86 protein-coding genes and 1 riboswitch (1 of these 87 only partly in view) are annotated in these 89,323 nt (G+C 40.8%); of the genes, 47 read left to right on the plus strand and 39 right to left on the minus strand.

The window, feature by feature from the left end:
- The 3 genes in view from Q4574_RS10150 to Q4574_RS10160 are tightly spaced (at most 20 nt apart) and all read left to right on the plus strand, a layout consistent with a single transcriptional unit that may run on beyond the window.
- Nucleotides 1-2,072: the 3' portion of a TonB-dependent receptor gene (locus Q4574_RS10150; RefSeq protein ID WP_303473964.1), read on the plus strand. Its footprint begins 1,138 nt before the window's first position; only the last 2,072 of its 3,210 coding nucleotides appear in the window; the start codon falls outside the window, past its left edge; its stop codon occupies nt 2,070-2,072.
- A 20-nt stretch (nt 2,073-2,092) separates the two neighbouring features.
- On the plus strand, nt 2,093-3,160 hold the full coding sequence (locus tag Q4574_RS10155; protein WP_303473965.1) for an osmoprotectant NAGGN system M42 family peptidase: 1,068 nt from the start codon (nt 2,093-2,095) through the stop codon (nt 3,158-3,160).
- The gene (locus Q4574_RS10160) at nt 3,150-4,916 is read left to right on the plus strand and encodes an OPT family oligopeptide transporter (protein WP_303473966.1); all 1,767 of its coding nucleotides are present in this window, start codon (nt 3,150-3,152) and stop codon (nt 4,914-4,916) included. The genes Q4574_RS10155 and Q4574_RS10160 overlap by 11 nt, the downstream gene beginning before the upstream one ends.
- Before the next feature lie 167 nt (nt 4,917-5,083).
- Here Q4574_RS10160 and Q4574_RS10165 read toward each other — a convergent pair whose 3' ends face one another.
- Together Q4574_RS10165 and Q4574_RS10170 are read right to left on the minus strand one after the other, a co-directional pair.
- A complete protein-coding gene (locus Q4574_RS10165) occupies nt 5,084-7,390 on the minus strand; it encodes a TonB-dependent receptor (RefSeq protein ID WP_303473967.1) in 2,307 nt (768 codons plus the stop codon).
- A 281-nt stretch (nt 7,391-7,671) separates the two neighbouring features.
- Nucleotides 7,672-8,655, minus strand: coding sequence for a GlxA family transcriptional regulator (locus Q4574_RS10170; protein ID WP_303473968.1), 984 nt, complete (start codon nt 8,653-8,655; stop codon nt 7,672-7,674).
- Nucleotides 8,656-8,807: 152 nt separating this feature from the next.
- On the opposite strand from Q4574_RS10170, the gene Q4574_RS10175 reads away from it, so the two are divergent.
- From Q4574_RS10175 to Q4574_RS10195, 5 genes are all read left to right on the plus strand, one after another.
- Nucleotides 8,808-10,607: an acyl-CoA dehydrogenase gene (locus tag Q4574_RS10175; RefSeq protein WP_303473970.1), complete on the plus strand. Its 1,800-nt coding sequence runs from the start codon at nt 8,808-8,810 to the stop codon at nt 10,605-10,607.
- A gap of 26 nt (nt 10,608-10,633) precedes the next feature.
- Nucleotides 10,634-11,641 carry an NADP-dependent oxidoreductase gene (locus Q4574_RS10180; protein WP_303473972.1) on the plus strand — a complete coding sequence of 336 codons (1,008 nt, stop codon included), beginning with the start codon at nt 10,634-10,636 and terminating at the stop codon, nt 11,639-11,641.
- On the plus strand, nt 11,638-12,402 hold the full coding sequence (locus tag Q4574_RS10185) for an SDR family NAD(P)-dependent oxidoreductase (protein WP_303473973.1): 765 nt from the start codon (nt 11,638-11,640) through the stop codon (nt 12,400-12,402). Before Q4574_RS10180 ends, Q4574_RS10185 begins: the two co-directional genes overlap by 4 nt.
- Nucleotides 12,403-12,490: 88 nt before the next feature.
- Nucleotides 12,491-13,255, plus strand: coding sequence for an SDR family oxidoreductase (locus Q4574_RS10190; RefSeq protein WP_303473974.1), 765 nt, complete (start codon nt 12,491-12,493; stop codon nt 13,253-13,255).
- A 25-nt stretch (nt 13,256-13,280) separates the two neighbouring features.
- On the plus strand, nt 13,281-13,862 hold the full coding sequence (locus Q4574_RS10195) for a hypothetical protein (protein WP_303473975.1): 582 nt from the start codon (nt 13,281-13,283) through the stop codon (nt 13,860-13,862).
- A 55-nt stretch (nt 13,863-13,917) separates the two neighbouring features.
- Here the strand turns inward: Q4574_RS10195 and purB are convergent, their stop codons facing one another.
- The 4 genes from purB to Q4574_RS10215 all read right to left on the minus strand — a co-directional run bounded on the left by purB (nt 13,918) and on the right by Q4574_RS10215 (nt 17,784).
- Nucleotides 13,918-15,291, minus strand: a complete 1,374-nt coding sequence (purB, locus tag Q4574_RS10200; protein ID WP_303473976.1) for an adenylosuccinate lyase — start codon at nt 15,289-15,291, stop codon at nt 13,918-13,920.
- 9 nt (nt 15,292-15,300) lie between these two features.
- A complete protein-coding gene (gene hflD / locus Q4574_RS10205) occupies nt 15,301-15,975 on the minus strand; it encodes a high frequency lysogenization protein HflD (RefSeq protein ID WP_303473978.1) in 675 nt (224 codons plus the stop codon).
- Nucleotides 15,936-17,060, minus strand: coding sequence for a tRNA 2-thiouridine(34) synthase MnmA (gene mnmA, locus Q4574_RS10210; protein WP_303473979.1), 1,125 nt, complete (start codon nt 17,058-17,060; stop codon nt 15,936-15,938). Before mnmA ends, hflD begins: the two co-directional genes overlap by 40 nt.
- 148 nt (nt 17,061-17,208) lie before the next feature.
- Nucleotides 17,209-17,784, minus strand: coding sequence for an rRNA large subunit pseudouridine synthase E (locus Q4574_RS10215; protein ID WP_303473980.1), 576 nt, complete (start codon nt 17,782-17,784; stop codon nt 17,209-17,211).
- A gap of 306 nt (nt 17,785-18,090) precedes the next feature.
- On the opposite strand from Q4574_RS10215, the gene Q4574_RS10220 reads away from it, so the two are divergent.
- Nucleotides 18,091-20,313: an NADP-dependent isocitrate dehydrogenase gene (locus Q4574_RS10220; protein WP_303473981.1), complete on the plus strand. Its 2,223-nt coding sequence runs from the start codon at nt 18,091-18,093 to the stop codon at nt 20,311-20,313.
- 116 nt (nt 20,314-20,429) lie between these two features.
- On the opposite strand, the gene cspD is transcribed toward Q4574_RS10220, so the two are convergent.
- Nucleotides 20,430-20,648, minus strand: a complete 219-nt coding sequence (gene cspD / locus Q4574_RS10225) for a cold shock domain-containing protein CspD (RefSeq protein WP_303473982.1) — start codon at nt 20,646-20,648, stop codon at nt 20,430-20,432.
- A gap of 226 nt (nt 20,649-20,874) precedes the next feature.
- On the opposite strand from cspD, the gene clpS reads away from it, so the two are divergent.
- On the plus strand, nt 20,875-21,195 hold the full coding sequence (gene clpS / locus Q4574_RS10230) for an ATP-dependent Clp protease adapter ClpS (RefSeq protein WP_303474072.1): 321 nt from the start codon (nt 20,875-20,877) through the stop codon (nt 21,193-21,195).
- Nucleotides 21,196-21,463: 268 nt separating this feature from the next.
- Entirely contained in the window at nt 21,464-23,728 is a 2,265-nt protein-coding gene (gene clpA / locus Q4574_RS10235) for an ATP-dependent Clp protease ATP-binding subunit ClpA (protein WP_303473983.1), read from the plus strand.
- Between the two features lie 94 nt (nt 23,729-23,822).
- On the opposite strand, the gene infA is transcribed toward clpA, so the two are convergent.
- From infA to trxB, 4 genes are all read right to left on the minus strand, one after another.
- Nucleotides 23,823-24,041: a translation initiation factor IF-1 gene (gene infA / locus Q4574_RS10240; RefSeq protein ID WP_008844395.1), complete on the minus strand. Its 219-nt coding sequence runs from the start codon at nt 24,039-24,041 to the stop codon at nt 23,823-23,825.
- An 82-nt stretch (nt 24,042-24,123) separates the two neighbouring features.
- Nucleotides 24,124-24,825 (minus strand): arginyltransferase, encoded by a 702-nt coding sequence (locus tag Q4574_RS10245; RefSeq protein WP_303474073.1) that lies wholly within the window; start codon nt 24,823-24,825, stop codon nt 24,124-24,126.
- Between the two features lie 2 nt (nt 24,826-24,827).
- Nucleotides 24,828-25,526 carry a leucyl/phenylalanyl-tRNA--protein transferase gene (gene aat / locus Q4574_RS10250; RefSeq protein ID WP_303473986.1) on the minus strand — a complete coding sequence of 233 codons (699 nt, stop codon included), beginning with the start codon at nt 25,524-25,526 and terminating at the stop codon, nt 24,828-24,830.
- 39 nt (nt 25,527-25,565) lie between these two features.
- Nucleotides 25,566-26,522 carry a thioredoxin-disulfide reductase gene (gene trxB, locus Q4574_RS10255; RefSeq protein ID WP_303473987.1) on the minus strand — a complete coding sequence of 319 codons (957 nt, stop codon included), beginning with the start codon at nt 26,520-26,522 and terminating at the stop codon, nt 25,566-25,568.
- Between the two features lie 343 nt (nt 26,523-26,865).
- Here trxB and yfbV point away from each other — a divergent pair, with 343 nt between their 5' ends.
- Nucleotides 26,866-27,312, plus strand: a complete 447-nt coding sequence (gene yfbV / locus Q4574_RS10260) for a terminus macrodomain insulation protein YfbV (protein ID WP_303473988.1) — start codon at nt 26,866-26,868, stop codon at nt 27,310-27,312.
- A gap of 27 nt (nt 27,313-27,339) precedes the next feature.
- On the opposite strand, the gene Q4574_RS10265 is transcribed toward yfbV, so the two are convergent.
- Nucleotides 27,340-27,831 carry a SprT family zinc-dependent metalloprotease gene (locus Q4574_RS10265; protein ID WP_303473990.1) on the minus strand — a complete coding sequence of 164 codons (492 nt, stop codon included), beginning with the start codon at nt 27,829-27,831 and terminating at the stop codon, nt 27,340-27,342.
- 91 nt (nt 27,832-27,922) lie between these two features.
- Complete coding sequence (gene sppA / locus Q4574_RS10270; protein ID WP_303473992.1) at nt 27,923-29,785, minus strand: signal peptide peptidase SppA; 1,863 nt, start codon at nt 29,783-29,785, stop codon at nt 27,923-27,925.
- A 256-nt stretch (nt 29,786-30,041) separates the two neighbouring features.
- Here sppA and Q4574_RS10275 point away from each other — a divergent pair, with 256 nt between their 5' ends.
- Complete coding sequence (locus tag Q4574_RS10275) at nt 30,042-30,593, plus strand: NAD(P)H nitroreductase (RefSeq protein WP_303473994.1); 552 nt, start codon at nt 30,042-30,044, stop codon at nt 30,591-30,593.
- Nucleotides 30,594-30,708: 115 nt separating this feature from the next.
- Here the strand turns inward: Q4574_RS10275 and Q4574_RS10280 are convergent, their stop codons facing one another.
- The 3 genes from Q4574_RS10280 to Q4574_RS10290 all read right to left on the minus strand — a co-directional run bounded on the left by Q4574_RS10280 (nt 30,709) and on the right by Q4574_RS10290 (nt 34,601).
- On the minus strand, nt 30,709-31,878 hold the full coding sequence (locus Q4574_RS10280) for a trans-acting enoyl reductase family protein (RefSeq protein ID WP_303473995.1): 1,170 nt from the start codon (nt 31,876-31,878) through the stop codon (nt 30,709-30,711).
- A 235-nt stretch (nt 31,879-32,113) separates the two neighbouring features.
- Nucleotides 32,114-33,550, minus strand: a complete 1,437-nt coding sequence (gene pyk / locus Q4574_RS10285; protein WP_303473997.1) for a pyruvate kinase — start codon at nt 33,548-33,550, stop codon at nt 32,114-32,116.
- 199 nt (nt 33,551-33,749) lie between these two features.
- Nucleotides 33,750-34,601, minus strand: coding sequence for a MurR/RpiR family transcriptional regulator (locus Q4574_RS10290; RefSeq protein ID WP_303473998.1), 852 nt, complete (start codon nt 34,599-34,601; stop codon nt 33,750-33,752).
- A gap of 287 nt (nt 34,602-34,888) precedes the next feature.
- Between Q4574_RS10290 and zwf the strand changes: the two genes are divergently transcribed.
- The 5 genes from zwf to Q4574_RS10315 are packed head-to-tail and all read left to right on the plus strand — an operon-like array spanning nt 34,889 to nt 40,519.
- Nucleotides 34,889-36,382 carry a glucose-6-phosphate dehydrogenase gene (gene zwf / locus Q4574_RS10295; RefSeq protein ID WP_303473999.1) on the plus strand — a complete coding sequence of 498 codons (1,494 nt, stop codon included), beginning with the start codon at nt 34,889-34,891 and terminating at the stop codon, nt 36,380-36,382.
- A gap of 1 nt (nt 36,383) precedes the next feature.
- Nucleotides 36,384-37,076, plus strand: a complete 693-nt coding sequence (pgl, locus tag Q4574_RS10300; protein WP_303474001.1) for a 6-phosphogluconolactonase — start codon at nt 36,384-36,386, stop codon at nt 37,074-37,076.
- A gap of 8 nt (nt 37,077-37,084) precedes the next feature.
- Entirely contained in the window at nt 37,085-38,920 is a 1,836-nt protein-coding gene (gene edd / locus Q4574_RS10305) for a phosphogluconate dehydratase (protein ID WP_303474002.1), read from the plus strand.
- Entirely contained in the window at nt 38,910-39,863 is a 954-nt protein-coding gene (locus tag Q4574_RS10310; RefSeq protein ID WP_303474003.1) for a glucokinase, read from the plus strand. Before edd ends, Q4574_RS10310 begins: the two co-directional genes overlap by 11 nt.
- Before the next feature lie 5 nt (nt 39,864-39,868).
- A complete protein-coding gene (locus tag Q4574_RS10315; RefSeq protein ID WP_303474005.1) occupies nt 39,869-40,519 on the plus strand; it encodes a bifunctional 4-hydroxy-2-oxoglutarate aldolase/2-dehydro-3-deoxy-phosphogluconate aldolase in 651 nt (216 codons plus the stop codon).
- A 114-nt stretch (nt 40,520-40,633) separates the two neighbouring features.
- On the opposite strand, the gene Q4574_RS10320 is transcribed toward Q4574_RS10315, so the two are convergent.
- The 8 genes from Q4574_RS10320 to Q4574_RS10355 form a co-directional block, all read right to left on the minus strand.
- On the minus strand, nt 40,634-42,001 hold the full coding sequence (locus tag Q4574_RS10320) for an MATE family efflux transporter (RefSeq protein ID WP_303474006.1): 1,368 nt from the start codon (nt 41,999-42,001) through the stop codon (nt 40,634-40,636).
- A complete protein-coding gene (glp, locus tag Q4574_RS10325; protein ID WP_303474007.1) occupies nt 41,998-43,224 on the minus strand; it encodes a gephyrin-like molybdotransferase Glp in 1,227 nt (408 codons plus the stop codon). The genes Q4574_RS10320 and glp overlap by 4 nt, the downstream gene beginning before the upstream one ends.
- 156 nt (nt 43,225-43,380) lie before the next feature.
- Nucleotides 43,381-44,238, minus strand: a complete 858-nt coding sequence (locus Q4574_RS10330; protein ID WP_303474008.1) for a TraB/GumN family protein — start codon at nt 44,236-44,238, stop codon at nt 43,381-43,383.
- Nucleotides 44,239-44,527: 289 nt separating this feature from the next.
- The gene (locus tag Q4574_RS10335; RefSeq protein WP_303474009.1) at nt 44,528-44,737 is read right to left on the minus strand and encodes a hypothetical protein; all 210 of its coding nucleotides are present in this window, start codon (nt 44,735-44,737) and stop codon (nt 44,528-44,530) included.
- Between the two features lie 367 nt (nt 44,738-45,104).
- Nucleotides 45,105-46,865: a sugar phosphorylase gene (locus Q4574_RS10340; RefSeq protein WP_303474010.1), complete on the minus strand. Its 1,761-nt coding sequence runs from the start codon at nt 46,863-46,865 to the stop codon at nt 45,105-45,107.
- Nucleotides 46,866-46,883: 18 nt separating this feature from the next.
- Nucleotides 46,884-48,107, minus strand: coding sequence for a glycosyl transferase (locus Q4574_RS10345; RefSeq protein ID WP_303474011.1), 1,224 nt, complete (start codon nt 48,105-48,107; stop codon nt 46,884-46,886).
- Entirely contained in the window at nt 48,100-48,942 is an 843-nt protein-coding gene (locus tag Q4574_RS10350; protein WP_303474012.1) for a mannosyl-3-phosphoglycerate phosphatase, read from the minus strand. Before Q4574_RS10350 ends, Q4574_RS10345 begins: the two co-directional genes overlap by 8 nt.
- Nucleotides 48,939-49,853, minus strand: coding sequence for a kinase (locus tag Q4574_RS10355; protein WP_303474013.1), 915 nt, complete (start codon nt 49,851-49,853; stop codon nt 48,939-48,941). Before Q4574_RS10355 ends, Q4574_RS10350 begins: the two co-directional genes overlap by 4 nt.
- A 248-nt stretch (nt 49,854-50,101) precedes the next feature.
- Nucleotides 50,102-50,331, plus strand: a riboswitch (molybdenum cofactor riboswitch).
- Here Q4574_RS10355 and moaA point away from each other — a divergent pair.
- The 11 genes from moaA (at nt 50,322) to Q4574_RS10410 (ending at nt 58,762) form a co-directional block, all read left to right on the plus strand.
- Nucleotides 50,322-51,290 (plus strand): GTP 3',8-cyclase MoaA, encoded by a 969-nt coding sequence (moaA, locus tag Q4574_RS10360; protein ID WP_303474014.1) that lies wholly within the window; start codon nt 50,322-50,324, stop codon nt 51,288-51,290. It overlaps the preceding riboswitch by 10 nt.
- 2 nt (nt 51,291-51,292) lie before the next feature.
- Nucleotides 51,293-51,889, plus strand: coding sequence for a molybdenum cofactor guanylyltransferase (locus tag Q4574_RS10365; RefSeq protein WP_303474015.1), 597 nt, complete (start codon nt 51,293-51,295; stop codon nt 51,887-51,889).
- Between the two features lie 30 nt (nt 51,890-51,919).
- The gene (gene moaB, locus Q4574_RS10370; protein ID WP_303474016.1) at nt 51,920-52,459 is read left to right on the plus strand and encodes a molybdenum cofactor biosynthesis protein B; all 540 of its coding nucleotides are present in this window, start codon (nt 51,920-51,922) and stop codon (nt 52,457-52,459) included.
- A 2-nt stretch (nt 52,460-52,461) separates the two neighbouring features.
- Nucleotides 52,462-52,989: a cyclic pyranopterin monophosphate synthase MoaC gene (moaC, locus tag Q4574_RS10375; protein WP_303474017.1), complete on the plus strand. Its 528-nt coding sequence runs from the start codon at nt 52,462-52,464 to the stop codon at nt 52,987-52,989.
- A gap of 15 nt (nt 52,990-53,004) precedes the next feature.
- Nucleotides 53,005-53,247 (plus strand): molybdopterin converting factor subunit 1, encoded by a 243-nt coding sequence (moaD, locus tag Q4574_RS10380; protein ID WP_303474019.1) that lies wholly within the window; start codon nt 53,005-53,007, stop codon nt 53,245-53,247.
- 2 nt (nt 53,248-53,249) lie between these two features.
- The gene (gene moaE / locus Q4574_RS10385) at nt 53,250-53,723 is read left to right on the plus strand and encodes a molybdopterin synthase catalytic subunit MoaE (RefSeq protein WP_303474020.1); all 474 of its coding nucleotides are present in this window, start codon (nt 53,250-53,252) and stop codon (nt 53,721-53,723) included.
- 280 nt (nt 53,724-54,003) lie between these two features.
- Complete coding sequence (locus tag Q4574_RS10390) at nt 54,004-56,259, plus strand: TonB-dependent receptor (RefSeq protein ID WP_303474021.1); 2,256 nt, start codon at nt 54,004-54,006, stop codon at nt 56,257-56,259.
- Between the two features lie 10 nt (nt 56,260-56,269).
- The gene (locus Q4574_RS10395; protein ID WP_303474022.1) at nt 56,270-57,343 is read left to right on the plus strand and encodes a dienelactone hydrolase family protein; all 1,074 of its coding nucleotides are present in this window, start codon (nt 56,270-56,272) and stop codon (nt 57,341-57,343) included.
- A gap of 21 nt (nt 57,344-57,364) precedes the next feature.
- Complete coding sequence (locus tag Q4574_RS10400; protein WP_303474023.1) at nt 57,365-57,841, plus strand: Rid family detoxifying hydrolase; 477 nt, start codon at nt 57,365-57,367, stop codon at nt 57,839-57,841.
- Between the two features lie 90 nt (nt 57,842-57,931).
- The gene (locus tag Q4574_RS10405; protein ID WP_368411641.1) at nt 57,932-58,285 is read left to right on the plus strand and encodes a RidA family protein; all 354 of its coding nucleotides are present in this window, start codon (nt 57,932-57,934) and stop codon (nt 58,283-58,285) included.
- Between the two features lie 75 nt (nt 58,286-58,360).
- Nucleotides 58,361-58,762 carry a YkgJ family cysteine cluster protein gene (locus Q4574_RS10410; RefSeq protein WP_303474025.1) on the plus strand — a complete coding sequence of 134 codons (402 nt, stop codon included), beginning with the start codon at nt 58,361-58,363 and terminating at the stop codon, nt 58,760-58,762.
- Between the two features lie 73 nt (nt 58,763-58,835).
- On the opposite strand, the gene cmoB is transcribed toward Q4574_RS10410, so the two are convergent.
- Both cmoB and cmoA read right to left on the minus strand, forming a co-directional pair.
- A complete protein-coding gene (cmoB, locus tag Q4574_RS10415; protein WP_303474026.1) occupies nt 58,836-59,807 on the minus strand; it encodes a tRNA 5-methoxyuridine(34)/uridine 5-oxyacetic acid(34) synthase CmoB in 972 nt (323 codons plus the stop codon).
- A 1-nt stretch (nt 59,808) separates the two neighbouring features.
- Nucleotides 59,809-60,537, minus strand: a complete 729-nt coding sequence (gene cmoA / locus Q4574_RS10420) for a carboxy-S-adenosyl-L-methionine synthase CmoA (RefSeq protein WP_303474027.1) — start codon at nt 60,535-60,537, stop codon at nt 59,809-59,811.
- A 198-nt stretch (nt 60,538-60,735) separates the two neighbouring features.
- On the opposite strand from cmoA, the gene Q4574_RS10425 reads away from it, so the two are divergent.
- From Q4574_RS10425 to Q4574_RS10435, 3 genes are all read left to right on the plus strand, one after another.
- Nucleotides 60,736-61,374, plus strand: coding sequence for a response regulator transcription factor (locus tag Q4574_RS10425; RefSeq protein ID WP_303474028.1), 639 nt, complete (start codon nt 60,736-60,738; stop codon nt 61,372-61,374).
- 44 nt (nt 61,375-61,418) lie between these two features.
- Entirely contained in the window at nt 61,419-62,414 is a 996-nt protein-coding gene (add, locus tag Q4574_RS10430; protein ID WP_303474029.1) for an adenosine deaminase, read from the plus strand.
- Between the two features lie 314 nt (nt 62,415-62,728).
- Nucleotides 62,729-63,418, plus strand: a complete 690-nt coding sequence (locus Q4574_RS10435; RefSeq protein WP_303474030.1) for a hypothetical protein — start codon at nt 62,729-62,731, stop codon at nt 63,416-63,418.
- A gap of 147 nt (nt 63,419-63,565) precedes the next feature.
- Here the strand turns inward: Q4574_RS10435 and fadE are convergent, their stop codons facing one another.
- From fadE to purM, 4 genes are all read right to left on the minus strand, one after another.
- A complete protein-coding gene (gene fadE, locus Q4574_RS10440) occupies nt 63,566-66,028 on the minus strand; it encodes an acyl-CoA dehydrogenase FadE (protein ID WP_303474031.1) in 2,463 nt (820 codons plus the stop codon).
- Between the two features lie 214 nt (nt 66,029-66,242).
- Nucleotides 66,243-66,983 (minus strand): DUF3108 domain-containing protein, encoded by a 741-nt coding sequence (locus Q4574_RS10445; RefSeq protein ID WP_303474032.1) that lies wholly within the window; start codon nt 66,981-66,983, stop codon nt 66,243-66,245.
- Complete coding sequence (gene purN / locus Q4574_RS10450; RefSeq protein ID WP_303474034.1) at nt 66,943-67,593, minus strand: phosphoribosylglycinamide formyltransferase; 651 nt, start codon at nt 67,591-67,593, stop codon at nt 66,943-66,945. Before purN ends, Q4574_RS10445 begins: the two co-directional genes overlap by 41 nt.
- Nucleotides 67,594-68,634, minus strand: a complete 1,041-nt coding sequence (gene purM / locus Q4574_RS10455) for a phosphoribosylformylglycinamidine cyclo-ligase (protein WP_303474035.1) — start codon at nt 68,632-68,634, stop codon at nt 67,594-67,596.
- 238 nt (nt 68,635-68,872) lie between these two features.
- Here purM and Q4574_RS10460 point away from each other — a divergent pair, with 238 nt between their 5' ends.
- The gene (locus Q4574_RS10460) at nt 68,873-69,991 is read left to right on the plus strand and encodes a DUF2066 domain-containing protein (protein WP_303474036.1); all 1,119 of its coding nucleotides are present in this window, start codon (nt 68,873-68,875) and stop codon (nt 69,989-69,991) included.
- 1 nt (nt 69,992) lies between these two features.
- Nucleotides 69,993-70,715, plus strand: a complete 723-nt coding sequence (hda, locus tag Q4574_RS10465) for a DnaA regulatory inactivator Hda (RefSeq protein ID WP_303474038.1) — start codon at nt 69,993-69,995, stop codon at nt 70,713-70,715.
- An 88-nt stretch (nt 70,716-70,803) separates the two neighbouring features.
- On the opposite strand, the gene Q4574_RS10470 is transcribed toward hda, so the two are convergent.
- From Q4574_RS10470 to arsC, 3 genes are read right to left on the minus strand one after another with little or no spacing between them, the layout of a single operon-like run.
- A complete protein-coding gene (locus Q4574_RS10470) occupies nt 70,804-71,226 on the minus strand; it encodes a DUF2069 domain-containing protein (RefSeq protein WP_303474039.1) in 423 nt (140 codons plus the stop codon).
- Nucleotides 71,223-71,816: an NAD(P)H:quinone oxidoreductase gene (gene wrbA / locus Q4574_RS10475; RefSeq protein ID WP_303474075.1), complete on the minus strand. Its 594-nt coding sequence runs from the start codon at nt 71,814-71,816 to the stop codon at nt 71,223-71,225. The genes Q4574_RS10470 and wrbA overlap by 4 nt, the downstream gene beginning before the upstream one ends.
- Nucleotides 71,813-72,166 carry an arsenate reductase (glutaredoxin) gene (gene arsC / locus Q4574_RS10480; protein ID WP_303474040.1) on the minus strand — a complete coding sequence of 118 codons (354 nt, stop codon included), beginning with the start codon at nt 72,164-72,166 and terminating at the stop codon, nt 71,813-71,815. The genes wrbA and arsC overlap by 4 nt, the downstream gene beginning before the upstream one ends.
- 133 nt (nt 72,167-72,299) lie before the next feature.
- Between arsC and Q4574_RS10485 the strand changes: the two genes are divergently transcribed.
- On the plus strand, nt 72,300-72,794 hold the full coding sequence (locus Q4574_RS10485) for a TlpA disulfide reductase family protein (protein WP_303474041.1): 495 nt from the start codon (nt 72,300-72,302) through the stop codon (nt 72,792-72,794).
- Here the strand turns inward: Q4574_RS10485 and Q4574_RS10490 are convergent.
- The gene (locus Q4574_RS10490) at nt 72,791-74,251 is read right to left on the minus strand and encodes a M48 family metalloprotease (RefSeq protein WP_303474076.1); all 1,461 of its coding nucleotides are present in this window, start codon (nt 74,249-74,251) and stop codon (nt 72,791-72,793) included. The genes Q4574_RS10485 and Q4574_RS10490 overlap by 4 nt on opposite strands.
- A 319-nt stretch (nt 74,252-74,570) precedes the next feature.
- On the opposite strand from Q4574_RS10490, the gene Q4574_RS10495 reads away from it, so the two are divergent.
- Nucleotides 74,571-75,644: an AI-2E family transporter gene (locus Q4574_RS10495; RefSeq protein WP_303474042.1), complete on the plus strand. Its 1,074-nt coding sequence runs from the start codon at nt 74,571-74,573 to the stop codon at nt 75,642-75,644.
- Nucleotides 75,645-75,723: 79 nt separating this feature from the next.
- Here the strand turns inward: Q4574_RS10495 and bcp are convergent, their stop codons facing one another.
- Together bcp and Q4574_RS10505 are read right to left on the minus strand one after the other, a co-directional pair.
- Nucleotides 75,724-76,191 carry a thioredoxin-dependent thiol peroxidase gene (gene bcp / locus Q4574_RS10500; RefSeq protein WP_303474043.1) on the minus strand — a complete coding sequence of 156 codons (468 nt, stop codon included), beginning with the start codon at nt 76,189-76,191 and terminating at the stop codon, nt 75,724-75,726.
- A gap of 75 nt (nt 76,192-76,266) precedes the next feature.
- A complete protein-coding gene (locus Q4574_RS10505) occupies nt 76,267-76,794 on the minus strand; it encodes a glycine cleavage system protein R (RefSeq protein ID WP_303474044.1) in 528 nt (175 codons plus the stop codon).
- A 230-nt stretch (nt 76,795-77,024) separates the two neighbouring features.
- Here Q4574_RS10505 and dapA point away from each other — a divergent pair, with 230 nt between their 5' ends.
- The 4 genes from dapA (at nt 77,025) to Q4574_RS10525 (ending at nt 80,922) form a co-directional block, all read left to right on the plus strand.
- The gene (dapA, locus tag Q4574_RS10510) at nt 77,025-77,912 is read left to right on the plus strand and encodes a 4-hydroxy-tetrahydrodipicolinate synthase (protein ID WP_303474045.1); all 888 of its coding nucleotides are present in this window, start codon (nt 77,025-77,027) and stop codon (nt 77,910-77,912) included.
- 22 nt (nt 77,913-77,934) lie between these two features.
- A complete protein-coding gene (gene bamC, locus Q4574_RS10515) occupies nt 77,935-79,041 on the plus strand; it encodes an outer membrane protein assembly factor BamC (RefSeq protein ID WP_303474046.1) in 1,107 nt (368 codons plus the stop codon).
- A 35-nt stretch (nt 79,042-79,076) separates the two neighbouring features.
- Nucleotides 79,077-80,180 (plus strand): phosphoribosylaminoimidazolesuccinocarboxamide synthase, encoded by a 1,104-nt coding sequence (locus Q4574_RS10520; protein ID WP_303474047.1) that lies wholly within the window; start codon nt 79,077-79,079, stop codon nt 80,178-80,180.
- Nucleotides 80,181-80,307: 127 nt separating this feature from the next.
- Entirely contained in the window at nt 80,308-80,922 is a 615-nt protein-coding gene (locus Q4574_RS10525) for a flavin reductase family protein (protein WP_303474048.1), read from the plus strand.
- 15 nt (nt 80,923-80,937) lie between these two features.
- Here Q4574_RS10525 and Q4574_RS10530 read toward each other — a convergent pair whose 3' ends face one another.
- Together Q4574_RS10530 and Q4574_RS10535 are read right to left on the minus strand one after the other, a co-directional pair.
- Nucleotides 80,938-81,339, minus strand: coding sequence for a hypothetical protein (locus Q4574_RS10530; protein ID WP_303474050.1), 402 nt, complete (start codon nt 81,337-81,339; stop codon nt 80,938-80,940).
- A gap of 248 nt (nt 81,340-81,587) precedes the next feature.
- Complete coding sequence (locus Q4574_RS10535) at nt 81,588-81,992, minus strand: STAS/SEC14 domain-containing protein (RefSeq protein WP_303474051.1); 405 nt, start codon at nt 81,990-81,992, stop codon at nt 81,588-81,590.
- Between the two features lie 433 nt (nt 81,993-82,425).
- On the opposite strand from Q4574_RS10535, the gene Q4574_RS10540 reads away from it, so the two are divergent.
- Entirely contained in the window at nt 82,426-82,851 is a 426-nt protein-coding gene (locus tag Q4574_RS10540) for a hypothetical protein (RefSeq protein WP_303474053.1), read from the plus strand.
- 485 nt (nt 82,852-83,336) lie between these two features.
- On the opposite strand, the gene Q4574_RS10545 is transcribed toward Q4574_RS10540, so the two are convergent.
- Nucleotides 83,337-84,380 carry an IS110 family transposase gene (locus Q4574_RS10545; protein WP_216047532.1) on the minus strand — a complete coding sequence of 348 codons (1,044 nt, stop codon included), beginning with the start codon at nt 84,378-84,380 and terminating at the stop codon, nt 83,337-83,339.
- Nucleotides 84,381-84,892: 512 nt separating this feature from the next.
- Between Q4574_RS10545 and Q4574_RS10550 the strand changes: the two genes are divergently transcribed.
- The 6 genes from Q4574_RS10550 (at nt 84,893) to Q4574_RS10575 (ending at nt 89,174) form a co-directional block, all read left to right on the plus strand.
- Entirely contained in the window at nt 84,893-85,477 is a 585-nt protein-coding gene (locus Q4574_RS10550; RefSeq protein WP_303474054.1) for a hypothetical protein, read from the plus strand.
- Between the two features lie 481 nt (nt 85,478-85,958).
- Nucleotides 85,959-86,432, plus strand: a complete 474-nt coding sequence (locus Q4574_RS10555; protein WP_303474055.1) for a hypothetical protein — start codon at nt 85,959-85,961, stop codon at nt 86,430-86,432.
- A 139-nt stretch (nt 86,433-86,571) separates the two neighbouring features.
- Nucleotides 86,572-87,150 (plus strand): hypothetical protein, encoded by a 579-nt coding sequence (locus Q4574_RS10560; RefSeq protein WP_303474056.1) that lies wholly within the window; start codon nt 86,572-86,574, stop codon nt 87,148-87,150.
- A gap of 186 nt (nt 87,151-87,336) precedes the next feature.
- Entirely contained in the window at nt 87,337-87,633 is a 297-nt protein-coding gene (locus Q4574_RS10565; RefSeq protein WP_303474057.1) for a hypothetical protein, read from the plus strand.
- Between the two features lie 297 nt (nt 87,634-87,930).
- A complete protein-coding gene (locus Q4574_RS10570; RefSeq protein WP_303474058.1) occupies nt 87,931-88,119 on the plus strand; it encodes a hypothetical protein in 189 nt (62 codons plus the stop codon).
- 746 nt (nt 88,120-88,865) lie between these two features.
- The gene (locus Q4574_RS10575) at nt 88,866-89,174 is read left to right on the plus strand and encodes a hypothetical protein (RefSeq protein WP_303474060.1); all 309 of its coding nucleotides are present in this window, start codon (nt 88,866-88,868) and stop codon (nt 89,172-89,174) included.
- Nucleotides 89,175-89,323: the final 149 nt, after the last annotated feature.

Consider the following 89,323-nt stretch of genomic DNA (forward strand, 5'->3'; position numbering starts at 1 on the left):
CGCCCGCAGGTGGGCAGGTAGTTGGTCCTAATGGTGAAACCTTTGACTCCTATGGTGGACCTTTTACGTTTGACGATGCAGGAAACCTTGTGAGTCAAGACATGGGCTATTTGGTTCAACCTTGGTTGAGTCAAGGCGGAGACTTTGTTGATATGTCTGACTATGACTTGCTCGCAGTACCGGTTGAACGCACTATTGTGGCGGCAGGCATGACTTACGATATTAATGATGATGTGCGCTTATTTGCTGATGGTAAATTTGCCAAGACAACCTCTGACACCAACGGTCAACCCACTTTTAATCTGGGCTCAGATGCCTCTGCTAGTGGTATTCCAGGTGCGTTTATTTTGGCCCAAAACCCATATGTACCAGACGAGCTTCGGACTATTCTCAGTGCTGAAAATGTCGATGGTTTCTATGTTGGACGAACCAATGTGGACCAGGGGGGGCGGCAGTCTCACTCCGACCGTGATACCACCCAACTGGTGTTTGGTTTTGAAGGTGTGCTGACTGACAATATCGATTTTACAGTGCATTACCAGTATGGAGAAACAAATAACACTACCGAATTTATTAATGAACGGATTAATGCCAATTTCCTTCAACAAATCGATGTTGTGTTGGATGAAAGTGGCACGGCAGTTTGTCGTGATCAATCTAATGGCTGCGTACCACTAAATATTCTTGGTCCCAATGCAGCAACAGAAGAAGCATTAGTGTTTAGTCAGGTAGATTTTGTTACTGAAGGTAAATTGGCGCAGCAAGTGTTGCATGCTTCTGTCAACGGCTATGCAGGTATTGAGTTACCCGGTGGTGAAGTTGCATTTGCTGCCGGTGTTGAATACCGAGAAGAAACCTCAGCCACTGAGGAAGGGTATCTGCGTAATAGTGGCGCATTGTTTGCCACTGCCGCAATTGCCGATACCAAAGGCGAGTTTGATGTAAACGAAGTATTTGCCGAAGTATCACTACCACTGTTCACAGACGTGACATTAATTCAGAGTTTAACTATCGATGCAGCGGTTCGTTATGCCGATTATTCTACTATTGGTGCAGCCACTACTTGGAAGGTTGGAGCCGATTGGGCAATAAACGAGACTATACGCTTGCGTACGACCTTATCTGAAGCGGTTAGAGCGCCCAATATAGGGGAGTTATATGCGGCAGTGGAACAGTCTAACCAGTTCCTTGCTGATCCCTGTGATGCAGATTATTTGGCTTCAGGCAGTGCTAACCGGGCTGCTAACTGTGAAGCACTTGGCTTAACTGCTGACTATCAATCAAACTCTGAAGCCTTTACTAAAGCGGTATTTTCCGGCGGGAACGAGGATTTACAAGAGGAAAAAGCGGATACCTTTACCTTTGGAGTGGTCTTTACCCCAGAGGCAATAGACAACTTGTCGATTACTGTGGATTATTGGGATATTGAAATCAAAGATGCCATCAGTAGTTTTTCTGCCCAAGCAACCATTAATGGTTGTGTCGATGCATCATCATTAAACAACCCGTTGTGCAGCGTAGTTACCCGTGATGCCAGTGGTAATATTGCAACAGTATCAAACCAGCTAATTAATATTGCTTCGTTTGAAGCCTCAGGAGTCGACGTTGAGGCCAACTATCTGTACAGCTTCGCTGACTCAGATCTGTGTTTTAGTTTAATTGGTACCTACCTCAATAAACTCGATTTTTACGCCCAAGCAGGCGAGGCGCCTGATCAAGAAGCGGGTGAATTGGGTGATCCGGAATTGCAGTTTAATTTTCGAGTTACTTACCAGTGGGATGCCCTCACTCTCACCGCAGAAGAACGTTATTTTTCAGATATGGAATATGACTTAGCTGAAGCTGCAGAAACCCGCAGTCCGAATACCACAGGCACTATCTGGTACACCGATCTACAAGCGAGATACGCTCTAGGCGACAGTTTGGATGTGTATGCAGGTATTAATAACGTGTTTGATAAGCACCCTCCGGCTTTAGCACTTGTACCTGAGACACGTTCATTTGGTGATGATGCGATTATTTATGACCAGATTGGACGTTACTTCTATACCGGACTGAGCTATCAGTTTTAATTAGACAGGGAGAAAACCGCGTGGTTTTAGACGAAGATTATTTGCATAAAACACTGGCAGAATTACTCGCGATCCCATCGCCTTTAGGGTACACCGACGAGATTGTAGCTTATGTGACTGCAAAGCTGCAGGATTTAGGAGTTGAGTATTACGCAAAACGCAGAGGAACTATTGTTGCCACACTGAAAGGGGATCAACGTGATGCTGACCGGGCAATTTCTGCTCATCTTGATACTTTGGGAGCGATGGTACAAGCCATTGAACCTGATGGCCGGTTAAAGTTAGTTCCGTTGGGGACCTGGTCTGCACGCTTTGCCGAAGGGGGACGAGTAAGTGTGTTAGATTGCTTTACACCGGTGCGTGGCACCGTGTTACCAATCAAGTCTTCTGGCCATGTATATGGAGATGACGTGGATACCTTACCCGTTGGCTGGGATTATGTGCAGTTGCGTCTGGACCAGATCTGTAAAAACCCTGATGACGTGATAGCGTTAGGTATAGATGTAGGTAGTATTGTTGCTTTTGACCCCAATACCGAGTTTTTACCCAATGGATATATCAGCTCACGTTACCTCGATGATAAAGCGGGTGTTGCTTGCTTATTGACAGCGATCAAAGCGCTGGGGGAGAGTCCGAATCTAGCTGTTGAATGCCATCCTATTTTTTCTTTGTCTGAGGAAACTGGATGTGGCTGTGGTCATGCACCAGACGAGCAGGTCGGAGAATTATTGAGTGTGGATATTGGTCCGGTTGCCCCGGGCCAAAACTCATCGGAACATAGGGTTAATATTGGCATCAAAGATACCAGTGGGGTGTACCATCCTAGTCTATCTAAGAAACTGACACGCTTATGTGAGCAACATAAGATTCCGTTTCGCAAAGATGTCTATAAATTTTATCGCAGTGATACCCATTCGGCGATTATAGCGGGTAATGATCTACAACATGGTTTGATTACCTTTGGTACTGAATCAACCCATGGCTACGAGCGTACTCATATGGATAGCTTACTGAGTGTAACCCGTCTGCTGGCTGCATATATGTCGAGTGAAGGTTCATCCATTGATGAGGCTGATAATGACAGTTAAAACCCAGCCTGAGTTAACGCTGAGGGCATTGCTTACCGGCATGTTCCTCGGCATTTTGCTAACTCCTTGCAATATCTATTCTGGCCTGAAAATTGGATGGACATTCAATATGTCAATTACTGCGGCCCTATTGAGTTTTGGCTTCTGGACCCTGTTGCATCAGTTAACAATAGCTAAACCTTGGGGCTTACTTGAAAGTAATATTAATCAAACCGCCGCATCTTCTGCGGCCTCTATCATTTCCGGAGGTCTGGTAGCCCCGATTCCTGCCTTGGCATTGGTAAGCAATATCGAGCTACCCTGGTATCAACTGATTATATGGGTATTTACGGTTTCTTTTTTTGGAATTTGGGTTGCTTATTTTCTGCTTACGCCGTTTTTAATCCGTTCACCGTTACCTCTTCCTGCGGGAGTCGCCACAGCACAAGTTATGCAGGATATCTTCAGTAAAGGCCATGAAGCGCTGTTACGGGTATATGCTTTAGGGCTGGCTGCGCTAGGGGCCGCCTTAATTAAAATAACAGATAGTTATTGGTGGACTATTCCACGGCTTACGTTACCGGGAACTGTGTCAACTTCGGGCGCTTCCACTGCAGCAGGCTACAGTTTTAAAAATTTAACCTTTTTTCTTGATCCTTCGCCTCTGCTAATTGGTTTTGGCGCTATTATTGGGCCAAGAATTGGGATAAGCCTGCTTGTCGGTGCGGTACTTTCATGGGGTATAATTGGCCCCGAAATACTTAATCAAGGTTGGGTGCTTCCCGGTCAGAATGATCCAACAGCAAGTTGGTTTCCAGAATTGGTAGGCTGGCTGTTATGGCCAGGCGTCACCTTGATGGTGACTGCCTCGGTTGGCCCATTCATACTCATGTTGCTGCCGTTAAACAAAACTAAACAAGTTCAGCAAGACACATTGCCTACAGGGCCCGTCTATCATCGTGGAAAGTTAGTGTATGCTGGATTGATGGTGGCATGTTGCCTAGTAGTAGGTGTGCAAATGTGGTTGTTTGATACCGACTTTTATATGGCATTGTTGGCCGTACCGTTGGCGTTTATCCTAGCCGTGGTTGCTGGAAGGGTAGTGGGTGAAACGGGGATTCCGCCGATTGGTGCCATTGGCCAGGTTTCCCAGTTATCTATGGGAATGGCTGCACCTGGGAATATGACAACAAACCTTACGACAGCCAATGTTGCAGGTGGGACGGCTGGCCAGTGTGCAGATTTACTGAATGATTTTAAGGTAGGGCGCATTATTCATGCGAACCCGTTGCATCAGGTTGTTGCTCAGTGTATTGGTGTACTTACAGGCAGTATTATTGGTAGCTTAACTTATCTGGCCCTGATCCCAGACCCTCAGGCCATGCTTATTTCTGACAATTGGCCAGCGCCAGCCGTTGTAACTTGGCAAGCTGTGGCTGAAACACTTAATGTCGGCTTGTCGGCTATTCCATTAAATGCACGCCTGGCTATGCTGGCAGGTGTTGTTGCCAGTATTATGTTAATGCTAGCGGAACGCCATTTACCTGCTAAAGTTGTGCGTATAGTGCCCAGCGGACCGGCATTAGGACTTGCTTTCGTCATTCCTGCGTCTATTTCATTCAGTATGTTTTTAGGAGCGGCGATTGCGTGGTTTTTACGTCGCTATGCCTTAACTTGGAGTCAGCGCTTTTTAATCGCTATTGCGTCAGGAATGGTTGCTGGTGAGAGTATCGCAGGTGTAGGCAGTGCCATTTTGCAACTCACTGGACGCTATTAGTGTGGTTATTTTAAAATCCGCTTATATCATCCAAAGGGCGTTGTTTCTCCGCTAATATATGATTCTGAGAATGGATATTTAGCGCATAAAAAAGCGATCCTAAAAAGGATCGCTTTTGGCTTAACTCATTTCACTTAGTTTATTTAACTTAGTTAATTTCACTGAGCCTAGTAGAAGCTGATTTTCGCTTCGATTCCAAAGATACGTGGTTGATTCATTATTCCAGCAAGGTTATTGAAATCAATAGCACCTTTTACATTTTCTTCATCGGTAATATTTCTACCGAATAGCGCTATGCTGTAATTGTTTTCGTAATTTTCATAACCAATACGCAAACCACCTTCGTAATTATCGTCTGAGGTGAATTCTACAGAGTCATATAAGAAGAAGCTGGTTTCACCTTGGAATGCCCAATCGGTGAACACAAATAACTCGCCATTATCGCCAATTGGCGTAGCGTATCTGGCTGTAAAGTTAAAGATAGTCTCTGGTGCTTGTGGAAATGAATTTCCATCTATACTCGCAGAGTAACCATCTGGGCGAGGATCGAATACAGTACAATTACCCGTGAAAGCAAAATCTGCGCTGGCGCCACAAGGTAAAATAGTTAAATTTTCGTCTTGAATTTCAGTGTGGTTATAACTGTATCCTGCAGTTAACGTCAGATAATCGGTGACCAAATATTCCACATCGATTTCAAACCCGTAGCCAACACCTTTGTCAGCATTGATCAACGCTGTGGTGTTCGCTCCACCGCCAATTGCACTGAGTTGCATGTCATCAATTTCATAGTAAAAAGCAGCGGCATTAATACGTAAAGTATCATCTAGTAGGTCTTTTTTGATTCCTATCTCTGCGGAGTTGATAGTCTCTGCTTCGGCCACTGACGGATCCGATTCAAATGCAATATCTCGTCCCTGAATGGTTTGTGCTCTAAAACCATTTGCTAATCGAGCAAATAAAGAAGTATCGCTATCCAGTTTATAATTGGCGCTGATTTCCCAACTTAATTGGTCGTCATCTACATTGATATCTTCGTAGTCTTGTATTGAGGCTGCACCAATCACCAGGGCAAAGCCATCAACATTTTGTTCGCCAACCATTAACGATTTTTCATCATAGGTATAACGCAAGCCACCAGTCACCTCTAATTTATCGTTAACTTGATAAGAAGTTTGGCCAAAAATAGCCCAAGTGGTGTTTTCATGAAAGACCGTTGTCGCGCCGTAAAATCCATCAATACTGGTCACATTAAACGATGCATCATAATAAAATGCACCCAGTTGCCAGCTCAAGGCATCATCGGTTTCACTGGCCAGGCGAATTTCCTGCGTGAATTGCTCTAAATCATCTAATTTATCTTGGGTGACTGCAGAAAAGGCAATATTTCCAGGGTAGGTGGTTTCTTCCGTTCCATCGCCGTTAATATCAGCTGGTTCATTTAAAACAACACCACCATCAATATCGCCTAAACTATATCCATCGGCTTGTTCATAGGCGGTAATACTGGTTAAAGACATGTCTTCTAGGCCAAACTCTAATTTCAGAGACGCACCATAGTTGCTATATTCTTGTGGATTGTTGTCAGCTCCATTACCGTCAATATCGCCATCATAATAAAGTACATCTCGGTCAAAATTTTCATTTAGATCGTTGCTACCTTTTGTAAAGATATTCGCTCGGAAAATGGAAGCTGTGCCGTCGAGTTCTCTGCCATGAACATTGAGTAGTGCAGAAAAGTCATCACTTGGAGAAAACAGTAATTGGCCGCGCCATGCTTTTTCATCGAAACCACCCATGGCGTCGTTTTCTCCTGTGTAGGCATTATCTATCCAATCGTCACGGTTTTGCGACAAAACGGAAAAACGTCCAGCTAGGTTATCGGTTAACCCACCTCCCACTGCACCTTCAAAGTTCAAAGTACCTAAATTACCCACACCTAGTTTCATGTAAGCATCGAAGTCTTCACTGGGTTTTACGGAATCAAATTTTACAATACCCGCAGTGGTATTGCGTCCAAATAACGTCCCTTGAGGGCCACGTATCACTTCTACCTGAGAGACATCAAATAATGGAAAACTTTTCAGAATAACATTCTCTTTTACGACGTCATCCATTACGATAGAAACTGGCTGAGAAGCTGCTAAATCAAAATCTGAATTGCCCAGTCCTCGAATATAAAAGCGAGGTGCGACTCGACCATTGGATGTTTCGGCATAAAGGCCTGGCACTCTTACCGCCAAAGCAATGATATCCTCACCACCTGAAAAGATACTTTCGAAACGTTCGCCGCTTAATGTGGCTATAGAAATAGGTACATCCTGAATACTTTGTGTACGTTTTTGCGCAGTTACTGTGATTTTTTCCAGACTACGTTCAGTCGCCTCTGCATTCTGCTCTTGGGCAAAACTTAATTGGCTGATTAAAGCCGATTGGATACACAAAGCAATAGCTGTTTTGTTAAGTTTTTTCATAATATGACCAGTTATTAGTAAATTTAAGTGTGTGTTTATCCTTGTGCTTTTTCTATCAAGGAAAAAGCGGATTTATTGTTAGAAAATGGTTGATTTGGGCTTAGCATAATCAATATGCCCATTAGTGTAATTTTATATACCGATAGAATCCAATCTAAATCGTCAGCATCTAAATAATTCCGTAAAAGTGACGTTTATGGTTTGTTTTTAGGGCGCAATGATTGCCTTTGCTATTTTACTATTTGTCTTCTAGGTTTTGATGACGTTTTTTTAACGCTTAGTTAGCTTTGTATACGAAAGAACTTTTTACGATATTGGCTTGGAGATAACCCTGTTAAAGAACTAAATAACCGAGTGAAAGATCGCGTATCTTCATAGCCCACTTTTGTCACTATGGCTTCTAAAGAATCGTTTTCCGTTTCCAACAACTTTTTAGCAGCTTCGACGCGAATAGATTGTAAATAGGAAAATGGCGTTTGTTCAGTAGCACTTTTAAAGCGACGCAAAAAAGTGCGATTTGTTAAGCTGACCTGTTTAGCCAATTGATCGAGTGATATGGCTTGATGATAGTGAGTTTCTAACCATTCCTGGGCTTTTAATATCTCCGCGTCTTGATGATATTTTTTACTTCTTAATTGTGCATAGGCGGCTTGATTGCCGCGGGATATGTCTAATACCTGAGCTTTGGCTGTATTGGTGGCAACATCATGGCCGCAATATCGCTCAATCAACAAAAGGGCCAGATCGAGCCACGCCATACCACCACCAGAACAATAGATATTGCCATCTTGGGTAATGAGTTTATTGGCTAGCAAATTAATCGACGGATAACGTTTGGCAAACGTCTCTGCATAACCCCAGTGTGTGGTTGCTTTTTTGTTATTTAAAATACCGGCTTCTGCTAGAAAAAATGCACCACTACAATTGCTCGCAATATCAGTTCCGTTACTATTAAAGTACCGTAAAAACGGTAAAAGATTACGATTCGCTGAGAGTACCTCTTCAAGTTTCCCGCCAATAGTCGGAATAATTAAAATGTCAGTATGCGTCACATCTTCAATGGCAATTTGACTCTTTAACGTGAGCTGGTTAATACACACAATATCGCGTTTGCCCACTGAGGCCAATTGAACATTAAACAGTCGTTCCGGCGATTGACCTTGCATACGCTGCCAAGTTACACCTGCCAACGCAAATATATCTAACGCACCTGTTACAGCGCTGGCGTAGGCTTGTTCAAAACCTAAAATGGTGACTTTATGCACGTTAAAGGGACTCTATATAAGTTGGGTTTTTACAAGCTTATCACGGTTATGAATGTGTGGCGATATTAGCCATAAAAGAGTCAATAATGACAGTTAGCCTGCAGGCATAAATATGTGATGCTAGCGGTATGATCTAACCGAGGATGCAGCTAATGAATGACGAATTAATCCACCCTAAAGAGTTACCTTTTCAATTATATGAGGTACTCAATACTGAATCACTTTTACAACGTGAACGTTTTGCTGAACACAATGTTGAAACCTTTGATGCCATTTTATCCACGGCAAACAAAATCGCGAGTGAGAAATTTGCAAACCATAATGCCATTGCAGATGCCGATGAACCCAAGTTTGACGGCAAAACGGTGCATATGATCCCACAAGTAAAAGAAGCATTTGATGCCTATAACGAAGCAGGGTTTATGGCCGGTCGTTATGATTTCGAAGAAGGCGGTATGCAGCTTCCTGAAACCATAATGATGGCAACCTCTGGCTATTTTATGGCCGCGAACCCTTCTAGTTCAGCCTATACTTTTTTAACTGTAGCGGCGGCCAATGTAATCGGTAATTTTGCATCTCAAAGTCTTAAACAGCAATTCATGCCCAGAATGCTAAGCGGTGAATTTACCGGCACTATGGCGTTAACCGAGCCCCATGCAGGGTCTTCATTGGCAGATATTCGTACCAGTGCAGTTGAAGCCCAAGATGGTAGTTATCGTATCAAGGGGAGTAAATTGTATATCTCTGCCGGTGAACACCAATTATCCAACAATATTGTTCATTTAGTATTGGCAAAAATCCAGGGAGCACCAGCGGGAGTCAAAGGCATTTCACTATTTGTTGTGCCTAAATATCGTTTAGACGAGTCTGGTGAACCAAGCACAAAAAATGACGTTGCTTTGGCCGGATTGATCCACAAAATGGGATATCGCGGGGCCACTTCAACGGCATTGAGTTTTGGTGAGAATGGTGATTGTCACGGGTATTTAGTGGGAGAAGCCCATCAAGGACTTAAGTACATGTTTTTGATGATGAACGAAGCGCGGATCGGGGTGGGTTTCGGAGCCGCCATGATTGGATATAGCGGTTATCAATATTCTTTAGCTTATGCTAAAGACCGCACTCAAGGCCGTATTCCGCCTAAAAATGCCCCCACAGATCCAGCAACTGAAATTATCAATCACGGTGATGTGAAGCGTATGTTGTTAGCGCAAAAATCTTATGTGGAAGGCGCGATGTCCTTGTGCTTGTATGCCGCTCGATTAGTGGATGATGCCAAAACACTCGAATCCTTTGAAGAAAGAAAGGTCACAGAGGAGTTATTAGATTTACTGACTCCAGTGGTGAAAGCCTGGCCATCAGAGTTTGGTGTGAAAGCCAATGACTTAGCTATTCAAATCCTAGGCGGGGCCGGCTATACCAGAGAATACCCAGTGGAACAGTGCTGGCGGGATAATCGTCTCAACCCCATACATGAAGGCACTAATGGCATTCAAGCTCTAGATTTACTCACCCGAAAGTTATGGCAAGCAAAAGGAGCGGGTTTAAATACATTACAAACCCGGATTTTAGCGGATTTTAATAACGCAACGGGGGAGAAATGTGCTCCCTTAGTGAAGTCTACTTTGGGCTATATGGCAAAAATGCAGCCACTAATTCCAGTGCTTGGGGATGCATTACGAAGTGACAAACTGCCTAATTTACTGGCCAACGCCCAGTGTTTTATGAACGTGTTTTCGAGCATTGTGATGAGTTGGATTTGGATCCGTCAAGCAAACGTTGCGGAAAAAGCATTGCTGAAATGTAATGAAGAAGACAAGCCATATTACCTTGGCAAAATTCAAGCCGCAAAATATTACGTTAATTGGGAACTCCCTTTAATAGATAGAGATTTAACACTACTGGAAGCATTCGACAGTAGTTGCAGTGACATGCAACCAGAATGGTTTTAAGCACAGATTATAAGGAATAAATTATTATGAAAAGCAGACAATTTCTTTTAGCTTCCAGACCAGTTGGAACCCCAACCGCTGATAACTGGGATTTGGTCGAGACTGAATTACCTGAACTTAGGGAAAACCAAGTTAAAGTCAAAGTACTTTATATTTCCCTCGATCCTGCAATGCGAGGGTGGATGAATGAAGGTAAGTCTTACATTCCCCCCGTAGAGATTGGCGAAGTGATGCGTGCCGGTGGTGTAGGTGAGGTGCTCGAATCCACAGATCCCAACTTTAGTACTGGTGATTTTGTTTATGGTGGTTTCGGCGTAAGTGACTATGCGGTTATTTCAACCCAGGGAGTTTATAAAGTAGATCCTAATTTAGCTCCATTAGAGCGTTATTTAGGCGTGCTGGGAATGCCTGGGATGACTGCCTATTTTGGTATTTTGGATACTGGACAGCCTAAAGCGGGAGAAACTGTCGTGGTATCCGGCGCTGCAGGTGCGGTGGGTACAGTTGTTGGCCAAATCGCTAAAATTAAAGGCTGTCGCGTGGTGGGAATTGCAGGTGGCGAAGACAAGTGTCGTTATCTTGTGGATGAACTCGGATTTGATGGTGTTGTTGATTACAAAAATTCAAATGTTAAAAAGGGCCTAAAAGAGCAGTGCCCTGACGGTGTTGATGTGTTTTTTGATAATGTAGGTGGTGAAATCCTCGATGATGTTCTCACCCAGATAAATATGAAAGCCAGAATTGTGATTTGCGGTGCCATTAGTCAATACAACAATACGACTGCCGTTAAAGGTCCTTCAAATTACTTAACCTTGTTGGTAAATCGAGCAAGAATGGAAGGTATAGTCGTCTTTGATAATATTGAAAATTACCCTAAAGCAGCTGCAGAAATGTCTGGTTGGATTGCAAAGGGTAAGTTAATTGCCAAAGAGCATGTGGTTGAAGGTTTAGAGACGTTCCCAGAAACTTTGCTTATGCTGTTTAGAGGTGAAAACTTCGGTAAATTAATACTCAAAGTGGATCATTCATCATGAAAGCGGCTGACGTAGAAAATAAACATGTTGTAGTTACTGGCGGAGCATCAGGCATTGGTGCAAAAACTACCGAATTATTAGCGTCCCGTGGAGCCAAGGTGTTTTTTGGCGATCGCAATGTGGCTGCAGGTGCTGCCCTATGCGAATCCCTTCAAGGGAAAGGCTATGAGGTTGCATTTTTTGAATTAGATGTAACACAAAAAGATTCGGTTAACGCTTTTTATAAAGCCGCAATCGCTAAGTACGGACAAATTCATGTGGCTCTCAATAACGCGGGTGTCGATCACATGCCAGCGCGTATGTTGGATGTGCCAGACGAAGAGTTTCATCGTAATATCGCAATTAATTTAACCGGTGTTTGGTATTGCATGAAACAAGCAATTCAACACATGTTAGAAGTGGGTGGTGGCCATATCATCAATTTGGCTTCGGTGGCCGGGATTTCCGGCGCGCCAACTATTTCAGCCTATGGTGCATCTAAGCATGGCGTAATTGGGTTAACGAAGTCTGTTGCCATTGAATACGCACGAGCAAATATTCGTATTAATGCAGTTTGTCCAAGTTTTATTAAAACCCCGATGGTTGAAAATGTGTTAGCCAATTTCAATCAGAAACAACAAAACACGCTGGTGAGTGCGAATCCCATGAAACGATTAGGTGAAGTTGAAGAAATCGCCTATGCCATTGCATGGCTATGCAGTGATGAGTCAAGTTTCATGACTGGCCACTCAATGGTGTTAGATGGTGGCTTAACCGCTTAGTTATCTCGTTTTAATTTGGGGCTAGTTAGGTACACAGCTGGTATTCGTTCTTGAGAATACTGATATAGAAACATTACAGGAACAAAAAATGAACAAAAATTTATTCGATTTAACTGGAAAAGTCGCATTGGTAACAGGGGCTAGTCGAGGCATTGGTGAGTCGATCGCCAGATTATTAGCTGCTTATGGTGTAGAAGTGATTGTTTCTAGCCGCAAAATTGATGGTTGTGAGGCAGTTGCCCAAAGCATTCGCGATAATGGCGGTAAAGCGCATGCTATGGCATGTCATGTAGGCGAAATCGCACAGATAGATGAGACGTTTGCGCAAATCAAAGAGCAGTTTGGACAGTTAGATATTTTAGTTAACAACGCTGCGGCGAATCCATTTTTCGGTCATATTCTCGATACTGATCTTGCTGCCTACGATAAAACGGTGGATGTGAATATTCGCGGGTATTTTTTCATGTCAGTGGCCGCCGGTAAAATGATGAAAGAGCAGGGCGGTGGCGTGATCCTAAATACAGCTTCTGTGAATGCGCTGTCACCAGGGGATATGCAAGGTATCTACTCTATTTCAAAAGCGGCTGTCGTCAGTATGACCAAAGCATTTGCTAAAGAATGTGGCAGTTTGAATATTCGTGTGAATGCGCTCTTGCCCGGATTAACAGACACTAAATTTGCGTCAGCTCTCACTACCAACGATAAGATCCTAAAACAAGCGTTGAAAGTTATACCTCTAGGACGAGTGGCCGATCCTGACGAAATGGCGGGTACCGTTTTGTACTTAGTATCTGATGCATCAAGTTATACAACCGGTACTACAGTTGTGGTTGATGGTGGTATGATGGCGTAATGTCTGTATCTAAATAAGTATTACCATGGCCCATCAATTAGTGGTTTGTTCTGATATTTTTGGACAAACCGAATCGTTTAAAAACTGGTGTAATCAGGTTTTACCGGCGGACTGGCAATTAACGATTGTCAGTCCTTATATTTCTTCTGTTAATTTTACGGATGAAGCCTTAGCCTATTCAGCTTTTCAGCAAGCTGGCGGTATTGAAAAATATGCCATGCGTATTTCAACTGCTTTGGCAGCCAGTCTGTCTAACAAAACTGTAATTGGATTTAGTGCTGGAGCAGCCACCTTGTATAAGCTGCTAAGTGAAAAAGAGTATTCGCAAAGTATCGATAGATTTTATGGTTTTTATCCCGGCCAAATACGCTTTTTTACCAAGCTGAAACCATCTGTTCCCAGCCAACTGTATTTCCCTTACAAAGAGCCAAACTTCAATATTGATAAGGTAATTCAGGAACTGGCCCTACATGATAATGTGCAGTGCACCAAAACCGATTACGAGCATGGATTTATGAATCTATCATCTCGGGGATATGATAAGGACGCAGAGTTAAGTTTTACGGCGGAAATTAAACGGATATTATCGCCCCAAGCAGAAATCTAATCTGTTTGGAGCGATAACGATGTTAATGCACAGTGGTGTTGCGATTTAAAACCGACTAGGACGTGATTTTTTCCACTAGGGCGATTGCATCACCGATGTAGTTCGCTGGCGAAATTTGTTTGAGTTCACTTTTCACATTGCTGGGTAAGTCGAGGTTATCAATAAATTCTGCAATGGCAGCCTGATCAACCTTCTTGCCGCGAGTAAGCTCTTTTAACTTCTCGTATGGCTTTTCAATTCCATAGCGTCGCATGACTGTTTGAATAGGCTCTGCTAACAACTCCCAATTATTGTTGAGTTCGTTGAGTAAACTTTGCTCATTAACTTGTAACTTGCTGATCCCTTTTAAAGTAGATTCATACGCAATAACAGAATAGCCCATGCCTACACCTAAATTCCTCAATACTGTAGAGTCAGTTAAGTCTCGTTGCCATCTTGAAATCGGCAACTTAGTGGCTAAATGATTAAACATCGCATTGGCTAAACCTAGATTTCCTTCGGAGTTTTCGAAGTCAATGGGATTTACTTTGTGAGGCATGGTTGAGGAACCAATTTCTCCGGCAATGGTTTTTTGCTTGAAGTGACCCAGTGCGATATAGCCCCAAACATCGCGATCAAAATCAATAAGAATGGTGTTAAAACGCGCCATAGCATCAAACAATTCAGCGATATAATCGTGGGGTTCTATTTGGGTGGTATATTGATTCCAATTAAGCCCTAAGCTTTCCACAAAGGATTGAGAAAAGCCATTCCAATCAATGTTAGGGTAAGCGCTAATGTGTGCATTGTAGTTACCCACAGCACCATTAATTTTACCTAGAATAGTCACATCTTGAATTTGTTGGCGTTGACGCTGCAGACGATGCATGACATTCGCCATCTCTTTACCCATAGTGGTTGGAGAGGCTGGTTGTCCATGGGTTCTTGCCATCATTGGGATGGTTTTGTATTCAATGGCCAAACGTTTTGTTTCAGAAATTAATTTATCACAGTAAGGTAAAATAACTTGCTCTCTGGCTTCACTTAACATTAAACCATGGGACAAATTATTGATGTCTTCAGAGGTACAAGCAAAGTGAATGAATTCGTTTACGCTATTAAGTTCACTGTTGTGTTCGACTTTTTCTTTTAAAAAGTACTCAACGGCTTTGACATCATGATTGGTGGTTCTTTCAATTGTTTTGATACGCAAGGCATCATCTTCACTGAAATTATCAACGATGCTATTGAGCAATTCTGTTGACTCTGGAGAAAATGGAGGTACTTCAGTTATTTCAGCTGTGTCTGCAAGTTTTTGCAACCAACGAACTTCAACTTGAACGCGGTATTTTAATAAACCGTATTCACTAAAAAAGTGTCTTAAGGCTGAACTTTTAGCGCCATAACGGCCATCAACGGGGGAAACTGCTGTGAGTGCAGACAATTCCATGAAGTACTCCTATAGGGATTGATGAATAGACTGTTGCAATGCAATAGCGTTGCTTACAATACTTTTTCGATTAAATAAAATTTGTCGTCTTTTACCGCCCAACTGCCGCCACAATACAGCGGATCGTAAACCACTCAATAAAAGGGCTCTGACTTTGTGTTGATTGGTGTTTTTCTTCAATTGCTCAGGTGTGCCGGCAATTTGGATCTTTGAGCCCAAAGGACTAATTACATCAGAATAAATACTGGCTAAATTGCTGATCATTTGTTCGTCAAATAAATCTAAATGGGCGGTTTGACGTTGTATTTGTTCAATACGTTTCGAAAGTTCGCCCAATTTTTTTGAAGATTTTTTAAGTTTACGCTCCAGACCTAACAGGCTAGCAATATAGCGTGTAATTTCTGCATCTTTTTGCATCGGCGTATTACCTAATTGGGCAATTAACGTACCTAATCCAATTTCTAAGTTTTCAATACTGCCATACACTTCAACCGTGCTTTGAGCATCCGTTAAAACTAGACTATTTATGCTTGCTTTGAACCCATTATTGTCAGCTTCCCCTTTACGGGCGACAGACTGCACTAGGCTTGCCGCTTGACATACGCCAGCTAAGGCCAAGGTTTTTTCTTTATCGTGGTCTATGTTCAACGCAAATAACTCTCTATAATTCCGCCACCTAGACATTCATCTTGCTGATAAAATACTGCCGACTGCCCGGGCGTAACGGCTTTTTGTGGTTGGTCAAAAAGCACTTTAATTTGACCATCAGGTAGTGGCGTTATGATACAGGGAATATCTTCCTGACGGTAACGTGTTTTAACCGCGCAACGGATTTCTTGTTGGGGACCTAAACGATCTACCCAATGCAACTGATTGGCGACCAAGCCCACTGAATACAGGGCAGGGTGGTCGGCACCTTGACCCACAATGAGAACGTTACGCTTAACATCTTTGTCGACCACATACCAAGGCTCGTCACCAAATTCTTTTTTACCGCCAATGTGTAATCCTTTACGTTGGCCTAAAGTATGAAACATGAGTCCGTCATGTTGGCCAATTTCAACCCCTTCAGCGGTTTCAATAATACCGGGTTGAGCTGGTAAATACTGACCTAAAAAGTCTTTAAACTTGCGCTCGCCAATAAAACAAATACCTGTGCTGTCTTTTTTATCGTGGGTGATAAAGTCTTGTTGTTCAGCAATTTTGCGCACTTCAGGCTTTTCGATATCGCCAACGGGAAATAAGGTTTTGGCAATATGTTCTTCTCCCAAAGTGTATAGGAAGTAGCTTTGGTCTTTATTGCTATCTAGACCACGTAACATCTTCCAATGACCCTCTCTCATTTCACGACGCACGTAATGTCCGGTAGCAATATAATCTGCTCCTAAATCTTCTGCAGCAAATTCTAAAAACGCCTTAAATTTGATTTCCTTATTACACATAATATCGGGATTAGGCGTGCGGCCCGCCCGATATTCTTCAAGAAAATATTCAAAAACATTGTCCCAGTATTCCGCAGCGAAATTGATTGTATGTAACTCTATGCCAAGTTTGTCGGCTACCGCTTGCGCATCAGCCAGATCTTCAGCCGCTAAACAATATTCGTCACTGTCATCTTCTTCCCAGTTTTTCATAAACAGGCCTTCAACTTGATAACCTTGTTGTTGAAGAAGGTAAGCTGCAACAGAAGAATCTACACCGCCAGACATTCCAACGATGACTTTTTTGTTAGCGTTTTGTAAATTTGCTGTCGTGTTTGTATTTGACATATTGGCTGGCGAATTCTTGGCTGCTAAATTGGGCGGCAAGTCTAGCAAAATAAAGCCTTTAGTTAAATACACGGGATTACAAAAAAGAACTAATTTATAACCAAAATTTCATTGTTCAAAAATTTTTAAAAGGGTTTCTTAAGCCTTGCTACAAAATTCGATATTTTCCGTTTTCTAAGCCGTCAATGGTCCACTGACCAATTTGATAACGAATGAGTCGCAAAGTGGGGAAGCCCACTGCCGCTGTCATTCGCCGCACTTGGCGATTCCGTCCTTCCTGAATGGTTAAGGATATCCAACTTGTTGGAATATTGGCTCGAAATCTGACTGGCGGGTGCCGCTCCCAAACCTCTGGAGGTGGTATTTTTTTAACTTTTGCAGGCATAGTCGGCCCATCTTTTAATTCAACCCCAGCGCATAGTTTATTGATTGCCTCTTGACTAATGTCACCATCCACCTGTGCCCAGTAGGTTTTCGACGTTTTTTGTTTTGGGTTGGCAATTTGATGTTGCAGTTTACCGTCATTGGTTAACACTAATAAACCTTCACTATCTCGATCTAAGCGCCCGGCAGCGTATACATCAGGTACGTTTATATAGTCTTTGAGGGTCTTACGATTTTGGTCATCGGTAAATTGAGTCAGTACATCGAAAGGTTTATTAAATAAAAGTACCGTCCTGTTTTGACCTATCGATTTCTTTTTTACGTGCTTTTTACGATTCATTTTGAATAACTATTCACTTTTTTATGGTTTTAGTGTGCTTGGATCTGGTAAACCGAGTTTAGCCCATATATCATTGATTGTTAGCATCTATAATCTTTCGTGATGAACTATTTTTTGCGGTTCGGTGCGAAACCACAGTATATTTTATGCATAATTAATGTAATAAAGTACTGGTTATAATAGCTATATTGATTAGAATCTGTGCTCAAATTTTTAAGTTTATTGATAGATATTTTATTTATCATCGCTTTCGTCTGAGTAATTTGGATTAACCAGGCGGTTCCGCCGCCACCACTGAGGTATATAATGACTACATCAAAGTCTAAGATTATTTACACAAAAACTGATGAAGCCCCTGCGTTGGCTACCTATTCACTTTTACCCATTGTCCGTAAATTCGCGGATGCAGCTGGTATCGAAGTTGAAGTGAGTGATATATCGTTAGCTAGCAGAATTTTGGCTGTTTTCCCTGACTACCTAACTGATGAGCAGAAAGTTCCCGATGCATTATCAATTTTAGGCGATCTTACCCAGGTTCCAGAAACAAATATTATTAAACTACCCAACATCAGTGCTTCAATTCCTCAATTAAAAGCTGCGATTAAAGAACTTCAAGATAATGGTTTTGCATTACCTGAGTTTCCTGAAAATCCGCAAACAGACGAAGAAAAAGAAATTAGAAACCAATACGGTAAAGTATTAGGTAGCTCAGTAAACCCAGTACTTCGTGAAGGTAACTCTGACCGCAGAGCACCTACTGCAGTTAAAAATTATGCAAAAAAACATCCTCATTCAATGGGGCCATGGAGTCAGGCTTCTCGTACCCACGTAGCCCACATGAAAGGCGGAGATTTTTACTCAGGTGAGAAATCTGTAACCGTTGAAAAAGCCGGTCATGTTAGTATTGAATTCACTGACACTGCGGGAAATAAAACCACTCTCAAACCTCGTGTTGATTTGCTTGCTGGTGAAGTGATTGACGGTATGTGCATGAGCAAAAAAGCCTTGTGTGCATTTTTTGAAGAGCAAATTCAAGATGCAAAAGAAACGGGCATTTTGTTTTCTTTACATGTTAAAGCAACCATGATGAAAGTGTCTCACCCGATTGTATTCGGACACTGTGTTAAGGTTTTCTACAAAGAGTTATTCGACAAGTATCAAGACTTGTTTGATGAGCTAGGGGTTAATCCTAATAATGGTTTAGGCAGTGTTTACGATAAAATCGCCACATTACCTGCTTCACAAAGAGCAGAAGTAGAAGCAGATATCAATCGTTGTTACCAAGACCGTCCGCCACTAGCGATGGTTAATTCAGACAAAGGTATTTCGAATCTGCACGTGCCAAGCGACGTTATTGTTGATGCGTCTATGCCTGCCATGATCCGTAGTTCCGGTCAGATGTGGGGACCAGATGGAAAACCTCAAGATACTAAAGCGGTTATCCCAGAAAGTACTTATGCAACAATTTATCAGGAAGTCATTAACTTCTGTAAAACCCACGGTGCATTTGATCCCACGACTATGGGCACAGTACCAAATGTCGGTTTGATGGCTCAAAAAGCTGAAGAATACGGTTCACACGATAAAACATTTGAAATGACTGGCGACGGTAAAGTTCAAATTATCGACCAAGATGGCAATGTGCTTATTGAGCACGATGTTGAAGAAGGTGATATCTGGCGTATGTGTCAGGCGAAAGATGCGCCAATTCGCGATTGGGTGAAACTTGCGGTTACTCGTGCAAGACTTTCAGGTATGCCAGCAATTTTTTGGTTAGATGATGAACGTGCTCACGATGTTCAACTAATTAACAAAGTAACTGAATACTTAAAAGAGCATGATACAGAAGGGTTACACATTGAAATAATGGCTCCAGTTCGTGCTATTCGTTACACCATGGAGCGTGCTATTCGTGGATTGGATACGATTTCTGTAACAGGAAACGTATTACGTGATTACCTAACTGACTTATTCCCAATTTTGGAATTAGGAACCAGTGCAAAAATGTTATCTATCGTGCCGCTAATGGCCGGTGGCGGATTGTTTGAAACCGGTGCGGGCGGCTCTGCTCCAAAACACGTTCAACAGTTTGTTGAAGAAGGGCATTTGCGTTGGGATTCCTTAGGTGAATTCCTTGCAATCGCGGTATCTCTTGAAGATCTAGCGATTAAAAATGACAATAGCAAAGCTAAGTTGTTGGCAGCGGAGTTAGATAAAGCCACTGAAACGCTATTAAATAATGGCAAGTCACCATTACGTAAAGCGGGTCAACTTGACAACCGTGGTAGCCATTTCTATCTGGCTATGTATTGGGCTCAAGGGTTAGCTAGCCAAACAGAAGATGCTGAAATAGCCGAATATTTTGCGCCTATTGCAAAAGCATTAAGTGACAATGAAGAGAGTATTGTTGCGGAAATTGATGCTACTCAGGCTAAACCTGCTGATATCGGTGGATATTATTATCCAAACGAAAGCTTAATTACTAAAGCTATGTGTCCTAGTGAAACACTGAATTCAATTGTTTCTTAATTGAATGTGTTATTAATCGATCCCATCCTTTAGGTTGGGGTCGAAAATAAAACTTACAAAAAAGCAGGCTAAATAGCCTGCTTTTTATTTGAAAAGTAGTATTAAGTCTAGTTTAACTATCTTTCAGGTTCATCGCTGATGTCTATGTTCTCAGCGTGCAAGCCTTTTGGCCCTTGCTGAACTTCATAAGTCACTTCTTGACCCGCTTTTAAAGATCGATAACCGTCCATCTTAATTGTGGAGTAATGTGCGAAAATATCTTCTCCACCATCATCAGGAACAATAAAACCGAACCCTTTTGCATTGTTAAACCATTTGACTTTTCCAACCGCCATACATCTGCTTCCTTTTAATCCCTTGAACTGACACTGCATAATCCCCACTATAAGAGTGTAGAGATGAGGCAAATCGACTGCACAACGTTTTGCCCTATGTAAAATGTAGATATTTTAACCTACTAATGTCAAGGTCAAATTAATTTAATCGACAAAAATAACGAAAAACAGCACAATTAATCGTAAATCAGCACAATTTTTGTCAAAACGGCACTATTATTTGAATATGAGTAAAGATAATACAATAAGCATAGATCACGATAAGCACTTAGAGGCAATCAAAAAGAAAGTTGAACCGCCTCCCATGTACAAGGTCTTGATCAATAACGACGATTACACTCCGATGGATTTTGTCATTGAGGTGTTGATGCGCTTTTTTAACATGGATGCTGAAAAAGCCAATCAACTGATGTTGACAGTACATTATCGGGGGCGTGCTGTATGCGGTGTTTATACCGCCCAAATCGCTGAGACAAAAGTGATGCAGGTCAATCAGTATGCTAGAAAACATCAGCATCCTTTAATGTGCAGCATGGAGCAAGCATAGGCAAAAGGATGTACAGTTAATTTTTTTAAATAGCGTTTTTTATGCAAATGATCGCATAAAACAATTGATTTTAACCTTTGAATCAGAGAGTCTGATAACGAAGAAATATGTAGAAATGGAGGCTTTAACCATGGAAACGTCAATTTTTAAAGGCGGTTTTTGTGGCTAATAAACTGATCATTAAGGTTTTATCTGATTCAGAAGATAACAACCCAAGTCAGTTTTCTTCAGGGTTAACCAACCAACCCGATTTTAGGAGGGTATAAGTATGTTGAATAAAGATTTAGAGCAGACCCTTAACGAAGCGTTTATCTTTGCCAGAGAGCATCGTCATGAATTTATGACAGTGGAACATCTGTTACTAGCGCTTTTGGATAATAAAGCCGCCAGAGAAGCTCTCAAAGCGTGTGGAGCCAATATTGAGTCTATCAAAGCCGAGCTAATCGATTTTGTTAAAGACACCACACCACTTATCTTAGAAGATGATACAAGTGATCGAGAAACTCAGCCCACTTTAGGCTTTCAGAGGGTATTGCAACGCGCCGTATTCCATGTGCAATCGTCCGGGAAAGAAGAAGTTACCGGTGCTAACGTTTTAGTAGCGATTTTCAGTGAACAAGAATCTCAAGCGGTTTATATTCTGAAAAAAACCGACGTTACGCGACTGGATGTGGTTAATTACATATCCCATGGCGTAAGTAAAAACGATGACGAAGCAAATGTTGAAAGCCAAGATGAAACTGCCGAGGGTGAAGAAAATACCTCAGTATTAGAAAAGTACTCGTCAAACTTAAACGTGCAGGCTAAAGCAGGCAAAATTGATCCCCTCATCGGCCGAGATTCAGAATTAGAACGCACAATTCAGATTTTATGTCGGCGACGCAAGAATAACCCTCTTCTAGTGGGCGAGGCAGGTGTAGGTAAAACTGCTATTGCAGAAGGTTTAGCTTATCGCATCGTTAACAATGAAGTTCCTGAAGTAATTGCATCTTCCACCGTATATTCATTGGACTTGGGCGGATTACTGGCGGGCACGAAATACCGTGGCGACTTTGAAAAACGCTTGAAAGGTATTCTCAAAGAGCTGAGTAAAGACGAAGATGCCATATTATTTATTGATGAAATTCACACTATTATTGGCGCAGGAGCTGCTTCCGGTGGGGTGATGGATGCATCTAATTTATTGAAACCCAAGTTAAGTAGTGGCGAATTGCGCTGTATTGGTTCAACAACCTATCAGGAGTATCAAGGAATTTTTGAGAAGGATAGGGCGTTAGCTCGTCGTTTCCAAAAAATTGACGTGACTGAGCCAAGTGTTGCTGATACGACTAAAATACTGATGGGCTTAAAAAGTCGTTACGAGAAACATCATAGTGTGCGCTTTACGAATCAAGCGATTAAAGCGGCCTCAGAGCTCTCTGCTAAGTACATAAACGAACGTCACTTGCCTGATAAGGCAATAGATGTCATCGATGAAGCTGGTGCGTCTCAGCGCTTGTTACCGGTTTCTAAAAGACGCAAAACCATAGGCGTAGGGGAAATTGAACATATCATTGCCAAAATGGCCCGTATTCCTGAAAAGTCAGTGTCAGCATCAGATAAAGAAACATTGAAAAATCTGACTCGTGATTTGAAACTGGTTGTGTTTGGTCAAGACAAAGCGATTGAAACCTTGTCTGACGCCATTCGCTTGTCGCGCTCCGGTTTAGGGGTGGAAACTAAACCCATAGGTAACTTTATGTTTGCCGGGCCTACAGGTGTGGGGAAAACTGAAGTCACTCAGCAACTCGCTAAAATAATGGGCGTAGAGTTAGTCCGTTTTGATATGTCTGAGTATATGGAGCGTCATGCGGTCAGTCGATTAATCGGCGCACCTCCTGGTTATGTCGGCTTTGATCAAGGTGGGTTGTTAACCGATGCGGTGATTAAAAACCCATATTGTGTTGTGTTACTCGATGAGATTGAAAAAGCACACAGTGATATATACAACATATTGTTGCAAGTGATGGATCATGGAACCTTAACCGATAACAACGGACGTAAAGTTGATTTCCGCAATGTGGTTTTAGTGATGACAACCAACGCGGGTGTTCAAGAAACCATTAAAACCTCCATTGGTTTTAAACAGCAGGACCACAGCTTTGACGCAATTAGTGAAATCAATAAAATATTTACACCAGAATTTAGAAACCGCTTAGATGGCATTATATGGTTCAATCATCTTGAATCAGACGTTATCTTACAAGTGGTAGATAAATTTATCATTGAACTGCAAGTCCAATTGGACAATAAGGGCGTTTCGATGGAAATTGACGATGCTGCTCGTCAGTGGTTGGCGAAAAAAGGCTACGATAGAGCCATGGGCGCGCGTCCAATGTCTAGAACTATGCAAGAGCATGTGAAGAAAAACTTAGCCAATGAGTTACTCTTTGGTGAGCTAGTCAATGGCGGAACCGTCAAAATTAGCGTCAAAGACGACAAGCTTAATTTCGATTATTCTAATCAAAGCTCTAAGCAAGCTAGTAAAGTTTAGTATTCTAACGGGTTACCCATAGAACACAGACTAGATAAACAAAAACCCAGCAATGCTGGGTTTTTTAATGCTAATTTAGCAAAAGGAACGTGTCTTATCTGGCGCGATAAATGATACGGCCTTTTGTTAGGTCGTAAGGAGTCATCTCAACTGTTACTTTGTCGCCAGTTAATATTCGTATATAGTTTTTGCGCATCTTTCCGGAGATGTGCGCAGTGACGACGTGTCCGTTTTCTAATTCAACGCGGAACATAGTATTAGGAAGTGTGTCCAATACGGTACCTTCCATTTCAATACAGTCTTCTTTCGCCATGTAAGTTGTTTACCTCAATTAATAAATAAGTGTCAAAAATGCCGCGCAGATTTTGCCCAATATGCGGCCAAGAGTAAAGCGCTTATGTGCTTTTTTTTGTGATTAATTGCCATTTATTGTTAATAAAGCGCTGATGTGGGTGAAAATTCGCCTTATAGCGCATTTTTTGACAGGCATCTATTTGATATCCTAAATACAAAAATGATTTATTATTGAGCTTGGCTTGCTCAATTTGTTGCAAAATGGAGAAGGTTCCTAAAGATCGATTAGCGAATTCTGGTTTAAAAAATGTATAAAGCGCAGAATATGCGTCACTCAACACATCGGTAACCGCGACACCGATGAGTTTGTCATCCATATAAAATTCGATAAAAAGTGTATCTAGCCAGTCACATTCGATGAATCCAGTATATTGATTTTTACTGGCAGGATACATGCTCCCATCGTTATGACGTTGGTTTATATATTCGGCATAAATAGGGTAGTATTCGGCTTTACTGTTGGAACTGGTTAATACTTGAATATCAGCGTTTTTATTTATAATACGACGTTGACTCTTAGATGCTAAAAATGCATCCACTGGAATTCTAATGGACTGGCACGCGTTACATTGATTGCAGTGTGGCCGATAAATTTGTTCCCCACTGCGACGAAAACCATGTCCGAGTAGGTAATTGTATTGATGATCCAGTTGATCATCACTGTCTGTTACCAACACCAGTAATTGTTCTTGTTCCTTCTCCAGATAACTGCATTGAAATTGCTGGGTTATACCAAATTTCATGTTCATGCTGTTAGCACCTGAGGGGCCCAAAATTTAGTGGGTTTCTTTTCCACTTCAGAGGCCAATAATTCCAAAAACGTTTTTCTGGGTATTTCTTCGCATCCCAAACTGGCTAAGTGTGGGTTTTGCATTTGGCAATCAATTAGCCTGACGTCATTGGCTTTTAGCAACTCAACTAAATAATGAAACCCAACTTTAGATGCATTAGCTTGGCGGCTAAACATGGATTCTCCACAAAACACATTATTGACAAACACACCATATAATCCGCCAATTAAACCCTCATCATTCCAAACTTCTATGGAGTGGGCGTAACCAGCTTGGTGTAGATTTTTATAGGCTTCTATCATATCTGTGGTTATCCAAGTGCCATTGTCTTTTCGTGGAATGGTAGAGCAGGCGTCGATAACATCATTGAAGCAGGTATCCATGGTGACCTTAGGCGTGGTTTTACGGATATGTTTAAGCAAACTTTTACTACTTTTATACTTTTCAGTAAAAAGCACGCCTCGTGGATCGGGACTCCACCATAAAATAGGCTCCCCGGCTGAGAACCAAGGGAAAATACCATGTTGGTAGCTCCTTACTAAGCGAGGGACACTAAGATCACCTCCAAAAGCTAACAGACCATTGGGGTCTTTTAAGGCATCTAAAGGAGATGGGAAGGTGAGAGAAGTGTCAAGCTTGTACAAGGAAATCATGGTTTATGTTCTCTCTAAAACAAGCTCGACCTTAACTGCTTAATCGCTTAATGCATCCAAGAACTTTTCAGCATCCAGTGCCGCCATACAGCCAGTTCCCGCGGATGTAATCGCCTGACGATAAACATGGTCGCAAACGTCACCGGCCGCAAAAACACCTTCCACGCTAGTTTGCGTTGCGTTTCCTTCAAGGCCACTGTTAATCTTGATATAGCCATCTTTCATATCCAATTCACCTTCAAATATATCGGTGTTTGGTTTATGCCCAATAGCAACAAACAAGCCCATGATGTCGATTTCTTCGGTCGCTTCCGAATTAACATCTTTTATGCGTACCCCAGTTACGCCCATTTCATCACCCAGTACCTCATCTAAGGTTCTGTCTAAATGTAAAACTACGTTGCCATTTTTAGCTTTTTCAAATAAACGATCAGATAAAATCTTTTCGCTTCTAAATGAATCGCGTCTATGAATAACATGCACTTCTGAGGCAATATTTGATAAATACAGTGCTTCTTCAACAGCAGTATTACCACCGCCAATGACTGCGACTTTCTGATTGCGATAGAAGAAACCGTCACAAGTGGCACAGGCTGAAACCCCTTTACCCATGAATGCTGTTTCAGATTCCATCCCTAGATATTTTGCTGATGCACCTGTGGCTATAATTAATGCATCACAGGTATAAGTACCATTGTCGCCTACCAAAGTGTAAGGGCGTTTGGATAGATCCGTTTTGTTTATGTGGTCAAAAATGATTTCTGTATCAAATTTTTCAGCATGTTTCTGCATTCTCACCATCAAGTCTGGCCCAGTTAATCCCTCAGGGTCCCCTGGCCAGTTCTCAACTTCTGTTGTTGTGGTAAGCTGTCCACCTTGTTGAATCCCTGTCAGCAAAACAGGGTTTAGGTTAGCTCGTGCAGCATAAACAGCAGCAGAATAGCCGGCTGGACCCGATCCCAAAATTAAAAGACGTACGTGTCTTACTTCAGACATAAATTGTTCTCCGAAAATAGTCAGGATTGAAGCAATCCGTCTGACCAATAAATAAATTAAAAAGTGCTTTTAAACATATGGATTTTTAAACTAGATTCAACGGTAAAAATTGTATTTAGATCAAATAATTTAAGATTTTAATTAAACTTAGTGAAAAGTTGTATTTTATATTCTCTTAATCGGAAAATAAATCGCACTAAATTTTAAATTTTTTGTTCAATTTACACATTGTTTCAATTGAATAGTGGTGAATTTACTCATTCTGCTAATTTATTTTGGTAAATTTTGTGATTAAAGATTATCCTTATATACAGTACTACGTCATTAAACAGCAAGGATTCAAATGTCTCAGAGTGTGACCGGAATATTTAAAGATGGTCAAGAATATATGAAAACTTGGCCAATGGAAAAACAGTTGAATGGGCTTTTTCCCGAATATCGGGTAATTAGCGCTACTAAGTTGTCGATTACCATCATGCCACCACTTGCTGTATTAAGTACGTTTTCTATTATCAACTTTTACGGCGATAGCTTTATACCTCAGGGCATCGCAATAGGCGCTTTTTTTCTGAGCCTGCCTATGCAGGGGTTAATGTGGTTAGGTCATCGATCTAATCAAACCCTTCCTCCAGCATTGCGCGCTTGGTATCAGGAAATTCATCATAAAATGCAATTACAAGGTGTGAAGGTTAACCAACAACGCTCTCAACCTCGTTATAAAGAATTGGCGAAACTATTGAAAACTGCGTTTAAAGAGCTTGATAAAGTGTTTACCAAGCAATGGTTTTAATAATTCCATCATTGTTAAAATAGTGCTTTATTGCGTTATCTGTATTAACTGTTGCTGACATTTTCGGCAGCAGTAAATCTGTTGTTTATTCACCACTTTATTATGCCTTCGAACCGTCAGTTTTACGGTTCCACATTTACATTGATAATCAAACATCTTCCCTTGAGTTTTAGTGGTGTCCATTTTGTGCCTTACCCTAGGTGGCAGATTGAACACATTGTGCATGATGGATTGCCATTCAATACCATGGGGTTTGACACGATTGAATCGCTGGAAAGCAACAATATGCGCTACTTCATGGGGTAAAACGGTTTGCATAAACTCTTCGAAATTATCTTTTAACAAAGTTGCGTTGAGTTTTATGATGTTTTTTTGAAGATGAGCGGTTCCGGCTATATTTCCCCTTTGATTGAACAACAATTGAGGGGCAACAAACGTCTGATTGAAATACCTATCTGCCATCTGTATACATTCGATTAAACGACGCTGAATTCGAGTTTGTTGTTCTGGGTTGATCATTTCAAGTGGGCTAATGCATAGGGTTAATTGAGTGTAGAGAAAATGATTAATGGCCAAAGTTGGCCATTAATCGTGGGTAGGATAATAGAAGTTAGTTTACTTCACAAACTAAACAATGGGCGTAAATACCATTCGGATCATTTAGTTTGGTAACTGCATCAACTTGTTCTAAAAGATCTTTAATAACGCCAGATACGACAGAGTCTTTTTTAGCGAAGGTGCCGTGACCAACTGTTGCTGATGCCTGTCTTAAAAACTCTTTCCAGAATTTTTCACTAGGACTTAAATCGCGTTCTACATATTTGGTTTCGTAATTTTCTAAATTAGCTAAATCAGCGGCAGCGGAAACGGCATCATCTAAGTAACCAAGGTTATCGACTAATCCTAAGTCTTTCGCAGTCTCACCAATCCAAACTCTACCTTGAGCAATTTTATCCACTTCATCAACACTCATGTTTCTTGAGGTTGCTACCAAATTTAGGAAATCTTGATAACCATGATTGATACTCATTTGAATGACTTGACCCACTCTTGGATCAAGGGCTTTTGTCACACTTAATCCAGCAAAGTCGGTTGTACCAACACCATCAGAGTGAATACCAAGATAATCTAAAGAGTCTTCAAAGGTCATAAACATGCCAAATATACCAATAGAGCCAGTGATAGTGCTTGGTGCAGCCCAAATTTCATCAGCAGTTGCCGATATCCAATAGCCACCTGACGCAGCATAAGTGCTCATTAGCGCCACTACCGGTTTGTTGGCGGCTTTAAGGTTTTCAACTTCTTGTCGAATGATTTCTGACGCAAAAGCGCTGCCACCAGGAGAGTCAACATAAAGTACAACGGCTTTTATTGTGTCATCCAGGCGGGCCTTGCGAAGCAAATTAGCGGTGCTGTCACCACCTATGTCACCAGGTTTTTGTGTGCCGTTTAAAATCTCACCTTTGGCGACGACTATTGCAACATGATCAACATCTACCTGAGGAAGGTGATAAATGGGTTTAATCACTTTTAGATAGTTGTTTAGGCTTATTTGACTAAAACTCTTATGCTCTTTGTCTTCACCAACAATATCAATTATTTCCTGTCTGACTTCTTCGCGAGTAGGTAACCCATCTACCCAACCGTTTGCCATTGCGTAGGCGGCAAAATCACCATCGGCTTGCTCAAATTTAACTAAAAATTTGTCGAGGTCTTCATCAAAGTCATTGGTCGTTAAATTGCGCGCTGCGGCAACATCAGCTTTGTATTGATTCCATAGTACAGTCAACCACGCTTTATTGGCTTCTTTCGCTGGCTCAGACATATCATCGCGAATGTAAGGTTCTACCGCAGATTTGTATGTACCTACTTTAAATACGTGAGTTGTCACTTTCAGTTTTTCAAGGGCCGCTTTGTAATATAGGGGGTATCTTCCGTAACCTTCAAACATCATGGCACCCATAGGATTCATGTACACTTTGTCAGCTTTACTTGCGAGGTAATACTGACTTTGAGTATAGAAATCTGAGACCGCATAGACTGGCTTACCACTTTCCTTAAAATCGTCAATTGCGACAGCGACTTGTTTCATTTTATCCATGCCTACATTGCCCATACCTTGGAGCTGGAGAATCATGGTTTTAACTCGATTATCGTGTTTTGCGTTTTCTATAGCAAACAACACATCTTTTAATAACACTTCTGGATTTTCTGGTTTTTGGCCAAATGCTTCTTCTAAAAATTTATTCATTGGGTCAACATAGCGCTTCTCTATCACTATGTCGCCTTCAATATTGAGCACTAAAGCGGTACTTTTCGGGACTAATACTTTGCCATCGTCTTTCATTAACATCGCAATTAAGCCGATTGCTAAAATAATAAAAATAATATTAAAAAATGCTTTTCGACAGAAATTTAAAACTGTCCAAATCCCAACAAAAAAAGATTTAGTCCAACTACTACCATTTGCCATATAGAAATTCACCTGAAATTGTACAATTTACTTATCCTAACGAATTTTAATAATTTAGCGACAACACAAATGTAATTTTTTATGAATGGGCAGATATTTATGATGAATTTTGCCCATTTGCAGCCTGGGCATGTGTTTTTCCCACACTAAATCCACTCTGATTAAAAATAGCTTAACAGGGTAACTTTGCGGTTGCAGTCAAACAATGAAGTTTGCATACTAATATCTGAATTTCAATTTTAGTCATTTGGTTATTATGCAAGCACTGGATTTACTGTTACACAGGCGTTCTCAACCCAGATTGAAGGGGCCCGCTCCTCAAGGTCAGCAGCTCGAGACAATTATGCAAGCGGCCCTCAGGGCGCCTGATCATGCTGGTTTGACACCTTGGAAGTTTGTGGTTTGTCAGGGCAGGGGATTGATTAAATTAGGCGAGATTTTTGAAGAAGCCGCAATCAATGAAGGTCTAGATGAAAACCAGATCCAGCGAGCACCGCAAATGCCCCTACGAGCGCCAATGGTGATAGTGGCAATCGCAAAGTATTCAGAGCATCCTAAAGTACCCTGGGTTGAGCAGGTAGCTTCAGCTTCTTGCGCTGTTCATAGTATGCAAATGGCCGCAGTGGCCCAAGGTTTTGGTGGCGTTTGGCGAACCGGTTCTTATGCCCAGAATGAAGATGTTAAATGTGCCTTCTTTTTAGAAGAACAAGATGAAATCGTTGGTTTTTTGTATCTAGGTACGCCTACAAATGATGCCATGCCAGCCCCGCAAAGAGACAGCGCTGAGTATTTTGAGTTTTGGAATTGATGAGTCGGAATGAATGTGTAGATAGTTTAATATTCAACCCCTTAATCAAAAAAGCCCCTTTTAAGGGGCGTTTTTATTGTGTTTGTTATCTTATCAATTAAGATAGAAAATTGCGCTATTCCAGCGTAAATGTCATCCCCGCTTTAGCAACTAATCGGTCTATTAATTTATTTCCCATAGCAGGAGCCGTCGTCCAAATTCCGCCTTTTACTTCTAGATCATCCTTAGCTAGACAAACGGCACACTCTGAAATCATCTTTGACGTTGTACCGTAACCAGGATCCATCGCACCTTTTACGCTGACCATCAGATGCTTATCACCTTCTTGAGCGGAAAAAACAACGTCAAAAAAGCCGGCTTCTCGTTCTTCTTTGCTTGGCCCTTCGCCTGGTTTAGGCCCTTCATCACTCGCCATACTCTTATCTTCAGCTACATGCTCGGCAATGGCTTTACCTTTATCTCCTGGTCCTGTGAACATCATTTCATCATAAATAAAGTCCTCACCATATTGATGGGATAATAAATAGTTTGAACGATGAATATTGCGAGTGTTAATTGCTGCCATGATAAAGGGGGCTGACCAACTATTAAACTCTTCTTCGTATATAGGTTTATTGCCTAGAGGCTGCTCGGGACCATTAAAACCTGGGGTTAAGGAAAACGGATTGAGTAAAACTTGCATAACTCCTTTATCTTTCTTGGCCGCAGCCATAGTGGCTTGTAAACTGGCTTTAGTCCCACCTGAAAATGTACCTTTCATACCTCTTACTCGCCCTTTCACTCGACTAAAAGTTCGTGAAAATCGTTGTTTGGCTTCTTGTTGCAGGAAATACACGCCCAAATCGAAAGGAATTGAATCAAATCCACATGAAAATACAATTCTAGCGCCACTTTTTTCCGCAGTATCTTGATGTTGGGCGATCATATCGTGCATCCACGTGGGTTCACCACAAAGATCGACATAATCTGTTCCAGACTCTGCGCACAAGGCCACTAAATCGTTGCCGTATAATTGATAGGGACCGACTGTGGTTAACACTACCTTAGTGCTTTGAACCAGGGATTTTAGGCTGTCTAAATCATTTGAGTCTGCGACTAAACAGTCGACCTCGGAACTCAGATTCAAATCCGATTTTATTTGTTTGAGTTTGTCTAGATTACGCCCAGCAATAGCCCAGTTTAGAGCTTGTTTACCTGAATAGGTATTGCTTAGGTATTCTGCAACGAGTTGGCCAGTAAAACCAGTGGCTCCGTATACAATCACATCGTAAGTTGTTTTCGACATAATATTTTCAACTAATCATTTTCTATTTATAGGAACAAAGATAGTAAACAAATTAATCTTAAATTAAGAGTTAATATGACTTATTAGCGACTATTGATATGGCAAATAGTTAAGCTCAAAATAGGAGCGTAAACTTAGAAGTGTAATTTTTAGAAGTTAATTATGGATGACAATTAAAAAAGGCACTATTACACAGCTCTGTAATAATGCCTTAATTAACGCGTTACGTTACTTGTTAAGGTACGGTAACGATTTTAAATGCGTTAGTGGACCCTATGGTTTCCATTTCATCACCGTAAGTCATAACAAAGCAATCGCCGCTTTCAACGATACCTTTGCTTTTAAGCACATCAATCACATCTTGTTTTAACTTACCTGGCTCACTGCCTCGAGAATCAAAGTAAACCTGCTTTACACCTCTAAACAAGGCCATGGTATTTAACGTTGACTCATGACGTGACAATGCAAAAATAGGTAGGGAGGTGGTAATACGAGACATAATTTTAGATGTACTACCACTTTCTGTTAAGGCAATAAGTGCTTTAATACTTGCTAAGTGATTCGCCGCATACACCGCAGATAATGCTACTGTTTCACTGACGGAAGCGAATTTTTCATCAACTCTGTGTTTCGATATTTTGACGCTTGGATGGGTTTCAGCTCCTTCACAAACCCGAGCCATAGCGGCAACGGTTTCAACTGGAAAGTCACCAGCTGCGGTTTCGGCTGAAAGCATCACTGCATCGGTACCATCTAAGACTGCGTTTGCTACGTCCATGACTTCCGCACGGGTAGGCATTGGGCTGCTAATCATCGATTCCATCATTTGCGTAGCTGTAATGACCACTTTGTTCATTTGTCTGGAACGAGCAATTAATTTCTTTTGCACTCCCACTAGCTCAGCATCGCCAATTTCAACTCCTAAATCGCCACGGGCAACCATTACTGCGTCTGAAGCTTGAATGATGTCATCTATCGCTTCATCACTGGCAACGGTCTCAGCTCGTTCGACTTTTGCACAAATAAGGGCTCTGCAACCTGCTTCTACTGCAAGTTTGCGGGCGTAATCTAAATCGGCACCGCTTCTAGGAAATGAAACCGCTAAATAATCAACATCCATTTGTGCTGCGGTTTTGATATCTTGTTTGTCTTTTTCTGTTAGTGCTTCTGCTGACAACCCACCGCCTAAACGATTGATCCCTTTATTATTTGAGAGCTTTCCGCCAACGGTGACTTTGGTGAAAACTTTTCTGCCTTCTACTTTTTCGACCAACAATTGAATACGGCCATCATCTAACAACAATAAATCATCAGGGTGAACGTCGTCCGGAAGCGCTTTGTAATCAATACCAACGGCTTGCTGATTGCCATCTTCTTTAGCCATTTCAGCATCAAGAATGAATCCATCGCCAATTTTTAGAGTAATGGGGCCTTCTTTGAATCGAGACACTCGGATTTTTGGACCTTGCAGATCACCAAGAATGGCAATGTATTTCCCTAGTTTTTTCGCCACATCTCTAACGATTTTCGCGCGGTTGATGTGATCTTCAGCAGTTCCGTGAGAGAAATTCATACGCACAACATTTGCACCTGCTTTGATTATGCCTTCAATCATTTCAGGAGTATCGGTTGCGGGTCCAAGAGTAGCGAGAATTTTAGTACGTCTTAACATAGAATTTAGTGTCCGACTTGGTTTGTTAAAAAATAACCTGAATTGGCGAATAAAAAGCCGATTTGTGTTTTTTCGGCAAATAACACGACTACAAGTTCAAGATTTTGTAATTTTATTACAAAATAGTAGTGCAAAGTGTCGTAAAAGTGAATTTATTTCATTAAAAATTTGATGAAACTTAAATGACACTTTGTTGTAGCTACTCATCTCTTTTTTCAAATCTAGAGCCTCTGAGGGTATCTTTTACCCGTTTAAGGTTTTCTCTAAACTTACCGCCGCGCCTTAACGTAAAGCCTGTAGCAAGAATATCAATTAGAATTAATTGGGCGATTCTGGAAGCCATCGGCATGTACATATCGGTGTCTTCGGGAACTTCTAACGACAACACTAAATTACATTCTTTGGCTAGGGGGCTATTTTTCGAGGTGATACCCACAACAGTTGCATCATTTGCTCTGGCGATATGAGCTATTTCCACTAAGCTTTTCGTTCTGCCAGTGTGGGAGATTAACACCACAACGTCATCTTCTGTGCTATTCATGCAACTCATGCGCTGCATTAAAATGTCTTCGAAATAAACGACTGGCACGTTAAATCTGAAAAATTTATTGAGGGCATCATGGGCAACAGAAGCACTGGCACCTAATCCGAAAAATGATATTTTCTGAGCCTGAGTGAGTAAATCAACAGCACGATTAACGGTATTAATATCCACCGATTGTCTAGCAACCTCTAGTGATGCCATGGTTGATTCGAATATTTTTTTAGTATATTCGTCAGGGCCGTCACTTTCCTCCACGTGTCTATTGACATAAGGCGTTCCGTTGGCAAGACTTTGGGCTAAGTGTAATTTGAAATCTGGAAAGCCTTTGGTATCCAAACGGCGGCAAAACCGGTTGACGGTAGGTTCACTAACATCTGACATTTTAGCAAGGGTAGCTATACTTGAATGTATTGCAGTCTGAGGATTGTCGAGGATAATATCCGCTACTTTTCTTTCAGATTTACTAAAAACAGACTTATTTTGTGTTATTTTTTCAAGAATATTCATCGGTGCATAAATCTTATTGTTATGTTTTGACTTAAAATAATCGGCATTTAATACTCATTTTGCCGCTTTGTTACTGTAATTGTTGTAAGTTTTTATCAAATTAGCCAGCATTTTTTATTAGCTTTGGTAAAATAAACATAATATTTGTAATTAAACAAGAGTCGTAATGTGTTGTAATATTACAACATATAATGTTAAATTTTAGATCAATTGTCATAATAATACGTAATTCATGTGTTGTAATTACATTTTATGAGTGTTCATTCTTCTCTACAAAGGTTATTAAAATGGTATTGGAAAATTCTATTGAACCATGTGATTTTGTCCTTTTTGGCACAAAAGGCGATCTAGCCCGCCGTAAATTATTGCCGGCTTTATATCAATTAGAAAAAGCAAACTTGGTGCATGCCGATTCACAAATTATCGGCGCCGCCCGTCAAGATATAAGTGATGAAGAATACGTTGAAGATGTAAAAAATAGTATCGTTGAGTTTAGTGGCGAAACCATATGTGAAGAAACTTGGGAGCGCTTTGCAGAAAAGCTCCAGTATGTGTGTGTCGATATGAAAGACGTCGACAACTACCCAACATTTAAAAAGCACATAGATAGTTCGCGTACCATGGTCTGCTACTTAGCAACTCCGCCTTCTATTTTTGGTGATATTTGTAAAGGCTTGCACAATGCGGGTGTTATCGATTCAAGTGTTCGCGTGGTGCTTGAAAAACCCCTAGGTCATGACTTGCAATCATCCAAAGTGATCAATGATCAAGTGGCAGAATTCTTCGACGAAAAGCAAATTTATCGCATTGATCATTACTTGGGTAAAGAAACAGTGTTAAATCTGGTTTCATTGCGTTTTGCTAATTCAATTTTTGCCACTAACTGGGACCACAACTGCATCGATCACGTGCAAATTTCTGTGGCCGAATCAGTGGGAATCGAAGGCCGTTGGGGTTACTTTGATGAAGCAGGACAAATGCGTGACATGGTGCAAAACCACTTGTTACAAATTCTCACGTTGATTGCAATGGAGCCTCCCGCTGTATTGGATGCCGACAGCATTCGTGATGAAAAGCTCAAAGTACTGAAAGCACTTAGACCTATTACCGCAGCCAATGTGCAAACAGATACCGTGCGTGGTCAATATGTTGGCGGTTTTGTAAAAGGGAAAGAAGTACCGGGTTATCTGGATGAAGAAGGGGCGAATACTAAATCTGAAACAGAAACCTTTGTATCTCTAAAAGTACATCTGGATAATTGGCGTTGGGCAGGGGTTCCTTTTTACCTGCGCACTGGTAAACGTTTACCCAGTAAAACCAGTGAAGTGGTCATCTATTTTAAACGTCAGCCTCACAACTTGTTTGGTGAAAGTTTTGCGCAATTGCCTCCTAATAAACTGACCATACGCTTACAACCTGATGAGGGTGTCGAAATCACCGTCATGAATAAAGTTCCAGGATTGACCAGTAGTGGATCTATGGACTTACAAAAGTCGCGCTTGAACCTTAGTTTCTCAGAAGAGTTCAAAGACGATCGAATTGCCGACGCATATGAAAAATTATTGTTAGAAGTGATGATCGGGAATCAAGCACTATTCGTTCGACGCGATGAAGTTGAACAAGCTTGGACTTGGGTGGACGGAATTTTCCGAGCTTGGGGAGCGAACAATGATTTGCCTGAACCCTATCAAGCGGGAACCTGGGGACCTGTAGCATCAATAGCGCTGCTAGCTCGAGACAATCGTGCTTGGTATGAATCTCGAATTGGGAAGAAAAAATAATATGGCGTTAATTGAAACTAAATTTTCTTCTGTTGAAGAATTGAATGAAGATTTTTCAGCGCAAATTGCAAACATTTTAAAAAACGGGATAGCTAAAAACGGTCGTGCTAGCCTTGCGGTTTCTGGCGGGCGTACCCCAGCAAAATTGTTTAACCAACTTTCAACGCAAACACTGGAATGGGATAAAGTTGACGTTACCTTAGTGGATGAGCGTTGGGTGGAAGAAAGTGATCCTGCAAGTAATGCTGCTATGGTTAAGCGTGAACTACTCATCAATAACGCGGCAGCAGCGAATTTTTATGGTTTAAAAACCTCGGAAGGCGATGCCCGTAACGCAGTGTCTTTCCTAAATGAAAATCTAGCTAAAATAAAAACGCCTTTTGATGTTTTGATTCTTGGCATGGGAGAAGATGGTCACACAGCTTCATTGTTTCCATGTTCAGAACAAATAGAGCAGGGGTTAAATACGGATATAGATAGTGATTATATTGCGGTTACCCCCACCACTGCACCTAATCAAAGAATGTCACTCACCTTAAAAAGTATTCTTAAAAGCGAGAATATCTTTTTGCATTTAGTTGGTGAATCTAAAAAACGTATTATCGACATTGCGCAGCAAAGTGATGACGCCTTGGAAATGCCTATACGAGCCGTCTTTAATAATACTGATGTGAAACTTATTTGGGCTGCTTAGGAGAACATATGAATTCTGTGATTCAAGAAGTAACCGAACGGATTATCGAAAGAAGTCGACAATCCAGACAAAATTATCTCGATAAAATTGAAAGTGCACGCTTGCAAGGGCCACATCGTGGAGTGTTATCCTGCGGTAACCTAGCCCACGGCTTTGCAGCTTGTAATACCGAAGATAAGGCTGATTTAACCAGCTTAACGAAATCTAATATTGCCATTGTATCCTCATACAATGACATGCTTTCTGCTCACCAACCCTATGAAGCGTATCCGCAAATTCTGAAAGACGCGATACGAGATATCGGCAGTGTAGCTCAGTTTGCAGGCGGTGTTCCGGCCATGTGTGATGGTGTTACCCAAGGCAATCCAGGTATGGACTTGAGCTTGATGAGCCGTGATGTGATTGCATTATCTACCGCTGTTGGACTGTCGCATAATATGTTCGATGGTGCTTTGATGCTGGGTATTTGTGACAAAATTGTGCCCGGGCTGCTAATGGGCTCTTTGAGTTTTGGGCACCTTCCCACTGTTTTTGTTCCTGCTGGTCCTATGCCATCAGGTATACCCAATAAAGAGAAAGCGCGTGTACGCCAAATGTTCGCTCAGGGGAAAGTAGGGCGCAAAGAATTACTTGAATCTGAATCGAAAAGTTATCATTCAGCGGGAACTTGTACGTTTTACGGGACTGCGAACAGTAACCAATTAGTCGTAGAAGTGATGGGCTTGCATTTACCAGGTTCGTCCTTTGTAAATCCAGGAACAGATCTACGGGATGAACTGACTAAAGCTGCGGCCCGTCAAGTTACTCGATTAACCGATTTAGGTGATAATTATACTCCCATTGGTCATATTGTAGATGCAAAAGCTCTGGTAAATGGTCTTGTTGCCTTATTAGCTACCGGTGGCTCAACTAACCATACTATGCATTTAGTGGCAGTGGCGCGTGCTGCTGGATATGAAATAAATTGGGATGACTTTTCGGATATTTCCAATGCAGTACCATTGTTGACGCGTATTTACCCCAATGGTTCTGCGGACATTAACCACTTTACAGCAGCAGGCGGCATGGCTGTCTTGTTTAAAGAGCTACTCAGCGCAGGATTGTTGCACAATGACGTTAAAACCATCTGTGGCGATGGCTTGGAGCAATATACCAAAGAACCTACTTTAAAAGATGGTGAGTTAACCTGGCAAGATGGTCCGGTTGAGTCATTTGATAAAGAGGTCATTTCATCGGTTGCTAAGCCCTTTAAACCCGATGGTGGTTTATCGGTATTACATGGTAATTTAGGCCGTGCGGTAATGAAAACATCAGCTTTACGTGAGCCTCATTGCAAAATGAAAGCGCCTGCTGTGGTATTTGAAGATCAATTCGAATTAGCGGATGCCTTTAAAGCGGGTGACTTAGACAAAGATTGTATCGTTGTCGTGCGCTTCCAAGGTCCAGCAGCCATCGGTATGCCTGAGCTGCATAGTTTAACCCCTCCTTTGGGCGTACTTCAGGATAAAGGCTTTAAAGTTGCCTTGGTTACTGACGGTCGTATGTCAGGTGCCTCTGGAAAAGTGCCTGCCGCTATCCATGTAACCCCTGAAGCCTATCACGGCGGTTTACTCGCCAAAGTTGAAACAGGTGATCTGATTGAACTTAACACTGAAACCGGTGATATGAGTTTATTGGTTGATGCAGAAGAGCTTGCCAAGCGCAAAGCAAAAGTTGCGCAAACCGACAAACATCAGGTGGGCATGGGACGTGAAATGTTCGCCTCTATGCGCAACTCCTTAACGGGTGCAGAACAAGGTGCCTGTTCGTTATTTGCGGGTTCAGGAAACCAACATGACCTTTAAGTTTGTCGCTGATGTTGGCGGCACAAATATTCGTATTTGCCAAGTTGAAGAGCATAAGTTAATCAACATAAAAAAATATCTGTGTGCTGATTTTGCAACCATAGAAGATGCCATCAAACATTACTTCAGCGAATTTCCTGAGGTTGAATTTAGTTATGGTTGTATTGCTATTGCCTGTCCTGTAATCGGTGATTGGGTCAAAATGACCAATCACACCTGGGAGTTTTCCATTGAGCAACTAACCAAAGGGTTATCTTTGGATTGGCTGGGGGTTATTAATGACTTCACTTCTGTGGCGCATTCATTGCCGGTGTTAAAAGATGATCAAAAAGTGCAAATTGGCGCTGGTGCGCCAAAATTGAATGCCAATATTGCGGTTTTTGGACCAGGTACGGGACTAGGAGTAGAACATCTAACGTTTACGGATAAAGGTTGGAAAGCACTCGATGGAGAAGGTGGACATGTTGATTTTGCCGCTAATGACGAAAATGAATTCGCTATTTGGCATTACTTGAAAAAGAAATTAGGACATGTTTCTGCTGAAGAAGTGCTGTCGGGAAGAGGCATTGTACATATCTATGAAGGGCTGGCAGAGAAAAAACAGCAAGCAGCGATTTATGCTGATCCAGCCCAAATTACTGAAAAAGCGCTATCGGAAGAATGCGAACTCTGCGTGGAAACATTGCAACAGTTTTGCAAGATTATGGGTAGTTTTGCAGGTAACTTAGCGCTTAATTTAGCAACTCATGGTGGCGTATATATCGGTGGCGGTATTGCTTCTCGTTTTGTTGAGTTTATTAAAAGTAGTAAGTTTCGTGCTCGTTTTGAAGACAAGGGACGATTTAGACATTATGTCTTAAACATTCCAACTTACATCATTATAGAACCTGATCATGGTTTATTGGGCGCAGCTGCCTATTTACAACAGAATCATAAGGAGTAAACATTATGTCATTTAATTGGAAAATGAGTTCGCAAGAAGTATTTAGTCAGGGACCCGTAGTACCTGTATTAGTGATTAAAAACATTGAACATGCAGTACCTGTCGCTAAAGCGTTAATCAAAGGTGGCATTCGTGTTCTTGAAGTGACTTTACGTACAGAGATTGCTCTTGATGTGATTAGAAAAATCGCAGCAGAAGTGCCTGAAGCTATTATTGGTGCCGGCACTGTTACCAATGAAAAACAACTGAAGCAGGTTGAAGAAGCAGGTGCAATTTTTGCTATTAGCCCAGGCTTAACTACTAGCTTATTGGAAGCCGGTAAACGTTCATCCATCTCCCTTATTCCTGGTGTGGCGTCAATATCTGAGTTGATGACAGGATTGGATATTGGTTATACCCACTTTAAATTTTTCCCTGCAGAAGCCTCAGGTGGCATTAAAGCACTGAAATCAATTGGTGGTCCTTTCCCTGACATTACATTTTGTCCGACTGGCGGAATTGGCCCTAATAACTACCTTGACTACTTATCATTGCCTAACGTGCAGTGTGCCGGTGGTTCTTGGTTAGTGCCTGATGATGCAGTAGAAGCGGGTGATTGGGATCGTATCACTGAGCTTGCTAAAGCTGCAGTTGATGGTGCTAAAACACTATCCTAATAGCGTTTTTCGTAATTTAGTCAACAAAAGCTTGTATTGATTACAAGCTTTTTTTATGAACGAAGGCTTAAAAGATGTGCTCTGCAGGATAATATCAAGGTTGTTGTTTAGCACTCAAGCACGTTCGAATACCTCTGGGCTGAGCTTTAAGCGTTTTTGAATAACGTTCAGTCTGATCCCCAACATGATAGCTGCACTGGTTAAACCACAAATAAATCCAATCCAGAATCCTGATGCGCCTAAAGCTGGCACAACAAAGTCGGTTAGTGCCAAAATAATCCCTGTGGGTAAACCCACCCCCCAATAGGCAAAAAAGCAGATGATAAACATGGCTGTGGTATCTTTGTAACCACGCAATGCGCCTGCGGAGATGGCTTGTATGGAATCAGATAGTTGAAACATTGCTGCTAAAGTCATCAAACTCATGGCCAACTCTATCACTTTTCTATTTTCGGTATACAACATTGAAATTTGTTCTTTGGCGACTATGGTTAGCAATGCTGTAAAACACGCAATAAAAAGCCCTAACAGGATTGCTGTTTTGGTTGCCAAGGCTGCTCCCACTTGATCTTGTTTACCCCAAAAATGGCCAACTCGTATGGTAGTGGCCATCCCTAAACTTAACGGAAACATAAACATTGTGGCTGAAAAGTTAAGGGCAATTTGATGGGAGGCAACTGTCAGCGGCCCAAGGGGAGATAATAGTAACGCCACTACACCAAATAGAGTGACTTCAAAAAGTAAGGTTAGGGCGATGGGTAGCCCCAGTTTTAAGGTTATATAAATCTGATTAAAGTCAGGCTTCGACCAGCCATCAAATAGATTGCTATTAATACGTTTGGAAAAGTGGATATAACAAGCTGTTCCTATAAACATGGTACAAAAAACTAAACTTGTGGCTAAACCACTGCCGACACCGCCCATCTCTGGCATCCCAAATTTACCGTATATGAAGATGTAGTTGGCTGGAATATTGATAATTAGGCCTAACCCCATAATCAGCATCGTTGGTTTAGTAAACGACAACCCTTCACAGTAGTTGCGAAGAATTTGATAACCCGCAAAAGCAGGCGCTGATAGCACAATATATTTCATATAATCAGTGGTGATTTTGCGTAAATTGTCTTCTATGTCCATCAACGAAAACCAGTATTCGAGATAAAATACTGAAAGAGTAATGCAAAGGGATACTGGGATAATCAAGAAAGTGGCTTGATGGACAGTATATGCCGCTTTCTTCGTTTCTCCTGCACCATGCAATTTCGCGACAATAGGCGGAATGGCCATGGCTAAGCCTTGCACAAAGCATAAAATAGGAATAGTAATACTAAAGCCAATGGCTACCGCGGCCATATCTGTAGCTGAATATCGGCCAGCCATAATGGTGTCAGATACCCCCATAAGGGTTTGTGTTATTTGCGCGATAAGTAGTGGCCAAGTCAGACTGACTAGCTGTTTTAGTTCTATTTTTAAATTAGTCAAAATAATTCAATCTTAATTTTTGCACCTGTTGGCAAGTTAGTTTGATCTTTTTCAAGGAGGATATAGCAATTTGCATTAGCAATGGAAGACATTATGCCTGAGCCTTGGCTACCATTGGGTTTGACCCAATATTCGCCGTGTTCATCTTGATAGGCGATACCCCGTTGAAAGTCGGCGCGTCCAGCTCGCTTATAAATAGGTTCAGCGCACGTAGCGTTGACAGTCTGGGAAAGGGGAGGAGTGCGTCCCATTAATTTATCTAGCACAGGAGTGACTAGTTTCTGAAAAGTGACATAGGAAGATACAGGATTGCCCGGTAAGCCACAAAAAATAGCCTTGTTAATTGAGCCAAATGCAAAAGGTTTACCTGGTTTAATAGCTACCTTCCAAAAGTTTATCTGGCCAATTTTTTGCAAAACTTGTTTAACGTAGTCTGCACTGCCAACAGATACCCCTCCACAAGATAAAATGACATCCGCATTTTCACTTGCATCCAAAAAAGCCTCTGCAATTTTGTTAGGATCATCTTCAACAATACCGTAGTGGAGAATATTGGCATTCATCTGTTGCAGTAAGCCGTGCAGGGCAAATCGGTTGCTCTCGTAAATTTGCCCGCTTTTTAACTCTTCTCCAGGTGGCACTAGCTCATCACCTGTAGCGATTACCGCCACTTTGGGGCGGCGGAAAACAACGACTGATGACTCGCCAATGGATGCTAATAAGGCCATATGAGCAGCGGTTAGCTTTTCACCCGCAGGAATAATTTGTTGTCCAGATTGAATATCTTCACCGGCTAAGCGCACACTGGTACCTGCTTTTACCTCTTGATTTAGAACGATATGACCTTCGTTTATAAGAACATTTTCCTGCATCATCACAGTGTTCGTGCCAGGCGGAAGTATGGCTCCTGTGGTGATGCTAACGCAATGTCCTGCTTTTACTTCATCTTCAAAGGGGACGCCAGCTAACGCTTGACCTTGGATAGACAATTTAGTGCCTACAGGTGAAGTACCATCAACGTGGAATGCAAACCCATCCATAGCCGAATTATTGCTAGGCGGCACTTGGCGATTTGCGAAAACAGCTTCAGCGGTAATACGATTTAACCCATGGAGCACAGAAATTGTTTCGCGCTCAACTAAGGCTTGGCATTGCTTTAACATTTCAACTAATGCTGTTTCAATGGGCATCAAGGTTGGTTTGTTTGAGTCACTGTTTTTCATTCAAATGAACACTAAGGCTAGAAGTGAAAGAGGGCGCTAATATAACGTGATTTTAGTCGCTTACCAAATCAAAATAGCGTAAATGTGAGTTTAGATTGTAAAGAATGAAGAGGTAGTGAATGCATTTGGAATTCAATCGCTACCCCATTGACGAAGTTAGTATTTCTCGACTTTGTAGCCTTTTTCTTGCAACAGTTTAAGGACGCTTTGATCTCCCGCCAAATGCAAGGCACCTACTAAAATTAACTCACTGTGCTGATTACCAAAAAACTGTTCAATCTTCGGTATCCAATTTTTATTTCGTTGCACTAATAATTGATCATATATCTCTTGATAATCACGTTCCATTTCATCGATACCCAATTCGGCTAGTTTATCTAAATCACCCGTACGCCAAGCTTCAATGAGTTTAGGCATCATCTGTTTAATATTTGCTACGTCTTTTAAACCATAGGCAATCATTGCATCCTCGTCGCCTTTACCCATATCGGCAAGCATCGCCATTTGTTCTTCTGGTTGTTCAAACCAATCAATATGTTTTTGATCGCCAATGCCTTTTACTGAGTAATAGGCGTCGACTCCAGCACTACTTACGCCCATCATCTGCAGTTCAATCATGGATAAGGTGACGGATAAGAAACTGGGCTTTAAGGTTGCAAATTGTTGAATCGACAGGTTGCGTTCTTGCAAATGAACCTCTAGGGCTTTGTAGGTTTTCTCTGATAAGAAATCTTTGATGGTTCTACCATCTTGCAGCAGGATATAGTGCAATGATTGTTGTTGAAATTCGGGGCTGTTCATTCTGCTAATATCCGATTCAAATACAAGGGTATCTGAAGCTTCATATGCTTTTTCGAACTTATCCGGCAAGGGGTAATCCTTTTCACTTAAAACATGAATAGTGCCACCAATAACCACTTGGTCATCGCCTTTACTTACTTTCCATACGGGGGAAGCCACCGTATAAAAAGACTGTAAAAGCATCAAAAGTGACACGAATAAAATTTTGTACATGCTGTAAATTCCTTGAATAATTTCCAAATTAATTGTTTCAAATAGAAGAGGATATTTTAAGATCGAGCTCCTCAGTACAAATGTAGTTGATTTTTTGACCTGAATGCTCATAAAAGTCACTACATTAGGTAAATACGAACTCTGAAATCTATTGATAACATATTTAAAATATTAAAAATATGTCTAAATGGGAACTTTGGGGTAAAATATTTCCAGATGGTTTGGAATAGAAAATAGCAACACCCACGCACGGTCGGTGTTGCCATTGTTTGCCATGGACGCTGAAACGCTAGTGGTCGGCTAATTCGCTTTGGGTAAGGTAACCGTCTTTATTGACGTCTAATTTTGCAAAAACCGCAGACAAAGCTGGATCACTTGCTGCTTCTTCTACACTTATACGACCATCGGCATCTGAATCTAAAATCGATATTTTGTCTTCTTGGGCATAAACCGAACTACTGGCTAAAACAAACGCGCTGATCAGGATAGTTTTTTTCATTTTTCAATCTCCACTTAATTTAGACTTTCGTGTTTTAGATTAATTGTAGGCATTAATTGCATCGCCTTTTAACAAAACAACAATAAGATTTGTTGTGTAAGTGGGGTATTACACTAACCATGCCAGGTTTAATAAATCAATAAAATACAATGGGTTAGAATGGTTTCGGTGCGGAATGTGTAAATTATTTTAAAGGTTGCATGTAAAAAACATGTTAAGGTGTGTGCGTTAAGTCACATTAATATTTAGGGTAAAATATTTATCTGTTAAATCATAAAGATAAGGTGGTGCCAAAAAGCAACGCTGCTAAAAAGCAGCTTACTAAAATGAAGGCACCACCAATCTTTAAGAACTCGTTCTAACAATCTTACATACTACGAGTATTACTAATCCAAACTGTTTGATAGGGGCTCAAAACAAAATCGGAGTGATCTAAAATGACTTCGTTTCCTGTGATTAAATCCCACCAACAGTCTGTACCAATTAAGTTAATATCTGACATAACAACTGTTTGATCTGTATCTGTGATATTACTGATACAGAATATACTTTGTCTTCTATCAATACTTTGACGCCAAAAGCCAAATAATTTAGCGCCTAACTGCAAAGTAAACTGGGTCGCGTTAGGGTGAAAGGCTTTTTGATTAATGCGTATAGACAACAAATGATTCATACGCTTTAGAGCTATGGCATGCTGACTATCTTTATTATTCAGTTGGTCTTCCAGTTCCGACATATCCCAACGTTTACGATTAATCGAACGATTTTGACTCGTATTGGTAACCCGCTCATAATCATTTCCTGTTGCTAATAAACTATGCACATACAAGCCTGGGATCCCTTCAAGGGCAAACATAATTTCATGGGCACAAATGAACCTTTCCATGCCTAAATTATCAGGTCCTTTTGTGGTGCCTTTTAGGGCATCAAATAAGGCAATGTTTATCTCGTAAGGTTTCTGTTTACCACCAGGAAGTGTGCGCCAAGACACCATTCCGCCAAAACTTTGCATCGTGTTAACCAGAGTATTAATTTCATTTTCTTCCAACAGTCCTTCTGCAGGGCGCAGGCCGATACCATCATGGGAAGCAATAAAATTAAAATAAGTCGTACCGTTTTGTGCCGGAGGCATACTCATTAACCAGTTCTTTAAATAAGTACAATCACCGGTGACTAAAGTATTAACCAGTAAAGGCGGCAATGAAAAGTTATATACCGCGTGGGCTTCGTTCGCATTACCGAAATACGTGAGGTTTTCACGATTAGGAATGTTGGTTTCAGTAATGATAATGCAATCGTTTTGTGCGTATTCGATTAAGGTACGAAGTAAGCGAATGACTTCATGGGTTTTTTCAAGATTGATACAAGTACTGCCGGATTTTTTCCATAGAAAGGCAACGGCGTCCAATCTGAAAATTCTCACACCGTGATCTAAATACTGACGAATGATCTCAACAAACGCACTTAATACTTTGGGGTTTTGAAAGTCAAAATCCACCTGATCATGACTAAATGTACACCAAACCTTCTTTGTCCCATTTTCAGTTTTGGTTTCCCGTAATAATTCGGATGTTCGGGGCCTGACAACATTTGAAGTGTCATAATCTTCATCAACCGTAAAGAAAAAGTCACTTCCAGGCCCTTCACCTTTAATAAAATTATCGAACCATGCACTTCGCGATGAACAATGATTAATGACTAAATCCGACATGAGTCGATAATTACTTGAAATTGACTTTATATCTAACCAATTTCCTAATGACTCATTCACACTCGAATAGTCTATTACGGCAAAACCATCATCGGAACTATATGGAAAAAATGGCAATATATGTACGCCATTTATGGTGTCTTTCACATGATTGTTTAAAAATTGGTGCAAGGTAACTAATGGGGTTTGCATTTCAGACTCAATGCTATCCCCATAGGTAATTAATATAATGTCTTTTTCGCTCCAATGATTTTGATGGGGTACAGGTATTTGTTTGTCACAAACCCCATCTAATCTCATTGTGGTGATAAGAGATTTTGATAATTCCTCGCTACTTTGAGGAATATCAACTCCTTGATAAATCACGTCTAAGTGATGTTGTATTTTTTCACACAGCCACGTATAAGCTTCAGACATTGATGTTTCCCCTTACTTTTAATATCGAAACTCTTCGTAATCCAATTCAACGGCATCTTTGATGCGGTCAAGTATATCTGGTACAGCACTTATGACTCGGTTCCAACTCGGAATAAAGGGTGTTTCCATTGGATTTTCAAGGAAACTTTGACCGGCTTTCATAATATTTGAAGCGAACATTTCGACCGCTTTTTCTTCTCTATGAATATCAAGCTCAAGACCATTCATGACCGCATCATTGTGATAGGTTTCAACAAAATCTAAGGCGATGCGGAAGTAGGTGGCTTTTAATGTACGGAATGACTCATTGGTGAATGTGAACCCTTGGGTCGCAAGCTTACGAAACAAGGCCTTAGTAATGTCAATGGACATTTTAGACAATCCACCTTGATCATTGTGTAAAGACAGATCTTGATGCTTGTGATCATAGGTTTCTGCAATGTCTACTTGGCATAATCGGTTGTGGGAGTAGTTTCGGTGCATCTCTGACAATACGCCTATTTCTAATCCCCAATCACTGGGAATGCGAATGTCATTTAACACATCTCGTCTAAAGGAAAATTCGCCAGCCAATGGATATCTAAAACTATCCATAAATTCTAAGTATTCGTTATTACCTACGGTACGTTTTAACGCGCGTAATAAAGGTGTAACTAGTAATCTAGACACTCGACCATTTATTTTTCCATCGGCAACACGGGCATAATAGCCTTTACAAAATTCGTAGTTGAACTGGGGGTGAGCCACTGGGTAAATTAATTTGGCAAGTAAACTTCGTTCGTAAGTTAATATGTCACAATCATGCAGAGCAATAGATTCTGTGCGGCCCGTGGCTAGTATATAACCCATGCAATACCATACATTGCGACCTTTACCCATTTCTTTAGGCGCTAGACCCAAATCAGCTAATTCTTTATCAATAGCCTTCAAACGTGGACCATCATTCCATAAAATACGATGGTGTTGTGGAAGTTTGTCAAAAAACTTGATGGCGTGTTGATACTGCTCTTTCGATGCTCTATCCAAACCAATTACAATTTCGTTCAAATAGGGGACTTTGCTGATATTGTCGATTATATTCGGCATAGCCTGGCCTTCAAGCTCTGAAAACAAGCTGGGTAAGAGCAAACCTAAGGGGCGTTTTTTTGAAAAAGCCAACAATTCAGACTCCATTTCTTCAATGGGACGGTTTGAAAGTTGGTGTAAAGTTGTGGTTATTCCGTTTTGATAAAAATCAGCCATTTTCTGGCTCCTTTAACGTTATATTTAAGATTTGTTGAAGACATTCAGTCCAACCCTCAGGTCCTTCGAGTTGGCTATCAAACACATTTTCTGTGCGTTGTAGTTGAGGATAGTCGTTAACAGGGGATTTTATACGTACTGCGATATCGGCTGCATCCAGCATAGCGGCGTCGTTCTGGCCATCACCTAATGCAATTGAAACCCAATTGATATCGGGATATTGTCGTTGTAACTCGCCCACAAACCAATTTAGCGCAGCGCCTTTATCTGTTTCTCCAGAAATATGAATGAAGCGTCCACCTATCAGGGTTTTTGCTCCGAGTTGTTGGACACAATGGATAAACTTTTTCTTTTGTTCTTCGCTCCCCAGCCATAAAACCGGTTCACCATATAACCTATTCGAGGCTCGTTTAGCCTGCTCTGGTTCCAAGCCCGTAGCATCACATATTTCCCGAAGTGTCATTTTAGAAAAGTGAGTGAATTGGCCAACAAAGTCGTTTTCAATTTTCTTTAGCAAACTCAACCAATAACTCTTTTTAGAGGTAAAGTTACGCACCCAATTTTTACCTACCCATTGGGTATTGGCGGGCTTTTTCTTAAAAAAGCCGTGGGGGATATGGATCGCCGCGCCATTTTCGACAATAAAGGGTCCTTGAATGCCTAATTGGTCAGTTAATTCCTGCATTTCATCATAGGTTTTACTCGTGTTCGGGATGACAGGAATATTGTTGTCTTTTAAAAAAGAAAGCATTGGTTGTGCTGCTTCGTGACTGTAAGAGTGATGATCCAGTAAGGTGCCATCCATATCGGTGAAAATGACAAACTGGTCGCTCATTTTACCCCCTTTACGTTGATAATTTTGCGTTGCTTATCTAAATCAAATACCACATCACATGAGTCAGCCAAGGTTGCTAAACTCTGCTCAGTAAGTCTTTGATAGTGCTGAATAAATCGCTTAATTTCGTTTGCCGACATAATTCCACTGTTAGCTTCTGAATCAGAAGCAGTTGCTAATTTTTGAATAAGCTTTTGTTCTTGTTGTAGTCGCCAGTCAAAAACACACTCAAAAGAGGGTGCCTTTAGCATTATCCAAAAATCCATTAATTGATATAAGTTTTGGTATTCTGTTTGTAGTTGTTGATTGACATAGGTTCGCCAAGCATTACCTTTATCCTCTTCTGATTCTAACGTATTGATCGGTACGCTGAGCTGTTCATCCGTTTGTGCAGTCACGCCCCAGCACCAACCTTCCATCAATACAATATCCACAGGCTTTTCGATAATTGGCCACTCTTGCTTGGGGAAAGGGTCATCAGTTGCTTTATTAAATCTCGGAATAGCAAAGCCAGTTTGCTGATCTTTCAACCCAAGTAAAACCTGTTTTAACAAGTTCGTATCATGGGTTCCTGGCACACCACGGGTTGCCAACAATGGATGAACATTAGCCGCTAATTGTTGTCGGTGAGTTTTTGAATAGTAAAAGTCATCTAAGGAGAGATTAATAACGTTTAATTGCTTAATCTCGATTAAATAGGTAAGTAAAAGCTCGGTGAGAGTCGATTTTCCGGAGCCTTGGCAGCCATTTATGCCGATAAAAATCGGTCTTTTTGCACTATCGTGGTGCGCTTTAAGTTTTTCAGCTAATGGAATGAACCATGTTAGCGCAACTTCGCCAAAGTTCGTATCGAGTTGGTGTTTTTCGATAAAGGCTTCAAGTAGCCTTTTAGATTCTGGGGTTACCTTCAAAATTGGCCTTTATAGAGTAAATAATTAATTGGAGTTTTTATTATCATCAAATAGAACTTACAACAAACGTGCCAATATAGTGCTAATAGCGTCTAACAACTGCAGCAAAAATACATTTTTAATAAAGAGCACGTAAAGCATTATTAGAAAATATAAACTATTTGCGTTGCACCTCCATAGTGAGGTTAAATGACATTATCATCAATGCTATACTAATGTTAAGTGGTTACTTAATTTAGTAAGTGATATTAAAAATGAAACTCCGAGCCTCTACTACTAAGTATTGCAAATAAGTTTTACCGATTTGTTAAAGGTACTTTGTATCTACTTCAGTGAAAACTTATAAAAACAATATAGGTAGTTTTGGCCGCAACTATTATGGGTTGCCAGGGTAAATTGGGAAACTAGTTTGCCTCCCGCTACATGTTCAACAATTTGGTTGTTCGTGACTTTGGAAAGGTGTTTAACGTGTTAAAAGATAAATTTGGGCGTCGCTTCCATTACTTGCGGCTGTCCATTACAGATGTATGTAACTTCAATTGTGACTATTGCCTTCCTGATGGTTATCAATGCGACTCCGATCGTAATTTTTTAGGTTTGTCTGAAATTCGCCATATTTGTGCTGGTTTCGCCACCTTAGGTACCAAGAAAATTAGGATCACCGGAGGTGAACCCTCGTTACGTAAAGACTTGCCAGAGATCATTCAAATAGCCGCCTCTACCCCAGGGATTGAGCAGGTAGCCATTACCACCAATGGTTACCGTTTGCATCAGCAAATAGATGCTTGGGCAGACGCAGGACTTAATTCATTAAATGTGAGTATCGATAGTCTCGACCCCCGCATGTTTGAAAGTATTACCGGGCACGATAAACTCGAAACCATTATGTTAGGTATTCAACGCGGCCTTGAGCGCGGCCTGAAGGTGAAAGTCAATGGTGTTTTAATGCGCCAATATAATGGAAATGAACTCGGTGCGTTTTTAGCCTGGTTAAAAAATACGCCTATTACCTTCAGACTGATTGAATTGATGGAAACCGGCGACAATAAAGACTTCTTTAAATTAAATCATTTATCTGGTGAGCCAATTAAACAACATCTACTGGAAGGTGGCTGGAGTCCTGTGATTCAAAATAACACTGCAGGGCCTGCCCAAGAATTTTGGCATCCCGATTATCAAGGTAAAATTGGCCTTATTATGCCTTACAGTAAAGATTTTTGCGCCAGCTGTAACCGCCTTAGAGTAAGTGCTACAGGCAAGTTACACCTCTGTTTATTTGCGGATAAAGGACTAGACATACGACCGTATTTGCAACAAACAGATACCCAACCACTGCAACAACAATTACAGCAATTATTAGGGGATAAAGATGCCACCCACTGGCTTGATCAAGGCTTCACTGGGGCAACTAAACATTTGGCGATGTTAGGCGGTTAGTTATGAACGCTGAACACAGTTCCCTTAATAGCACCTTAGGGTTAATTTTAGCTGGCGGACAATCAAGTCGAATGGGGGTAGACAAAGCGACCTTGAGTCTCCACGGTGAGTCTTTTTTGCAGCTTGCCATCAGACGTTTCGAATCCATTGGCATACACAACTACATTGTAAGTTCCAATACCCTTAAAGGGGCGATGCCTGATCGTAAGACTGGAATAGGACCCTTAGCAGCCTTAGATGCAGTGTTAAGTCTTCCGAAACATAGGTTAAACGGAGCCGACAGTGTATTAGTTGTGCCCATTGATATGCCGCTATTCCCTGCTGATTGTTTAAAGTCTTTGGTTTTAAAAGGCAAGGAACAGCAAGCCGGGGGATTTTACCGTTCTCAGCCCATGCCATTTATGGTTCAGCTAACTGAACAGTTTGCTGCAATACTGAACCAACAAATTCAGTCCAACGATAGATCTATTTTTGCTTTACTGAATAAACTTAACGCAGTTGAAGTTGAATACGATGATGGTCAAATCGCAAAAGATGCTTTTTACAATGTAAACACTCCCGAGCAAATGCTTAAAATGGAAAACATAAGCCAATGTTAGGAGAATTTAGTATGGTTTTATGGAGGGCTAATGCCTGCAATTAATCACTTTAAATCACTCAATATCGCAGTATTGACTGTGTCAGATACACGGGATGAAGAAACCGACACTTCAGGACGCTATTTAGTTGACGCTGTTACGTCTGCTGGGCATCAGGTGGTAGAAAAACGTATATGTAAAGATGATAAGTATCAACTGCGCAGTATCGTTTCCAATTGGATATTAGCCGACAATATTCACGTTGTGCTTACCACTGGTGGAACAGGTTTTACCCCTAGAGACATGACACCTGAATCTTTAGAAGTGTTATTTGATAAACACATTGAAGGTTTTGGCGAATTGTTTCGACAGATTTCTTATCAGCAAATTGGCACTTCTACTGTGCAATCTAGAGCACTAGGTGGCATGGCCAACGGCACAGCCATATTTTGTTTACCAGGGTCAACCGGGGCTTGCAAAACCGGTTGGCAAGACATTTTATTGGAACAACTGGACAGTCGTCATAAGCCTTGTAATTTTGTCGTGCATTTAAAAAACCTCGATGTTAATCAGTGTGAGTCTAGGGGATAAATGTGCAAGCAAATAACAAAGTAAGCCAGCAATCGCCAGATAAAGGAAAGAGCTTAAGCCATATCGATGAACATGGTCAGGCGAATATGGTAGATGTAACTGAAAAAGCGGTAACGCAGCGCACGGCTGTCGCGTCAGGTTTTGTGCAAATGCAAGCCGATACGTTAAACATGATTACCAATGGTCAGCATGCTAAAGGTGATGTATTTGCAGTGGCGCGTATTGCTGGTATTCAAGGGGCGAAAAAATGTGCCGACTTAATACCACTTTGCCATCCATTGATGTTGTCTAAAGTACAAGTGGATTTTTCGGTGGATTCAACGACTAACCGCGTTAATATTCTGGCAACCTGCAAATTGGCGGGGCAAACCGGAGTGGAAATGGAAGCATTGACTGCAGTGTCTGTTGCGGCATTAACCCTGTTTGATATGTGTAAAGCCGTTGACCCTCATATGCTAATAGGTGATATTAAAGTTGAGCAGAAACGTGGTGGAAAAACCGGCAACTGGCTTCGCTCCAGCGCTAGTTAGAAAAAGAGGCTGTTAATGAAAATTCTGTTTTTTGGTCAACTTAGGGAACAACTTGGCGTTGCTGAACTACTGGTGAACGACGGCCCTGATACTGTTGGCGGACTACGAGAAATATTAGCTTCAAGAGGGGATCTTTGGCAGCAATATTTGTCATCTAAGGATGTGTTGGTGGCGGTGAATCAAACCCTTTGTGACTTTGATACTGCTATTCATGAGGACGATGAAATTGCGTTTTTTCCACCTGTTACGGGAGGATGAAAATGGTTGAATCTGCCCCTTTAATCAATATTATCGTCCAGCAGGCTGACTTTGATCATGCACAAGAATATCAGCGGCTAAAGGATCACGGTAGCCAATATGGCGCAATTGTGACCTTTACGGGGTTAGTACGGGATATGAATTTAGGCGAAAGTGTTAGTGGGTTATTCCTCGAACATTATCCAGGTATGACCGAAAAGGTGCTTAACGACCTTGCAAAGCAAGCGGCTCAAAAGTGGTCATTAGGCGCGATGACGATTATTCATCGAGTGGGGCAATTGGCGATTAACCAGCAAATTGTGTTTGTAGGTGTGAGCTCGAAACATCGAAGCGAAGCTTTTGAAGCTTGCCAATTTTTAATGGATTTTTTAAAAACAAATGCACCTTTTTGGAAAAAGGAATTAAGGCAAGGTAGCGAACATTGGATTCAAAAAAAGCAGTCAGACGAATTGGCTGCGCAAAAGTGGGATACATAATCTCACCGCACCTGTCACTTCAATCTTGTTTTCACTCTATTTTTTGCTAACGTCTATAATGCCATTAATTGAATTTATAGGTTCAATTAATCAACGTTTATAGTAGCGCTTATTTGTTCCCTGAGACGGCATAATTTGCTCTTGAATTAACAAATTTTTCAATTTCATTAAGAACTTAGCTTGCCAAGTAATGAAAATACTATCAACATGGGATTACTGAGCAGCATTGTTTGTTCTGTTAAGTGAATTGTTTTTAAAAATAAAGAAAAAGGAACCTTTAATGAACAATCTCGTTACAGATTTACCTAGCCAATTTTCTATTTATCGCAAAGGAGTGGTTGCCGGTGTTGCACTAGCACTTTCTTCTACTTGTTTTGCACAACAATCACCTGCCGCAGATTCTGACGACCAAGAAGAATATGAAGTTGTTGTCGTTACCGCTCAAAAAAGAACTCAACAATTATCTGAAGTTCCCATTGCCATTTCATCTTTCAGTGCTGCGAGTATCGATCAAACCGGTATTACTCAATTAACAGAATTAGCTGATTTCATCCCTAACTTATCGATCACCCGCACCACTGACTTCACCTCGGCCATTACGATTCGTGGAGTAGGGGCAAACAGCCGTAATATTGGTTTTGATACGCGAGTCGGGGTCTATTTGGACGGGGTATATCTTGGTCAATCACCCGCCTTAAACCAAGAGTTACTAGACTTAGAACGAGTTGAAGTATTGCGTGGACCACAAGGTACCTTATTCGGCAAAAATACTGTCGCTGGTGCGATTAATTTAATTTCCAAAAAACCGTCTGACGAATTAGAAGGAAAGTTTAGTGCGTCTATCGGTAATTTGGGGGCAAGAGAATTTCAAGGGCAGATCAATCTGCCCGTTTCAGATACCAGTGCCGCAAAATTTTCAGTCACTAAGTTAGACCGGGATGGTTACATCAAAAACTTAACCACCGGTAATGATTTAAATGAACGTGATGCATTAGCTTATCGAGGACAATTCCGTTCGCAATTATCTGATAAATTAGAATTAAATTTCAGTGTTGATGGTCTCAATACGGAACGCTTGTCCTTTTTAGGGGAAGCGATATCAGATACATTCAGCACTACACTGGACGCTGCAGCACCGGAGAAAGACGAAGTAGCAACGACCATAGACACCTATGAAAAGCGCGATATAGTTGGTGGCTCATTGGATCTTTCTTATCAAATGGACAGTGGTTACGATATAAAATCTATTACTGCATATCGCGATACGGATATTTTTTACCGTAATGACTCAGATTATTCAGTGGTCGACTTTCTCGTCATAGAATATTCAGACCAATACGAGCAATGGTCTCAAGAGTTTCAAATTATATCTCCTCAGGATGAGTCAGCGTTTGATTACGTAGCAGGCCTATATTTATATCGTCAGGACGCCGAAACACGACGTGATGCAATCAATGGTGCTCATGCATTTCTGTTAGGTAATGTGCCAGGTTCAGTGGTGACTAATACCGGTTTTGTAACAACCGATAGTTACGCTGCTTATTTTAACGGGGGTTATGATCTATCTGAGGACAGTTCTTTGGCATTAGGACTGCGCTACACTACGGAAGAAAAAGATCTAGACTGGTTATTAGATGGTTCTGCGTCAGGCATTTTTGGAATTGGCAGCACCGATGGTCCACTCATTGATTCGCGCAGTGATAACTATATCTCTTATGCGTTGAGTTTTAATCATTCTTTTAATAAATCCTTAAATGGTTATGCAAAATATTCCACCGGCTTCAAAAGTGGTGGGTATAACCTCGATTTTATCACCAATGCTGACTTAGCTGCCGGTATTCAATTCGATAAAGAAACGGTGGGCAGTGCAGAATTAGGGTTAAAAGGTAACTTTTACCGTAACAGTCTAATTTTAAACTTTGCGGCATTCAGATCAGAGTTTGAGAACTATCAAGTTAATCAGTTTATTGATTTGGGGAATGGTGCATCTTCTATTTCCATCCGCAATGCTGCTAAGGCTAATACCCAAGGCATAGAGCTTGAAATGACTTACAGACCTATTAGTAACTTAGAAATTCAAGCAAGTATGGGGTTATTAGATACTGAATTTGATAGCTTTCCCGGTGGTTTAACTGGAGGCGGTAATGCGGAAGGAAAAGACCTGATAAATGCGCCTGACAGCAACTTCTCAATTGGTGCGCAATACATTACTGAAATTAGTTCACTGAATGCTGATTTAACGTTGCGTTTAGATGTGACTCACAGTAGTGGTTTCTTTACTACCGTTGATAATGTTGAAACTGCCACTTTGGCCGATGGCACTGTGGTCGAATTTGGTCATGTAGACAGCATCACTTTGGTCAATGCTCGTATCGGTTTACTCGGCACGAATAATGGTTGGGAAGCCTATCTTTGGGGACGTAATCTAGCCGATGTGCGCGATCCCATTGATAATCGTAAAGACTTTTTCGGTACTGTCACCACCAATTATCAAGAGCCTCGCACTTACGGTGTAGAAGTCGTTTATAGCTTCTAAGGAGAAAACAATGCGATTGTTTTTGTTGTGTTTAGCATGTGTCTCATTCGTTGGTTTATCGCAGGAAAAGAGGCAGCCACCGCCACTACCTGATTTTCCGGATTATCCGGCCATCAGTAAGGTGACTGAAAACACCCATGGTGAAGTGTATTTTTCTTCAGTCACTCCTGGAGATTATAAATGGTTGGTTTTGCCGGAACAGACACTTGCTACCACTACGGTTAAAGGGCAATTGTTCTTACCACCAGGTGCCAGTGCTGACAACCCGGTACCCGCTATGGTGATACTCCACGGTAGCGGCGGAATTCTGCCGAGCCGTGAGCTTGCCTATGGTCAATGGATGGCAGATCATGGGATTGCAGGTTTAGTCGTAAATTCCTACGAAGCGAGGGGGGTAACCGAAGAGACACCTTATGGACTGAGAGTGGCAATTGTCAGTGATGCTGATGAAACTGCTGATGCCTATAGTGCGCTTACATTTCTAAATCAGCACCCGGCAATTAATCCTGAAAAAATAGGGTTAATGGGTTTTTCTTATGGTGGCATGGCGACTCGCGCTGCTTTAGATAGTCGTATTCAGCAAAATATGGCTCCACAGGTATCGCCATTTGCCTTACATTTAGATTATTACGGGCCTTGTCATTTTGACTTGCAAACGGCTAAAACCACCGGAGCGCCTTTGTTCAGCTTACGTGGGGCCGAAGACAAATCAAATGACTTGGAGGCTTGTGCACGTCTTGAAAATCGTTTAAGAGACGCAGGTTCGGCAGTTGGTAGTACTATTTTCCCCAGTGCTGGTCACGGGTGGGAAATGGCTACCCCAAGGCAATTCATTGCTACGTTAAACCCCGCACCATGCAAACAAGTATTGTTGGAAAATGGTGATTGGCAAATTGACGGTACTACAATTGCGGTACCCGCTGAATTGAGTCGCCAAGAACAGTACCATTTTCGACTCGGCTTATTAGGACAAATGCAACAGTCTTGTATGTCTGAGGGATATATAATGGGACAAGATAAGCAAACCCATAGTCTTTCTAATTTACTACTTGCTCAATATACCGCTGCGTATTTATTAAATTAATTACAGCATAAAGGAGTTGTTATGAAGTGTTTGGCTACTGTATTTTTCGTTCTTTTTAGTTTGGTATCGTTGTTTCCAGTTGCCAGTCACGCTAATCCACAAGCTAGTAACAGCATAAAGCGTCTGAGCTCTGAGCAATTTAAACAGTTAAATTTGCCATTCTCTCAAGCTGTAGAAGCCAATGGCATTTTATATTTGTCAGGGGAGTTGGGTGTCATTCCTGGACAACTAAAGCTGGTAGAAGGTGGCGTGGTGGCCGAAACACATCAGGCTTTGCAAAATATTAAAGCAACCCTAGAGCGTTTTGGCTCCGGCATGGATAAGGTGATTAAATGCACGTTGTTTCTGGCAGATATAAACGAATGGGGAGATGTGAATAACGTTTATGTGCAATATTTTAAAGACTCACTACCTGCGCGAAGTGCCGTTGCAGGCAGTGGTTTAGGGTTAGGCGGTCGAGTTGAAATTGAATGCATGGCGTTGGCTGCTGACGCTTAAGCTTTTAAAGCGAGCGCTAACCAATAGTCGTTTAAGTTAGGTTGGCTCTCGTGTTATCCTCCGCCGCACTTCAACTTAGCCGATCCTAAAATAATGATAGAAAGAATTGAAACCAGTGCCAGAATGAGTCGTATTGTTAAACATAACGGCACGATTTATTTGTGTGGGCAAGTCTGCAAAGACGCCGAAAAAGATATTACTGAACAAACCACCACTATGCTTGAAAAAGTCGATGAGCTTTTACAAAAAGCAGGTAGTGATAAAGAACATCTACTTTCGGCAACCATTTATGTTAAAGACATGAGCTATTTCGCCGCCATGAATGCGGTGTGGGATGCTTGGGTGCCGGAAGGTCATGCGCCTGCAAGAGCATGTGTGGCAGCTAAAATGGCCCGAGAAGCCTTATTGGTTGAGATTTCTGTAGTCGCAGCAGAGATAGTCTAATCTTCAACTTTAAATCCCGATGAATTTTCATATTTGTTAGACTACAGTGGGGTTTAGTTTTTAAATTTGTGAATAATGAAAGACTGCAATCAATGTGGAAAGTGCTGTATTAAATACGGTGGTGGTGATCTAAGCGCTTCAAAAGAAGAAATAGACTTGTGGGAATTATTTAATCCTGAGATTTTTGATTACGTGAAAAACAATCAAATTTGGTTTGATCCTAAATCAGGCATAAGACTGAAAACCTGTCCTTTTCTTGAAATAGAGCCACAAGCCAATGGGCTTTCCCCTAAAAAATACAGCTGCAGTATTTATGAAAATAGACCGGAAGATTGTCGCCATTATCCCAGTCTTATTTCAGAAATGATCCGGGATGAATGTGAAATGATTGAAATAAAAGATATTAGCGATCAAACACAAGCACAGAAAGCCCTTGATATATTGATGAAAGATAGTCGGCCATCAAACTTTTCCTAAGAGTATAAAACCAAGTTTGCTCTTAGCTTAGGAACATTTAAGTCATTTGATAGGGCGTTTTAAGAATGCCCTATCAAGTTGTCGCGGTAAGCACTGCACGAATTGGGGCAGGGTAGCCCTCAATGGTTTTGCTTTGATCTTCAGGATCTAAAAAGTCCGCCAAAGATTGGCTGTCCATCCAATCCGTTTTGCGCTGCTCTTGTAAACTGGTGGGCCCCACATCAACCACTTTAACGTCTTTAAAACCAACGCGTTCTAACCATACCGTAAGCGCTTTTGTGCTGGGTAAAAACCACACATTACGCATTTGCGCATAGCGCTCACCAGCCATTAATACACTGTGTTCATCACCTTCAATGACCAGTGTTTCTAAAACCAATTGTCCACCAGGTCGAAGTTGCTGTTTGAGTTGTTGTAAAAAATCAATTGGGCTACGTCTATGATACAAAACACCCATAGAAAATACCGTATCAAAGGCTTTTAACTCAGGTAACTGTTCAACGCCTATTGGCAACAAATGAATGTTAGGGTTGGGGTTAAAATGCTTAATGACCTGAAATTGCATAAGAAACAACTGAGTCGGATCTATGCCCACTACAAACTTTGCTTGTTCGCCTAGCATTCGCCACATATGGTATCCACTACCACAACCAATATCTAAAACGGTTCTGTCTTTTAGTGATTCTATATGGGGTAAAACACGATCCCATTTCCAATCTGAACGCCATTCAGTATCAATGAAAATATCGTGAATATAAAAAGGCCCTTTACGCCAAGGTTTAAATTGCTTTAACAGACCTGTTATTTGACGTTTCGTGTATTCATCAATATCGTCTGCTCTACCAATTTTCACATCAGACTTTAATTCAACCGAAGTGACGTCCGTGTTGGGAAGTTTGCTCAGTAACTTTTGCCATTTTGCATAATCACCGTGTAATTGTTGTTTCTCCCAGGCGGAAATTTGTGCAGGTAATACGTCCAGCCAGTCGCTTAATGCTGTTTCGGCAATTAGACTATAAAACTGTTTAAACCATTGATGTGCCATTTTATTTCACCACTAACATTGATGTAAAATTGAAGCAACAAAACCACATCACAAAGTTTTTAAAACCTGCATTGGCCAGTCTCGTTTTATGGGTTTCCAATGAATCAACTAACATGACATTTTCAATCGCTGAACGCTTTTGACTGATTTCCAACTCGCTGTATCCATTGTTGCGTTTGAATTCATGATGCAAATCAATAACTAAATCATTGGCTAAGTCATTTTCATGGCGAATTTTTTCAGACAGCACCAGTACACCGCCTGGCTTCATACCAGCGTAAATTTTTTGGATCAGAAAATCCCGTTGAGTCGGTGGAATGAATTGCATAGTGAAATTAAGTACAACTACCGAGGCATTTGCTATCTCAATATCAAGAATATCATCACAATACACATTGGTTGGAATATCTGATTTAAATGCGTTTAAATGCAACAAACATTTATCAACCATCGCTTGGGAGTTATCAACCGCAATAATTTGACAACCTGTTTGTTTAACACTGCGGCGCATGGCTAGGCTTGCAGCCCCTAATGAGCAGCCTAAATCGTATAGATTAGTGTCTTGCTGAGCAAAACGATTAGCAATTAGTCCAATGTTATCAATTATAGTACTGTAACCCGGCACAGAACGTTGGATCATATCAGGAAATACTTGAGCAACTGCCTCATCAAAACAAAAGTCGTTAACTTTAGACTTAGGTTGCGAGTATATCGCGTCTTTTTGGTTCATCGTTTTTAACTCACAAACACGAATATAGAAAAATTTCGGCAATTCTACCTGTGGCGATCAGTGTTAGCAAATTAAGCTCAATCTATTGAAATTATGGGTACAAGTTGAAAAACTTAGTTTAAACTTGAGCAAATATAGACTAAAGTCTAAAGCAGGTTTTGACGATAATTTAAATAAGTAAAATAAAAGGGAAGTTTCATGCCTAAATTTCTAATAGCGGACGATCATCCGCTATTCAGGGAAGCATTAAAAGGTGCTTTGAGTCCGTTATATAAAGACGTTGCATTTGTTGAATCAGATGCACTTGAGACAACATTAGATTCATTAGAAACTTGTGGCGATATAGATATTATTTTGCTTGATTTAAGCATGCCGGGTTGTGAGAATTTTTATGGCATCATTCGGGTCTGTGGAGATTTTCCAGATGTCCCTGTTATTGTTATCTCTGCTAGTGATCATCCTAAAGTGGTTTCCCAGGCTATTGGTTATGGTGCAAAAGGATTTGTTTCGAAATCTGCGGCAATTTCCTCCATTGCAGAAGCTATCGATAACGTCCTTAACGGAGGGACCTGGCTTCCTGAAGAAATGAAAAGCCAGATTGATAGCATCTCAGCTGAGCAGCAAGAAATTGCTCTAATGGTGGCTGAATTAACCCCTAAGCAATTTCAAGTATTAAATTATTTGCAAGAAGGCATGCTCAATAAACAAATTGCCTATGATATGGACGTTACGGAAGCAACGGTTAAAGCTCATACTAGTGCAATATTTAAAAAGCTGAAAGTCAACACCAGAACACAAGCTGTATTGTTGGTTGAAAAATTGCAGTCAAATATTTAAATCTTAGGTAATAGGAAGATTACTTAATTTTCAAGGTCAATACGATGATAGATTACTCACTTCCTTTAGTCGATTTGCATCGACACTTAGATGGGAATATTCAGCCCCATGTCATTTGGGAGCTTGCTCAAAAACATCAAATTGAGCTTCCCGCGAAAACCTTGCAAGAAGTAGAGAAATTAACTCAAATTCACGATAAAACCAGTGATTTGTTAGCGTTTCTGGCGAAACTCGATGTAGGGGTGTCGGTATTAGCTGATTATGATGCGTGTTATCAAGTTGCCTATGAAAACATGCGTGATGCGAAAAATAGCCGCTTAGATTATGTTGAGTTACGCTTTTCTCCATACTATATGGCGCAATCCCATAATTTGAATATGGTTGAGTTAATTTCCGCCGTTATCGATGGGGTTAGAGCCGGCGAGAAAGATTTTGCCGTAAAAGCGAATTTAATTGGCATCTTGAGTCGTACCTTTGGTGCTGACATTTGCATGCAAGAGCTCGAGGCGTTACTTCATTATCAAGATGATATTGTGGCACTTGATTTAGCTGGTGATGAGTTAGGTTATCCAGCTGAGTTATTTACCGATCATTTTGTTAAAGCTAGGGATGCCGACTGGCATATTACGGTACATGCCGGTGAAGCTGATGGTCCGCAAAGTATTTGGAACGCGATTTATAAATTAGGCGCAAGTCGCATTGGCCACGGAGTTTCCGCTGTCCAAGATGAAAAGTTATTGGTTTATATGGCGGATAACAACATTGCTATTGAGTCTTGCCCAACGTCCAATTACCAAACTGCCACCGTCAAAAATTTAAAACATCATCCGCTGGCAACTTTTTTAAAGCATCAAGTTTTAGTTACCTTAAATACCGATGATCCAGCGGTTTCAAATATCGATATTGCCCATGAGTATCAGGTTGCTAACGAGGTTCTTGGCATATCCGAGCAGCAGTTGAAAAATATTCAGCTCAATGGGGTAAAAGCCGCGTTTTTAAGTGAAGACGACAAAAAAACACTGTTAGATAAAAAAATCTAAGACGGGCAGTGAAAAAGTCTTCTTTACTATTGTGTTTAAACAGCAGGGAAGCAATCGGCACTTTACTCGAGATAGGTTTGAGCATGGCTTTTAAGACTTAAAGGGCAATTTCTTTTCGTCAATTTCATTTAACAATGAGGTGCTTAGGAGCAAACTCCCGATTTGGCAATTAGGAAGTAAAATAGCGAATTTCAATGCAACCCTTTGGCCCATATTTAAAGAAAGCGATTACAGGCAAAGGTTTTTTTAGTTAAAGGATTGTGATGGTGAACGACAACAATTTCCAACCTGCCTTGAAGGGCTTTTGTTGGATTATGTCTGTGATAAGTCTGGCCTTACTAAGTGGCTGCGTTTCACACCCCACGGTTTTTGTTTACGCCAAGTATTTAGACAAGCAACAACGCCTTGACCTCGACCATGCCTTAACAGAAGAGAAGTTTTTAGTTGAGTTTAATCAACTCGATTTTCCTACAACAATTACTGAAAATACCATCTTATATTCATTGTTATTAGACGATCCTGAAACCTTAGCCCGCGCAGAAAACCTATTTGCACAACTAGGTGTCCCTATTAACAATATTCAAGGTCTCACTAAAGGTAATCATTGGTACACTAAAAACTCCCTTGCACTTTTTATTTTTCCAGAACAAAGCCGTGACCACGGTGTATTTAAACAAGATCTCGCTCACGTCTATCAATTACAGCTCAGTGAAGGATGTAATTTAGAGGTCGATTTGGAGTTAGCATCCAATGGAAAATACCGTTTCATTATTGATAATCCATCTGCACAGATTGAAAGTTATTTAATCGGAGATTGGTTATACAGACAGTATCCATATTTAGAATTGCGCCCTGAAAATGCACCCTACAGTTCGGCATATTTTGAAATTTCAAAGGTATTAAAGGAAGATCAAATCAGTAAAATTGATTTCACACAATTGACCGTCATTGAATCGAAAGTTGTGCCCATGGGATGTGTGTTACAACACGGATTACGATACTAGTCTGAAGCAATGGGGCGCTGTTGGGGGAAATTCGATGTATTTTGAGTTATTCTTGCAAACGAATTAGGCTGGAGTTGAATAAAAAATCCCACTTCAAAAGTGGGATTTTTGCATCATTATGATTTGTGCTAAGGCGTTATTTATTCATTAACTTGCCTTGCTACGACTCTTTCTTTTAGGCTTGAGTAAGGTTTTATCAGCCATTAACTCTTCAGATGTAAAGTCGTCAACGTTTATAGTATCCAATCGACCTTGCTCTGCGCGCGCCATTAACTCAGACTCTTCCGCGGTTAATACACCTAGTTCTAAGCCTTTTTTACCTACTTCATCTAACTGGGTGAAAGGGAAGCGCTGTTCTGCGGCCTTACAGACTTTGTCGTAAAGGGGTTCAACAGCTAGAATGTCACCTAAAATTTGCTCTAATTTACCCATAGGGTTGCCTTCGTCGCGGCCCAGATATTGACCTTCACCTAAGCGATTACGGGCATCTCCAGGCGTTTGCAGCAAGGTGGCAATTTGATGATCGAGTTCATCGGCAGGTTTAGCGAAACTCTTGCCAAAGGGCATAATGATCCCTCGAAGAAAGTAGCCTAATGCCTTATTCGGGAAGTTATGCAATAACTCATCAATGGCGGTTTCTAACGAGTACAAACAGTCTTGCATGGCGCGATGTACCAGTATTAAATCTTCTTTTTGACGACCTTGATCATCAAACTTTTTAAGGGTAGCAGAGCCTAAATACAGGTAACTGAGAATATCCCCTAAACGAGCCGATAGCCTTTCTTTGCGTTTCAATTCACCACCAAGTACGCCCATTGCCACATCAGATAGCAATGCCATATTGGCACTGTAACGTTTCATGGCTTTGTAGTATTGACTGGTTTCATCGTCAAAAGGGGAGTCTGCGGTGATTGCACAGGTTAGTGAATACCATCCGCTTCTGAAGAAGTTGCTCATTGCAAACCCAATGTGTCCGAATACTGCTTGGTCAAATTCTGCCAAAGCTTCATTTTCATCTTCTTTGCCTGCGGCATACATTTCTTTCAACACAAAGGGATGACAGCGAATCGCACCTTGCCCATAAATCATCATATTACGGGTTAAGATGTTTGCACCTTCAACGGTAATTGAAATGGGGGTACCTTGATAAGCTCTACCCAAATAGTTATTTGGACCAAGCATGATGCCTTTACCACCGTGAACATCCATGGAATCGTTAACCACAGAGCGAATTTTTTCCGTTAGGTGATATTTACAGATGGCTGAAATAACCGAAGGTTTTTCACCTAAATCTACTCCTTTGGTGGATAAACTCGTTACCGCGTCCATCATATAAGCGTTAGAGCCAATACGGCCTAACATCTCTTCAATACCTTCCATTTTACCTACGGGCATTTTGAACTGGCGACGAATACGTGCATAAGCACCTGTGGCTAAGGCCATGGTTTTTGTACCACCGGCTGCAGTTGAAGGCAAGGTAATACATCGTCCAACTGATAAGCACTCAACCAACATACGCCAGCCTTGGCCGGCCATTTCTGCACCACCAATAATATAATCTAGGGGAACAAAGATGTCGGTGCCTTTCAATGGTCCGTTTTGGAAGGGGACATTTAACGGAAAATGACGGTTACCAATTTCTAAGCCTTCAGTATCCCGGGGAATTAAGGCGCAGGTGATACCTAAATCAGGTTCATCGCCTAATAGACCTTCAGGGTCGGTCATCTTAAAGGCTAAGCCGATAACAGTGGCTACAGGGGCTAGGGTAATATAGCGTTTATCAAAGGTCAGTTTCATACCAATGATTTCTTCGCCTTCCCAAGTACCTTTACAGACGACGCCGGTGTCTGGAATTGCGCCTGCATCTGAACCTGCTTCTCTGCCAGTTAGGGCAAAACAAGGAATTTCGTCACCTGTGGCTAGGCGCGGCAAATAGTGATCTTGTTGTTCGGTGGTACCATAGTGTTGAAGTAGTTCTCCAGGACCTAAAGAGTTCGGTACACCGACCGTTGTGGCCAAAACTGCGTTGCATCCAGACAGTTTTTGTAAAACTCTGGATTGAGCATAAGCTGAGAATTCTAATCCGCCGTATTTCTTTTTAATGATCATGGCGAAGAATTTATTGTCTTTCAGAAATTGCCAAGTTTCAGGGGATAAATCGGCACGGGTATGATGGACTTCCCAGTCATCCACCATGCGGCAAGCTTCTTCCACTGGCCCATCTAAAAATGCCTGCTCTTCAGCGCTTAATACCGCCTTAGGAATGGCATGCAATTTCTGCCAATCAGGATCACCACTGAAAATTTCGCCGTCCCACCAAACTGTACCCGCATCAATGGCTTCTTTTTCAGTGGTGGACATTTCCGGCATAATTTTGCGATACATATCTAACATCGGCTGGGTCATGTACTGCTTTCTAATGGACTCCATGTTTAATGGAATTGCAATGGCTAAAAACACTAACCAAGTGAAAAAGCCTACATACCCAAACGTTGTTGCAAGCAGCAATACTAAGCCCACTATCACACTGGCGTTTAATAACTTCAGCCTGAGAAAGCTGACGACGCCTACAGCACCGATAACGGTGACTAACCACAATATAATATTCATTCAAAAGACCTTTTTCTGACTAAGAACTAAAAATATGCCTGTTTTTGATGGAGATCAAATGCATTCATCTTATAGCTAATTATAAGCATGGCTATATTAGCGCTGTTTTCAAGCCTAAATTGCTAAATAGACGTTTTCTTTGCGCGAGATCTAACGTTTTAAAAATAGTTGACCTATTACAGGAATTATTACGTAATTTTATGCAAAGTGGATGTTAGTTTGCTTCTGGACCCGATGAAAAAGCAGAAAGCTGTATGTCACCTTGCTCTTCTCCGTCTTTAAGCTGCTTTAATCTAACTAACTGATAGTTGAGTGATGGTGCAAACCATGCGTAGGTTTCTCGGCTAGAATTGGGACGAACAATTTTGACTTTAACACCTTCTAGCAGGCCATAGGGGAGTGACAATTGCTCAGTAGACATAACCACAAGATTATATTGTCTTAACTCTCCACGATAGTTCAATAGATTGTATTGTAAGTCTTTTTTGCCTTCAGCCAATTGCAATTGAATGTCTAAACGATAAAGTTGATTATCGAATTCATTATGCCAATGTAAGCTTGAGTCGTTATTTATTTTGATGGAATTCTTTTGTCGGTCAAACTGAGCAACTAAGCTCTTATCAGAACCAAATCCCGTTCGCTCGTAGTTATATTTGAAAGGAACAATTTTATCGTCAGTAAAGCTAAACAAACTAACTTCACTGCGTTTATCAGACAGAAAAAACATGGATACTTTGGATTGATAAGACAACCGAAAACGTTCACGACCCAGGGATTCCAGTTTTAGCTCGGCAGTACCCAGTTCCTTACCATAGCGAAATGCTTTGTATTGGGCATCGAATTCAATCAATTCAGCAGCGTGTGCGCTAGCACCTAAGGTTAGGCAGAATAAAACTATTCCGCTAAATAAGCATTTAATCAGTCGCATATCCGTTTTGAGGAAGTTCCTGTCCATCTAATACTGCCTTATTGTTGATCATCATTAATCGCTGCCTACAGAACCAGTCTACAACAAGTGGATAAATATTTCGCTCTTGTTGCTGAACTCTTTGAGCTAATTCAGCCGCTGTATCATGCTCAAAAACTGGCACTTTGGATTGAATAATTACCGGGCCACCATCCAGTTCTGGTGTCACAAAGTGCACAGAAGCACCATGCTCTAAATCTTTCGCATCAATGGCTTTTTGATGGGTATTTAAACCTTTGTATTTAGGCAGTAGAGAAGGGTGGATGTTAACCATCTTGCCACTAAAACTACTCACAAATTGTTCGGTTAAAATACGCATAAATCCAGCCAGTACCACTAAGTCAGGGGAGTACTTGTCAATTTCTGCTTTCAACGCCTGGTCATATTCACCGCGGCTTTCAAATTCCCGATGGTTTACGCAAAGTGCGTCAATACCAGCATTTTGTGCCCGCTGAAGACCAAATGCAGTGGGTTCGTTTGAAATAACGGCGGTAACCTGAGCGATATCCGTTTTATCACTAAAGTAGTCGATAATGGCCTGTAAATTAGAGCCATTACCAGAGACTAAAACAACAATAGATTTTACTGAACCGCTCAATTAAACAATCTCAACTTGTTCTTGTTCTTCACCGCACTGGGCTATTTCACCCAATACCCAGGCTTTTTCACCTAGCTCATTCAGATAATTCACTGCCCCTTCGGCTTCTGCTTGAGGTAATACAATCATCAGACCAACACCACAGTTAAAAGTTCGGAACATTTCATGTTCAGTGATGTTGCCATTTTCTTGTAACCAATCAAAAATCGCTGGTCGTGTCCAACTATCTCGCTTCACCACTGCTTTAGCATTATCTGGTAATACCCGGGGGATGTTTTCCCAGAAACCACCGCCAGTGATATGAGAAATGGCATGTACTGGGTGTTTTTCCAATAGCGCTAAAACCGACTTCACATAAATTCGAGTGGGTTCCAATAGGTGGTCAGCAATAGTGCTATCTTGAAATGGTGTTTCAGGATCGGTACCGCTTACTTCCAATACTTTTCGGACTAACGAGTAGCCATTAGAATGAGGACCTGAAGAGGCCAGTGCAATGATGGCATCGCCTGGTGCGACTTTACTGCCATCGATCACTTCGTCAGCTTCAACTACGCCAACACAGAATCCTGCTACGTCGTAATCGTTACCGTGATACATGCCAGGCATTTCAGCCGTTTCACCACCAATGAGTGCACAACCGGATAATTCACAACCTGCTCCGATGCCACTAACCACTTCAGTTGCAGTGTCAACATCGAGCTTACCTGTTGCGTAATAATCTAAGAAGAATAACGGCTCAGCTCCTTGCACGATTAAATCGTTAACACACATTGCAACTAAATCAATACCAATTCCAAAGTGGCGTTTTAGGTCCATTGCCAATCTGAGTTTTGTTCCTACTCCATCGGTACCTGACACCAATAGAGGTGAACGATACTTTTGAGGAATTGAACACAGAGCACCGAAACCTCCCAAACCGCCTTTCACTTCTGGACGGTGAGTTTTCTTGGTCACTGACTTGATTCGTTCTACCAGTTGATTTCCTGCATCAATATCGACGCCTGCGTCTTTATAGCTCAGAGATGGGTTAGAATCGCTCACAATATTCCTCAGTAAAAAATTTTTGCGGATTTTATCAGTATGGCAAAAGAAAAGGTACTGTAAATCAAGGTATTTTCTAGCAAGGTAACAAAGTTTGTCAGGGAAGTAGATTTTTTTAACAAAAAAAAACGTCAATTTGCTGGAAAAACATACGTTAATGCTAAACATACATTAAACAATTGATGAAATTTTATTTTAGATCTATGACAATACTGCTTTGAATTTTCAAGAGTGTTTAATGCGAATGCGTTGTCTGCTGTTTTTAACGTTATTACTTATTGGCCAAATTAACGGAGCGAAGGCTGCGGTTGTTGAAGGACTGTATAACGCTTCTGTCGTCGTTGATGACCAATCTATAACGGCGCAAAAAAAAGCAGTGAAGCAAGCGCTTGCTGAAGTCTTAGTGAAGGTCAGCGGAAATAGAGGGTTGTTGGCCGACAAGGAAATTAAAGGCTATATAAATAATGCACAGAATATCCTACTGGCATATACCTATGAATCAACCGCTGAAGGACTATTGTATAAAGCAGAGTTTGATGTAAATCAGGTTGAAAGCATACTGCGTTCAACCGGTTTTTCTATTTGGGGTAAGCATCGTCCTCAAACCCTCGTATGGTTGGCAATAGAAGATAAAGACACGGGCACTCGTCAGCTGTTAACCGATAGTGAGCATCAAAATTTAATCGACTTGGCAAAACAAACCGCCAATAGTCGTGGTATTGAGATCGCTTTTCCAATCATGGACTTAACGGATATTCAGCGGGTAAGTGTTTACGATGTTTGGTCGAGTTACACCCAAAACTTGGTCGAAGCCAGTGAACGTTATGGTACCGAATACGTCATGTCAGGGCGTTTGTTTTATCGTACTGAACAACCGGTTAGTAGCTTGTTAGAGGGTGATGAAGCCCTGCAGCAAGTCGAGCCTAAAAAACTCAATGTGTGGGTACTTGAATGGCTGATCACGCGTCGCGGTACATTTGATTCTGGTGAGGTAGAAGCGAGCTCACCAGAAGATGCAGTGCAAAAAGCCATAGATATGATCACCGATAAATTAGCTGCAAAATATGCAATAGAAGCAATAGCGGGCGACGGTTCTGAGAATAAAACACAAATCGTGATTGGGAATATTTCATCCTTAACTGCCTACGTGGACGTGTTAGAATTTTTAACTAACTTGTCAGTGGTTATCGATGTGACTTTGGTTGAACAACAAGGTGGTTTTTCCACGTTTGAGTTGGAATTGTTTGGGGCAAAGGAAAATCTTGACGAAGCATTCCGGTTAGACAATAGAATTGAAAGTCCAAGGGACGGTTTTAGTCAACCTGAAGTCAATAAACCCTATTTTTGGAGACCTTAATTTGGTTGACGACCAGTTACCAAAACAAATTTCACTCGATGTTGATTTGCCAGACGAACAGACTTTCGACTCTTTGGTGGTAGGTGATAACTCATTGATTTATCAGCATTGTGGTTTGCTTGTTGAACAAAGTAATTCCACTGAGTTGCCTTTTCTGACCTATATATCTGGTGGCGCTGGGACGGGTAAAAGTCACTTATTAGTGGCTATGTCACACAATGCGGCGCAACAAAACAAATCCCATTTTTATTTGGCCCTTGATGCGTCACTTCGCTATCCCCACACCATTTTAGATGGGATGGAAAACATTCAACTGCTATGCATCGATAATATTCAGCATATTCAGCATAGTAAAGATTGGCAAACTGCACTGTTTGATTTAATTAACCGAATTCGTGAAACTCAGGTGTGTAAGCTTGTTGTAAGCTGTGACCGTGGACCTAAACAACTGCAATTTGAATTAGCTGACCTGGTTTCACGTTTAGCCTGGGGAATTAGCTTCAGTTTAGCGCCCCTTGATGACCAAGATGCTTGTGACGCGTTAAATATTAAAGCTAAACAGCGAGGTATTAGTATTTCTCGCGAATCTTTACAGTTTCTGATCAGTCATGCGAAACGGGATATGCATAGTCTTGTGGCCGCCCTGGATGAACTGCAATTCCAAGGTATACAAGAAAAACGAAAAATTAGTATTCCCTTCATAAAACAAGTGCTAGATCTTTAGCCCTTGGCGCAGCAGCGCCTTGGCTTATTTTACTTGTTTAAATTGCTGAGTATCTAAAAATGCTGCTTTATGATGACCGCGCTGGTCATTATTTTTCAAATGAGGCTTTTTCTTTGGCCATTTCATCTTTTAATTTAGGAATGCTAAGTCCTAATTCTTTTCCCCTAAGTCGGGCGTAGAAGCTACAACCAATAAACATACCAAAGCTCAATACAATTTCGATGAATGCATAATAACGTTCATCAGCAACGGCATAAAAGCTGGTGAGACCATGAATGATATAGAACATGACAATAAAGTTTGCCCATGCGTGGGTGTAAGGTTTGCCACGTAAAATTCCAGCCATGGGAAATAACAAAGGAATGGTCCAGGCAAAGGTTAAGAATATTTCAAATTGCTCACTTCTGCCCGTTGGCGTTGCCAACAAGAGATGCCAAACAGGAACCCAAACTAACAACAACAGATAACATACTAAGGCTAACTTTCGATAAATACTGGTTGGAATTTTCATTTTTGTCCTAGTTTTTGGGCTATCAAAGCAAGTCTTTTTCCCTGGGCAATACACAAAGCTTGCTCGTCTTGACTCAATTCAGATTTATTTTGAACACTCAGATGACTAACGCCGTATGGGCTACCACCGGTTTGTGTTGAGTGTAACTCAGGCTCAGAATAGGGAAGGCCACTAATTAACATGCCATGATGTAGTAAAGGGATCATCATGGTTAATAACGTTGATTCTTGCCCACCATGCATGCTACTCGATGAGGTAAAAACACATCCTGGCTTGCCGCTTAAATTAGCAGACAGCCACAAAGATGAGGTTGAGTCCCAAAAGTGTTTCATAGCACTGCTCATATTACCAAATCGGGTAGGGCTGCCCAGCGCCAATCCGCTGCAACTAGCCAGCTCTTCTAAGGTTACATAGGGATCTCCTGATTCAGGCACAGGTTGCTGTTCAAAATCTATGCCTGTGGACACCTTAGGTACAGTTCGAACAATCACGTCGGCCCCTTGCATTTGCGCACCTAATGCAATTTTATTGGCTAAATTTCGCGTTGCGCCATGTAAGCTGTAGTACAAAACTAGAATAGGGCCCACTATAGGATGTCCAATACCGATTCTGGCGGACGACCAATTCTAGCTTGATTGTTATTCACAACAATTGGGCGTTCAATTAGTTTAGGGTAGGTGGCCATGGCAGAAATTAACTGGGATGCAGTGACGTTTTCATCACCAAGATTATTTTCAGTATAATCTTTTTCTTTTAAGCGCATCATTTTGCGCGGATCCTCAATATTCAGCAATGCCATAAGCCCTTCGATTTGCGAAACTGATAGTGGCGTTTTTAAATATTCTATAATCTCTGGCTGTAAGCCTTTGTCCGTTAGCAATGCTAAGGTTTGTCGACTCTTGCTACAGCGAGGATTATGATAAATTCGTAAGTTTTGCATAATTTGTTTACTTTTCATTGCCAATTAAATTGCAGTATTCTAAAGGGTAATGCATGGCGGCAACAAATATTATTTGGTTTGTTATGCTAATTTAATGTAGGAAGCGAAGGGTAAAATAGGAAACACAGGGTTTATGATTAAAAAATTGATCTTCGTTAGTTTTGGGTTAGCAGCCGCCGTAGCTGGTTTTTACTTGTCTTTGAATCTTAAATCTGACTTTGAAACTGTGGAAGGGGAAAGTTATCAATGGCAAGATTTTAACGGACAGTTTTTAGTCGTTAATTATTTTGCAGAGTGGTGTGCCCCTTGTCTAAAAGAAATTCCAGAGCTGAATCAGTTTGAACGCTTTGCGGATGGGGAAACAGATGTCGCATTGTTGGCCGTCAATTTTGATAATCTGCCCACGCCAGAGTTACTGGCGTTAAAACAAAAATATCAAATTGATTTTAGGATCATTTCAGGTTTGCCAGAAAATACGGTTTTTAGCAAACCGAAATCTTTACCCACCACTTTTATTATTGGCCCCGACGGAGCGCTAATTAAACAGCTTCAAGGCGAACAAAGTGATGCAAGTTTACAGAATATTATTATCCAGCTTCGACAACGACAACTGTTGCAGTCTAGCTAAAGGGATTTGATCTTGTCTATTTGTTCTCTGATTTGATCGATTCTGGCCCTGATTCGTTGTTTTTCTAGTTGTCGGTCACCGGCAAAGTTATATGCGCTGTGAAGCTCATCTATGGCTCTGGCATAGGCACTTACCAAAACATATACCTCAGCCTTGCTTTGGTGCATTTCTAACATTTGACGACTTTCCAGGTATGCATCTGTTAACAACTGTAAGGCCAATAAGTTTTTCGGGTTCACCAACAAAAAGTCTTTCAGCAAGTTTGTCGCTTTTTTAATATCCCCTTTTTTAATCAGTATGTTAGCTAAATTAAGCGTTATCACACTATTGTGGGGGGTATGCTTTGCTTGTTCTGATAACATCGCAATGGCCGGTTCGAAGTCTTTTTGAGCGATGGACAAATCGGTGGCAATATCCAAATAGAAAAGGTTATTCGAATCGTTATTTAATAGTTGCTGGACGATTTTTTGTGCTTCTGCATATTGCTCATTTTCAAAATAAGACAGGGCTAAGCCGTACATTGCAGATTGTTTGAAAACATATTGTTGTTTATCAAGGATATCTTTAAAACCGATAATATTGTCTTTTGGATTGCCATAATAACGAGCAACGATCCTCGCTTTTGCTAGGTGGAAGCTCAGTCTTGCTGGCACCTGTCGCACATTATACGAACTTGCTCGACTGCGCGCATCGGCAATACGGGATTGTGGTAGGGGGTGAGTCAATAAATACGCAAAAGGCGTAGATTGTAGTCGATATTTTTCCGCTAATTTTCCAAAAAATGATGCAGCAGCATTGGGATCGTAACCGCTTTGAGCCAATACTTGAATACCAATACGGTCGGCTTCCCGCTCGTTAGCCCGAGTATAGTTGATAGACGCTTGTTGCGCGGCAGCATTGGTTGCACTTAACGCTGCCATACCGGCTTCGGGATTGGCGATGGCTAACAAGACACTACCGAAAATGGAAGCTAACTGGAGCGGCGTGGACTTTTGTTGAGATTGCATTTTTCGGGCAATATGGCGCTGAGTCACGTGGGCAATTTCGTGGGCAAGCACAGAGGCTAATTCACTTTCATTGTCTGAGTTGAATATTAACCCTGTGTGCACCCCAACATGACCACCGAAAAATGCAAATGCGTTTATATCTGCATTATTTATTAGAAAAAACTTAAAAGGGAATTTTACATTATCTGCTTGTACCACCAGACGATTGCCTAAATCTTGTAGGTATTCGTCTAATAAAGGATCGTTAACCAGCGGCGCTTGACCACGAAGTTGGCGCATTAATATTTCGCCAATTTGCATTTCTTTGTCAATACTAATGGCATCTGATGCCACAACGCCAATTTCTGGTAAGGCATTGCGTTGGTGCTGGTCGCTAACTTGCGCTCCCACGAATGTTGAGGTAAGGGCGAATAGGCCAGAAGCTACTGCTACAACAAGACGCTTAGTCATATTTTTCAATCTAACTTCTCTCAAATTTCTCTATCCACTCTATATGTATGGGTTAATTCGCCTATTTGAAACAGTTACGGGCAAATAAGTTCAGTTTATAACGTCAATATTATGTAAATCTAGCGGTAATATATCATTACACTCAGCATATAAGAGCAGATATCTTATATTCTAATTTCATTTAATTTTAATGATTAAACGTGCAAATATAGTGTAAGTTATTATGCAGGTATTTATCGAACCTCGCAGCAAATTGCATTACAGTCAATGTCGTGTTCAGGAAACAACCCCCACAGAAGTAAAATAGGCAGGAAATTACATGTTTGAGATGTTAGATCGCTGGTATAAGCGTAAGTTTTCGGATCCGGATTCTCTTATGTTACTCATGCTACTGATCTTTGTATCCGTATTATTCGCTATTTGGGGCGATATACTGATGCCCGTTATTGTGGCCGCCGTTATAGCCTATTTACTGGATTGGCCATTAATGCAGTTAATGAGGCTAGGGATAAACCGAATGTATGCTACCGCAATTATTGTGCTGGCATTTATTGCTGTGTGTATTTTGACCTTTATTGGCTTAGTTCCGGTTATTACCCAACAAAGTGTGAATTTGATCAAGGAAACTCCTCAAATATGGAATAAAGGTCAAGAGTGGTTGTTAACGCTGCCAGAGTTGTATCCAAATTTTATTCAAATTTACCATATTCAGAATATATTGGAGGAGATCAATCAAAAAATTGTCCAAGTGGGCGAAACCCTTATCTCCGCTTCATTTAGTTCATTAGCAGATGTGGGGGCAATACTCATTTATCTCATTTTAGTGCCTTTGATGTTGTTTTTTATGCTCAAAGATAAGAACTTATTAATTGAGAATTTATTACGTATTATGCCTAACGAACGCCGCTTGATTAAACAGGTTAGTTCGGAAATGAACCTGCAAATCGCTAATTATATCCGCGGTAAAGTGATTGAAATTATTATTGTGGGGGCAGTGTCTTCGATTACTTTTGCCCTAATGGATCTTCGTTACGCCGTGTTGTTAGGGGTACTCGTTGGCTTTTCCGTTTTAATTCCATACATAGGCGCGGCTGTAGTTACTTTACCCGTTGCTATTGTGGCCTTGTTCCAATGGGGGATCACTCCGGATTTCTGGTATTTAATGATTGCTTACGCAATCATTCAAGGGTTAGACGGAAACGTACTAGTGCCTATCTTATTTTCTGAAGCCGTTAGTTTACATCCCATTTATATTATTGTGGCTGTGCTGTTTTTCGGTGGTCTGTGGGGGTTCTGGGGCGTATTCTTTGCCATCCCCCTGGCAACATTGGTTAAAGCCGTTATCAACGCTTGGTCTCCCAGTGTAAGTCCTGAACAAGAAACTAGCCTCTAAAGCGCATTTGCACAGTGCTGAAATGGAGAACCAAAAAAGGGAGCAAACTTGCTCCCTTTTGATATTCAGCGAGTTTAACTTAACTATTGGTTAAGAAATCTAGCACGACTTGGTGGTGATCTTTGGTTTTGAATTTATCAAATACATGGGAAACAACACCTTCGGGATCGATTAAAAAAGAGATGCGATGGATCCCATCATACTCGCGTCCCATAAACTTTTTCGGACCCCAAACGCCAAATTGATCTGCCACTGCGTGGTCTTCATCTGACAATAACGTAAAGTTTAGTTGTTCTTTTTCGGCAAACTTGGGTAAACGTTTCTGTGCATCTGGGCTGATCCCTAACGTAACCACATTTAGTTTATCCAACTCAGCTTTTGAATCTCGTAAACCCTGGGCTTGCACAGTGCAGCCTGGGGTCATTGCTTTAGGATAAAAATACACTAAAACATGCTTGCCTTTAAAATCTGCCAATGAGACAGCATTGTCATTCTGATCTTGAAGTGTAAATTGCGGCGCTTTATCGCCGGCTTTAAGTCGGTTCATGTAATGATCCTAAATAGTTGATTAAGTTATGGTTAACACTCTTTGTGCCGTTACCTTTGCAACCCGTGGGGTAAATTAGTGATTTTCACTAATTTTACCAGACAAATTTAAGCTATCTAGTAGTGCATGGAATTGAGTGGTAAGCCCTGTCATATCACCCTCGAGAGGCATGCTTGCGACAAATTTGACCTTCATCTTTTCCTTCTGACTATCTTGGTCAGTGAACGTGTGTTGCCGCAATGCACTTATTGCTGCATCGAAACTCGTTAGCAAAGCAGACACCTTGTGGATCACACCAGGAATATCGTCGCCACTGATTTGTACATCAATAAGATGTTCCAAATTTTGTTTACTGTGGCGCTTGGTACGCTTCATCATAGAGAGTAGATCATGGCTTTGACAGGTTTGAGGTATTTTCAGTTCAGCCTTAGTAATTTCCAGCTGTGAGCCTTCCAAAATCATGGTAAGTGAAAAGTCTTCACCATAAATAGCTTGGCGGCTGTCCAAAATATTGCAACCTGTAGCGCTAACAGTATTGGAAATTTCACTTAAAATTCCCATATTATTACCGCCCAGAATAGTAACGATGAGTTGTTGTTTCATTAATTAAAATTAATTCAAAGTAAAAACGAAAGGACTATTATAAAGGAATTTTTAAACTTTTAAAAAACAACTATTTGAGTTTATTTATGCAGAACTAAATTAGGGCGACAAAACCCAAGTCTGTTGCACTATTTAGTAAACAGATTCAGGTAAGACTATTTTATTGATTATCTGCTTGTTTTTAGCGGCCTTGATCATTACCATTAGGCGCTCATTTTTGTGGAGAAAACATGTTTAAAGGTAGTTTTGTAGCGCTTGTAACCCCGATGCACCCAGACGGGGAGGTAGATTATGTTGGACTTAAAAAGCTTGTTGAGTTTCATGTTGAAAATGGAACTCACGGTTTGGTGTCTGTAGGCACAACCGGCGAATCAGCAACTTTACCCTTTGAAGAACATATCGAAGTGGTGAAAAAAACCGTTGAATATGCGAATAATGCGATCCCGGTGATAGCGGGGAGTGGCGCAAACTCAACCTCTGAAGCGATTTTTTTAAGTCAACAATTGGCTAATACCGGTATTGCTGGTTTTTTAAGTGTGGTGCCGTATTACAATAAACCACAACAAAAAGGCATGATTGCCCATTTTGAAGCCATCGCCGATGCCACTGATTTACCTGTGCTTCTTTACAATGTACCAGGTAGAACTGTTGCTGATATGCTGCCAGAAACCGTTGCGGTATTAGCAAAACACAAAAATATTGTGGGATTAAAAGATGCAACTGGGGATATGGCGCGCTTGAAGCAAACCCAAGCCTTAGTGCCAGATGACTTCTTATTGCTTAGCGGTGATGACCTTACTAGTTGTGAATTTTTATGCAACGGTGGCCACGGTGTGATTTCGGTAACGGCAAACGTAGTACCAGCTGAAATGGCAAAAATGTGTGAGTTAGCCGCAGCTAAAGATTTTGCTGAAGCAAAAAAAGTTGATCAGTCGGTTGCAGCGCTTCACGACGCTTTATTTATTGAGCCCAATCCAGTACTGCCGAAGTGGGTATTGTACAAAATGGGTTTAATTGACAGTGCTTTTTTACGCTTACCATTAATTCTTCCGGAACTCCAATCCAAAAATGTAATCGAAGACGTCATGCGTGCAACAGGCATTACAATTAATGGTTAGAAAAAACACAAAGGAATTAAGCATGGCTCGATTGACAATTTTAGCAGTATGTCTAGGTGTAGGCGCTTTAAGCGGTTGTACTAGCCTTGAAGAAAGGCAGCGTGCCAATGGTGATTATGACTACGTAGAGTCTGAAGAAAATGTGGCTTACAAAGTCCCCAGTGACTTAGACAAGCCATATTATAAGAATGATTATGATATTCCAGAGTTGGGCGAGAATGCGCCAAAAGAGTTAGTTGGCGATAAAGTTACGGTAACTTCGCCGTCTTTAGTGCTGCCTTTGGTTTCAGGTTCCCATGTAGAGGAAGGTTTAAAAGAAGCTACCGTTTGGTTTGACCAAATTGATGATTCTGAGCCTTTAGATACAACCATTTGGAATTCAGTGATCAGCTTTTTAGATGAAAGAGACATTGGCGTTGTTGAATTTGACAAAGACGCACAAGTTTTAGTAACTGATTGGATGATTATTGAACCAGATGAAAACAATAGCTGGTTTAACTGGACAACTACTGAGCGTAGTATTGGACGTCGATTTGAGTTTAATTTAGATATTAAACCCCACGGTAGAACAGCAAAATTAAAAGTTGTACTACGTGATTATTTAGAGACTGTGGGTGAGGAAGTGATTGCCGATCTTAATTTTGAGCAATCGCGTCGTAACGAAGTCGAAATATTAAACCAAGTGATCAGTCATTACGAAAAACAAGTGCGTTTGGAAGATGTGAAGAGAATCCGTCAAATCCGCAATGGTTTTGCTTTAGAAATGGGATTCAATGCTGATGGCGATCCTGCTTACGTAGTGGATGGTCAATATGACTTGGTTTGGCCTCGTTTACTGCTTGTTCTTCGCAAACTGGGCTTTAATGTAAAAGATTTAGATAAATCTACCGGCCTGTTGTTTGTTAATTACGGTGGGGCAGAGAGCTCCTGGTGGGATAATTTATTCTCAAAAAGCGACGGTCAACTTGATTTAGAAAAAACGGACTACCGTATTCAGGTGAAAAAGCAAGGGCCGAAAACCTCTTTTACCCTGTTGAATGAAGAAAGCGAACCTTTTGAGGTTAAAAAAGTAACTGATTTGTATCCTGACTTTAAAGAAGCCATGGGCACAGAGAACTTAGATATTTAATTGATAACAATGCGCGTTTTATTGGAATTTGTAGTATGAGTTTAGCCAACACGGTTTTAGCGGTGAATGATGACTTACCCATTCGAACGAATGAGCCCGTTCACAGTGGCAAAGTTCGCTCGGTATATTGGTTAACCGAACAAGACAGTCGTCGGCTAATTCAGCAAAACAATTATGACGTGGCAGAAGATACCCCTTTAGCCGTGATGGTTATTAGTGATCGTATTTCTGCATTTGATTGCGTGTGGCGCGCTGAACAAGGCTTAGACGGTGTGCCGGGAAAAGGTGCAGCGTTAAATGCCATTTCAAATCATTGGTTCGATTTATTTAAACAACAAGGGTTGGCCGATAGTCACATTTTGGATGTCCCTCATCCGTTGGTTTGGATAGTTCAAAAAGCCAAACCTGTGCTGATAGAAGCGATTGGAAGACAGTACATTACGGGTTCCATGTGGCGTGCTTATAGCAAAGGTGATCGTGATTTTTGCGGTATCAAACTGCCTGAAGGCCTTGAGAAAGACAGTAAATTACCCGAGTTGCTGATAACACCATCAACCAAAGGTGTACTCACAGGAATTCCCGGTGTGCAAGAAGCCGATGATGCCAATATTACTAGGCAATCGATTGTCGAGCACTTTGCGCGCTTTAATTTTAAACAGATCAGTGATGTTGATTTGTATGAAAAGCTTCTAGAACAGGGCTTTGACGTTATATCTTCAGCGTTATCTGATATTGATCAAATATTTGTAGATACAAAATTTGAGTTTGGTTATGTTAAAGATAGACAAGGGCAAGACAAGCTTATTTATATGGATGAAGTAGGGACCCCTGATTCATCTCGTATTTGGGATGGTCCTGCATATCGAGACGGCAAAGTGATCGAAAACTCTAAAGAGGGTTTTAGGCAAATGCTTTTAAGTTATTTTCCGGAGCCTGACATTTTGTTAAACAAAGACAGAATGCCAGAACGAGCTACACTTGCACAAAATAATCTGTTGCCTCAGCAAGCGCTTATGGATTTGTCACAAACCTACTTAAATATAGCTGAGAAAATAACGGGTAAACCCATAAAGCTTAGCAATAATCCTAAACAAGAGATCATTGGCGTTCTGCAAGACAAATACGGATTAGTGGATTGATTTAATTGATCTTGTATCAAGATTTAATGACAAGATAATAAGCTAAGGATAAGTTTTTAGCGTGTAAATGGTTAAGGATGATAATCTAAAAGTCTGAAGAACATAAAACCTTTGGAAAGCATTTGTGATGTCGAACAATTACTATTTTTATGAGCCTAAAGAAGGCCATCCCCTCAAGCATGATCCATTTAATGCCATTATTGCGCCTAGACCCATAGGTTGGATTTCAACCCTAAATGCACAAGGCGTGGCTAACCTTGCCCCTTATAGTTTTTTTAACGCATTTAATTACACACCACCTATCATTGGTTTTTCTAGCATTGGATTTAAAGATTCTGTAGAAAACGCCCAGCAAAGGGGAGAATTTTGCTGGAATTTAGTGACTCGGGAACTCGCTGAAAAAATGAATCTTACCAGTGCAATGATAGACGGTGATGAATTCGAATTTGCGGAGTTGGAAAAGGGCAGATCTAAAATAATTGATACCCCCCAGGTTGCCAGTTCTCCGGTAACTATGGAATGTAAAACAACACAAGTGATTCAACTACAATCGCAAAATGGTGATGTTTGCGATAGCTACCTAGTGTTAGGGGAAGTTGTAGCCGTTCATATTGAAAAGTCTGCTGTGGTAGATGGCGTATATCAAACTACGTACAATCAGCCCATATTACGAGGCGGTGGGGCTGGAGACTACTTTGCTGTGAATGATATGCAACAATTTGAAATGCTACGCCCTAAATAGCTGAGTAGCACTGGCTTAACTTGCAATTTGTTTTTGTTGAAATTCACTAAACCAGCTCAACGCATCTTCTTTCGTTTTAAAGTACTGGATATTTTGGTATTTCGTAGACTCGACTCTTAGCCTGGCGATTTGAGCGATAATTTTATTTTCGATGATTAACGCTTTGGCCAACATATTTCGGGTGTTTATCCAACGATTAAAACTATCTATGACAGTGTAGGCTTCCGGTGTTGCTCCTTCTAGATTGAGCATATCGGCCAACACTAAAAACTGTTTATCTCCAAACTGCTCAATCAAGGGCTTCGCTTCCTGAACGAAAAGCTCGGTTGTAGCTACATTAAACATACCGGCGAAACGAGTAACTATGGTATTGCCATCGATAAACATGCTGTAAGAACCGTAAGGTGTATTCATCATCCTTACTCCCTCTTGATTAGGTTTGCTTAGCTTAGGTAGCAAACGGGTTAGTTTTTTCCTCTGATGCTAAGATGATAGCTAAGTTGACGCTAAAATAAACAAAAATAACGCTAATTTAGCCTAAAGTATAAGAAATGAAACATCCCGTTTTAACAGGCTTGTAAGGGAGTTATTGATCTTTATAGGTGTTGAAATTCTATAGGAATTAAAGCCTTAGGTTGAGTTAACCTAGTTAGAGTTTAACGATGTTATAGGGAGTTGTTGGTTTGAGTGTTCTTGACCCATTCAATAGCATCATGGAGATCATGGAAATACCTGACGTTCTGTTTTTTTAATTCAGGTACGCGTTCAGATACAATTTTGCCTATCACATCGTTTGAAACGACAATCGCTTTGGCGACGAGATTTTGCGAATTTAGCCAGTGGTTAAATTTATCAATCATCTCATATCCCTCTGGGGTCAGGCCCAGCATATCACTAATATCTATGAGCATAGAAAACGGTTTGCCGTCGAACTGGTTAATCATTTTTTTTGTTTCGCTTAAGTATGTTGCAGCGGTATGCCCACTGAACATACCTCTAAATGTTTGATAAACAACATTATCCTCAACACGAAATTGATAAGAACCTAGGGGTGTTTTCATTAAAGCCATTCACTATCAAATGAGTCAAAATAGCCCATTTTTAAAGGGCACTAGTCATAATGTAGTGTAAATATGACACAATCTCAAAATTTGAGAAAGTGCAATGGTAATTATTTTTCACTTCAAAGAAGAGATGACAATCTCTCAACTGTGCCAATAAGTGGCTGTTAAACAGAGATAACATTAAGCCCCAAATTAAATAGCAAACCGTTAAAATTAATATTACTAATTCAGGTAAAACTGATTTTTTCCGTATCAATGCAAAATTAGGGAAAATTTCCGTTTTATATGTAAACTAATCATTTCATCTTGCTAATATTTTTAACCTGTACAGACAGTTAACAAATATGCTAAAAATGACTCATGTTAAATACAGGAAATATTCCGCGTAATAAAAGGGATTTTTTCTAACTAATAATATTGTTATGTGCAAAGGATAGCTGTGAGAATAATTCTAGTTTTTTTTCCTCTTTTATTAAGTTCTTGTTCGTTAACCGGTAATACTGAGTTCGCATCATTTAGAGTTGGAAGCGATTCTTTCGATTCTCGTAAAGGCGTTTTTAAACGCTCACTTTGCCTCGAAAACCAAGAGAATATAGAAGTTGTTTTGCCCTTTACAAAAAATGAAAGGGAACAACTTTTCCGCTTAGCCAAACAAGACATACGCGATGGCAATGCTGGTTTAATTGATCTAGAAAAAATATGTGTTAGCAGTTACCCATATGAAATTAAATATGGTGACAGTAAAGGTGAAATCAATACAACTTGTTTTTCACCTTTACAAGATGATGAAGCTCAATTATCAAATTTTGTGTACGCCATTGAAGCTGTTCAAAACTTGCCAAAATCAAATTGCAGGTTTTATTAATATTTGCACATAACACATATGAGCCTCCGGTTAGTCAATAGGTACTAGTGTGCTTTTGATCTATTTTTCAGATCAATCCAAATCTTTGGGCTAAGCCGTTTACTTCATCTGTCATTGTGACTGTTAGGATATCGCCTACAGCAAACACATATAGAGGCTCTCTTATGCGATCTCATCGCAGCCTGCTTTTTCAAATTCCTTATTGCAAGCAGGGGCACTAGACATTCATCGGTTAACCCAGCACTGGCACTATTCAAAATGAAGGTTGGATATTTCCACCAGTTAGTTTCAGGCTCAGGCTAGGTGTAAGCGATTTAGCGCAAAGTATTGATGCACGCCCATTCGGTGTCTAATCAAGCCGGGTAGTTACCTAGCGGTGGTATATAAACGAGATAAGAGGTGTTAAACCAGTGACGAATTCACTCACGTTTTCACATACTCTGCATAAGGTGCTAGTTAGACGTTCAGCTCACCGAATGACGTGACTAACCTGCTAGAAATCGACTTTCATCAAATACCTTTTGACGTTTCAACATGAAGTAAACGCAGCGACCGAGTTTATGTGCCAATGCAGATAAGGCTTTTGCTTTACTCATGCGTTTTTGTAATTTGTTTAAATAGGCCTGAGCTTTGTCATTACCCCGTAGGTAAAGTACAGCCATTTCTGAGAACGCCCACTTGAGATGAGCATTGCCAATTTTGTTGCCTTGAGTACCATAGGTTTTACCCGCTGACTCAGCTTTACATTTGACTAATCGAGAGTAAGAAGCGAACTTTTGAACGCTTTCAAAGCGTTCAATATCACCGATTTCATATAGGATGGTGAGTGCGAGGATTTGTCCTACCCCAGCAATAGATTTGAGTAAGTAATAGTCTTTAGCGTTATGTTGTTTGGCTTGTTTTTCGATAAACCATTCAACCTGGCGTAACTCTGTTTCAATATGACCGACTATGTGTAAATCAATATCGATGTTGCGCTGTACGGATATATCATCAAAGACGTTAGACATTTTTTCACGAGACTTTGGATAACGTAAATTAAGGGAATGAGCAGGATAATTGTATTGACTCACGGTATTTGATACATGTGCTTTTAAGTCCGCGCCAAAGCGTACAAGTTTGGTACGGCGGCGAAGTAAATCACGGGTAGCCCGTAATTCGTTGGGGTAGTTGTATGCTAAGGGGAAATTGCCACCACGTAACAATTTAGCAATTTTAAATGAATCAATTTTATCATTTTTGGTTTTACCGCCATGAATGGCTTTCATATACAAGGCATGACCTAATACGAAATCTATATTGTGTTGCCGACAGAAGTCACTTACCCAATACCAACAGTGCATACATTCCACGCCCACAATGATATTGCCTAAATAAGGAGTTAATAAAGCCAGCAATTGTTCGGGTGAATCCTTTACTTTTTTATGGACAAGTACCTCACCTTTATCATCAATAATGCATACGTAAAGTAAGCGTGCGTGTAAATCTATTCCACAATAGTAAGGATGTGTATTAGTATAAAAGTTCATTGAGCTTCTCCGTTGGTTTTGTCACCTATCAGAGTAGCTGAAAAGTTACGCTGATTGGGGAGGCTCAATGAGTATCAAGTTACTCAAAAGGACAAATAACAGTTGGTTTTTGCTCCTTCGTCGCTTATTTTAACCAACTGATATTTGCCTCTTAGTAAGGCGTTATGTGCCAATGGAATTATGAAGCCTGAGAAACCTACAATTATGGGAAACGGTGCGTTTGAGCCATCTGCAAAATGCCCAAGTTGTAATCTGATAATGTATTTAGGTAACAGGTGTCCTCATTGTGACCATTTGTTAAGTCAACCTGAGCAAAAAGCTCAAAAGTTGTTTTGGATAAAAGTCAGAAATAATAGTTACAAAAAGGGCTTAGTGTTCTTTTCATTATTTATCTTAGTCATCTGGTGGGTGTATGGCACATAACAAAAACATCAACGGGAAAATTACTCGCTGTCGCTCCGTATTTTCCCGTTATATTAAGCGTTAGCTGAATATCGAAATGGAATCGTATTGTGTTTGATAAACAAATCCCTTTTACTAATGAGATGAATAATATCTTTGATAATGAAGATATCTTAAGCATGATCAATATCCCCGATGAAACGGCATGTATATTAAAAGCTCATTTAATTTTAGAAGAATTATTAAACTGCTGGAGTAGCCAAGTTACAAAATGTGATGACCTTTACTCCGGAATATTTGTCTCTTTCAAAGTAAAGCTAACTATATCTAAAAACCTTGGTTTAACTAAAGAAGTTCATGACTTACTTGATAAGGTAAATGACATCAGAAATAAATTTTCTCATCGTAAAAAATTTAAATTAGAAAAGTCAGCAATTGAAAGCCTCAAGAATAAAGTGAACAACTTTATGTCTGAGGCAAACATAACAAAATGTGAAGAGTTCACCTTGGTAGTTAATGGTACTGATCACACAGGTGAAAGAAAAGAAATGATTCATAAATGGGAAACAAGTGAAAATAGAATTAGGTTTATTACCTTATTTATGAATTTAATGGTTAGATTGTTATTTTGGATGAAAATCGAATTCAAAAAAAGAGGAATAGACCATTCTATTCTGCCAATAACATTCAGCTAACAAGTTGCTTAAACGGACACAAACAGCTGGCTGTGCTCGTTCCTCGCTATTATAGCCAGCCATTTTTAGCCGCTTAGCAAAGCGTTATAGCGCTTTTCCCTGTCTAAATACTTTATAGTTTAAAGGTGGATATCTTCCGTACTTCTCCGATTTAACTACTGCTTTTTTCCGTAAACGGCCTGTGCTTTATTCAAATATAAATACTCCCATCGCAAAAAGCTTTTATAAAAACCTGCTCACAGTAACGTTTATCAATAGTTGCAGTTTTCTGGTTGTTTGGTTTAGTCTACGGTAATAATTTTAATCAAGTTGTTGTGTTAACTGCTTGTGGCGGCAAAGCCGCGATAGTGAGTAGGTTAGGCGCAATAACAAACGTATGTTTCTGACCCAAACTCGCTGGCTGTGGCTCATTCTTCGCCAAGTATAGCCAGCAAGTTTGTGCAGTAAATACGGGGCGTTATGTCCCTAATGGAGTTTTTGGATGCGGATAAGTAACTTTGGAGAAACCTGCTTGGCCATATCTGGTGTCTGGTTGATTGCCTCCTCCATGCCTGATTTCTTGACGTCCATTATCACTATCAAAACTTCTAATCTGATTGCAGATGAGGGCTCCTTTTATTTTGGCACTTTGGTTTTTTTAATTACTAAGCTGGTAATTGGCTTGTTTCTGATTGCTACGAGAAAGTCTATTGGAAAGTTTCTTGGTTTCAATTCCCAATTTGACTCCAACGCTACTGAATTGTTATCAGCAGCAATATTCTTATTAGGTTTATATTTCATTTTTAATGGGAGTGTAGCTTTAGGTCAGCATTATTTAGTATTTAGAGAACAATCGGATACTGAGATGTATTATTTTTGGCAAGGTTTACTAAGTGTAATTTGCGGACTCACTTTAAGCTTATTTTCTTTTAGTTTATCGAAAATATGGAGGCTTCTCAGGTTTGCCGGAACATAACAAACACATCATGTTCACTCGCTTCGCTCATTGGGACGCATACTCGCTGGCTCGGCTCATTCTTCGCATGTATAGCCAGCAAGCCTGCGCCCCATATGTGAAGCGTTATGTTCTTCAACTTCGAGATTGAGTGCTAATTATGGGATTATATGTTCATTCTTTAGGTGAGCTTCCAGCAGAAGCTGAGCGTGCTTACTATTTATACGTCTTGGATTACGGTTGGCACGAAAGATTAGGTGACGCTCTTGAACGGAACCTCAGTAAAATGATGGGCATGGCCTCACAAAATGATGCAGTGGTAATTAAAGGTGTTGAAAGTATTCATTTCAACAACGAAATATTTTCATACCACGATATTAATGGCGAATCTGGTGATGAGGTATTACCTGGGATACTTATTACTACTTTGCATCCCAAATATTTCAGGGAAAACGAGGGACGCCACTATACAAGAGAGGAATTAAATGAACATATGCTCCTTATTCCTCTGAGAAATTACTGTTCAAATTCAGATGATGTGGTGTCTTTAATAACGAAAGTATTTAAAGATATTAGTGAAAAGAAAAAGCTTACAGATTTTTCAATAGTCAAAAAAACAGAGAAGAACGGCTTTCGCTCCTTTCTTGATACGTTGATTTTGCAGCCAAATGTTGCAGGTGTAGGAATCGACATAAAAAAGATTGGTGATTTATTTAGCTCAAAAAATAGTGAAACATAACAAGTTTGTCCATTTGACGTTTTGGTCTACGCTCCGTTTTGGGGTGGCTACGCCACTTTACCCCAAAACTCCACTACAACCAAAACGCAAATGACAAAGGCGTTATACGTACAGAGATGTTGAGACATGTATCAGTTTGAGTTTTTCGTTCTACCTGTCACTTCTGTCATAGTGTCAGCATTGTTCATGTCGGCAAACACATCACTTCCTAAAAAATGTGGTTTGGTTTTATTAGTTGTTTACGTTTTAAGTCTTGTCGGTGTTATTTATCATGCGCCAAATAAATTCGAGCTAGAGTTCCTGTTTAACAATGCTCTTATTGAAAACGTATTAACTTACCTTGTTGCAAATCTAGTGGTTGTTTTTGTGTATTGCTATGTTTCAAGAATTAAGGTTTTAATTAGTATTGTAAGTGGTTTGGTTACACTTTTAGCAATGCCAATGTATGGTTTGTATATTGCCTGTTATGTAGGTGGTTGTTAGTGAAAAGTACGTATAACAAACACATCATGTTCATTCGCTTCGCTCATTGGGACGCAAACTCGCTGGCTGGCGCTTCGCGCAAGTATAGCCAGCAAGCCTGCGCCCCATATGTGAAGTGTTAGAAGGCGCTAGTTTAAGGTGCATAGTTGTTTTAAAATCGCGAGAAATGCCAACATCATTTCTTTTTTCTTCTAGGTGGTTTTTAAAACAATAAACCATTTGGCAGTAATGGTTGTTTGAACTGTTTAGTTGTTTCAGGCTATCTTTAAACAAGGAAATTACAGGGGTTATTATCTGGTGGTTGTATTAGGTAATAGTGTTATTCAACAGACAAAGGATGTTTACAGCATGTTTATTGCGCCGTCTAACAAAGCAAATCAAGTACGCTCCTTCGTCGCCGGACGCATACTCGCTGGCTGGGGCTCATTCTTCGCCAAGTATAGCCAGCAAGCCTGCGCCGCTTATTTGAAGCGTTATAGCGCATAAGCCTTTCAGGTTACTGTTTAGCGCAAAGGTGGATATCTTCCGTATTTCTTCGAGTTAACTACTGCTTTTTTCCGCAATTCCCCTGCGGTTTATTCAATTCAAAATACTTCTTTCTCAAATCGCTTTTATAAAAACCTGTTCACAGTAACGTTTATCACTAGTTGCAGTTTTCTGGCAGTTTGGTTTAGTCTAGGGTAATAATTTAAATCAAGTTGTTGTGTTAACTGCTTGTGGCGGCAAAGCCGCGATAGTGAAGTGGGGTGGCGCAATAACAAACGTATGTTGCTGACCCAAACTCGCGGCCATTGTTCGTGCCTCACAAAGTTTAGGCCACAAGTTTGTGCAGCAAATTCGGACGTTATAGCGCAAAAGCCTTTCAGATTACTGTTTAGCGCAAAGGTGGATATCTTCCGTATTTCTTCGAGTTAACGACTGCTTTTTTACGCAATTTGCCTGCAGTTTATTCAACTTTAAATCCTTCTTCCCAAAACCAGCTTTATCAAATCTAGTTCACAGTAACGTTTTTCAATAGTTGCAGTTTTCTGGCAGTTTGGTTTAGTCTAGGGTAATAATTTTAATCAAGTTGTTGTGCAAACAGTTCGTGGCGGCAAAGCCGCGATAGTGAAGTGGGGTGGCGCAATAACAAACGTATGTTGCTGACCCAAACTCGTGGCCATTGTTCGTGCCTCACAAAGTGTAGGCCACAAGCTTGTGCAGCAAATTCGGACGTTAGGTACATGAGAGTAATGTTAAGACTTTTTCTTTTTTTGAGTGTTTTCGTTTCTGCGATTTCCGGCTTTGCTTCGGAGCCCACCAAAGTTTCCACTTATGCAAAATATGTTGATGCAGACCATGTATCTATTAAAGGTAAACTTTTTACAATCAGTGAATTGCTAGAACACTTAGTTAAAGAGTATTCTAATGGTAAAATTATAGAACTTTCGATATCTGGGAAGCCTTCTGAACAGACTTCGATATTGTCTCTGGCTGCCAAAATAGAGAAAAGTCCAAATTATAAGGCTGATGGTGTGGCCGTTTTTATAGTGTCGTGGTAGTGGTAGCGACAGTACCTAACAATAACATCAACCGGATTTGTGGAAAAGCGTCACAAACCGGTTATGTAGGGTGTTATGTGCCTAAGGACGGTCATGCTCAAACTGTTAAACCCAAATATTGAATCTGAGTTAAAAGCATACTGTCAAAA

The sequence above is a fragment of the Aliiglaciecola sp. 3_MG-2023 genome, from assembly GCF_030548205.1.
Classification (GTDB): domain Bacteria; phylum Pseudomonadota; class Gammaproteobacteria; order Enterobacterales; family Alteromonadaceae; genus Aliiglaciecola.

Coding starts and splice junctions, on each gene's coding strand:
- Q4574_RS10160 (WP_303473966.1), top strand. CDS start 3,150: ATGACAGTTAAAACCCAGCCTGAGTTAACGCTGAGGGCATTGCTTACC.
- Q4574_RS10165 (WP_303473967.1), bottom strand. CDS start 7,390: ATGAAAAAACTTAACAAAACAGCTATTGCTTTGTGTATCCAATCGGCT.
- Q4574_RS10175 (WP_303473970.1), top strand. CDS start 8,808: ATGAATGACGAATTAATCCACCCTAAAGAGTTACCTTTTCAATTATAT.
- Q4574_RS10180 (WP_303473972.1), top strand. CDS start 10,634: ATGAAAAGCAGACAATTTCTTTTAGCTTCCAGACCAGTTGGAACCCCA.
- Q4574_RS10185 (WP_303473973.1), top strand. CDS start 11,638: ATGAAAGCGGCTGACGTAGAAAATAAACATGTTGTAGTTACTGGCGGA.
- Q4574_RS10190 (WP_303473974.1), top strand. CDS start 12,491: ATGAACAAAAATTTATTCGATTTAACTGGAAAAGTCGCATTGGTAACA.
- Q4574_RS10195 (WP_303473975.1), top strand. CDS start 13,281: ATGGCCCATCAATTAGTGGTTTGTTCTGATATTTTTGGACAAACCGAA.
- purB (WP_303473976.1), bottom strand. CDS start 15,291: ATGGAATTGTCTGCACTCACAGCAGTTTCCCCCGTTGATGGCCGTTAT.
- hflD (WP_303473978.1), bottom strand. CDS start 15,975: ATGTCTAGGTGGCGGAATTATAGAGAGTTATTTGCGTTGAACATAGAC.
- mnmA (WP_303473979.1), bottom strand. CDS start 17,060: ATGTCAAATACAAACACGACAGCAAATTTACAAAACGCTAACAAAAAA.
- Q4574_RS10215 (WP_303473980.1), bottom strand. CDS start 17,784: ATGAATCGTAAAAAGCACGTAAAAAAGAAATCGATAGGTCAAAACAGG.
- Q4574_RS10220 (WP_303473981.1), top strand. CDS start 18,091: ATGACTACATCAAAGTCTAAGATTATTTACACAAAAACTGATGAAGCC.
- cspD (WP_303473982.1), bottom strand. CDS start 20,648: ATGGCGGTTGGAAAAGTCAAATGGTTTAACAATGCAAAAGGGTTCGGT.
- clpS (WP_303474072.1), top strand. CDS start 20,875: ATGAGTAAAGATAATACAATAAGCATAGATCACGATAAGCACTTAGAG.
- clpA (WP_303473983.1), top strand. CDS start 21,464: ATGTTGAATAAAGATTTAGAGCAGACCCTTAACGAAGCGTTTATCTTT.
- infA (WP_008844395.1), bottom strand. CDS start 24,041: ATGGCGAAAGAAGACTGTATTGAAATGGAAGGTACCGTATTGGACACA.
- Q4574_RS10245 (WP_303474073.1), bottom strand. CDS start 24,825: ATGAAATTTGGTATAACCCAGCAATTTCAATGCAGTTATCTGGAGAAG.
- aat (WP_303473986.1), bottom strand. CDS start 25,526: ATGATTTCCTTGTACAAGCTTGACACTTCTCTCACCTTCCCATCTCCT.
- trxB (WP_303473987.1), bottom strand. CDS start 26,522: ATGTCTGAAGTAAGACACGTACGTCTTTTAATTTTGGGATCGGGTCCA.
- yfbV (WP_303473988.1), top strand. CDS start 26,866: ATGTCTCAGAGTGTGACCGGAATATTTAAAGATGGTCAAGAATATATG.
- Q4574_RS10265 (WP_303473990.1), bottom strand. CDS start 27,831: ATGATCAACCCAGAACAACAAACTCGAATTCAGCGTCGTTTAATCGAA.
- sppA (WP_303473992.1), bottom strand. CDS start 29,785: ATGGCAAATGGTAGTAGTTGGACTAAATCTTTTTTTGTTGGGATTTGG.
- Q4574_RS10275 (WP_303473994.1), top strand. CDS start 30,042: ATGCAAGCACTGGATTTACTGTTACACAGGCGTTCTCAACCCAGATTG.
- Q4574_RS10280 (WP_303473995.1), bottom strand. CDS start 31,878: ATGTCGAAAACAACTTACGATGTGATTGTATACGGAGCCACTGGTTTT.
- pyk (WP_303473997.1), bottom strand. CDS start 33,550: ATGTTAAGACGTACTAAAATTCTCGCTACTCTTGGACCCGCAACCGAT.
- Q4574_RS10290 (WP_303473998.1), bottom strand. CDS start 34,601: ATGAATATTCTTGAAAAAATAACACAAAATAAGTCTGTTTTTAGTAAA.
- zwf (WP_303473999.1), top strand. CDS start 34,889: ATGGTATTGGAAAATTCTATTGAACCATGTGATTTTGTCCTTTTTGGC.
- pgl (WP_303474001.1), top strand. CDS start 36,384: ATGGCGTTAATTGAAACTAAATTTTCTTCTGTTGAAGAATTGAATGAA.
- edd (WP_303474002.1), top strand. CDS start 37,085: ATGAATTCTGTGATTCAAGAAGTAACCGAACGGATTATCGAAAGAAGT.
- Q4574_RS10310 (WP_303474003.1), top strand. CDS start 38,910: ATGACCTTTAAGTTTGTCGCTGATGTTGGCGGCACAAATATTCGTATT.
- Q4574_RS10315 (WP_303474005.1), top strand. CDS start 39,869: ATGTCATTTAATTGGAAAATGAGTTCGCAAGAAGTATTTAGTCAGGGA.
- glp (WP_303474007.1), bottom strand. CDS start 43,224: ATGAAAAACAGTGACTCAAACAAACCAACCTTGATGCCCATTGAAACA.
- Q4574_RS10330 (WP_303474008.1), bottom strand. CDS start 44,238: ATGTACAAAATTTTATTCGTGTCACTTTTGATGCTTTTACAGTCTTTT.
- Q4574_RS10335 (WP_303474009.1), bottom strand. CDS start 44,737: ATGAAAAAAACTATCCTGATCAGCGCGTTTGTTTTAGCCAGTAGTTCG.
- Q4574_RS10340 (WP_303474010.1), bottom strand. CDS start 46,865: ATGTCTGAAGCTTATACGTGGCTGTGTGAAAAAATACAACATCACTTA.
- Q4574_RS10345 (WP_303474011.1), bottom strand. CDS start 48,107: ATGGCTGATTTTTATCAAAACGGAATAACCACAACTTTACACCAACTT.
- Q4574_RS10350 (WP_303474012.1), bottom strand. CDS start 48,942: ATGAGCGACCAGTTTGTCATTTTCACCGATATGGATGGCACCTTACTG.
- Q4574_RS10365 (WP_303474015.1), top strand. CDS start 51,293: ATGAACGCTGAACACAGTTCCCTTAATAGCACCTTAGGGTTAATTTTA.
- moaB (WP_303474016.1), top strand. CDS start 51,920: ATGCCTGCAATTAATCACTTTAAATCACTCAATATCGCAGTATTGACT.
- moaD (WP_303474019.1), top strand. CDS start 53,005: ATGAAAATTCTGTTTTTTGGTCAACTTAGGGAACAACTTGGCGTTGCT.
- moaE (WP_303474020.1), top strand. CDS start 53,250: ATGGTTGAATCTGCCCCTTTAATCAATATTATCGTCCAGCAGGCTGAC.
- Q4574_RS10390 (WP_303474021.1), top strand. CDS start 54,004: ATGAACAATCTCGTTACAGATTTACCTAGCCAATTTTCTATTTATCGC.
- Q4574_RS10395 (WP_303474022.1), top strand. CDS start 56,270: ATGCGATTGTTTTTGTTGTGTTTAGCATGTGTCTCATTCGTTGGTTTA.
- Q4574_RS10400 (WP_303474023.1), top strand. CDS start 57,365: ATGAAGTGTTTGGCTACTGTATTTTTCGTTCTTTTTAGTTTGGTATCG.
- Q4574_RS10410 (WP_303474025.1), top strand. CDS start 58,361: ATGAAAGACTGCAATCAATGTGGAAAGTGCTGTATTAAATACGGTGGT.
- cmoB (WP_303474026.1), bottom strand. CDS start 59,807: ATGGCACATCAATGGTTTAAACAGTTTTATAGTCTAATTGCCGAAACA.
- cmoA (WP_303474027.1), bottom strand. CDS start 60,537: ATGAACCAAAAAGACGCGATATACTCGCAACCTAAGTCTAAAGTTAAC.
- Q4574_RS10425 (WP_303474028.1), top strand. CDS start 60,736: ATGCCTAAATTTCTAATAGCGGACGATCATCCGCTATTCAGGGAAGCA.
- add (WP_303474029.1), top strand. CDS start 61,419: ATGATAGATTACTCACTTCCTTTAGTCGATTTGCATCGACACTTAGAT.
- Q4574_RS10435 (WP_303474030.1), top strand. CDS start 62,729: ATGTCTGTGATAAGTCTGGCCTTACTAAGTGGCTGCGTTTCACACCCC.
- fadE (WP_303474031.1), bottom strand. CDS start 66,028: ATGAATATTATATTGTGGTTAGTCACCGTTATCGGTGCTGTAGGCGTC.
- Q4574_RS10445 (WP_303474032.1), bottom strand. CDS start 66,983: ATGGACAGGAACTTCCTCAAAACGGATATGCGACTGATTAAATGCTTA.
- Q4574_RS10460 (WP_303474036.1), top strand. CDS start 68,873: ATGCGAATGCGTTGTCTGCTGTTTTTAACGTTATTACTTATTGGCCAA.
- Q4574_RS10470 (WP_303474039.1), bottom strand. CDS start 71,226: ATGAAAATTCCAACCAGTATTTATCGAAAGTTAGCCTTAGTATGTTAT.
- arsC (WP_303474040.1), bottom strand. CDS start 72,166: ATGCAAAACTTACGAATTTATCATAATCCTCGCTGTAGCAAGAGTCGA.
- Q4574_RS10485 (WP_303474041.1), top strand. CDS start 72,300: ATGATTAAAAAATTGATCTTCGTTAGTTTTGGGTTAGCAGCCGCCGTA.
- Q4574_RS10490 (WP_303474076.1), bottom strand. CDS start 74,251: ATGACTAAGCGTCTTGTTGTAGCAGTAGCTTCTGGCCTATTCGCCCTT.
- Q4574_RS10495 (WP_303474042.1), top strand. CDS start 74,571: ATGTTTGAGATGTTAGATCGCTGGTATAAGCGTAAGTTTTCGGATCCG.
- bcp (WP_303474043.1), bottom strand. CDS start 76,191: ATGAACCGACTTAAAGCCGGCGATAAAGCGCCGCAATTTACACTTCAA.
- Q4574_RS10505 (WP_303474044.1), bottom strand. CDS start 76,794: ATGAAACAACAACTCATCGTTACTATTCTGGGCGGTAATAATATGGGA.
- dapA (WP_303474045.1), top strand. CDS start 77,025: ATGTTTAAAGGTAGTTTTGTAGCGCTTGTAACCCCGATGCACCCAGAC.
- bamC (WP_303474046.1), top strand. CDS start 77,935: ATGGCTCGATTGACAATTTTAGCAGTATGTCTAGGTGTAGGCGCTTTA.
- Q4574_RS10520 (WP_303474047.1), top strand. CDS start 79,077: ATGAGTTTAGCCAACACGGTTTTAGCGGTGAATGATGACTTACCCATT.
- Q4574_RS10525 (WP_303474048.1), top strand. CDS start 80,308: ATGTCGAACAATTACTATTTTTATGAGCCTAAAGAAGGCCATCCCCTC.
- Q4574_RS10530 (WP_303474050.1), bottom strand. CDS start 81,339: ATGATGAATACACCTTACGGTTCTTACAGCATGTTTATCGATGGCAAT.
- Q4574_RS10535 (WP_303474051.1), bottom strand. CDS start 81,992: ATGGCTTTAATGAAAACACCCCTAGGTTCTTATCAATTTCGTGTTGAG.
- Q4574_RS10545 (WP_216047532.1), bottom strand. CDS start 84,380: ATGAACTTTTATACTAATACACATCCTTACTATTGTGGAATAGATTTA.
- Q4574_RS10555 (WP_303474055.1), top strand. CDS start 85,959: ATGCGGATAAGTAACTTTGGAGAAACCTGCTTGGCCATATCTGGTGTC.
- Q4574_RS10560 (WP_303474056.1), top strand. CDS start 86,572: ATGGGATTATATGTTCATTCTTTAGGTGAGCTTCCAGCAGAAGCTGAG.
- Q4574_RS10565 (WP_303474057.1), top strand. CDS start 87,337: ATGTCGGCAAACACATCACTTCCTAAAAAATGTGGTTTGGTTTTATTA.
- Q4574_RS10575 (WP_303474060.1), top strand. CDS start 88,866: ATGTTAAGACTTTTTCTTTTTTTGAGTGTTTTCGTTTCTGCGATTTCC.